The following is a 112936-nucleotide window of genomic DNA, read 5'->3' on the forward strand; positions in this document are numbered from 1 at the left end:
ATCGCATCCTGGTCGCCCAGCCAGTCGGCACCCTTCACAGTGTCGTACATGTGCCAGGACCAGTGGTCGGGCGTGTTGTTGCCAAGGCTCGCCGCGATGCCGCCCTGCGCCGCCACGGTGTGGGAGCGCGTCGGGAAGACCTTGGAGATGTTCGCCGTCTTCAGGCCCGCCTCCGCCGCGCCCATCGTCGCGCGCAGCCCGCTGCCGCCGGCGCCGACGACCACCACGTCATAGGTGTGATCTATGATCGGGTAAGCGCGTCCGTTGATTTCGAATGTGGCTTTATGCGCCATTATGCGGCTCCTCCGCCGATAGCGAGGCGGGCGATGCAGAACAGGCCGAAACCGGCCCCTGCGAAGGTCCAGAAATTGAGCACGAGCAGGCTCGCGAACTTGTTGCCGGGCGTGTGGACGTAATCCTCGACCAGCACCTGCAGGCCCAGCCGCGCGTGCCAGAACGTGCTGATGACGAGCAGCGCCATCATGAAGGCGGGCACCGGATCGGCGATCCATTCACTGACGGTGGCGTGATCCAGATTGGGCAGCATGATCAGCGAGCCGATCAGGAACAGCACGGTGATGAGGTTGCCGACCGCGGTAAAGCGCTGCACCAGCCAGTGATGCGGCCCTTCGTGTGCCGCGCCGAGGCCGCGCACGCGGCCGATGGAAGTTCCGTTACCCATGAATATTCCTAGCGCAGCAGGATGTAGGCCCAGATCGCCGCGGTGATCGCCATTGCGGCAAACATCGAGATCCAGGACCAGTTGCGGTTCGTTTCGAGTTCGTAACCCGCGCCGGTATCCAGCACGAAGTGGCGGATGCCCGATGCGGCGTGATTGAAGAAAGCCCAGGTCAGACCGATCAGAACGATGTAACCGAGGGGCGAGCCCATCCAGTCGGTGAAGTGGCCGTAATATTCCGGCCCGCTCGCCAGCGCGCCCAGCCACCAGATCAGGACGAACAGGCCGACGATCGCCATGCCGTCTCCGGAAACGCGGTGGAGGATGGAAACCGCCATATGCGGTCCCCATTTCCAGATGCCGAGATGCGGCGATAGCGGGCGGTTGGCCATGCGTAAGTCCCATCGAATGCGAATGTGCAGCCCACTTAGCGCATAACCGCCGCGAGACAAGCGGGCCTATGGCGGTATTTCGCGGATTTCCTTCGCGATATTGACGCTGCCTCGCCAGCGCCTAAACCCCGCCAGCATGACCAATATCCTCGTCACCGGCACCAGCCGCGGCATCGGCTTTGCCATTGCGGAACAACTGCGCAGCCGCGGTGCGACGGTGGTCGGCCATGCGACCCGCGCGGTGGATGCCGACACGATTGCCGCCGATTTCAGCGAACCGCCCGCCTCGCAATTCCTGTGGCAGGAAGCGATGGAGCGGCTGGGCGGCCGTATCGATGTGCTGATCAACAATGCCGGGCTGTTTGCGGAAAGCCCGCTCAACGCCAGCGATATCGAATGGCTGGACCGGTGGGAGGATACGCTGCGCATCAACCTTACCAGCGCCGCGCAGCTTTCACGCTTTGCCGTGCGTCACTGGCGGGCCACCGGCCGCAAGGGGCGCATCGTTCACATCTCCAGCCGCGCCGCCTATCGCGGGGACAGCCCGGCGCACTGGCACTACGCCGCGGCAAAGGGCGGGATGGTGGCGATGCACAAGACGATCGCGCGCGCCTATGCCCGGGACGGTATCCTCAGCTTCGCCATCACGCCCGGCTTCACCGATACGAGCATGGCGGGCGATTATGTGGAAAGCCGCGGCGGCGACGGCCTGCTGGCCGACATTCCGCTCGGCCGCGTGGCAGAGCCGGAAGAGATCGCCCAGGTCGCCACCTTCTGCGCCCTCGACGCCCCCGCCAGCATGACCGGTGCCGTGATCGACGCCAATGGAGCAAGCTTTGTTCGGTAGATCGCTTCCCGCACTCCTGGCCTTGCTCGCCACCGCCTGCGTTGCGCCGCAGCCGCCTGCACCGCCGGCCAGCGCGTCCGTGGTGCAGGCAGCGCGCGAGGTTGCCGCGCCAGCTGCGGAATGGACCGCGAATTGCACGGATTGGGACGAGTGGGACAAGCGCGCCGCGCCGTTCCGCGTACATGGCGACACCTATCATGTCGGCACGTGCGGCATCAGCGCGCTGCTGGTCGCCGGGGCGGAGGGGCACGTGCTGCTCGACACTGGCACTCGCGGAGGCGCGCGCGTGGTGCTGGAGAATATCCGCCTGCTCGGCTTCAGGCCGGAGAACCTCGCCGCCGTGCTCACGAGCCACGAACATTTCGACCATGTCGGCGGCGCGTGGTGGGTGCACCAGAACAGCGGCGCGCCGATCCTGACTTCGCCGCAAGCGGAGCAGGTGATCAAGACCGGGCAGGATCATCCGGACGATCCGCAGCGCGGCATGCACACGCCCATGCGACCGGTGCCGGCGCAATATGTGTCCGCCATCACGCCCGGCCAGCCCGTCACCATCGCCGGATTGACCTTCACGCCCATCGCCACGCCCGGCCACACGCCCGGTGCGCTGAGCTGGCAGTGGGAAAGCTGCGAAGGCACGGACTGCAAGACAATCGTCTATGCCGACAGCCTCTCCCCCGTCAGCGCGGACGGCTATCGCTTCTCCGACCGCCCCAATTATGTCGCGGCATACCGTGACGGGCTCTCCCGGCTGGCAGCGCTCGATTGCGACATCCTGCTCACGCCGCATCCCTCCGCCAGCCGCATGCGGGACAAGCTGGTGGCGGGCGATCTGACCGCCGCGCCCGGCTGCGCGGAATATGCAGCAGCAATCGAAGAGCGGCTCGACCGGCGTCTGGCCGAAGAGGCTGCGCAGTGAGCTGGAAACTCTCCGCCACCGCCACGAAAGCGCGCGTCGAGGCGGCGCTCGCACGGCGGGAGGAATGGCCGGGGTGGGACGACGCAATCGTTCTGACCGGCTTCGAACTGGATGCCGACGATCCCGACACCTGGCAGCTCGACGCATATCTGCCGGGGAAACCCACCGCCGCCCATCGCAAAACCATCCGCGCGTTATTCGAAGGCGAGGAGGCACCGCGCCTTGCTGCCGAGGAATTGCCCGATGCCGACTGGGTGAGCGAAAGCCAGCGCGGTGTCGAGCCGATCCGCGCCGGGCGCTTCCATGTCCACACGCCGGACCACGCGCCGAGCGAGGAGGCGGGGGCGCGCAATTTCTGCATTCCGGCCGCGCAGGCTTTCGGCACCGGCCATCACGAGACCACGGCGGGCTGCCTGGAAATGCTCGATGCCATGCGCCGCTGCGGCCTGCATCCGCGACACGTCGCCGATATCGGCACCGGCACCGGCCTGCTCGCTTTCGCCGCGCTCCATCTCTGGCCGCGTGCCGTCACGACCGCGACCGATATCGACCCGGTCTGCGCACCGGCGGTCGTCGAGAATGCGGAGCGCAACGACGTGCGTACCGGTCACGGCCCGGGCGAAGTCACCATGCTCGTGGCGGACGGCATGGAACATCCGGTGCTCGAAGCCGCCGCGCCGTTCGATCTGCTGATCGCCAATATCCTTGCCGGTCCGCTGATCGCGCTGGCGCCGGACTTCGCCGAAGCCGTTGCGCCGCGCGGCGACATCCTTCTATCCGGCCTGCTGATCACACAGGAGCGGGGCGTGCGCGCCGCCTATCTGCGCGCCGGATTTCGGCTGCAGCGCCGATTGCATCGGGGCGACTGGTCGATCCTCTGGCTGCGGCACCGCTTCGCCGGATGATGCGCCGCACGCTCCGCATCGCGCTCGGCACAGTCGCGGCGGTCGTCGCCCTCTTCGGGGCCTACATCCTGGCCGCATGGATCGGCAGCTCGGTGCCGGAAAATGCCGACTGGCAGCAGCCCGAGGACGGCGTCGAGATCATGGTTGAAACCAACGGCACGCACACCTCGATCATCGTTCCCGTGGCGAACGAGCAGAAGGACTGGCGGGAGACCTTTCCCAGCGCGCTGCGGCCCCGGCCGTCGGGCGAACTGCCCACCCATCTCGCCATCGGTTACGGAGAGCGCGAGGTTTTCCTCCACGTGCCCACCTGGGACGATCTGACGCCCGCCACCGCGCTGCGTATCGCCACGCTTGGCGGCGAATCGCTCGTTCGCGTCAGCCATTACATCCGCCCGGCGCCCAGTGAATATCACCGCCCTCTGCGCATAAGCCGAGAGCAATATGCAGCGCTCGTCTCCGCTATCGAGGGCGACATGCCGGTGCTGCCCGAAGGCGCGGTGCGCGAGGAATTGCGCGGCACCTATGCCGACGATGCCTATTACGAAGCGCTCAGCGACTACACGATGGGCAACACCTGCAACACGTGGGTGGGCGACAGGCTGGCAGATGCGGGCGTCGAAATGGGGGCGTGGACGCCGCTGGCGGGCGGCGTGATGAAGTGGATCCCCGCGCCGGACGAGCGGCGGGAGGATGATACCGTCTAGCCCGGAACCCGCCACCGCCTCCGGCCATTCTTTCGAGCGAACCTTCCCTCGCAATCGAAAGACATTTCCATGAGCAAGACCCTCCTGATCACCGGCGCATCTTCCGGCATCGGCCACGCCACCGCAAAAGCCGCCGCCAAGGCTGGCTGGAACGTCGCCCTACTCGCCCGCTCCGAAGACAAGCTGAAATCGCTGGCGGACGAGATCGGCGACAGGGCGCTCGCCCTCCCCTGCGACGTGACGGATCGCGACGCGCTGACGGACGCGGTGGCCAGGACAGTCGATCATTTCGGCGAGCTGACCGGCGTGTTCGCCAATGCCGGCACGGGCGTGAACAATCCCGGCGTCGAGAATGGCGATCCCGAAGAGTGGCACGACATGATCCACCTCAACATCCTCGCCGTGCTCTACACCGCGCATGCGACGCTGCCGCATCTCAAGAAAACCAAGGGCCACTTCATCGTCACCGGCTCCAAGGCCGGACGCGAGCATTTCAAGGGCTCGATCTATTCCGCGACCAAGTGGTTCGTGCATGGCTTCGCGGGCAATCTGGCCGAGGAAATGCGCGAATGGCAGGGCCGCTGCACGGTGATCTCGCCGGGCATGGTCGATACCGATTTCTTCGACGAGCCCAAGCCCACCAAGCTGCAGCCCGAAGATATCGGCGACGCGGTCGTCTTCGCGCTCGAACAGCCGGACACCAGCTGCGTGCGCGAGATACACCTCATGCCGAACGACTAACTGGCGGCAGCGACGATGGCGGCCCAGCCCGCCTCGTCCATCACCTCGATGCCGAGTTCTTCGGCCTTCTTCAGCTTGCTGCCCGCGCCCGGCCCGGCGACGAGCAGGTCTGTCTTCGCGCTGACCGAGCCTGAGGCCTTCGCGCCCAGTCGCTCGGCCTGCGCCTTGGCCTCGTCGCGGCTCATCGTCTCCAGCTTACCGGTGAAGACGACCGTCTTGCCCGCGACCGGGCTGTCGACGGTGGCGACTTCGTAGCGCGACGGGTCCAGTTCGCTCAGCAAGTCGTCCCACACGGCGCGATTGTGCTCCTCGTGGAAGAAGTCGCCCAGCGCCTCGACCACCGCGCCGCCGATCCCGTCGATGGCGGTGAGTTCGGCCTCCGCAGCCTCGTCGCCCGCGCAGGCTTTCTCGGCCGTCTCGCGTAGTGTTGGCAATTCGTGAAAATGCTTCATCAGGACGCGCGCCGTCACCGCGCCGACATGGCGGATGCCGAGGCCGAAGAGCAGCCGCGCGGCGTCGGGCGAGCGCTTGCTTTCCACAGATGCTAACAGATTATCCACAGACTTGTCCTTCCACCCGTCAAGCGAGAGAATCTCTTGGCGGCGTTCATGCAGGCGGAAGATGTCGGCGGGGCTTTCCAGCCAGCCGAGCGCGAAGAACTGGTCGATGGTCTTCTCGCCCAATCCCTCGATATCGAGCGCGCCGCGGCTGACAAAATGTTTCAGTCTTTCCGTGCGTTGGGCCGGACAGATGAGACCGCTCGTGCAGCGCACATCGACTTCGCCCTCCTCGCTCACCGCCTCGCTGCCGCATTCGGGGCAGTGATCGGGGAAATCGAAAGCCGGGCGCTCCGCATCGCGCGTCAGGTTCTCGACAACCTGCGGGATCACGTCCCCCGCGCGCTGCACCACCACGCGGTCCCCCGGGCGCACGCCGAGCCGTAGGATCTCGTCGCGATTGTGCAGCGTGACATTGGTGACGGTGACCCCGCCCACCAGCACCGGCGCGAGACGCCCCACAGGGGTCAGCTTGCCCGTGCGCCCGACCTGGATATCGATGCTCTCCAGCGTCGTCTCGGCTCGCTCGGCCGGAAACTTGTGCGCCAGCGCCCAGCGCGGCGCCTTGGCGACGAAGCCGAGGCGCTGCTGGTAATCGAGCCGGTCCACCTTGTACACGACGCCGTCGATTTCGTACGGCAGATCAGCGCGTTGCTCCGCGATCTTCGCATAATGCGCGAGCATGCCTTCCACGCTCTCGACCCGCGCGAAGAGCGGGCTGACCGGCACGCCCCAGCTCTCGATCGCGCGCACGACCTCTTCCTGCGTCTCGCCCGGCACGTCCGACGCGCCACCCCATCCATGCGCCCAGAATTTGAGCGGCCGCCGCGCCGTGACGCTCGCATCCTTCTGCCGCAGCGATCCCGCCGCCGCATTGCGCGGATTGGCGAAGAGCTTTCCGCCCGCCTCCTCCTGCGCCGCGTTGAGAGCAAGGAAATCGGCGCGCGCCATGTAGACCTCGCCGCGTATCTCGAACACGTCCGGCACGTCGCCGGAAAGCCGCTGCGGAATGTCCGCGATATGCGCGACATTGGGCGTGACGTTCTCGCCCACCTGCCCATCCCCGCGCGTCGCGGCGAGGACCAGTTCGCCCTTCTCATAACGAAGTGAGCAGGACAGCCCGTCGATCTTGTCCTCCGCCGTGAAGGCGAGCGGCGCGTCCTCTTCCAGCGAAAGAAACCGCCGCACCCGCGCCACGAATTCGCGCACCTCCTCGTCCGCGAAGGCGTTGTCGAGGCTGAGCATGCGGACTTCGTGCGTGACCTTGGACAGCGGCGATGTGGCAACCGCGTGCCCCACATCCTGCGACGGCGAGTCCGCCCGTACAAGATGCGGAAACGCCGCCTCCAGCTCGGCATTGCGCCGCACCAGAGCATCGTATTCCGCATCCGAAATCTCGGGATCGTCCTCGGCATGGTAAAGCCGATTGTGCTTGGAGATCGCCTTCGCGAGCCTCATCAGCTCGTTCGCGGCTTCGGCTTCGGTCATTTTCCTGCGACCGTATGTTGCGCGAATTCAGCCTCGATCGCGCCGATAAGCTTTGGGAGCTTCCTGATTAATTCGCCGTTAGAACCGTCAGTTGGGAGCAGAAGCTCTCTGAAATAGATGGCATTTTCATCTGTGTGCGCACTTTCATTACCTAATTGCGCTGCGGACTGCATTTCTAAAGCGTGCTCATAAAAATCCTGAAGCCTGCTTCGTGCCTGCTCCCCCAAAATGAGACGAGCTTCGACCGACTTTGCCCTGAGTTGATAAGTTCTTTGGCTTATCTGAGAAGCTCGATTCGCAACAATCGAAAAGAAATATTCATCTTCAAGATCCGCGAGACGCTGTCTGGAATACTGATGTTGGAAACCAAAAGCCTTAAGTGACTCGACTTCTTGCGGTATAGTCATATTCTTCACAAGAAACGCCAAATCGTCCTCGACCTCGTATACCAAGCGAAGGATTTCTGTCGCGGTGTCAATTTGCTGATTCTGAATCTTTTGCTTTCGCCATTGCTTGGCGCCGAACCAACCAACGAAAGCCACTGCAAAAGCGCCAGCGACCGTTCCGACACCGGACAGCATCGTGCCGGTATGCCCCCAATTGATCAGCACTCCAACTTCAGTCATACCCCCTCCAGCAATCGATCCGCCTGCGCCCTCGCCTCGGGCGTGACCTCCGCCCCGCTCAGCATCCGCGCGATCTCTTCCTGCCTGCCGCCCTCGTCCAGCAGCGCGACTGAAGTCTTCGTCACCGTCCCGCTCGAAGCCTTGGCGATCAGGTAGTGCGTCCCGCCCCGCGCCGCGACTTGTGGCGAGTGGGTCACGGCCAGCAGCTGTCCGCCCTCGGCCAGCCGCGCCAGTCGCTCGCCGATGGCGCTTGCCACCGCCCCGCCAACGCCGCGGTCGATTTCATCGAAGATCACCGTTGCCGCCCCGCCCTGCTCGGCCAGTGCGACTTTGAGCGCGAGGATGAAGCGGGAGAGCTCGCCGCCCGAGGCGATCTTGTTCAGCGGCGCGAAGTCGGCGCCCGGATTGGTGGCGATCAGGAATTCGACGCCGTCCATGCCGTGCGCGCCCCAACGCTCCTCCGGCAATTCGCGCACATCGGTGCGGAAACGCGCGGCGTCCAGCTTGAGCGGGGCGAGTTCGCCCGCGACCGCCTTGTCGAGCTTTGCGCCCGCTTTCACGCGTTGATCGTGCAGCTTGAGCGCCGCCTTGCGATAGGCCTCGCCTGCCGCTTCCTCCGCCTTCACCAGATCGGCGAGATCGGCATCGCCCTGCTCGATGGCATCCAGCTTCGCCCGCAGCGAGCGCATCACTTCGGGCAGATCGTCGACCTGCGCGGAATGCTTGCGGGCGAGCGCGCGCAGTTCGAACAGTCGCGTCTCTATCCGGTCTAGTTCGAGCGGGTCGTGCGTCAGCGCCTCGGCCGCGGCTTCCAGCTTTTCCTCCGCTTCCCCCGCCTCGATCACCGCGCGGTCGAGCGAGGCGAGCGCTTCGGCCAGCAATGTGTGCTCGGGCGCGATCCGGTCGAGCTTGCGCGCGGCGGAGCGCAGACGCGCGAGCGGGCTTTCACTCCCATCCCAGACCAGCCGCAGCTCTTCCAGATCGCCCTGCAGCTTCTCGCCTTTCTGCATGTCGGAGCGGGCCCCGGCGAGCTCCTGTTCCTCACCCACCACCGGTTCGATAGCGGTCAGTTCGGCGAGATGGGCGAGCAGCAGTTCCTGATCCGCCTTGGCCTGTTCGATGTCCGCGCGCGCGCCGTCCAGCGCCTCTCGCGTCGCCCGCCATGCCTCCCAGGCCGCCGTCACCTTGGCGACTTCCGCATCGGCAAACCGGTCGAGCAGCGCCCGGTGACCGCGTGGGTTCACAAGCCCGCGATCGTCGTGCTGGCCGTGCAGTTCCACCAGCGCGCCCGCCAGGGAGCGCAGCAGCGCCACGCCGACCGGCTGATCGTTCACCCACGCTTTCGACCCGCCATCTGCCTTCACCCGGCGGCGTGCGATCAGCGGCTCGCCCGGCTCCAGGTCAACCTCTGCGTCTTCGAGCGCATCGGCAATGGCGGGCGGCATGTCGGCGAATTCGAAAGTCGCGGTGACGCTCGCCTGATCTTCCCCGCTGCGCACCAGCGCCGTCTCCGCCCGCGCGCCCAGCACGAGGCCGAGCGCGTCGAGCAGGATCGACTTGCCCGCCCCCGTCTCGCCCGTCAGCACACCCAATCCCGGCCCGAAGGCAAGGTCGAGCGATTCGATCAGCACGATGTTCCGGATGGCGAGCGAAGTCAGCATGGCGTGGTTGCAGCAAGCTTTACGGCTCGACTCGTCGCTTCGCAACGATGCCCCGTCGCCAAACGGTGGAGGCGATACGAAATCTTAACCAATGTCTGGCCTGTTAGGGTCGCAATCACGGGAGGGCTGCCGAAATGTCGGTGCTCACAATCAGGGCACATCGCCGCTACGCGCTGCGCACGCCCGCACAACTCAAGCGCACCGGCCGCAAGGCCGCCAAATGCCTGCTGATCGAGCTTTCGCAGCAGGGCGCGCGCCTCAGCAATCTCGGGCAGAGCGAGTTTCTCGCCGGCGATATCGTCACGCTCGTCACCGATTGCGGCAAGGCGCTGGAAGGCACCATTCGCTGGGCGCATGACGGACGTGCGGGCGTCACGCTTAATCGCGCGATGCACATGCCGGAAATGTCCGCGCTGATCGATGCCAGTCGCAAGGACATGGTCGCCGCCTGAGCGGCCATTCAGCACTATCTGAAAATCAGCCGCCTGCAGCCACGCGCTGCGGTGCGTGTTCCTGCATCAGCTTGAATGCGCGTTCATACCAGTCACTGCCCGGATAATTCGCGCCGAGCACGGCGGCGTAGCGCTGCGCTTCTTCGGGCACGCCTATGGCGAGATTGGATTCGACGAGGCGGTAGAGCGCCTCGGGCGCATGGCTGGTCGTCTGGTAATCGTCCACCACGTTCTGGAAGCGCAGCGCGCTTGCAAGCCATTGCCCGGTATCCTGGTAGAAACGGCCGATTTCCATTTCCTTGCCCGCCAGGTGATCGTTGACAAGGTCGATCTTCAGCCGCGCGTCGGCGGCATAGGGGCTTTCGGGATAGCGCCGCACGATCTCGTTCAGCGCCTGCAGCGCCTGGCGGGTGATCGCCTGGTCGCGTTCAACATCGCTGATCCGCTCGTAATAGCTGAGTGCGATGAGGTAATAGGCATAGGGCGCGTCGGCATTGCCGGGGTGGATCGACAGGAAGCGCGAGGCCGACTGGATCGACGAATTGTATTCGCGCGCGGCGTAGTAGCTGAACGCGCTCATCAGCTGGGCGCGGCGGGCCCAGGGGGAATAGGGGTGCTGGCGCTCAACCTCGTCGAACAGGGCGGCGGCGAGCTGCAGATCGCCCTGATCGAGCCGATCCTTCGCCGCATTGTAGAGCGACTCCACGTCACGCGCGACATAGGCGAGGTCGTTCGGCTCGCTCGCGCTGCCTCCCGCGCAACCGGTGAGAGCGACGGCGCCGGCGGCGGCGAGGATGGCGGCCTTGATCGATGAGTGCGAATACATGATGCCAGCCTATAACTGCCGCCGCGCTGAACGCCAAGTGAAGGTGTGCGCGTGGCGGTGCATTTGTGCGACGAGCGGGGCTGGCGCGGCGCGAGCGGCTTTCCTATAGGGTGGCAGCGATGGCCAAGGCGCTTTTCGAACTCAATCCCGCGCTTGATCGCACTGCCCTCGCCGCCGAATTCGCGCGGGCGCGGCGGTTGCAGATCCGCGACGTGTTGACGCAGGGCACCGCGCGCGAGCTGCGCATGATCCTCGAAAAGCACACGCCGTGGGGCATGGCGATGCAGGCGGGCGCCGATGCCAAGGGCTGCGGATTCAGCGCGCGTGAGCTGCAGGAACGCGGCAAGGCGCAGGAAGCGATGGCGCTGGCCAAGGCCACGGATGCGGCGGCGGCGAGAGGGGACTACGCCTTCCGCTCGCTGCGCTATTCCATGGTCGAGGCGGTGCAGCAGGGCTGGGACGAGGGCGGCGTTTTCGAGGTGATCCTCGAACATCTGAATGCCGAACCGTTTCTCGATCTCATGCGGCAGATTACCGGCATGCCCGATCTGCAGCGCGCCGATGCGCATGCGAGCTGCTATGCCGCGCAGCATTTTCTGGGGCGCCACAATGACAGCCACGTCGCCGAAGGCTGGCGGATCGCCTATGTGCTCAACCTGACGGTGGAAGACTGGCACCCGGACTGGGGCGGCTATCTGCTGTTCTACGATGAGGATGGCGATATCGAGACGGGCCTGCGCCCGCGCTTCAACAGCCTCAACATCTTCGCCGTCCCGCAGGATCACGCGGTCAGCTACGTGCCGCCTTTCGCGCCCAAGGGTCGATACACCATCAATGGCTGGCTGCGGGACCGTTGAATAGCGCGGCATCGGCGAACAATGCCGGAAATGCGGCGATGAAGGCGGGTAACGTCGTCGAGGCCGAAACGCTGTTTGCCGAGGCCGCCAGGCTCGCGCCCGGTAATCCGGATTTCGCGATCAATCACGCCATCGCGCTCAGCTGGCTGGACCGCCATAGGGAGGCTATCGCGGTGCTGGAAGGGCATCGGACGGCAGGGGAGCGCGATCCGCGCTATTGCTCGGCGCGGGCCAATTCGGCGCGGCAGCTGCGCGATCTTGCCGAGGCCGCGCGTTGGTACGATCGCAGCCTCGCCCTCGCCCCGCAGTCCCCTCGTCCGCTGCACGGCCGCGCCCGCGTGGCGCTGGAGCGGGGCGAGGCGGATGCAGCGCGGCGCTTCGAAGCCGCCATCGCCGCCAATCGCGCGGATGGCGAGGCTTGGCTCGGCCTGGTGGAAGCTCTCAGCGCATCGGGCGAGACGCAGCGCGCCCGCGAACTCGCCGAACGGCTCGTGTCACAAATGCCTAACTGGGTCGCTGCGCTCCGCGTGCTCGCGCAAATACGGCTCGGCGCAGGGGACGCCGATTTTGCATCGCACGTCGCCGATGCCGCGCGGCAAAAACCGGACGATCCCGCTATCCCCCGCGCGCATGTTGAAGTGCTGGAAGGCCATGACCGTTTCGAAGACGCGCTGACCGTGGCGACGGATGCGAGCGAAACCTTTCCGCATGAGCCCTATTTCCGCCTGATGGCCGGCACCCTCGCCGGGTATCTCGAAGATGCCGAAGCGGCGGCCGCGCATTTCGAAGCTGTCGATCCCGACCTGCCCGATGGCTGGCTGATGGAAGCGCGCTTCCGCCTACAGACAGGCGAGTATGATCGCGCCGCCGCGCTGCTCGACAGGCTGATCGAGAAAAGGCCGAACGATATCGCCGCATGGTCCACGCGAGACCTGCTCTGGCGGCTCACAGATAACGAGCGCGCGCAATGGCTGCACGGGCAGGATGGCATGGTGCGCATGGTCGCCCTGCCCGATGCCTACGCTGTTCTGGCGCAGGTGCGCCCTACGCTCCACGCCTTGCACGATGCGTCCGCCTTCCCGCTCGGCCAGAGCCTGCGCGGCGGCACACAGACACGCGGCGGCCTGTTCGAGCGGATGGAACCGGAACTCGCGCGGCTGCACGAAGCGATCCTCGACGCGCTCGCCGACTACCGATCTGGCCTGCCCGAGAAGGATGACAGCCATCCGCTACTCAGCCGCCAAGACAGCGACTGGACGATCGCCGGGTCATGGTCGGTCCGGCTTTGCGGCGGTGGCGATTTTCATGCGGCTCATCTGCATCCGCAAGGCATCATCTCCTCGGCGCTCTATTGCGAATTGCCGGATGACATGGGGAATAGCGGCGCGGCGGAACGCACAGGATGGATCGAGCTCGGCAGACCGCCGCCGAAAATGCATCTCGACCTCGGACCGCTGCATGTGCTCGAACCGAAAGTCGGCCACCTCGCGCTGTTCCCCAGCACGCTCTATCACGGCACGCTTCCATTCACCGAAGGCCGCCGCATGACGGTTGCCTTCGACGTCGTACAGGACACACGATGACCGACGCGCAGACCAACGAAGCCTGGAACACGTTCTGGGAGCGTCAGACGCGCACCAGCGGGAAAGGCGGCGGATGCCTGCCGGAAGCATGGGCCGCGATCGACCGGGTGCGCGCCCGCTTCTGGCAGCAATTCGCCAAGCGCCTGCCGCGTGGCGCGAAGGTGCTCGATCTCGCGACCGGCGACGGGCTGGTCATGGCATACATGCTGGAAGCGCGCCGCGATCTCAAGCCCGTCGGCATCGATTACGCCACCGCTTTGCCGGACGCGCCAAAAGGTACGAAAATGCTCGGCGGGGTGCGGATGGAGGAATTGCCTTTCGACGGCGGCAAATTCGACGCTGTCGTCAGCCAATTCGGCTTCGAATATGGCGACATCCCCGCCGTCGCGAAGGAAATTGCGCGCGTGCTTAACGCGAACGGGCGCGTCGGCATCATGTCCCATCGCAAGGACGGCCCAATCGTGGCGCATAATCGCAACCGCAAGGCGCAGATTGCCTGGGCGATCGAGGAGCAGGATCTGCTGACCGTGGCCCGAAACAGCCTCTCGCTTCGCAATAGTGGCAATTCCACCATGCCGGAAGCGATCGCGCAGGCCCCGGAAAAGGGTGCCGCGGCACATGGGCCTTCATCCGCCGCATGGGAAATCGCCGAGGCGATCCGCCGCACATTGCATCTGGGCAGGCAGGACGACCCGGCAAATGTCATCGCCGTGCTTGATGATATCGAGCGCCAGGCGAGTAACGAACTCGGTCGCATCGCATCGCTCGAGCGTGCTGCGGAAGCTGCCAGCGACAGCGACGCGGTGATCGCCGCCATGGAACAAGCCGGTCTCGAGCTGATCGAGGAAGTGCAGCTTCGCGACGGGCGCTCGCCCAATTCCTTCGCGGTTTATCGCGGCTTCAAAATCGCCGCCTAGGCGCGACAGTCCTGCAATCTGGCGCTGCGGCGCTTCATCCTATCTGGCACGAAAAACGGGCGGGAGACCCAAAGGTCCCCCGCCCGTTTTTCGTCGAGCTTTCGCTCGGTCGGTTCGCTTAGAAGCGGACCAGGACCGATGCGAAGAAGTCACGGCCCAGCACGTCGTAGGTGCTCGGGTAGGTATTGGACTGCTCGGCATTGTTGAAATCGCCGAGAAGTAGCGTGTTGGTCTCGTTGACCACCTGACCCGCATCATTGAACTCCGGGGTCGTCGGCAGGGTGTCGAACAGGTTGTTCACACCGACCGTGAAGGTCACCGCTTCCATGAAGTCGTAAGACAGAGTGAGGTCGATCAGGTCGTAGGCGCCGATCCGGTCGACGATGTAGGTCGTGCCATCATCGTCATCATCGACGGCGCTCAGGTGACGCCAGCGGGTCGAGAAGGTCAGCGGACCATCGACATAGCTTGCACGCGACGTCCACTTGAACGCCGCCTGAGGCTCACCGCACGTCAGACCGAACTGGCCGGCGCACTCGATGACATCGTCAGGCTCGTCCTGAAGCGGCGCGAAAAGCGCAGATTCGGTCCAGGTGGCCAGCAGCGACAGGTTCAGATCCGATGCACCGTTTCCGAGCAGCGAGAAACCGAGATCCATGTCATAAGCAACCTGAAGGTCGATGCCCGACGTTTCCAGCGAAGCGATGTTTTCACCACCGAGTACCGGCGCATTGAAACGGTCGAAGGCGCCCGTCTCATCGCGCGTGTTCTCGAACTTCGAGCAGAAGTCGCTGTCGAGGCTGGTCAGGTCGTTGTAGCAGATGTTGAGCTGCGTCTGCAGGCTCGGCGTGACGATCGCATCTTCGATCTTGATATCGAAGTAGTCAGCCGTCAGCGTGAAGCCCGGAATTGCAGTCGGCTGCAGAACGATACCGAACGAGTAGCTGTCCGAGGTTTCTTCGAACAGATCCGGATTGCCGCCGAAGAAGGCCGCGGTCTGCGGATCCGGCTGCACGATCGGGTTCGGTCCGTTGCCACTCGGCGGAACGAGGCCGATATTGTCTTCCGGAACACCGTTATCGAGACACAGGTCTAGCAGGGCGCCGCTCGGCGTCGGGCCGCCACCGGGCGTGCCGTTACCAGCACACGGATCGAGCGCACCGGGGAAGCCGATGGCCTGACCCTGGAAAAGCTCGCCGACATTCGGCGCACGAACCGCGCGCTGATACTGGCCGCGGAACGTGATGTCCTCGATCGGCGAAAACTCGATGCCGCCAGCATAAGTCCAGACGCCGCCGACACGCTCGAGCGAGTAGTCGGAATAACGACCGGCACCGGTCAGCTCGACACGCATGCCACTTTCGGTTTCGAACGGAATGCTTACTTCGCCGAACACTTCCTTGACGTCATAGCCACCCTCGGTCGGCTGACCGGCGTTGAAGCCGGCAACGTCGCCCGAAGCGAGGAATTCGTCAGGGATGAAGCGCGAGAACACTTCGCGATACTCGCCGCCGACGGCAAAGCCGATCGGTTCGGCGGCACCGAGTGCGAAATCGCCCAGCGTGCCGGAGATGACGGCAGACGCCACCTGCAGCTCGGAGATGTCGCCGTTCTGCGCCTGGATGCGGAATACATCGACATCTTCGGGCGAAAGTGTGTCGCGACCGAAAATGTTGATCTGTGTGTCACCGGTGCCGTTGACCGCAGCGGTGAAGCGCGAAACGGAGGCGTTACCCTGCTGGATGTTGGCGTTCCGCGTACGCGCGAACATGTAGTACGCGTCGTAGTTGAGGAAATCGGTGATGTCACCACGAAGGCCACCAAGCACGCGGAAAGCGTTACGTTCGTCGAGATTGCGACGACCGCCAGCTTCCTGAAGACGACGACGGATCTGAACGGAGATCAGGCCATCGTCCTGCGCATCGCCGCTTTCGCTTTCATCGAGCTGACGGAACTGGTCGGCAGTGTCGTCATTGATGAAGCCGTCATCGGCCAGTTGCTCGATATCGAGCGTGGTATTGATGAGAATCGGCGTCGGAGCGAGTTCCGAATCCACCCGGTTGTTGACGTACGTCACTTCCGTGTAGAGTTCGGCCTGCGGCACGATCTCGTAGCTCGCATAACCGCCGATCAGGTAACGCTCCTGCGGCAGCTGCAGGTAGTTAACCGGCGCGAAGTTATAAAGGTCGCGCGGCGTTTCGTACGCGCGGATCTGGCCCTGCGGATCGAAGATGCCAAGATTGTTGTTCTCTTCGAACGCGGTATCGTCGGTGTCGCCATCACCACGGTAGGTGAGGCGAGTTTCCGGCGGAAGCGAGGAGCCCAGCTGCTCGAGCGGATTGCCGCCAAGAGCGAAGGCGGAGAACTCGCGGTCGCCCTGGAAGATCTCGTCGCGATTATAGTATTCGCCGAAGACGGTCACGTTGCCGCGGCCTTCGGAGAAATCGGCACCGATCGCACCGTGGATCTGATAGCGATCGCCATCGCCACGGTCGGTGATCGAATACTGACCGCCGACTTCGGCACCGTCGAGTTCACGAAGACGGAAGTTGACGACGCCGGCAAGCGCGTCCGAACCGTAAACAGCGGAGGCACCACCGGTCACGACGTCCACGCTCTCCAGCAGGAACTGCGGGATCGTGTTGAGGTCGACGATCTGGCCGGTATCGTAGAACATCCAGCGGCGGCCATTGACCAGCAACAGGTTACGGTTCGCACCGAGGCCACGCAGGTTCAGCGAGGCGGTGCCGTTACCCGGGTTGTTCGAGAAGGACGTAACGCCTGGGACGACCTGCGGCAGCGTGTTGACCACGTTTTCGACGTTGACCGTACCCGAAAGCGCGAATTCCTCGCTGTCGACGACGGTGACCGGCGCGGCGGTTTCGACGTTGCGGCGCTGGATGCGCGAACCGGTAACGACGATGCGCTCACCTTCTTCGGCGGCCTGCGGCTCGATGGTCGGGTCTTCCGGCGTGACCGGGTCCTGATCCTGGGCATATACCGGCGCCGCGATCAGCGATCCGAAGATCACCGAGCTCGCGAGCAGCGATGCCTTGGTCTTGCGATTAAACATTCATGTGCTCCTGGTAAGAAACTGTAATGAAAGGTGGCGGAAGGTCGCTTCCATCCCCGCATCGCGAGGTCGCACGACCTGACCCTCCTTCCTGATTTCACGCCAAAGCACTTCGCGGAGTCTCGCACAATCGCTGTGTGGACAGGTTTCACTTGTCACCAAGGTTGTGTGACATTTTTGAAACAATTGCATGGGAAGCAAGCAATTGTCGGCTTCATCGTGAAGGTTGAAGCCGTGCCGTTCATCAGACTTGACAGAAACAAGGGAGTCGTGCGCATGTTCTTCTCGCCTCCAGCAGTCGATCGAACGGGCGTGCCAGGATCGAACGTGAACCATCTTTCTGCGTCTCGGGATTACATCTGCACACGTGCTGCTTCTTCGCCGTGATATGTGCGAGCGCGATACAAGACTGCGCTGAAAAAGCTCCGGCGTAGAAAACGGAACATCACCCCCTTCTGTCCATTCGCCACGCCGCCAAAAAAGTTGCTTCACATGATATTGATGTTTTGGCACGCCTAGGTTGTGTCTCGATATCGGCGCCATCTGACGCAGATCACGTAAGGCTACTTTTCAAAGGAACAGGTTTTGAACGAAAACAGTTTGCGAATTCTGTTTGCCGCATGGAGTGGCAAACTTCGCTCAGATGGCGGCCTTGAAAGTGCTACGCAAATATTCGAGAATCTTCGCAACAGCTACAGGTGGCACTTCTCGACCACTTTAGAAACGCAATTCTCAGAGCGCTGGCGGGACGGAGGAGCAAGCGTAAGCATCGATCCGTTCAATCCGCGCGCTAATCCGCTACGAAAGGCGACACAGCGGCATTTTTGGGCACGCAATATGCAGAGCCTTTGTCAGAATTTTCGGCCGGATATCATCCATTGTAACGATGTATTCGCCCTAAGAGCCGCGGTACGCATAAACAGTAAATTTCGCCCCGCGATCGTTTTCACTGTCCGCAACACGAACATGTTTGATCCTCCCATAAATCCCATCTGGGAAGATCAGCTTATTGAGAAGATCGACTATGTGACTGTTTTATCATCTGAAATGAAGGCGACAGTCGAAAAAACCTTTGTAAGTCAATCGCTGCAAGTCGAGGAAATCAGCAGTATTGTCGACCTGAACCGCTTCTGTCCTGTCGACGAACAGCGGCGCCGCCAGATCCGCAAAACGCTCGGCATCGCTGAGAACAGTTTCGCGGTCGGTTTTGTCGGCTCTTTTCAGCCGCGCAAAAACCAGTTGGCCTTTCTGAAGGACTGTGCTCCCCGGCTGATGTCAGAAGTGCCGGAGATGCACATCCATTTCGTTGGCGATTTCAACCCAGACACACAACCTTACGACAAGCAGTGCGAGATGGAAGCAGATGCGGGGCTCTCGGAGAGAGTGACATTTCACGGCCCCCAGTCAAATGTAGAAGAGTATTATCGGGCATTCGACGTGGTTATCGTAGCGTCCGAAGCCGAGGGCATGGCACGCTGTATGATCGAAAGCCTTGCCTGCGGAACGCCGGTTGTTTCCTTTGACGTGTGTTCTGCTCGCGAGAATCTTGACGTAACAGGCGCAGGGCGAGTGGTCGAGCAAGGGGATTTCGCAACAATGGCCAACTCGATTGCCGCGCTGGCTCATGATCATGATACTTTGCGAGAGATGAGCCAAGCAGCACGTCGCCGTGCGGAAAGCAAATTCGATCAGGCCAAGGTCAAGCCTCAATGGGAGCGCCTTTTTGCGGAAGCCGCTAGCGCGGGCGAGACTTGAACCACAACAAATTGAGCCTGCTATTCTGACGAGAAATCATTCGGACCTTGCTTTTCAAGGTGTCTTTTATTCTGTTCTTCAGTGTGCCCCCACCGGGGTTGAATGGGTATGATAACAGCCGCGGCTCCAGAATACTGATGATTTCCTTCTGGACATCCCCCGTTGTACGGCTTTTGAATGGCACGGCCATAAGCGCACATAGAATCTCGTGGCAATTGAAAGGTGAGAGAATTGGCGCAATCATGTTGATCTGCTGTTGAAATGAAGATTGCCAATTACCCATCCGGTCTTCCCAGTACAAAAAGTCCAACAGACTGAATTTCTGCGCCACACCGCGCAATTCTTGAAGCCAAGGCGCGTAGGGTTCCATTGCGGCCGAATGACCGATGGCCCGGGTCACCAATCCCAATATTTCTGGTGTAGCTTTTTGCCAGTCGACATAGCCCCAGTGGGCACGACCGATTTCGGCCATATTACCGTTCAGGAAAACTGTTTTTCTTTCGGTCGCCAGTTCACGGAGCAGCGGGAATTCTCTCGGCAAGGTGGGAGAGCTGATTTGTTCACGCACGTTACTGAATATCTCATCCGCCTCTGACATTGCTCCGGAAAGCACCATCCGCTTTTCGTGATGAATGATCCCGAAGTCAGATGAAATTCGCTTGGCTATTTCAAGGTCAGCATGAAAATCCTGGCCGCGGGAGCCATGATCTGCTGGTGCATAGGTGTAGCATTCAAAAGGAATATCAGCTGCCAAGGCTATCGCCAAAAGACATCGGCTGTCCAGGCCAGCCGTTAGTGGAATTCGGACAGCATCATATTTGGTTGGCAGCGCTTTTGCGACATTGACAAGCCTGCCGGCTGCGTCACGGGCGGCGGCATGGACCGTACGCGGTTCCACCTCATCAAATTGGGGGTTCGGCCAAATGCGCCTGACGGTCCCGTCTGAACTCAGGGAGTGGTTCGCGACCAACTGCGAGATACCCTCGTAGGGCGTTGAATCGAGGCGCCAATAGGTGTTGTCAGTCAGTCGGCTTGGTTCAGACAGCATGTCCGGCCGGTAGTATCGTTCACTTTGGAAAAACTCGGCCGCAGAACGGGTCATCTCCACGTCCAGCTTGCCGGTAAGAAAAGACAGGCTGGATGATGCGCAGAATTGTTCTTGCGAATGATAGAATACCGGGAACAATATGGATGCATCACCGAAGAGATGAAGCATCCCGCTTTTGTCGATCGTCATGACGATCCAGCGACCAGCCAGCCTGCGTGTAGCAAGCCAAAGGGGATAGACAGGATCATCATCCGCAGCCTCTTCGACATCAGACGCCAGAATTGTGGCGATTTTATCGATATCTGCGTTGGCAATCTCGGTATCGTAGGGATCGCCGATAATGGCCGCCTGGCCTCCCGGTAGTATCGCCCACGCCGTGTCTGGTGACAGGGCGACTGAATAACGCCCGAGCATGTGACTGTGCCGTCCTTGCTCCTCGACATTTTCAGTGACAAAAAATTGCAGCGGCGGTAGCTCCTTTGCCGGCTCTCGGGGTAATGCGGCCACAATTTGTTCTGGTATCATGTCGCTACAAACCGTGTAGGAACAGAACGTTCATGTAAAGTTGCTCACAAGGTTCTCTCTCAGATTCAAAATAGCCAATTGTAGTCCCAAATTCCTGTCGTTGGCCGATTGCCAACACGGGTAGGCCACAGGCGATTTCTTCGTGCCCAACCATCACTCCTCCCCCATCCGCAGCGCAGCAATAAACGCCTCCTGCGGAATGCTCACATTGCCATACTCTCTCATCCTGGCCTTCCCCTTCTTCTGCTTGTCCAGCAACTTCTTCTTGCGCGAGATATCGCCGCCATAGCATTTGGCGGTCACGTCCTTGCGCAAGGCGGCGATCGTCTCGCGGGCGATGATCTTGCCACCGATCGCGGCCTGGACGGGGATCTTGAAGAGGTGGCGGGGGATGAGGTCTTTCAGGCGTTCGCACATGCCGCGGCCGCGTTCTTCGGCCACGCTGCGGTGGACTATCAGCGATAGCGCGTCGACGGCTTCCGCGTTCACCAGGATGTTCATCTTCACGAGGTCGCCTTCGCGAAGGCCGATCTGCTCGTAGTCGAAACTGGCATAGCCGCGGCTGATCGATTTCAGACGGTCATAGAAGTCGAAGACCACCTCGTTCAGCGGCAGTTCGTAGGTCACCTGCGCCCGGCCGCCGACATAGGTGAGGTTCGTCTGCACGCCGCGCCGGTCCTGGCACAGTTTCAGGATCGCGCCGAGATATTCGTCGGGCGTGTAGATCGTCGCCTTGATCCACGGTTCCTCGATCATCTCGATGCGGTTCACGTCCGGCCAGTCGGCAGGGTTGTGGATGTCGCGCGTTTCCGCGTCCTCGTTCTTCGTATGGGCAAGGTGGACGCGGTACACCACGCTGGGCGCGGTGGTGATGAGGTCGAGATCGTATTCGCGGCTCAAGCGCTCCTGGATGATTTCCAGGTGCAGCAGGCCGAGGAAACCGGCACGAAAGCCGAAGCCCAATGCGGCGCTGCTCTCCATCTCGTAGCTGAAGCTCGCATCGTTCAGGCGCAGCTTGCCGATGCTTTCGCGCAGCTTCTCGAAATCGGCGGCGTCCACCGGGAAGAGGCCGCAGAACACCACGGGCTGCACTTCCTTGTAGCCCTTCAGTGGCGTGTCCGCCCCGCCCTTCACCGTGGTGATGGTGTCACCCACGCGGGCTTGCTCCACTTCCTTGATCTGCGCGGTGATGAAGCCGATTTCGCCGGGGCCGATCTCCGGCAGGTCCATGCGCTTGGGGCCGAAACAGCCGACCCGGTCCACCAGGTGCTGCGTGCCGCCCTGCATGAAGCGCACGTCGAGGCCCTTTTTCAGGACGCCGTCGATCACGCGCACCAGGATGACGACGCCGAGATAGGGGTCGTACCAGCTGTCGACGAGCATGGCTTTCAGCGGCGCGTCGCGATCGCCCTTGGGGGGCGGGATCTTGGCAACGACGGCTTCGAGCACGTCCTCGATCCCGATGCCGGACTTCGCGCTGGTGAGCACCGCTTCGCTGGCGTCGAGGCCGATGACCTCCTCGATCTCCGCGCGGACCTGTTCGGGCTCTGCCGCGGGCAGATCGATCTTGTTGATGACGGGGACGATCTCGTGATCATGCTCGATCGACTGGTAGACATTGGCGAGCGTCTGCGCCTCCACGCCCTGCGCGGCGTCAACGATCAGCAGCGCGCCCTCGCAGGCGGCAAGGGAGCGGGAAACCTCGTAGGCGAAGTCGACATGGCCAGGCGTATCCATGAGGTTGAGCTCGTAGGTTTCGCCATCCTTCGCGGTGTAGTTCAGGCGCACGGTCTGCGCCTTGATGGTGATGCCGCGCTCCTTCTCGATGTCCATGTTATCAAGGACTTGCTCGGACATCTCGCGCTCTGTCAAGCCGCCGGTATGCTGGATCAGCCGATCGGCAAGCGTCGACTTGCCATGATCGATATGGGCGATGATCGAAAAATTTCGGATCTTGGAAAGGTCAGTCATTTGGAAAGCGCCATTAGCCCGGCGTTTCCCAAATGTCAGTATGTCTTGTGGGCCATGCAAGGCAGCCGTCAGGAAAGCGTCGCGCTGCCAAAGAAAACGCCGAAAGCGCGGCACCAGATGACGACTGAATTGGCGCCAGACAGGTCGACGTCAGCCGGAAGGCGATAGATCTGTTCGCCACTGCTTGATTTCAGCCGGCCAAGATCGACGTAATCGCGACCGCGCACAGCATGTGCGTTGCGCGGATTGCTGGCATCGCTCAGCCAGACGCGCAGGTCCGGCCCGCCGCGCACGCGGAAATCATCGTGAAGCTTGATACCGAAGCCGCCGCCGCGAAGGCGAATTACCTCAGCGGTGCCGCTGGCCGGATGGCTGCTGTCTGCGCCGCGGAAAGAGCCACGGTCCGTGAGTTCCGCCGCGGCGGCTATATCGGGAAATGCAACGGCGCCCATTCCGGCGGTCGCTGTGACTGCAAGAGCCAAGGGAGCGAAAATGCGGGTAACTGTGTTCATCGTGATCATCCTTTCGTCACCGCCAATGCGATGCTGTGACGACTTTCGATGGAGCGGGATAATACGTTACCCGCGATATGCCGATGGCGGTGATCGCATCAATCGATCATCACCCTGCGCGCAGGGATCCCGACGAAATGTCCACCTGCATGAAGCGCGGCGAAGAGGACGGAGCGTTTGCCGTCTGCGGAGGAGCATAATGGCCCGCTGGAAGGGCTCGCAGCGGCATGCCCGCTGCGGCGAGCATGTAGGGCGAGACGCGGTGGCGCGTGCACAGCCCGCCAGCTCCGTCGCTCACCAGCAGCACTTCGAAGGACAGTCCCTGAGTGGCGTCCTGCGAACGGCGAACCGTCCCGACCACCAATTGCCCTTCCCCTAAATCGAGGACGAGCTGCGTACCGACCGGCACGTCCAGCAGCCCTTCTATACGCGCCCCGCTTCGGGAAAGATCTCGCAACATCGCCGTGTAGTGATGATCTTCATGAATCACACCGACGCGGCGATAGAGCGTGCGCCGTTCAGAACGATGTTTCGCCGGACCTGCCGGCTCGTATTTGAGCTCGCCCGAACGAAGTTTTTCCATGACGGTGTCATGCGGCACGGCGCGAGAGAATATGAACCCCTGAACGTACTCGGCGTTCAGATCGGCAATTACGGACAACTCGTCCAGCGCCTCTACACCCTCCGCCGTCGTCGTCATCTTCATCGCCCTTGCGAGGCTGACGATAGCGGTGATGATCGCCGCGTTGGAATCGTCCTTATCGGTGCATCCGCGCACGAAGCTCTGGTCGATCTTGATCTTGTCGAAGGGCGCACGGCGGAGATAGGACAGCGACGAGTAGCCTGTGCCAAAATCGTCGAGCGCCAGTTTGACGCCGATCTTCCGCAATTTCTTGAACATCTCGTCCGTTGCCGAGGCATCTCCCATAAAGACGCTTTCGGTTATTTCCAATTCCAGCCGCTCGGCGGGAAGGTTGGCTGCGACAAGCGCATTCTCCACAACGGTCGGCAAAGCCTCACCGGCAAACTGCTGAGCAGAAACATTTACCGAAACGGTCAATTCCTCGGGCCACTCGGCCGCGTCGCGGCAGGCCCGCCGCAGCGCCCATTCGCCCAAGGCATCGATAAGATCGCTGTCCTCCGCAATCGGAATGAAGACGCCGGGGCTGATCGAGCCATGCTCGGCGTGGTTCCAGCGCATCAATGCTTCGAAGCCCTTCACCAGGTGCGTCTTCGCATCGACGGCAGGCTGGTAATGCATTTCCAACTCTTCGCGCGCCAGGGCATCGCGCAAGTCTTCCTCGATCTCGCGGCGGTCCTCGGCCGACTCTTTCAGGTCGTTGGAATAAAAACGGAATTGACCGCGCCCGCCGCCCTTGGCAGCGTAAAGCGCGAGGTCTGTCGCCTTTACCAATTCGTCCGGCTCGATCCCGTCATATGGGGCAATCGCGATGCCGATGGAGGTACCGATAATCGCGCGGCTGCCCTCTATCGAATAGGGCTGCGAAATCATCTGGATGATGCGGCTCGCCAATTCGCCCAGGCGACCACGGTCATCGAGATCGGGAATGATGATCTGGAATTCGTCACCGCCAAGTCGGCCGACTTCCGCATCGTCGGGCACGATACGCTCGAGCCGCTGGGAAACCTGTCGCAGCAATTCGTCGCCTGCCGGATGGCCGAGCGTGTCGTTCACCTGCTTGAACCTGTCGAGATCGAGCATCAACAGTGCGCAGGACCGCTTCTCCGCCTTGTAGGCCGTCAGAATAGCGGTCAGCCTCCGGCCCATGCGATGTCGGTTCGCGAGGCCGGTTAGGGAATCGTATTCAGCTGCCTTCGACGAATCGCGCTGATGCTGGTAAGACTTCGTGATGTCCTTCGCGATGCCGCGATAGCCGATGAAATCGCCGCTTTTGTCGAAATGCGGCTTGCCGTTGAGAGCGAGCCACATTTCGTCCGCCTCAGAATTTTCATCCTGCGGAATCAACCGGACCGGGAATTCGCTGAACATCGTGCGTGCGCTCAGTAAAAAGGTAAGCGGACGACCTCTCCTCTCACCTTCACCGCCCGCGTCGGTCTCGACAATCTGGGCCAACGGCCTGCCGACAGCGCTTTCCGCACCGCCAAGCAATGCGATTCCTTTTGGAGAAAGATAGGTAAGCACGCCCTTGGCATCGGTCGCCCAGAACCAGCCGCTTCCCGACTGTTCGAAAGCGTTGAACATCGCCAGCCGGTCGGCGTCGCTGAACACCTTGGCAGCGGCCTTCTCTGCATCGCGCACGTCTTCGTCGCCGGGTTGGCTGCCCATCGATCTGAAGATGCCACGAACACCCAAATTCACGCCTTTCCGGGGCCTTGGGCCGCACGATTGCGCAGCCATTTCCAAAACCGGTGTTAACGATAGCGGCGCACCGCTTACCAAAGCGCTAAATTTTGCGGCGAGAAGAGCATTTTCTAACCGTATCGGCCGCGTTCGATAGGGTCTTTAGATGGCGCCTGATTGAGCAGCGGACCGCGTGGCGCATTGCCGCAACCGCATTATTCGTTAATCTGCACAAATCATCGCCGGGAGGGGACAATCATGCGCCACATCGCCATCGTTGGATCGGGGCCGGCGGGATATTACTTCGCAGAGGCCGCGCAGAAGACATTCGGCGAGGATGTCCGTGTCGACGTGTTCGATATCATGCCGGTCCCGTACGGCCTCATCCGCACCGGCGTTGCGCCTGATCACCAGTCGATCAAGGGTGTGTCGCGTCGCTATGAGAAAACGGCGCTTACCGAAAATGTCCGCTTCGTCGGCAATATCGCCATCGGCCGGGACGTGAAAATCGAAGAATTGCAAGAGCTGTACGACGCGGTTGTGCTGGCGACGGGCGCGCCGAAGGATCGCAGCCTGGCCATGCCGGGAGAGGATCTGGACAATGTTTTCGGCAGCGCGGCGTTCGTCGGCTGGTATAACGGTCACCCGGAATTTGCCGATCTTCAGCCAGACCTTTCCGGCGATACGGCCGTGGTGGTCGGCATGGGAAATGTCGCGCTCGATGTAGCGCGCATTCTCGCAAAGACGCCGGACGAATTCGAAGGCAGCGATATCGTCGCTCACGCCTATGACGCGCTGCATGAAAGCCGGATCGAGCGGATCGTGATCCTGGGGCGCCGCGGGCCACACCAGATCATGATGACACCGAAGGAACTTGGCGAGCTTGGGCAGCTCGAACGCGCTGCGCCGCATGTCGATGCAGACGACCTGCCGGATGTGGGTGAGGATGCCATGCTGGAGCCGGGCTTGCGCAAATCCGTCACCCTGCTTCGCGACTTCGCAGCCACACCGGAACACATTCGCGCGGAAAAGCGCATCGCGATCGAATTCGCCTTCTTCTCTCAGCCCAAGGCATTGCTGGGTGAAGGCAAGGTCTCGCATATCGAGATCGAGAAGACCCAGCTTGTAAAAGGCCGCGCGCAGCCAACCGGTGAGACCGAGACATTGCCCGCAAGCCTGGTCGTAACCTGCATCGGCTATCGCACTGCCCCCATCCCCGGCGTACCGTTCGATGAGCGCGCCGGCCGCTTCGCCAATGACGAAGGGCGGATTATGCCGGGCCTCTATTGCGTAGGCTGGGCGCGGCGCGGCCCTTCGGGCACGATCGGCACAAACAAGCCCGACGGCGTCGGCATGATCGCGAAGATCGCCGAGGACATCGAGAACGGCGCGCTGGGCCGCGCCGGCAAAAAAGGCCGCGCAGGCTTCGATGCATTGGCCAAGGCCAACGGCCTCGACGTGGTCACCTTCCAGGACTGGAAGAAAATCGAGGAAGCCGAAGCGGCTGCGGCGCGCGAAGGCTCCCCGCGCGAGAAATTCGTCGATGTGGAAGCGATGATAAAGGCGCTCGGCTGAGCGCGGTTGTCGGCCGTCAGACTCGCATCGGCATGAGGACGTAGAGCGCCGGGCTGTTCTCGTCCTCGCGGATCAGGGTCGGCGCACCGGCATCGGCGAAATGCAATTCAACGGTGTCCTTGCCGAGCTGCTGCAGGATATCCTTCAGATAGCTTGCGTTGAAACCGATTTCGAGCGCGTCGGAACCGTATTGCGAGCTCACTTCCTCGACCGCATTGCCGTTGTCCGGACTGGTGACAGTGAGCGTCACCTTGTCGTTTTCCAGACCCATCTTCACCGCGCGGGTCTTCTCGGTGGCAATCGTCGCCACACGGTCCACACCTGCAAACAGGCTCTTCGGGTCGACCTTGAGCAGCTTGTCGTTTCCGGTCGGGATCACCCGGCTGTAATCGGGGAAGGTGCCGTCGATCAGCTTGCTGGTGAGGACGACGCCGCCCTCCCCGCCAAGCGTGAAACGGATCTTGGACGGGCTGAGATCGATCTGGACGTTGCCTTCCATCGCCTCTTCGAGAAGCTTGCGAAGCTCCACCACGGCCTTGCGAGGCACGATGACGTCAGGCATGCCTTGCGCGCCGTCGGGGCGTGACAGAGTGAAGCGGGCCAGGCGGTGACCGTCGGTAGCAGCCGCCTTCAACACGCCGCCATCCTCATCCGCGACATGCAGGAAAATGCCGTTGAGATAATAGCGCGTTTCTTCGGTGCTGATGGCGAAGCGCGTGCGGTCGATCAGCTCGGCCAGCGTCTTGGCGGGCAGCTCAAAGCTGGTAGGCAGATCGCCTTCCACGATAACCGGAAAATCGTCCCGCGGCAGGGTCGGCAGCGAGAAGCGGCTGCGCCCGGCCTTGATCGTCATACGGTTGTCGCCCGTTTCCAGGCTTACCTGGCTGCCATCAGGCAGCTTGCGAGCGATATCAAACAGCAGGTGCGCGGACACCGTGATCGAGCCCTCGCTATCGACCGAGTGCGCCTGGAGGTTGTCGACCACCTGCAGATCAAGATCGGTCGCCATGATGCGCACGTGACTGTTCCCTTCGGCCTCGATCAGGACGTTGGAAAGGATGGGGATCGTGTTGCGCCGTTCCACCACGGACTGGACGTGGGACAGGCTGCGAAGCAGTTCCGCGCGTTCGATGGTGACTTTCATGGCCGATCAATTCCCTTGTCGCTTCATCCGATCAAGGCCGGATGTCCGTATTCAGTCCAAATACCCTTAGCGGAGGCGTAAACACGGGCAAGCGACGTGAGCGCTTCGGCGGGATTCGTTGGGGAAAACTAGCTGAACATGGCCATGCCGCCATTCACGTGGATGGTCTGGCCGGTGACGTAGCCCGCTTCCTTGCTGGCGAGGAAGGCAACCGCCGCGCCGATATCGTCGCCCTCGCCCATCCGGCCCATCGGGATGCGGGCGTTGATCGCGTCCTTCTGCTTGTCGTCCAGCGCTTCCGTCATCGCGGAGCGGATGAAGCCGGGCGCTACGCAGTTGACCGTGATGCCACGGCTGGCGACTTCCTGGGCCAGGCTCTTGGACATGCCGACCAGGCCTGCCTTTGCGGCGGTATAGTTCATCTGCCCCGGATTGCCGGTGGTGCCGACGACGCTGGTGATGTTGATCATCCGCCCGAAGCGCGCCTTCATCATCGGGCGCACGCTTGCACGCATCAGGCGGAAAGACGCTTCGAGATTGATGCGGATGACATCGTCCCATTCCTCGTCCTTCATCCGCATGGCGAGGTTGTCTCGCGTGATGCCCGCATTGTTGACGAGGATGTCGATGCCGCCGAGCGTATCGACGGCGGCAGGGACAAGCTCTTCGACCTGAGTGGTGTCGGAGAGATTGCAGGTAATCTCGACATGGTCGCCGCCCACCTCCTCCATCAATTGCTCGCGAAAGGCGCGCAGCTTGCCCCCGTTGGAGCCGGACAGCGCCAGGCGCGCGCCCTGCCGTGCCAGCGCGTAAGCGATCGACGAACCGATTCCGCCGCTTGCCCCGGTGACGAGGGCATTCATTCCTTCGAGTGAAAACATGGCTTCGCGCTTTCCCTGACAGCTTTCGTTTGCCGCCTGTTGCGCGCGTGGGGCCGCCCGGTCAATCCTCGCGGCTCGCCCTCCGCACAGGCGGGTTGAAGCGCGCGCGGCGCACTTCGCGGATGCCGCCGTTCACCATCTCGCCTTCCACGATTTCGTAACCCATGAGCGCAAAGATGCGGTCACGAAGGAAGATCGGGCGCGCATTGCCGTACCAATCGACGCAGGACGCGATGCAATTGTCGTCAACGCCCGATTTCTCGCGCGAGACGAGCTGTCCGGCAGGCGCGAACTCTCTTTCGTCGCGGCGCAGGAAGAAAATCGCCGCGGCATTGCCGAGAAACTCTCCGCCGGTGCCGTGACGCACGCGACTGACAGGCAGGCCGAGCGTGCCCGAAAGCCCGCCGGGCGATCCCGGGTCCGGTCGATAGAAGAACGCCTGGCTGCGCTGCTCGCCCTCGCTTGCCCTCGGAAGCAGGTAAACGTCCTCCACCCGCGCGCTCTGGCCGAGTGACACAGAGGAGAAGCCCAGCGCATTGTCGCGCGCCGGACCGATGGCAACTGCGTCCGCCCCCATGATGTCGAAGCGTGTCACGCCGTGTTCGAGATCGAGGCGCTGCGCCGGTCGGCCATCGACAGGCGCGGCATACATGAAGCTCGCTTCGTCCTCATTGCCGTAGCTGGCAGCAGCGTAAAGCAGGTAATCGCCGACAAACCGGTTGTGGAAGCGCCAGCCATCGACGGAGGGCAGTTCACGCAAGGCGCGTCGGGGGAGGTGCTCCGATCCATCGGTAAACGCGCCGAGCGGGACCGTCAGCAGCCCGACATCGCCGCTTGAAAACTCGCTCCCCCACATGCCTGCGCCGCGATCGTCGCCACGCAGGACGACGCGCAGGACATTGTCCTGTCGATCCTCTGTGAAAGAGAACTGGTCGATCGGCGAGCCGTTGACCGGCACTGCTCCGGGCCGCGATCCGTCGAGCGGCATGCGATAGAGCTGCCCGTCATTGTCCTCATCGCTGTAATCCAGCGCTCCCGCCCACAGATACACGGCTTGCGGGCTGACATAGAACACACGGCTCCAGCTGCCGAGGACGGCCGTAGCGTCGCAATCGAGCTCTCGCACGGAGAGATCGCAGCGCGTGACCGCATGCGCAACCGGAAGCACATGCTTGCCTCTGCGGGCACGTTCGGTGACGTAGATATCGTTCGGATCCACCAGGTCGACGACTTCGCCATCGGGGCCGCCGCGCCTCAGCGCCGGCATGGTCGAGCGCCAGTTGCTCCAGTTGAGATAGACCGGCGCATAGAAGATCAGCTCGTCGCCGATCATGCGGCTGGCGTAATTGCTCGATGAGTAATAATCGCCGGAGCGCAGATAATGCGTGTCTCGATATGTGAGGCTGCCATCGCGCCCCAGCCGGAAGCGATTGATTTCGGTGCCGAAATCACCGTAGCTATAACCGACCACGATGACCTGGTCGCCACGCACCAGCATCTCGTCATACCAGGTATCGCCAGGACTCTCCGCATCGGGCGGGAAGGCGTTGGCGGCATCGATCGGCTCGAGCGAACTGTCGCCATGGCGGACGGTAAAGATGCGCCCGCGCCGCAGGATGACGAGATACTCGCCCGCATCCTTCACGATGGCGCCTTCGTCCACGCCAGCTTCCTGCGTATTGGTGATCTGCTCGGGTGCAGACGCATCAGCGGAGACTTCCATCGCCATCGCGGCGGGTGGCGGAGCAGGGGCAGGAGGAGCTGCGCTTTCGGCCATCGCGCCAGTCACCACGATCGTGCCGTCACCGCGTTCGCGCCCTTCGCGCTGCAAGCCCTGCATACGGCGGGCGAATACCTCGAAGCTCTCGCTGTCGTCGAAATTGTAGAGCCCCACCTCGCTGCGCGGCCTACTGATAGAGTTCTGCGCTTCCGCGACGGCGCAGGAAACGAGCGCCGACGAAATCAGACCTACGGCAAGCAGACGTGCGATCGACATTGACGGTCCCCCAAAACTTCGATGTTATACTATCACATTGATCGGTCCGGGTAGCTGAATGCGCGATGTACAGCTTGTGTCAGAGCTCTTTCGCCAGCGCCTCGATATCGTCCATGCCGACTACGCTGGTGACGGTCGCATCGGGCGCGATCTTTCTCACCATCGGGCCGAGGACCTTGCCGCCAAGCTCGACGAAATGCGTGATCCCCGCCTCGTGCATCGCCAGCACGCTCTCGCGCCAGCGCACGCGGCCGGTGATCTGCTCGACCAGAAGGCGTTGCTCTTCCGCCGGATCGGTGACGGCGGCGGCGGTGACATTGGCGTAGACGGGAAGGCGGAAGGCAGCAGGCGGTGTATCCGCCAGCGCACCCTGCATTCGCTGCGCGGCGGGTTTCATCAGCGAGCAGTGGAACGGTGCGGAAACCGGCAGCTTGATCGCGCGCTTGCAGCCGTGATCCTTCGCCATTGCCACCGCCCGGTCGATCGCCTCTGCGTGGCCGGAGAGCACGACCTGACCGGGATCGTTGTCATTGGCGACTTCGCAGACCTGCCCCTCCGCAGCGACCTCGGCGAGCGCCTGCGCCTTGTCGAGATGCGCACCGAGCAGCGCGCACATTGCACCCTCTCCGATAGGCACGGCATCCTGCATGGCGATGCCGCGGATGCGCAGCAATTTGGCCGTGTCGGTCAGCCTGAACGCGCCAACAGCCGCCAATGCCGAATACTCGCCCAGGGAATGGCCCGCGACCGCCTCGCCCTTCTCCGCAAGCGACACGCCGCCCGACTCCAGCACGCGCGCCACCGCAATGGCATTCGCCATGATTGCGGGCTGGGCATTGGCTGTCATGATCAGCTCACTTTCGGGGCCGGAAGCCATCAGCTTGAATAGCTTCTGCTTCAGCGCCTCGTCCACCTCCTCGAACACTTCGCGTGCCGCGCTGCTGGCATCGGCGAGCTCCGTGCCCATGCCCACCTTCTGGCTGCCCTGTCCGGGGAATATGAATGCGATCATTGGGTCGTCCTTGATTTTGTCGTGCCGAAAGGCACCAGCGCGTTGGCGGCATCGTGGCCGATATCGGCCCGGCCGAGATAGGAAATACCGGTTTTCTCGCACCAATAACGCGCGATGCCTTGCGCATCGGTGCCGAAAGGCCGGTCGTTTTCCGGCACGGCAGAGATCCGGCCCAGCCGTATACCCGCCGCACCCCGGATATGCTGCGTGACATGGAAGAACAACCTATCCACCGCGTAGAGATGCTCTGCCACCTCCTCCACCAGCACCACGTGGTCTTCGAGGTCCGGCATCAGGTCGGTGCCCACCAGCATGGCAAGCGTCATCAGATTAAACGCCACGTGGGGCCTGTCATCGAGACCTTCTTCCAGTGGCACGTCATGCCCGGCGAAATAGCGAAGCACCCGCCGGATCGCGTCCTCTCCCCCATCGCGCTTGATGTCTCCCACGAGCGGACCATGAACCTGCCGACCACACTTCCGGCGGTAAAGCGCGCCGAGCAGCGTGCCGGCATCGGAGTATCCGAGATACGCCTTGCCCAGCGCCGGATCGCCGAGCCGCTCCATTGCCTCGCCCGCGATACGGCACGCACCGTAGCCGCCCATGCCGAACCAGATCGCATCGATCTGTGGGTCATTCGCCATCTCGACAAAGGCGTCGCGCCGCGTGGCTTCGTCCCCGGCGAAATGGCCGGCCTGCTCGAAACACTGCGGATGAAAGACAAGATCGACATGCGGAAATTCCGCCGCCGCCAGCGCCTCGACGCGCTCAGCACGTTCGCGGCGCAGCGGCTTTCCCGGGCAGACGATGGCGATGCGTGTCATGGTGGTTGTCGATAGCATCCACTTCACAAAGCGCCACAGGCCGCATAATCGCATCCCCATGAATAAGCGCGCCCAGACTATCGCCCACCCCTATTTCTTCTGCGGCATCGGCGGATCGGGCATGTTGCCGCTCGCGCAGATCCTGAAAGGCATGGGCGCCGAAGTCGCGGGGTCGGACCGCAGTTTCGACCAGGGCCGCACGCCCGAGAAATTCGCCGCGCTGGAGCGGCAGGGGTTCGGGCTGTTCCCGCAGGACGGCAGCGGCATTACCTCTGGCGAGCAGGTGTTCGTCGCCAGCGCCGCCATCGAGGATACCGTGCCTGAAGTGGCAAAGGCCAAGGAACTGGGCTGCGAACGCCTGACCCGCGCCGAATTGCTCGCCCGCCTGTTTAACGCCGCACCGCAGAGCATCGCCGTGGGCGGCACCAGCGGCAAGTCGACCACCACCGCCATGCTCGGCTGGATAATGCAGGCGACCGGCCGCAAGCCCACCATTATGAACGGCGCGGTGATGAAAAACTTCGTCAGCGAAGAACGCCCTTTCGCCAGCGCCGTGGTCGGTAATGGTGGAACGTTCGTCAGCGAAGTGGATGAGAGCGACGGCTCGATCGCACTCTACCGTCCGACCGTCGCGCTGCTGCTGAATGTGAGCCTCGACCACAAGAGCATGGAGGAATTGCGAGAATTGTTCGGCAATTTCCTCGCCCGCGCGGATCGCGGCGTGGTGAATGCCGACGACACCGAAGCTTTCCGCCTTGTCGCGCAGGCGAAGGAGCCGCTGACCTTTGGCATAGACAATGGCTGCGCCGCGCTCGGCATCAAGGATGGCAGCGTAGCGGATGGGCCGACGAAACAGGCGGCGCTCGTCACCGATGCGCGCGACGGCAGCGAGCATCCCCTGCGCCTCGCCATGCCGGGGCGGCACAATCTCTCCAACGCGCTGGCCGCCATCGCCGCCGCCAATGCCGCTGGCGTGCCGGTGCCCGATGCGGTGGCCGCGCTGGCGAATTTCAAGGGTCTTTCGCGCCGCTTCGACGTGGTCGGCACCAGCGAAAGCGGCGTCACAGTGATCGACGATTTCGGCCACAATCCGGAAAAGGCCCGCGCTACGCTTCGCACGCTGAAACAGCATGAAGGCCGCGTGATGGCCTTCTTCCAGCCTCACGGCTACGGCCCACTTCGCCAGATGGGCGAAGAGTTGGCCGAGACTTTCGCTCAGGAACTTGGCCGCGAGGATATCGTGCTTCTCTGCGACCCGGTTTATTTCGGCGGCACGGTCGATCGCAGCGAAGGCAGCGAACGGATTATCGACCTCATCGCCAAGGCCGCCGGATCGGATGGCCCAAGAGCGCTCCACATCAACTCTCGCGAAGGCTGCGGCGATTTCATGATCGAGAATGCCAAGGCGGGAGATCGCATCGCTGTCATGGGCGCACGCGACGATACGCTGACCGAGTTCGCGGAAAACCTCTTGGCGCGGCTGTGACCACCTATACCAAAGCCTGGTTAGTGTGCTTGGTTTGGATCGGCTTCTTTGCCGTGCTCCTCATAGGTATTGGCATCGAGGTTCTGACCGGTGCGTCGATGCCGATGGCACTTGTCTTTGGTGCGGTGGGATATTTTGCGATGATCATCATCGCTCAAAGTTTTCCGAAATGCGCGGGTTGTGGCGAACCCGTCAATATGCCGCACGACGATGGTGAAGTGACACATCAGGGCATGGCCCTGATCCGACCTGCTAGACCGAAGCGCGAATGTGGCTATTGCGGTGCAGACCTAAAGGAACCTCGATAAGACTAAGCCTTTTGCAACGTTTGTAAGCCATTGTCCCTGTCACGAAGGAGGACGTGGCACGTGCAGAAGAATTATCGTGAAGGCGGGGTCGGCCTGTTCGATGCTGCGCCCGGCACGTATCTCGTCTCCGCCTATTTCGACGATAATCAGGTCGAGATCATCTACAGCAACGTCCTGGGCTGGCAGGTGGGCAAGGATCGCCGCCTGACGCCGCTCTGCCTCGACGTGCGGGCCACGCAGGAAGACCCGTGGTTCGTCATCCATCCCGATGGACGGATCGAAAGCTCGGACGGGCGAAGCTGGCCGAGCAAGGATGCATGGATCGCGCACAGGCGGCGTTCCCTGCGAGCTGCCGCCTAATCACTCCCGGATAACACAAGGATTAGTGGGCAGCTGCCTCGCCATGATCCTCGGTGTGGCCGAGGCCGAGCACATTGTGCAGCACGAACACTATCACCGCGCCCACGACCAGGCCCAGCACCGCCGATAGCGAAGCGAAGGTCAGCCAGCCCAGCACGCCGCTCAGCCCACCAGAGATCGTTTCCACCCAGTGCTGCGCGGAATGGATGGCCTGCTCGGGCAGCAGGAAGCCCAGCTCATGCGTGCCGTGGATGAGAATTCCGCCGCCGACCCAGAGCATCGCGACCGTGCCGATCAGGGAGAGCATCGTCAGCAATTTGGGCATCGCATTGACGAGCGCGGTGCCGAACCGACGGCCGCCTTCGGTCCGCCCCTCGCGCGCCAGATGCAGGCCGACATCGTCCATCTTCACGATCAGCGCCACCGCACCGTAAACCACCACCGTCACCGCAATCCCCACGATCGCGAGCACGCCCGCGCGCGTCAGCAGGCTTTCGGTGGCGACTTCGCTCAGCGTGATGGCCATGATCTCCGCGGAGAGGATGAGATCGGTGCGGATGGCGCCCGCCACCCGTTTCTTCTCGAACTCCACGGGATCCTCGATCGGGCTTTCGAGATTCTTGCCGTGTTTCTTGCCGCCCAGCTTTTCCAGCACCTTTTCCGCGCCTTCATAGCAAAGAAATGCGCCGCCCAGCATCAGGATGGGAATGATCAGCCAGGGCAGGAACTCGCTCAGCAACAGCGCGGCGGGCAGCAGGATCACCAGTTTGTTGAAGAAACTGCCCCGCGCGATGCTCCAGATGATCGGCAGTTCGCGTGCCGGTTCCAGACCGGTGACGTAGCTTGGTGTCACCGCCGCATCGTCGATCACCACGCCCGCCGTCTTGCTGCCCGCACGACCGGCGGCGGCGGCGATATCGTCCACGCTGGCCGATGCCGCGCGCGCGATGATGGAAACGTCGTCGAGAAGGGCGGCTAGGCCGGATGGCATGGTGGTCTCCCTGTTTGTAGGTCAACCGCCCCCTGCCCCGCCCGTTCCGCTATCGCAAGGCCTGCACTGTCCTACAGGCGGAATGGCGGGATAAGCCTGCTTCATCCCGCTTCGGGAGCGGATGACAATAACCAGCCAAACTTCTGCGTGCGACGGGTGAAATAGGAAAGGTTACAGGGGTGATGCGCGAATACCCTCTTAAAGCTCTGAATTATGGTAGCTTTCAAGCACGCTCGGCGGTTCACAAAAATGCGCATCCGTGTAACACCCCCACCCGCTTCTGTCTTGCATTGCGCCCCGATCCCGCTATGTGCGCCCCTTCCGCAGCGAACGGCTCTTATCGCCCCGCCGCGGAGATTCGAAGAAAGCCGGAGGGGCCGCCTGCGATCCGCGCGGGATGTGTCAGCGATCGGCATTGGAAAAGGAAGCGCGACATGGCTCTCTACGAGCATGTTTTTCTCGCGCGTCAGGATCTGAGCCAGTCTCAGGTCGACGCGCTCGCTGCCAGCGCCACGGAAATCGTGGAGAACAATGGCGGCAAGGTCGTGAAGACCGAAACCTGGGGCCTCAAGTCCCTCGCATACAAGATCGACCGCAATCGCAAGGCGCATTTCGTCATGCTCAACATCGACGGGCCCGGCTCGCTGGTGTCCGAGCTCGAGCGCCAGAACCGCATCAACGAAGACGTGATCCGCTGGCTCACCATCGCCGTGGAAGAGCATGAAGACGGCCCGTCCGCCATGATGCGCAAGAGCGATCGCGACAAGAAGCGCCGCTCCGACCGGGAGGACCGTAACTGATGGCACGCCCGTTCTACCGCCGCCGCAAGTCCTGTCCGTTCTCCGGCAAGGACGCCCCCGCGATCGACTACAAGGACACGCGCCTGCTGCAGGGCTTCATGTCCGAACGTGGCAAGATCGTGCCGAGCCGCATCACGGCCGTTTCCGCCAAGAAGCAGCGTGAGCTGGCCAAGGCCATCAAGCGCGCCCGTCACCTGGGCCTGCTGCCCTACATCGTGAAGTAAGAGGAGCGAGACACATGGATATCATCCTCCTCGAACGCGTCGGCGGCCTGGGTGCCATCGGCGACGTGGTCACCGTGAAGGACGGCTACGCCCGCAACTTCCTGCTGCCGCAGAAGAAGGCTCTTCGCGCCAATGAGGCGAACAAGAAGGTCTTCGAAGCGAACCGTGAGAAGCTGGAAGCCGAAAACGCCGAAAAGCGCACCGAAGCCGAAAAGTTCGGCGAAAAGGTCGATGGCACCGAGATCGTCCTGATCCGCGCCGCGTCCAATGCCGGCCAGCTTTACGGCTCCGTCAATGTCCGCGACGTCGCGATCGCCCTTGCCGACAAGGGCCATGACATTGACAAGAAGCAGGTCATCATGGGTGCGCCGATCAAGACGATCGGCATGTTCGACGTGACCGTGCAGCTTCACCCCGAAGTCGAAGTCACGGTGAAGGCCAATGTGGCCCGCTCCGACGACGAAGCCGAATTGCAGAGCCAGGGCATCGACATCCTTGCGCAAGCTGCCGAAGAAGAAGCTGCCGAACGCGCAGCCGCCGGCGGATTCCAGGAAGGGCTGGACCCGAACCGCGAGCTCGGCGACTTGCCCCCGGTCGATGAAGACGGCAACCCGATCGAAGCACCGGCAGACGGCGAAGAAGCCAGCGAAATGCAGGCCGAAGCGACTGCCGGAGAGGGCGACGAGAACGCCTGAGGCGTTTCGCGCTCAGCGAATTGAAGGAGGGCGCTGCCAGCAATGGCGGCGCCCTTTTTCGTAGCGATCAATCGATAACCGCCAGGCCGTCGTCTCCCGGTCCTGTCGGCAAACGACGCAAGACTTCTCCGCTGGCGAAGTCGACCTCGGCAATCGTGTCGGTCGCGGTTTCAGCGGCGTAGAGGCGCGTGCCGTCCTCGCTGAAAACCAGCGTCACCTGCGCGACCTCGCTGCTGCCGGACACGGGGATGGTTCGCTCGACGGTATCGGTGCTGGTGTCGATCACCGTCAGATCGCCGCTGCCGTAATTGGAGCTTACCACGTAGTCACCACCCGGGTGCATGGCGAGGCGGATGGGAACCTTGCCGGTTGGCACCTCTGCTCGCACCTCCAGTGTGTCCGGATCAAGACGATAGGCGACATTATCTCGATTGGAGGAAACCCATAGCTGAGAGCCATCGGGCGACAGCGCGCGGCCTCGATCTGGGGGCCTATCGCCTCACGCGCGGCAACGCTGCGGGCCTCCAGATCGTAGCGCACCACCTCGCCGGTCGGGATGATAGTGCCCCATGCCAAATTGCGTGATTGGTCTTCGGCGATCAGGTGCGGTCCGGGAACGCCTTCCCCGATCTCCTGCGAACGTCCGCGCGGTGGCCAGTGCATGTAAAGCGATCCACGCCCCTCCGCGCCCGCCAATATTAGTCCATCGTCCCTCCACAATGCGGAGTGAACCCGCGCGCCCTCACCCAGCTCTATCTCGCCGATCCGACGCAGATCCTGGGTGCCGAAAATCTCGAGCGTCCGGCCCGAATAGCACGCGACAAGGACCATCTCTTCGTCTGGCGACACGTCGAGTTCGTGCGGGTTCTCGCAAGTTTCTGCCCGATGCGTTTCATCGCCATTGGCGAGATCGATCCGCGAAAGGCTCGCCCCGCGCTTGTTGGCAACGAACATCGTGCCTTCGCTGCCATGCTGTTTCATCACGGGGCCAGCGATTTCGGCGGTTGGTGTGCAGGCGCCAACCGCAAATACGGCCAATCCGAGCGGGATCGATAAACGCATGTGGGCCTCCCGACAGCAGCGCTGCCAGTCTGGCGCAATGCTAATCCGAAAGAAAGCGCGCGATCGCTTCGCTGAGCGCGGGCTTCATGACACAACTCATGTGCGTACCGGGGATCGTTTCCACCCGCGCATCGGGCAGCGCATCGGCGAGCCGTTGTGGCGAGCCATTGTCGCGGTCCTCATCGCCGATCAGCACCAGCGTCGGCATGGCGATCTGCGCGAGCTCGGCGGTGTCGATATCGTCGACGCCCTTGGTCAGCAGCAGCCGCGCGGCGACCGGGTCGATCCCCTGCGTTTTCATGAAGCTCTTGGCGATGAAACGTGGATCGCCGTGTTTGATCTCATCGAAATGGTCGATCATGTCGACGAAGAAGGCGACGCGCTTTTCCCAATTGGTGAGGCCCTCCAGCCCCATCCCGGTCAGCACCAGTTTGCGCGGGGCGAGTCCCGCCAGCACCGCGCTCACCGCCGTGCGGGAGCCGAGCGAGAAGCCGACGAGGTCGTAATCAGTGAGCCCAAGCGCCTCGACTACGGCAAACGCATCCTTGACCAGCACACCGGAGGGAAAGGCATCCGGATCGGTCGGCGCATCGCTTTCGCCATGCACGCGCCAGTCGGGTATGATCGCCTCGAAACCCGCATCGGCGAGGACCTGCGCGTGGCCGAACTTGATCCAGTTGACCTCGGCGCTGGAAAACAGGCCGTGGAGCAGCAGGACGGGCCGGCCCTCACCCAGCCGGTGGACCGCCATGCGCGTGCCGTCGAAGCTTTCGATGAACTCGGTGGTCGGTCTGCTCACCGGAAGATGCAGTTCTCGCCCGCCCAGAGCGCCTCTACGGTCGCATCTTCACCCTCGCCCGAGAACAGACCGGAAATCAGCGCGCCTTCGGAGCCGATGGTGAACTCTTCGCCCAGAGTGCTGCCTTCGACCATCTCTACACCGGAATCGGCGATCATCGCCGCGCGATCGAGATCGGGCACGTAGGGCGCGGTGGCGTAATAGCCGACGAACTGGTCGTCGCTGAACGCTGCGGTGAGCCCGTCATATTGCGTGGTAGCGAGTGCGCAATCGTCGCCACCTGCGGTGGAGCCGGTCGCTTCGCCCAGCACATTACCCAGCGTCGCCTCGGTAGCGACTCGCTGCGAGCCGAAGGGCACGGCCAGCTGCTCGAACCCGCTCTGCGGCGGGACGACGATGCCGGTCGCCTGCAGATCGAGCGTAGCGTTCTCGGCAGGCTCAGCGGTGGCAGCTTCCTCGACGGGCGCTTCGGCCTCCTCGGCCTCGGGCGCGCACGCGGCGAGCAGGACAAGCGGTGTGGCGACGGCGGCAAAGATACGCATGGGCTTCATCCCTTCTGCAAATGGCGGCGACCCAGAAGTTCGGCGATCTGGACTGCATTCAGGGCCGCACCCTTACGCAAATTGTCCGAAACGCACCACAGCGTGAGGCCGTTATCGACCGTCGGATCTTCGCGCACGCGGCTGATATAGGTCGCACCGTCGCCGGCGCTTTCGACGGGCGTCACGTATCCGCCGTCCTCGCGCTTATCGACGAGCATGATACCTGGTGCCTCGCGAAGGATATCCTGTGCTTCGCTCGCGGAAATCTCGTTCTCGAACTCGATATTGATCGCCTCGGCATGGCCGACGAAGACCGGCACGCGCACGCAGGTGGCGTTGAGCTTAATCTTCGGGTCGAGGATTTTCTTGGTCTCGACCACCATCTTCCACTCTTCCTTGGTAGAGCCGTCATCCATGAACACGTCGATATGCGGGATCACGTTGAAAGCGATCTGCTTGGTGAATTTGGCCGGCTCCACCGGATCGCCGACGAAGATGGCGCGGCTCTGCTCGAACAGCTCGTCCATGCCCTGTTTTCCGGCGCCGGAGACGGACTGGTAAGTGCTCACCACCACGCGCTTGATCTTTGCAGCATCGTGGAGCGGCTTCAATGCCACCACCAGTTGCGCGGTGGAGCAGTTGGGGTTGGCGATGATGTTTTTCTTCGCGTAGCCGTCGATCGCATCCGGGTTCACTTCGGGCACGATCAGCGGGACGTCCGGGTCCATTCTGTAAAGCGAGGAATTGTCGATGACGACGCAGCCAGCCTTCGCGGCCTTGGGCGCGTAGGTCTTCGCGGCATCGCTACCGCAGGCAAACAGCGCGATGTCCCAGCCGGCAAAATCGAAATGCTCGAGATTCTTGCATTTCACCGTCTTGCCGCTGTCGCCAATATCGACTTCGGTGCCGGTGGAGCGGCCCGAGGCGACGGCCGCCACCTCGTCCATCGGAAATTCGCGCTCTGCCAGGATGGCGAGCATTTCGCGCCCGACATTCCCCGTCGCCCCGACAACAGCCACCCGGTAACCCATTCGCACACACTCCATCAACGCGTCGCGCGTTGCCTAGCGGCCCTGTTCGCAGGCGCAACAGAAAAGGGCGGCCCTCCCGCGTGGGAGCGCCGCCCTTCTGTTGTCTCTTGCAGAAGAGCCGCCTTACTTGGCGACGTTCTCCCGGCGCTCGGCGATGCGAGCGCTCTTGCCGGTGCGGCCGCGCAGATAATACAGCTTGGCGCGACGCACCACACCGCGGCGGACCACGGTAATGCTGTCGACGATCGGCGAGTAGAGCGGGAATACGCGTTCCACGCCTTCGCCGAAGCTGATCTTGCGCACGGTGAAGTTGCTGCCCATGCCGCGATTGGAGCGGGCGATGACAACGCCTTCGAAATTCTGGACACGTTCGCGGTTGCCCTCTTTCACTTTCACGCCGACGCGAACGGTATCGCCTGCGCGGAATTCGGGAATGTCTTTCCCGAGGGCTTCGATGGCTTCCGCCTCGATGGTCTGGATCAGGTTCATGGCCTGGTTATTCCTGTTCATCTCGCTGCACGCCAGAGGCAGGCTGGACCGGATCGCCACCGTGGCGGTCCCATAAATCCGGCCTGCGTAACCGAGTATCGTCTTCCGCGCGGGCTTTCCTCCACGCGGCGATTTTCGCATGATCCCCTGATCGCAGCACTTCGGGGATCGTGCGCCCTTCCCATTCCTGAGGTCGGGTATATTGCGGGTATTCGAGCAAACCGTCCTCGAACGATTCCTCGGTCCCGCTTGAAGCCGCGCCCATTACCCCCGGAAGCAGGCGAATGCAAGCGTCGAGTATGGCGAGCGCCGCAGGTTCTCCGCCCGAGAGGACCACGTCGGCAAGCGAGACCTGCTCGATCTCCGGCCGCGCTTCGAACAGGCGCTCGTCAAAGCCCTCGAACCGGCCGCACAGCAGGATGATGCCGGGTCCGCTGGCGATCTCGCGAATGCGCTCCTGCGTTATCGGCTTCCCGCGCGGCGTCATGGCGAGGATCGGCGTTTTCGGCTGGCGCGCAATGGCATGATCGACCGCAGCACCAAGCACATCGGCCTTGAGCACCATCCCTGCCCCGCCGCCTGCAGGCGTATCATCGACGGTACGGTGCTTGTCGGTGGCGAAATCGCGGATCTGGATCGTATCGCACGACCACTTCTGCTCCTCCAGCGCCCGCCCCGCGAGCGAAATGCGCAACGGCCCGGGAAACATCTCGGGGTAGAGCGTGAGGATGGTGGCGGCGAAGGTCATTGGAAGGTCTTCGGATCGATCGGTTCGCGACGTCTGCTCATCCACGCAATCGCTAACACACTCGCAAAGCACACAAAAATGCCGGGAAGTAATTGATACACGAACCGACGCAGCCCGATGATCTCAAGCATCTTCTCACTGAAGATGAAAATCGGAGCGATGAACTCGTGTGTAAGTCCTGAAGCAAACAGAGCAAAGACTGTGGCTAGAAACGCTGTAACGATAGGCCAGCGGTGTAGGTTTAATCGCCGCATGCCCCAAACAAAAAACAATGCAAACGGAACAAAGACTAGCCCGTCAAGCGCAGATGCCAAAACGTCAACCCACCATTGTGACTGATCGCTGGTCGAAAACTCGGTCGCCGGAGCCCCATTGGCTGCAGCCGCAAATAGCTCCAGACCAGTCACTGCCATCGCACACCATCCTTCGCCCGCGTATCGACATTCAGCTCGAACACATCGGGCCGCGAGTAATGGCCGTCGGTGTCGAGGCTTGCGAGGCCCTCGTCGCGCAGTGACAGGTCGAGCTCGGCGAACAGCGTTTCCTCGCTCTCGCCCGCCTGCGCGATGACGCTCGCGTCGGGTGCGGCGATCAGTGAGCCGCCGCGGTTGATCACGTCTGCCTCAATGCTTTCGATCAGCTCGCGGCCCTCGGCGCTGCCACCCGCGCGCTCCAGCCCGTCGAACACTTGGTCCTTCGTCTGCACCAGCCCCGCCGCCAGCACGAAGCAGCGGCCTTCCATCGCGTAGTGGCGGCTGGCGATTGCGTAGCTTTCGCGCACGGTCGGCCATGCGGCAACGTGGACGCTTTCGCCGAGATTGTGCGTCGCCGCGCGGGCAAGCGGCATCCAGTGCTCCCAGCAGATCAAGCTACCGACATTGCCCCATTCGGCCTGGTGCACGCCGAGCGTCGAGCCATCGCCGCGCATCCACACCAGCCGTTCGCCATGGGTGGGCACCAGCTTGCGGTGATCGAGCACCGGAAGGCCGGGGCGGAAGGTCATCTGGTTGTTGTAGAGGCTCGAACGCACCCGCTCATGCGCGCCAACCGAAATCACCGCGCCGCTCTCGTCGCACAGCTCCTGCAAGGGCAGCAGCCGCTCGTCACCCGGCACCACCGCCTGCTCCATGAGGATGCGATGCAGCGCCTTGCTGCCCGGATGGCCCCACAGCGCCGCTCCCGGAGCCTCGTCCAGCCACAGCGGATAGCCGCCGAGAAACGTCTCGCCGAACGCGACCACGCGCGCCCCGCCCTCCACGGCCTCGCGCGCCAGCCGCACGGCTTTCTCGATCCCGTCTGAAATGGCGAGCGGCACAGGCGCGGCCTGACAGATGGCGACGTTGATGCTTTTCATGTCAGCGCGCCTAGACCGCTTCGGTCATCCGCCGCAACCGCCGCAGCCGCCACCGCAGCCGCTGCCTCCGTCGCCGCCCCCGTCGCCGCCCCCGCCGCCATCGCCACCCCCCGTTTGCTGGCGCATCGCGTGCAATTCGGAATAGGGCGTGCCGACCAGCACGGCCGTGCCGAAGAGTCCTACGGCGAGCCCCGCTTCGCTTGCCCGCGGGGCGATGCGCAGACGCTCGGCGCTGCTCTTCGCAGAGTGCAGAGCTTTGTCACCGGCCTCGGTGCGCGGATTAAACCTCGCCCAGCGGATGATCGCGAGCACCACCGTCAGCACCAGCAGCATGGTGAGGAAGCCGGTCGGCTCACCCTCGGCCACGCCAGCTTGTCTGCGAAACAGTCCGATAAGAAGCAGGGCACCGAAGGGGGCGAGGGAGAGGCTGCGCAGCCTCGTTCGCTCGTCGGACGTCATCAGGAGGTGCCGCTCGACCAGCCAGCGCTCTGCGGCATCGGCGTGGGCGGCGAGCGCGCTCACGGCATCCTTCCAACCCATGCCCTCGGCGCTGCGTATCAAGGCGCGTTCGGCCTCAGTTTCACCCTCAGCATTGACGCCGCGCTCAAGCTTTCGATCGATAACCGCGAGATCGCCGCGGGCGAAGAGACTGGCGAGCACGGCATCGGTGAACCGCTTCGGCCCACCGCCAAGCATGGCGAGAACTTCTGCGTCTTCGGGCCGCGTGTCGCTGCCTTCGGGTCGCAACCTGTTTTCAATGAAGACGCTTGCGAGCACCGCCGCGACCAGCAGGGCGACGTAGAACACGAGGAAATCCGCGCCTGAATAGGACGAAAAGCCAATCTGCATCAAGAAATTCTCCCCACCAGGAACGCCGTCAGCAACGCCGAGGCGATGGCCCATCCGGCAACCGTCGCCCAATGTCGCGAAAGGACGATAACGTCATTCGAATTCACTCGAAAGGCGCGCGGATCCACGCCGAAGCGGCGCGATGCAGGCGGCCAGATATCGGCCGGCGGCGCTTCCTCGAACGCGGCTTCATAGGAGGCGAGGGTCTGCGCATATTGCTCGTAATAGCGGCTCCATTCGGCATCGCCGCCTGCGGTTGGGCCGTGATGCAGCGGCGCGCCCAAGACAGCTGGGCAGAAGCGCTCCCAGTAATCACGGCTATATGTGAGGTGCAGATGCCAGGCCTGGTCGACCGCGTCGGACGGTGTGACCTCGTGACCGACCGTCACGGCAAGAAAGCAGAAGCGCTTGTATTCGCGAATGACCCGGCGTGCGAAGTGCGGCGACCAGCGGTTTTCGCGCGCAAGTCGATTGGCGAATGTCAGCGAGGCGGTGTCCGGGCCAATCTGGTAGGCGGCCAGAGCAGCCCGCAAGTCGTTCTCCATCGTGTCCGCGCGCATGGCCATGCAAGCACGGCTACCAGCGAACGCGCTCAATCGAAAGTGGATGTATCCACCCGCCTGGTGTCACCGATCTTGCGGGACATCAGAAAGGCGCCGGGCAGGGAAACGATCAGCCCGGCGGCGAACATGAAACCGATGACGAACGCACCGACCCCGGCTCCGCCTGCACCGATAAGTCCTTCGCTCAGGAACGGGCCGAGCAGAAGTGTCCCGCTGGCGAGTCCTGCGACCACGCTGCCGAAGAGCGCGCGCTGGCTGACATTCGCATTGCCGCGCCAGTGATAGAGGATTGCGACCACCCCGGCCGCGAACCCATTCATGATGACGATGCCGATCAGCAAGAACGGCGCGATCGTGAGCAGCGTGGTCATTCCTCGACGAAATCCTCGCTCACGGTCAGCGTCTCCGCGTCCCATGCGGGCACTGCCTCGATACGCATGGGGACCAGGAAGGTCTTGCCACCCTTCTTGCCCCCTTCGGCCCGGCGAATTTCGATCACGTCGCCCGCGCCGAAATCGTTGATCGCGATCACTTTGCCCAAGGCCTCGCCTGTGTTGGAGACTGCGGCGAGACCTATCAGGTCGGCGTGATAATACTCGCCTTCGTCCAGTTCGGGCAGCGCCGAGCGGGGTACGGTGAGCGTGGTGCCGCGCAGCTTTTCCGCCGCACTGCGATCCTTCACTTCGGCGAAGCGGGCGATCGCACCGCCCTTCTTGTCGTCTCGCACCTGTTGCAGCGTGAGCGCGGCGTCATTGAAGGTTTTGTGCAGCTTGAAGCTTGCCAGCCCTTCCCCGAACAGCTTCAGACGGACATCGCCCGCCACTCCGTGCGCACCGGTGATGGCGGCAAGGGTGACGGGTTTGTCCGACATCGACGAAATCAGCCTTCCGACTTCTCTTCGTCGGCCTTGGCGTCGTCCGCCTTTTCTTCGGCAGGAGCCTCATCCTTGGCTTCTTCGGCGGTTTCCGCAGCTTCGGCGGCGGCGCCTTCATCAACCTTGGCTTCCTCGGCAGGAGCCTCTTCTGCAGGCGCTTCCTCGGCGGGAGCTTCCTTCGCAGCCTTGGCCTCTTCCTCGGCAGCCTTCTTGGCTTCCTCGGCCTCGGCGGCCTTGGTGGCCTTTTCTTCGGCGCGTTCCTTGGCGGCTTCGCCCGGCTCACCCTTCTTGGGGTTGTTGCGCGCTGGGCGCTCCATGATGCCGGCGGCGTCGAGGAAGCGCAGGACGCGGTCGCTCGGCTTGGCGCCAACGCCCAGCCAGTACTTGATGCGGTCTTCGACCAGCTTCACACGGGCCGGATCGTCCTTGGCGAGCAGCGGGTTGTAGGTGCCGAGCTGCTCCAGATACTTGCCGTCGCGCGCATAGCGGCTGTCGGCCGCAACGATGCGATAATAGGGGCGCTTCTTGGCGCCACCGCGGGAGAGGCGAATTGCAACTGACATTGTAGATTACCTTTCGAAATTGAACTTTTGTAATTGATGTAATTATTTCTTGTTCAGCAAATTCTGGAGGTCGGGCGGTAGGCCGCCGGCACCGCCACCGGGGAGGCCTGGCATACCGCCAGCGGGGCCACCGCCGCCCATTCCGGGCATGCCTCCGCCGCCGAACATGGCGGCCAGACCCTTCAGCCCGCCCATTTTCCTGATCTGCTTCATCGCGCGGCCCATTTCCTGGTGCATCTTCAGGATCTTGTTGACCTCCTGCACCGAGGTGCCGCTGCCCGCCGCAACGCGTTTCTTGCGCTTTGCGTTGAGAAGCTGCGGGTGGGACCGCTCCTTCTTCGTCATCGAGCCGATGATGGCGTCCATGTGGACAAGCACCTTGTCGTCCATATCCGCGCCGGCCATCGCCGCCTTGGCCTTCTTCATGCCCGGCATCATGCCCGCCAGCATTCCGAGCCCGCCCATATTCTGCATCTGCTGAAGCTGCTTGCGCAGGTCGTTCATGTCGAACTTGCCCGCCATCATCTTCTTGGCGAGCGCCTCGGCATCTTCGGCGTCGATCGTCTCGGCGGCCTTTTCGACCAGCGAGACGACATCGCCCATGCCGAGGATACGGTCGGCAACGCGGCCCGGATGGAAACGCTCGATCGCTTCGAGCTTCTCGCCGGTCCCTGCAAACTTGATCGGCTTGCCGGTAACGGCACGCATGGAGAGGGCCGCACCGCCACGCGCGTCGCCGTCCATGCGGGTGAGCACCACACCGGTCAGCGGCACCTCGCCCGAAAAGCTCTGCGCGACATTGACCGCGTCCTGGCCGGTCAGCGAGTCGACCACGAGCAGCACTTCGGCAGGGTCGGCAGCGCCCGCGACGGCCTTCATTTCCGCCATCAGCGCTTCGTCGACATGCAGACGGCCTGCGGTGTCGAGCAGCAGCACATCGTAATTCTGCAGCTTGGCCGCGCCCATCGCGCGCTTCGCGATCTCCACCGGCTGCTGGCCGGGCACGATCGGCAGCGTGGCGACATCGGCCTGCTCGCCCAGCACGGCCAGCTGTTCCTGCGCCGCCGGACGGTTCACGTCGAGCGAGGCCATCAGCGGCTTCTTGCCCTGCTTGTCCTTCAGGAGCTTGGCGATCTTGGCGGTGCTGGTGGTCTTGCCCGACCCCTGCAGGCCGACCATCATCACCACGGCAGGCGGTGTGACGTTGAGGTTCAACGGCGGGGCTTCCCCCGCACTTTCCTCCTCGCCACCAAGCATCGCGACAAGCTCGTCATTAACGATCTTGATGACCTGCTGGCCGGGCGTGACCGATTTCAGAACTTCCTGGCCGACGGCGCGCTCGGTGACGCGGGCGATGAAATCGCGGGCGACCGGCAGGGCGACATCGGCTTCGAGCAATGCGACGCGCACTTCGCGCATGGCATCGCGCACATCCTGCTCACCCAGCGCCCCACGACCGCGAAGGCGCGAGAAAACCGTATTCAAGCGATCGGACAGCGTATCGAACATGCGCGTCTCAACTCCTAATCTGACATCCCGCCGCCCGATATGGGTGGACAAACGCCAAATGCCAAAAACGCCGGCGGACGAAACCTCGTCGGCCAGCGTGAGCCCGAAGGCCCGCTTAATCGGTGCCGCAAACGTCGCGGCGATTTAGACAAAGTGCCATTTCGTCGGATTTCGGTTCTGGCCGGAAGCGAAAATGGTGGTTGGCGAGAACCGGCGCGCAGCGGCCATCGAGGCCGTGAGCACCGGAAGCGCAGCAAACCGCCATTTGCAGCCCGGTCAGGGCCGAAAGACGATGAAATGGTGGAGCCTAGCGGGATCGAACCGCTGACCTCAACACTGCCAGTGTTGCGCTCTCCCAGCTGAGCTAAGGCCCCGTAACCATCAGTATACGCACCCCGAGGAGCGCGGAGGCAGCCCTTTAGAAAGGTGCCGCCGTTTATTCAAGTAACAAATTCCGCGCTCTGTGGCGAGGATCGTTCGTTTCATGCAGCCGCCTCCGCGGCTGCGTCCTCCCGGCTTTTCCCTTCGCTGCGCTGCGGGGCCGGCCCGGGCGGGCGTTCGCCCTTGCCGCCTGACGGCGGAGCTCCGCGACACGTTAGCTGGCGAGTGCACGTTTCGGGCGTGACCAGCGCCCGACAGAGCGCGAACGCGCGACCGCAGGTGCCGCGTAGGCGAAGCCGGAGCGAATAGCACCGAGGAGGTGAGCGCGGATGCGCTCACCCAAACCTAGGAGTCATCTTCTTCCTTGCCCTTTTCGGCGGTGTCGACGCCAAGGTCGTCATCCCCGCCGAGGTCGACGTCGTTATCCGGGGAATCGTCGTCCTCGTCGATATCCTCCAGATCGTCATCGGCGAGATCGGAATCGGCTTCCTTCTTCTCGTCCTTCTTCTCTTCCTCAAACGGAATGGGCTGCTTGGACTTGAGCACCGGCTCTGGCGTCCATTCATTGCCGCATTCGATGCAGGTGACCGGGTCTTCCTTGCCCAGATCGTAGAAGCGTTCACCGCATTTGGGGCAGGTGCGTTTGGTGCCCCATTCAGCCTTGGCCATTGGTCGTGTCCTTGATTCGGAAATTCCGTGAGCGATCCCGGTGCGGAATCGCGAGCGGGCGCGCCTTGCCATAGGGCTATCGCACTGTCAAAGCACCGCGCCGACGACCCGCAAGATAGGCAACCGCTTGAGCCATTCCAACCCGCCCTCCCCGCGCCGCTTCACCAGCGCCGGCCCGCTGACCGGTCGCATCGCGGTTCCGGGCGACAAATCGGTCAGCCATCGATCGCTGATGCTGGGCGCGCTGGCGGTGGGCGAGACGCGCGTCACCGGCCTGCTGGAAGGCGAGGACGTGCTCGCCACCGCCACAGCAATGCGCGCAATGGGAGCGACCATCACGCGCGACGATGACGGCACCTGGAGCATCCATGGCGTCGGCGTCGGCTCGCTCCTGCAACCGGAGCAGGCGCTCGACATGGGCAATAGCGGGACGAGCACGCGGCTGCTGATGGGCCTCGTCGCCAGCCATCCGATCCGTGCCGTGTTCACCGGCGATGCCAGCCTCTCCAAACGCCCGATGGAACGGGTGATCGAACCGCTCAGCCAGATGGGCGCGAATTTCGAGGCATCTCCCGGCGGCACGCTGCCGCTGATGCTGCGCGGAATTTCGCCCGCCGTCCCGCTGACCTATCGCCTGCCCGTCGCCAGCGCGCAGGTTAAGAGCGCGATACTGCTGGCCGGCCTCAACACCGCGGGCATCACTACAGTGATCGAGCCGGTGCCCACGCGCGACCATTCCGAGCGCATGTTGCGCGGCTTCGGCGCGAAGCTGGAGGTGGGCGAGGAGAATGGCGAGCGCGTGATCGCGCTCCACGGCGAGGCGGATCTGCAACCGCAGGCGATCGCCGTTCCGGGAGACCCCTCCTCCGCCGCTTTCTTCGCCGTCGCCGCGCTGCTGGTGCCGGGCAGCGATCTCTTGATCGAGAATGTCGGCCTCAATCCCACCCGCGCCGCACTGTTCGACGTGCTGCGCGACATGGGCGGCCGGATCGATGAACTGGACCGGCGCGAAGTCGGCGGAGAGCCGGTCGCGGACTTGCGCGTGCGCCATTCGCCCTTGACGGGCGTGGAGGTCGACCCTGCCGTCGCACCTGCCATGATCGACGAATTCCCGATCCTGTTCGTTGCCGCCGCATTGGCGCAGGGCAAGACCACCACGCGCGATCTGGAAGAGCTGCGCGTGAAGGAAAGCGACCGTCTTGCCGCCATGGCTGCCGCGCTCACGCTGGCGGGCGCTCGGGTGGAGGAATATGGCGATGGTCTGGTAATAGAAGGCACGGGCGGCGACCCGCTTCCCGGCACGGCGGATGCCACCGCCATCGCCACCCATCTCGATCACCGCATCGCCATGAGCATGGCCGTCGCCGGCCTCGCCAGTCGGAACGGCGTGGAAGTGGACGATGTGTCGCCCATCGCGACAAGTTTTCCGACCTTCGAGAGGTTGCTGGCAGAAGCAGGCGCATGACCGAGCAAATCGACATCTACAGCCTCATCGGCTTCGTCGGCACGGCCTGCATCATCGGGGCGTATTTCTATCTCACAGCGGTCGAGAAACCCAACCCGCTCATCCTGCATGGCACCAACCTGACAGGCGCGGCACTCTTGACGATTTCGCTGCTGGTCCACACCAACTGGCCCAGCCTCGTGCTCGAGGGCTTCTGGGCGGCAATTGCGATCTGGGGGCTGGCGAAATGGTGGCGCGGGCGCAATCGCATTCGGGAAGGGGCGCGAAAAGCATGATCATCACCGTCGACGGGCCCACTGCTTCGGGCAAGGGCACCATTGCAAAGGCGCTCGCTGCACGTTTCGGCCTGCCGCATCTCGATACCGGGCTGCTCTACCGCGCGGTGGGCTGGCAGGTCATGCGCAATGATGGCGATCCCGACAATGCCGACGATGCGCTTGCCGCCTGCGACTTTCCCGACGAGCTGCTGACAGAGCCCGAATTGCGATCCGAAGCGACTGGCGGCCTCGCGAGCCAGGTCTCCATCCATCCCGCCGTGCGCGAAGCGCTATTCACCCGCCAGCGCGCCTTTGCCACGCAGGCCGGCGGCGCGGTGCTGGACGGGCGGGATATCGGCACGGTGATCGCACCCGATGCGGATGTGAAACTCTACGTCACCGCCAGTGTCGAAGCGCGGGCGGAGCGGCGCTTTGCCGAAATGCGCGATGCCGGGCGCGAAGTGACTCTGCACGATATGATCGCGGACTTGACCGCGCGCGATGAGCGGGACACGAACCGCAAGGACGCGCCGCTCACCGTGGCCCCTGACGCTATGCTGATCGACACCACATCTCTCGGCAAGGACGCAGCGATTGCGGCGGCCGTCGACGCGGTGAAAGCCGCGCTTAGCTAGCTTCCCGCGCTTTCACCTCACGGCGCAGACCCGGCGCCAATCCCAGCGCGAAAAGGCCCTCCGCCACCATGAAGAGCGGGCCGACGAGAAAGCTGCGCAGATCGTCGAGGAAAGCCGGCTTTCGGCCTTCATAGTGGTGGCCGACGAACTGAAACAGCCACCCGACCACGAAAAGCGCCACTCCGCCGCCGAGCCACGCCAGAGTGGACACCTCCGCGATCTGGCGGCCGACAGCATAAAAGATGGCAAGCAATACCGTCATCAACAGGCCCATCTTGAAATCGAGCTGCAGATACCAGAACGCCGCCAACGCGCTGACGATCAAGGCAGGTGTTGCCTCGATACCCAGCAGTGGCATCGCGAAAGCCGGTCGTGCCATCAGCACTTCGAGGGCAAGCACGATCATCGGAACACCGGCCGCGTGTGTGAGCACATTGCGGTGATCGCGGTGATACTCGCCATAATCGGCCAACGTCCTGGCGATGTCGCTCATGCACTCTCTCCTCTTCGCGCTGTCCTACATCAATGGCGGCGATGCAGGAAGATCGCCATGAAATCCAAGCTCGCAAACATCCCGCCTCTCGATCGATTTCGCGACGCTTCCACATTCCCGCCGTTTTTGTCTCCAGGACACTGTCACACTTGTCACACCCCCGGTCGGCCGCCGCCTTCGCCTCGCCCCAATTCGCTTGCCTTTGGCGCCGCTTTCGCATAGGCGCGCGCCGTTCTCGAAATCGATAGATGGACAGGACCCGGGCGGCGGCATTCGGCCTCGCACGGACAACGGCCTCTTGCCCCGTACGGTTCGCAATGGTGCGGACAGACGGACCAAGACCCCGGTAAAACCGGTGGCCGGTAGCAAATGTGAACAGGAACCTAGAACCTATGGCAACTTCTGCCAATCCGAGCCGCGACGATTTCGCGGCAATGCTCGACGAACAGCTCGGCGGCGCCGAGGGTGGCTTCGAAGGCCGCGTCGTCAAGGGCACCGTCACCGCCATCGAAAATGGCATGGCCATCGTCGATGTCGGCCTCAAGAGCGAAGGCCGCGTCGATCTCAAGGAATTCATGCGTGGTGAAGACGAGCACGGGCTCGAAGTCGGCAGCGAAGTCGAAGTCTTCGTCGACCGGGTCGAGAACGCAGACGGCGAAGCGATGCTCAGCCGCGACCGTGCCCGCCGCGAAGCCGCATGGGACAAGCTGGAAAGCGAATTCGGCGAAACCGCACGCGTCGAAGGCCGCATCTTCGGCCGCGTGAAGGGTGGCTTCACCGTCGATCTCGACGGTGCCGTGGCCTTCCTGCCCGGCAGCCAGGTCGACATCCGACCCGTGCGCGACGTCACCCCGCTGATGGACATGCCGCAGCCCTTCCAGATCCTGAAGATGGATCGTCGCCGCGGCAACATCGTCGTCTCGCGCCGTGCCATTCTCGAAGAAACGCGCGCCGAGCAGCGCAGCGAACTGATCGATAAGCTGAGCGAAGGCCAGGTCACCGATGGCGTGGTGAAGAACATCACCGATTACGGGGCCTTCGTGGACCTCGGCGGTATCGACGGCCTGCTCCATGTCACCGACATGAGCTATAAGCGCGTGAACCACCCCAGCGAGGTGATCGAGATCGGCCAGACCGTGACCGTGCAGATCGTCCGCATCAATGCCGAAACGCAGCGCATCTCGCTCGGCATGAAGCAGCTGGAAAGCGATCCATGGGAAGGCGTCGGCGCCAAGTATCCAGTCGGCGTGAAGGTCAACGGCACCGTCACCAACATCACCGAATACGGCGCTTTCGTGGAGCTGGAACCGGGCATCGAAGGCCTGGTCCACGTTTCCGAAATGAGCTGGACCAAGAAGAACGTCCACCCCGGCAAGATCGTCTCGACCAGCCAGGAAGTGGAAGTCATGGTGCTGGAAGTGGACGCCGAAAAGCGCCGCATCAGCCTTGGTCTGAAGCAGGCCCAGCGCAATCCGTGGGAAGAGTTCGCCGATGCGCATCCGGTCGGCTCGACCGTGACCGGCGAAGTCAAGAACGCTACCGAATTCGGTCTCTTCATCGGCCTGCCGGGCGACGTGGACGGCATGGTCCACATGTCTGACATCGCCTGGGGCATCTCGGGCGAGGACGCCCTCGCCCTGCACCGCAAGGGTGAGGAAGTCGAAGCCGTTGTTCTCGATGTCGACACCGACAAGGAGCGCATCAGCCTCGGCATGAAGCAGCTCGAAAAGGGTGCTCCGGCCGAAGGTGGAACGGGCGACAGCCTGCGTCGCGGCGAAGTCGTCACCGTCACTGTGCTCGAAGTCCGCGATGGCGGCCTCGAAGTGCAGGTGGGCGACGATGGTGCGACCGGCTTCATCAAGCGTTCGGACCTCGGCCGCGACCGTGACGAGCAGCGTCCCGATCGCTTCCAGACCGGCCAGAAGGTCGACGCGATGGTCACCGGTTTCGATCGTTCGAAGAAGCCCAACTTCTCCATCAAGGCGCACCAGATCGCCGAAGAGAAGGAAGCCGTTGCACAGTTCGGCAGCGCCGACAGTGGCGCTTCGCTCGGCGACATTCTTGGCGCCGCGCTGAAGAAGGATGAAAAGACCGACGAAGAGAAGAAGTAAGCTTTCTTCCTTTTGGAGGCATCAGGAAGGCCCGCTTGCCGGATCGGCAGGCGGGCCTTTCCTATATCTGCGCCAAGCGGTAAGTCTGCTCGCATGCCCACCGCCCATTGCCAATGCGGACAGTTGCGCGCCGAGATCGACGGCGAAGGTTCCGGCGTGATGTGCCACTGCAAGGCCTGCCAGCGCCGCACCGGATCGCCCTTCGGCCTGATGATCTACTACATGGCGGAGCAGGTCACGCTATCGGGCGAAGCAACCGAATACACCCGCAATGCCGATAGCGGCGATCCGCTCACCCATGGCTTCTGCCCCATTTGCGGCACGCCGCTCTACCTTCGCACCACGAAGCATCCCGGCGGCATCGGCGTCGCCATTGGCGCGCATGAAGGGCATTCGAGTGACTCGCCCGCGCGCTCCGTATTCGAAGAATGCATCCACCCTTGGATCACCGTTCCGCAGGAAACACAGCAATTCCCTCGCGGCAGGAAAGGCTGACATGGCGCTCGAAATCCACCAGTTCCCCTGTCTGTCCGACAATTACGGCTTTCTCGTCCACGACCCTTCCAGCGGCGAGACGACTTGCATCGATACACCCGATGGCGAGGAGTATCTGAAGCAGGCAGAGGCGAAGGGCTGGCGCATCACCGCCGTCTGGAACACCCATTGGCATCCGGACCATGCGGGTGGGAACGAGGCTATCGTGGAGGCAACAGGCGCCACGGTTATCGCTCCCGCGGAGGTCGAACGCATTTTCCCCATCGACCAGGTCTTGAGGCATGGCGATACAGTAAAACTCGGCGATCATGAAGCGGCGGTGATCGACGTATCCGGCCATACCAATGGCCACATCGCATTTCACTTGGCCGATGAAGGCATCGCCTTTGTCGGGGACTCGCTGTTCGCGCTGGGCTGCGGGCGAATGTTCGAAGGCCAGCCGGACCAATTCTGGGCGAGCCTCGAGCGGCTAAAGGCTCTACCCGCCGAAACGACGCTTTATTGCGCGCACGAATACACGCAGGCAAACGCCAAATTCGCGCTTCACGCCGATCCGGAGAACGATGCGCTCTCGTCCTATTCGGAGGAGATCGACGCGCGGCGTGAGGCGGGCGAACCGACCGTGCCATTCAAGCTGTCGCGCGAATTGCGTACCAATCCCTTCCTGCGCGCCGATGCGCCCGAGATGCAGGCGCGCTGGGGCGGAGACGCGCCGCACGAGACCTTCGCCGCGCTGAGAGCGGCGAAGGACGCGTTCTAGGCGTTGAGCCTCAGTCGTTCAGGACAAAGGTCACTTTCAGCGTGCATCGCCATTCGGTGATGGCGTTGTCGTTGACCGTGCATTTTATGTCGCTGACCCAGACGCCGGTGATGCCGTTCAAGGTTTTCGAAGCGCGCGCCACGCCGGATTTGACGGCATCCTCGATCCCGACGGCGGAGGAGGAAATGATTTCGGTGACTTTGGCGACGGACATGCGTGCTCTCCCATAGCGGTGGATGTTTGTCCAACCAGCCGATGAGCACCGCAAATGTTCCGAAATCGAGCCGAGCCTCAGTGGCTCAGAGCTTGCCGATCACCTCATCCGCCAGCGCGCGGTCGGCGGCGGCATCGTGGTTCTTGGCGATAAGCTTGGCAGCGGCGGCAGTCGACGCGTCGGCAGCCTTGGCACGCAGCTCTGCCAGAGCCTGGCGCTCGGCAGCGGCGATCTTGTCCTGCGCCATACGCTCCCGACGCGCGATCATCGCGGCGGTATCATCCTTCGCCTTGGCGACGATGCCATCGGCTTCGCGCCGGGCATTGTCGAGCATGGCTTCGGCGTCCTTCTCCGCTCCGGAGACTTTGGCGGCATATTCCTCGCGAAGTTTCTCTGCCTCGGCGCGCAGCTGCTTTGCCTCTTCGAGATTGTCGCGGATCGCCTTGATCTTGTTGTCGAGGCCGCCGGCGATGATCTTGTGCACCTTCGCACCGAAGAACGCGATCAGAAGTAGGACAGCCATCGCGATGGCGACCCACTGGTAAGGCTCGAGGCCCAGCAGAGAGGGCTCGAGATGCTTGCCGGCCTCGCCGTCATCGATCGTGACGGCGACACCCTGCTCCGCCACATCGGTAGCGATGACTTCGGGCAGGTCGGCGGTCTGGGTCTGCGGATTAGCCACGGCTCATCGCCTCCTGAACTGCCGAGCGCGCGGCAGTCTGCGTTACCGAAATGTTGGCCAGGCGCTGGGCGATGTCCTGCGCGGCTTCGGCAGCGACGGCTTCGATCTCGGCAGCAGCTTCGGCGCGGCTCGCTTCGATGCGGGCCTCCGCCTCGGTCAGCTGCGTGTCGATACCGGCCTGCACCTTGGCAAGGCGCTTTTCTGTCGAGGCCTGGGCCTTCGCCTTGGCTTCGTTCACGAGCGCCTGCGCCCGCTCCCGATTGGCGTTTTCGCGCTGACGCCAGTCTTCTTCCGCCTTGTCGGCGGCGTCTCTGGCGGCCTGCGCGGCGGCCAGATCGTCGGCGATCTGCTTGTCGCGCATACCTACGGTATCCATGACGCGCGGCACCATGCCCCGCCCGACGACGAAGAACACGAAGCCGAAAGTCACCAGCAGCCAGAACAGCTGGCTGGACCAGATTTCGGCCATTTGGGCTATCTGAGGCATGGACGGATTCCGCCTGTCGGTGCGAGGTCAGTCTTGAAACCGGCCGAACGCGTATCGCCCGACCGGAAGGATCGTCAGACGAAGAGGATGATCATCGCCACGACGAAGGCCAGCAGGCCGAGAAGCTCGGCAGCGGCGAAGCCGATGAACAGACGGCCCTGCTGGCCGTCCGCAGCACCCGGATTGCGCAGCGCGCTTTCGAGGAACGAGCCGAAAACGTTACCGACGCCCAGCGCGGCCATGCCGGCGCCGATTGCCGCGAGACCGGCACCAACCATCTTGGCAGCTTCGAGATCCATGAGAATTTCCTTTCGAGGTAAACTTGTAAGCGATTGAAGAGAGTGAACTTAGTGCAGGTTCTCGGCGTCGTTGATGTAGAGCGACGAGAGCAGCGCAAAGACGTAGGCCTGGATACCGGCAACGAGGATTTCCAGCGCGGAAATACCGATCATCAGGATGAAGCTGGGCACGCCGACGAGGACGCCGAAACCCGCGCCCGCATTCCAGCCATCGATGACGAAGCCGGACAGTACCTTGAGCAGCACGTGCCCCGCCATCATGGCGACGAACAGGCGCAGTGCCAGGCTGAAGGGGCGCACGAGGAAGGAGATCAGCTCGATCGGGAAGAGGATCGGGATCATCGGCAGCGGCGTGCCATGCGGCACAAACAGGCTGAAGAAGTGAAAACCGTGCTTCCAGAAGCCCACGATCAGAACGATGGAGAAGCTGATGATCGCCAGCACGCCCGTTACGGTGAAGTGGCTGGTGAAGGTGAAAGGGTGCACGCCGACAAGGCCGACAGGCAGCAGGCCGAGCAGGTTGGCAAAGAGGATGAACATGAACAGGCTGAAGATATAGGGCACGTATTTGCGCCCCTCCTTGCCGATATTCGCGTCCAGCATATCCTCGATGAAGCCGGTAAAGCTCTCCACCGTCATCTGCCAGCGACCGGGCACCAGTTCGCGCTTCATGCCGCCGAGCATGAACACGAAGAGGACCACTGCGGTGATCGTCATCCACAGTGCCGAATTGGTATAAGCGATGTTGTAGCCGGCAATGTTCCAGTCGGCGCCGACGAGCGGCTCCACCGTGAACTGGTACATCGGATCGACTTTTGCCGTCTCGGCTGCCACGTCCGGGAAACCCCTGTCCTAATCGCTTTGCCGACTGCCTATTCGGGCGGCCGGCTCGAATTCCTAATGATGTTCCTGAAGGCGACCACTATTCCGAGGAACAGGCCGACCAACAGGGCCCAGGGATTGGTGCCGGTGAACCAACCGATGGTCCAGCCGACAACCGCTCCGCCGAGAAGCCCACCTACCAGGTCCGCCAGTGCACGACTGCCAGCCTTGTAGCTGGCATCGGCACCTTTGACCTTCGGCGCGTTGCGCTTCTCTTCCCGCTCGCGCGCGGCCCTGAGCCGCTCCTCGAGCGCGTCGATACGCGCATCCTCGCCGATGGGTTCCCGTCCGGGCTTTTCGTCGCTCATGCCTGCTCCTGATTGGGAAGTGGGCACGGGCACCGAAACCTGCCCGCCGAGGGCGCCGCCCCCTTAGAAGGGGGGTCATGGCGAGTCAACACGTGCGCGGCCCCTTTTGGTGCAGGGTGTGACAGGTGTGACAGTGTTCAGAAGCAAAAGTCTGCGGGCGCATCTGCACAGGCATGAGAAGCGTTTGACGGCAAAGGTTGGACACGTCGGTCATGTCGGCGAACCGAGCAGTTCATGTAGGTTGTAGGACAGCCCAAGCTTAGGGACAGCGCGGATCGCGCAGCGGGGCTTCGGTGCCGCGACGGGTCCACTCGCCGCTGGGTGCCTGATACATCTCACCCGGCACGGTGCGGACAATGGCGAGGCAACCAGCGGTGAAGGCGTATTCGAGCAGCGTGGCGCCTTCTGCCTGCGCACGTTCTGCATAGACAGCGCGCCGGCGAATATTGATGTCGTCCACCAGACGTCGCAATTCCGGCGTCGCTTCACCGACGACGCCGAGATAGCCGTCCATCTTCTCGCCCACCTGGCCATTGTCGCGCGCGGACTGATATGCCGGATCGCGCTGCTGCGCGGCGGCAGGCGTGCCGAGAAGCAAGGCGGCGGCAAACGCGCAGCCAAGCGCTATCGATTTTCGTCCGATCGTCATGTCACTCGCTCCAATCGCCGCATCAGAAGATGTCGGCATTCTCCTCGATCACCTCTTCGGCATCTTCCGCCAGACGATAGATCACTTCCTGCGTGATATTGATGTTGAGCTCTATCACGATCGGCTCGTCCGGTGCCTCGAGATTGATGCAGCCTGAAAGCGCCGCGCTTCCCACCATCGCCATCACCGCGCTCGCCGCTTTTTTCCCGCCCGTCATATGGGGCCTATGCGCGCGGCGTGCGCACTTCGTCAATTTGCGGGCGATCATGGCGTTTCCTCGCTTTCCTGAGGCTGAATATCGGGTTCGCTGGCGTTCAGCGATTCGCGAAGCTCGCGCTCTGCTTGCTCGGCGGCGGCTTCGTCCATCGCGTCCACCGTGTCCTGATCCACCGCATCGCGCAGCACCGTGCCGTCTGCGCCGATCAGGCCGAGCGAGCGTGGATCGCGCAGCGCCATCGGGTCGTAAAGCGCGCGCAGGGTGGAGATCAGTTTATAGAATGGCGCGCGGATATTGATGCGCAGGTCGATCGGCAGCTGAGCTACGGCGCGGGTCACGATATTGCGCTCCGCCGTTTCGCCCTGCCCTACGCCGCTGAAACGCACGCGGGTCACCAACTCGCCGGTCAGCGGACCGTCCATCGCCAGCGTCATTTCCTCGTAGCTGAGATCGCGTAGCGCCTCGAAGGCGAGATTGCCGAACGTGCCGAGATTTTCGTAGGTAAGCTCTCCGATATAGGCGACGTTGCCGCCGGGCGGGCGCGATTGGAGCGTGCCGCCAATCAGCCGGCCATTGCCATCCGCGTCGAAGACGATGGGGATCGTCCCGTCGAATATGCCGTCGGCGGTCAGATTGGACAGGCCCATCCGCTCGATGAAAAGCGGCGCCTCCAGCCCGGCGACGTCGATGATATAGGTGCGGCTTTCCTGCACGCCGATATTCAGCGTGACTGGCCGCACGGAAAGCGTGCCGCCAAGGAAAGGCCAGCGGCCGCCGGTCACCTCGATCCGCTCGCCATCGATGAGCTGGAAACCCATTTCGCCTTCGTAGATCTCGATACCGGGATTTACTGCTTCCAACGCGATGCGCTGGTCGGGCGCGGTGGTCAGACCGAGAAGATCGGTAAATACCACCGTTCCGCTTGCCCCGCGGACCGGGCCGAACGCAGCAGCCAGGTCGAGATCGTCCGTGGAGAAAGCGCCGGTGCTGGTGACGCCGCTCTCAGCCCACGCAATCCGCCCTTCGCCCGTCACGGTTCCCTCGACATTGGCGACGACGCCCAGCGCAAGGCGCGTCAGGTCGAGCGGCTGCAACGCACTCCCGAAGGTGACGCCCGGCACATCAAGCAGCGCTTCGCCGCGCCCTGTCGAAAGATCGTGCACGATGTCGGCATCGGCAATTGCGACATCGGTCTGTGGATAGCGGAGCAATGCGTCGGCGGTAATGCGATTGTCGGCCAGTGTCAGCGTCGCATCGCGCGTCACTAGTGGCTCGAAACGGAACGGCGCTTGCCGATCTTCGAGAGTGAAACTTCCCTGCGACAGCGACAGCCGCTGCCCGGCATAGCGCCAGGCTGAATCCAGACCGACGATATCGAGCGGGACGGAGGCGAGAAACACATCCGCGCCCGTTATCGTGCCCGTCACGGCGTCGGTGCCGAAATTGGCAGTGACGTCCGTGATAGTGAAACGCTGAGCATTGTCTGCCGGACCGAGCGCGATATCGAGATCCCTTGCGGAGACGGCACCCGGATAGGCGAAGCCGACCGCACCGGTGCTCAATCGGATCGGCGTTTCGGCGAGCGTTCCGGCCAGGTCGAGCTCGGTGGTGCCTGCCGCAATGCGCAATCCGTTTTCCCCGTAACCCAAGATCGAACCGGTCGATGGCGGGCACAGGGTCAAGGACTGGCGACCGAGCGTCAGATTGGCGTAGCGCAGCCACTCGAAGCGCAAATTCCGGCAGCCGTTCCACAGTGCGAGACTGCCATCAGGTGCGATGGTGCCGTCCACGGGCAGGACCAGGCCTTGCGCAAACCCACCCGGCAACGGCCCGCTGGCGAGCACCTGTCCATCCAAGGTGATGCGTCCATCACGGCTTCGAAAGATGGACAGCCTAGGCACGGTGAGGCGGGAATTGCCGCTTGCATATTCGCGCATGGTCAGCCGCAATTCGCTCGCGCCGCCCACTGCCTGCTCAACGCGTCCGGTGATCCGAGGTAACCCTTCCCCGCCGGTCGCGAGATCGCCGGAGAAGCGCGGCATGCCCGCGGCATTCGTCAATCGGATCCGAGATAGCGCGAGCACGCTTTGCCCGCTTCCGCCGCGAAGGCGCGCTTCCGGGACGATCACACTGGCGATGTCGCCGATCAATCGCGCATCGAAACGGCCTGCAAGCGTGCTGCCACGCATTTCCCGCGCGAGGTTGAGGCCGAGACGGTTTGCAAGCGGCGCGACCAGGGTGCCCCTCCCAGCGTCGGCGAGTTGGGCGATGGCGCTATCCAGGTCGCCCCCCATCCGCAGTTCCTCGCCCGACACCTCACCGGCGAGCTGGATATTGCCGAAGCCCTCCACCGCGCGCAGCCGACCGTCGATCGTGAATGTCTGCGCCGCCGCGTAGTCGCTCTGCAATGCGCTCGCCGTAACGTCGTAGAGCGCATTCAGCGTGCCATCGCGCCAGCTGAAGCGCCCCTCGCCAGCCAGCTCGTCCATAGCCAGAGTACCGGCGGAGGATGGGCCAAGCGCCAGCGCATATTGGCCTTCGACATCTTGCAAATTGCGTTCGGCCCGGGCGGACACGTCCACTGTACCGTCTGCCAAGGCGAGACCCGCGTCTTCGCAGCGGAGCCCTTCGAAACGCAGCGGACCATCGAATGCGGGGCGCTCGGCATCGATGGACAATTCGCCGTAGAGAGTGGGTCGCTCCACCGCGCAGCCACGCAGGGAAAGCTCATCCGCGACCGCTGCCACCTCCGCCGCGAAGCCGCCGCGCAAATGGCCTCCGCCTGCCAATTTCAGGCCGATGCGCCCAAATTCGGTCTCGAGCAGGCCACGGCCATCGTCGATGAACAGCTCGACATCGGGAAATTCGAACGGCTCGCCGGTTTCTTCGCCGAAAATAAGCGGATCGAGCTGACCGAAACTGAGCTCGCCATCGCGCAATACGCCGTAGATGCGCGGCTCGGTCAGTGTCACTTCCGTAATATCGGGCAGGCCGAATTGCGGGCGGATGCGCAGTTCGAGCCGGTCGGCGGTGAAATCGGGGCGTGCCGGATTGCCGAGCACGATATCGGTCAGCACCTGTTCGCGCAGGCCGATCCGCTCGATATCGTAACTCGCCTCCACGCCTGCATCGGCGAAGGTGTCGTCGATCAGCGTTTCGGCGATTTCCTTGCGCTGCAGCCACGCGGTAATGAGCGCCAGGACGAGCAGGATGGACACGATGCGCAGCGTCCATCGCAGCCATCGTCGGCCGCCGCGCCCGCCCGTCTCGCCATCCGATCCCATCGCATGCGCTATTGCGCGCTGGCCCGCGCAAAGGCAATGCGCTGGCATGGCGGACGGGTCTGAAAATCCGGCGAAAGCGGCAGCATCGGGCGCGGCGGGACATCGCGCGCGGCTGCGGGAGCGATTGCTGACCGGCGGGGCGGAGGCGCTGGCCGATTACGAAGTGCTCGAATACCTGTTGTTCGGCGCGCTGGCGCGGGGCGACACCAAGCCGCAGGCCAAGGCCCTGCTGGCGCGCTTCGGTTCGCTGGCGGCAGTGCTCAATGCCGATCCGGGCGCTCTGAAGCAGGTGAAGGGCGTATCCGATGCCAGCGCCGGCCAGATCAAGATTGCCGCGCTGATCGCCCGGCGCATGGCCCGCAGCGAAGTGGCCGACAAGCCCGTGCTCGGCAGCTGGCAGGCGCTGCTGGACTACCTCGCCATCGATATGGCGCATCTGACGGTGGAGCGCGTGCGGGTGCTCTATCTCAATGCGAAGAACCGCCTGCTGCTCGATCACCACGTGGGGGACGGCACGGTGGACGAGGCCGCGATCCATCCGCGGGAAGTGATCCGACGCGGCCTCGATTGCGGTGCCTCGGCACTGATCCTCGTGCACAATCACCCCAGCGGCAATCCCGAGCCGAGCCGCGCCGATATCCGCATCACCCAAGCCATCGCAGAGGCCGGTCGCCATGTCGGCATCACCGTCCACGATCACGTCATCGTCGGGCGAGAGGGGCATGTCAGTCTACGCGCCAAGGGTGTGATCTAGCGCCCCGCACCGCTTGCGAATCCGGCCCGGCTGACCTAGCCGCGCGCTCATCCCCTTCACCCCGATTCCCGGAGCCCGACGATGGTCCCCCGCTACGCCCGCCCTGCCATGACCGCGATCTGGGAACAGGAGAGCAAATACGAGATCTGGTTCCTGATCGAAGCGCATGCGACGCAGAAGCTCGCCGATCTGGGTGTCGTGCCCGAAAGCGCGGCCAAGGCGCTGTGGGACTGGTGGAAGACCGATCCGGGCATCGACGTCGCCGCGATCGATGCGAAGGAAGCGGTGCTCAAGCATGACGTCATCGCCTTTCTCGACTGGGTGGCTGAACAGGTCGGCCCCGAAGCGCGCTTCATGCATCAGGGGATGACGAGTTCCGACGTGCTCGATACGACGCTTGCCGTCCAGCTGACCCGCGCCACGGACTTGCTACTGGAAGATATGAACGCGCTGCTCGCTGCGATCGAGCGCCGCGCGCAGGAGCACAAATACACCCCCACCATCGGCCGCAGCCACGGCATTCACGCAGAGCCGACGACTTTCGGCCTGAAGCTCGCCCAGGCCTATGCCGAATTCGACCGCTGCCGGGACCGGCTGAAGGCCGCGCGCGCGGAAATCGCCACCTTCGCGATCAGCGGCGCTGTCGGCACCTTCGCCAATATCGATCCCTCGGTTGAGGAATATGTCGCCGAGCAAATGGGGCTTACGGTCGAGCCGGTGAGCACGCAGGTCATCCCGCGTGACCGGCACGCCATGTATTTCTCCGTTCTCGCCGTCATCGCCAGCTCGATCGAGCGGCTGGCGGTCGAAATCCGCCACCTCCAGCGCACCGAGGTGCTGGAGGCGGAAGAGTATTTCTCGCCCGGCCAGAAGGGCTCGTCGGCCATGCCGCACAAGCGCAACCCGATCCTGACGGAGAACCTCACCGGACAGGCCCGCATCATCCGCGCCTATGCCTTGCCAGCTCTCGAAAATGTGGCCCTGTGGCACGAGCGGGATATCAGTCACTCCAGCGTGGAGCGGTTCATCGGGCCGGACGCCACCATCACGCTCGATTTCGCGCTTGCCCGTCTCACCGGCGTGGTCGACAAGCTGCTAGTTTACCCTGAGCGCATGCAGAAGAATCTCGACCGGATGGGCGGCCTCGTCCACTCCCAGCGCGTGCTGCTGGCGCTGACGCAGGCCGGGATCACTCGCGACGATGCCTACCGCCTCGTCCAGCGCAATGCGATGAAGGTTTGGGAAAGCGACGGCCGGCTGTCACTGCTCGAACTGCTCAAGCAGGACGAAGAAGTGACCGCCGCGATGAGCGAGCCGGAGCTGGAGGACAAATTCAATCTCGATTACCACTTCAAGCACGTCGATACGGTGTTCGACCGGGTATTCGGGTAAGGGATTGCGCCCTTCCCTTGCCGGGCCACCTCGCCTAGCATCCATACGAAATAGGGACCAATCGAGGAATATCCGATGCAAATCGTGCGAACCGTGATCTGGGTGCTGCTGCTGGTCGGCCTGCTGCTGTTTTCCATCGCCAATTGGGACCCCACGGTCACCGTGCGCATCTGGGACGGAATCGTGGTCGACACCAAGATCCCGGCCATCGTGATCGTCAGCTTCCTGATCGGTTTCGTGCCGATGTGGCTGTATCACCGTGGCAGCAAGTGGAAGTCGCAGCGCAAGATCGCGAGCCTGGAAAACGCCGCGCGCACCGCTGCCGCAACGCCTGTCGTGGCGCCGACGGCCGGGGCGAGCGCGGATACGCAGGTCTCCGAGGATGCAACCGTGTCGACCGCCACGCCCTCGACTAAAGACACAACCGTGGACCGCGACCCGACCGAGAACGAGCTATCGCCGGACGCAAATCCCGGCACGCTGCGCAGCGACCGCGACTGAGCGCGCGCGCATGTCCAATCCCGTCTATCTCGCGCTGGACCTTCCCCAGCTCGATGCCGCGAAGGCGCTGTGCGAGCAGGTGAAAGGACATATCGGCGGAGTGAAGCTGGGCCTCGAATTCTTCTGCGCCCACGGCCATCACGGCGTGCACGAAATCGCGCATTGCGGCCTGCCGATATTCCTCGACCTTAAACTGCACGACATTCCCAACACCGTGGCGGGCGCGATGCAGTCGATCCACGTCCTCGAACCCGCCATTGTCACCATTCACGCCAGCGGCGGGCGGGCGATGATGGAGGATGCCAAGGCCGCTGCGGGAGAGGACTGCAAGGTCGTTGCCGTCACCATGCTCACTAGCTTGGACGAGCGCGACCTAGAGCGGACCGGCGTGGGCGGCACGCCGCACGATCACGTCATGCGACTGGCGGACCTGGCCCAGGATGCGGGCCTTGATGGCATCGTCTGCTCCGGGCAGGAAATCGCCTCTGTGCATGATCGCTGGAAGGACGGCTTCTTCGTCGTCCCCGGCCTGCGCCCTGGCGGCAAGGCGACCGCCGACCAGAAACGCGTCGTCACCCCGCGCCGGGCACGCGACGACGGCGCATCGGTGCTGGTCATCGGCCGCCCGATCAGCCGCGCCGACGATCCGCTGGCGGCTGCTAAACAAATAGAGGAGACCCTATGAACAAGCTTGCGCCAATCGCTATTGCCGCCACGCTCCTTTCGGCTTGCGCCACCACCGGGGATTTTTCACCCGAGCGCGTCGTGCTGATGGATCCGGAGCGCGGTGCAGCGGCTCTTGCGACCTGCTCCAGGGCCTCGCCGATGGCCACCGGTGGATTCTTCACGCCCTCGCCCGCCGAGATAACGGGCCTTGAGAGCGATCTTGCAACCCTGCTTTCCACATCGCGCGAAGACGTGGGCCCGGCAGCATCCTTCGCGATCGATCCATCGTCATATCGCCGGGAGTATATCGGTTACGAACAAAACGGGGCGCGCATGATCTATGGCAATTTCCTGCCGGTGGGCATGAGTTCGGACCGAGCGCCCACCACCGTCTGCGATGGTGGGCCTGCATTTTTCGGGGTCGAGTACGCAGTCGCAGATGGCAGGGTGAGCGCCGTCCGCTTCGATGGTTCAATCGCCGGGCGCGTGCAGGAAGATATTCTGCGCTAGGCAGTCATTTTTCTGGCAATCGCACATGCCAGTATTTAGGTCGCCCAAATGCCGGAGACGCTGATCAAGATTTGCGGGCTTTCAACGCCCGAAACCGTCGATGCCGCCGTGGATGCCGGGGCGAGCCATATCGGGCTGGTGCATTACGAACCTTCGCCGCGCCATGTTTCCGTGAAGCAAGCAGCGGAACTGCGCGCCCGCGTGCCGGAAGGCGTGAAGGTCGTGCTGCTGACCGTCAATCTCGATCCGAAGGAGACGGCCTACGCCCTGCAGGATGTGCAGCCGGACGTTTTGCAGCTTCATGGCACCGAGACGCCCGAGTGGATCGGCCTTCTGCGACAGAAAACAGAGCTGGAGATCTGGAAAGCGGTCGGCGTGAAGAGCCGAACGTCGCTGGAAAAGGCGGCCAAGTTCACCGATGCCGCGCACCGGTTGATCTTCGATGCGCCCGCCGGCGCGCTGCCGGGCGGCAACGGGCTTGCGCTGGACTGGCGGCTGCTCCTCAACCACAAGCACCAGATGCCTTGGGGGCTGGCCGGGGGCCTCACGCCGGAGAATGTCGCCGACGCCATCCGTTATACCGGCGCGCCGCTGGTCGATGCGTCCTCCGGCCTGGAAAGCGAGCCGGGGGTGAAGGATACGGCCAAAATACGCAGCTTCTGCGAAGCGGCGAAGAGCGCTAGGGCATCGGCATGACCGAGAACGCGCCCAACTCCTTCCGCAACCAGCCCGACGATCGCGGCCATTTCGGCAAGTTCGGCGGTCGGTACGTGGCCGAAACGCTGATGCCGCTCATCCTCGATCTGGAGCGCGAATATCGCGCGGCACAGGCAGATCCGGCGTTCAAGGACGAGTTCGACGACCTGCTGGAGCACTATGTCGGCCGCCCCAGCCCGCTCTATTTCGCGCCGCGCCTGACGGAAGAACTTGGCGGCGCGCAGATCTGGTTCAAGCGCGATGAGCTGAACCATACTGGCGCGCACAAGATCAACAATTGCATCGGGCAGATTCTGCTCGCGATCCGCATGGGCAAGACGCGCATCATCGCGGAGACGGGTGCGGGTCAGCACGGCGTCGCCACCGCTACCGTTTGCGCGCGCTTCGGCCTCCCCTGCGTCGTCTATATGGGCGCGGAGGATGTGCGGCGGCAGTCGCCCAATGTGTTCCGCATGAAGCTGCTCGGCGCGGAAATCCGCCCGGTGACCGCGGGGCGCGGCACACTGAAGGACGCCATGAACGAGGCGCTTCGCGACTGGGTCGCCAATGTGCATGACACGTTCTACATCATCGGTACGGCGGCCGGGCCGCATCCCTATCCCGAGCTTGTCCGCGATTTCCAAAGTGTGATCGGCAAGGAAGCGCGCGCGCAGATGCTCGACCGCACGGGCAAGCTGCCCGATCTCGCGGTCGCCTGCATCGGCGGCGGATCGAACGCCATCGGCCTTTTCCACCCCTTCCTCGACGATCCCGAAGTGAAATTGCTCGGCGTCGAAGCGGCGGGCAAGGGTCTCGATGGAGACGAACATGCGGCCAGCCTTGCAGGCGGGTTCCCCGGCGTGCTCCACGGCAACAAGACCTACCTGCTGCAGGACGAGGACGGCCAGATCACCGAAGGCCACTCGATCAGCGCGGGGCTCGATTATCCAGGCATCGGGCCGGAACACGCATGGCTGAAGGAAACCGGCCGCGTCGAATACACGTCCTCCACCGATGCGGAGGCGCTGGAGGCGTTCCAACTGCTCTGCCGCACCGAAGGCATCATTCCCGCGCTGGAGCCAAGCCACGCCATCGCCGCCGTCGCCAACCGCGCACCCGAGATGGACAAGGATCAAACGATCCTGATGAATCTGTGCGGCCGCGGCGACAAGGACATCTTCACCGTCGCCGAAGCTCTGGGAGTGGAGATTTGAGCAGTCCGACGCTTTTCGACGATCTGAAGGAGGTCAGGGACAACTGGCATGATCCAGAGTTTCGGCGAGGTTTTTGGATTGGATTGCGGCCGCTACTAATTTCGCTTCCGATCTACATTCTCGGCGGTATCGCGCTCGGCTTCCTGATCTCGAAACTTCTCGCATGACCCGCCTCTCCACCACCTTCGCCGCCCCCCACCCCGCCCTCGTCGCTTTCATCACCGCAGGCGATGGCGACACTGCGGCTAATCTCGATGCGCTCGTCGCGGGCGGCGCGGATGTGATCGAGCTGGGGATGCCCTTCACCGATCCCATGGCCGATGGCCCCGCGATACAGGCGGCGAACATCCGTTCGCTCGGCGAGGGCACGACCACTGCCGACGTGCTCGCCATCGCCACTGCGTTTCGCGAGCGTCATCCGGATGTGCCGCTGGTGCTGATGGGCTATGCCAATCCGATGATCCGGCGCGGGCCGGAATGGCTCGCCGATGCGCTCGCCGAGGCGGGTGTGGACGGTGTGATCTGCGTGGACCTCGCGCCGGAGGAGGACGAAGATCTCGGCCCTGCCCTGCGCGCCAAGGGCATTGCGCCGATCAGGCTCTCCACCCCCACCACGGACGCGGCGCGTCTGCCGCAGGTGCTCGATGGCTCGGCCGGGTTCCTGTATTACGTCAGCGTCGCCGGCATCACCGGCAAGCAGAGCGCCGCGCTGGCCGACATCGAGGCGAATGTCGCGCGCATCAAATCGCACACAGACCTGCCCGTCGCGGTTGGCTTCGGCGTTCGCGAGCCCGAGCAGGCCGCCGCCATCGCCCGCGTGGCAGACGGCGTGGTGGTGGGCAGCGCGCTGGTCGAACTGGTCGAGAAACACGCATCGCAAGCGCCCGAACACCTGCGCGAATTGACCGAGAGGCTTGCCAAGGCCGTGCATTCCGCGCGAAAGGCGACCGCATGAACTGGCTCACCCGTGTCCGCGAGCGCCTGCCCTTCGTGGCGAAGCGCGAAACGCCCGACAATCTGTGGATCAAATGTCCGCGCTGTCAGGAAATGGTTTTCGTCAAGGAATACGAGGCGAATTGCAGCGTCTGCCCGAAATGCGACCACCACGGCCGCATTGGTGCGGATGCTCGGCTGGAGCAACTGCTGGATGACGGCTTCGAGATCCTCCCCGCGCCCAAAGTAGCCGAGGATCCGCTCAATTTCCGCGACACCAAGCGTTATCGCGACAGGCTGAAAGCCGCACGCGCCGCCAACCCGTCCAGCGATGCCTTCACCGGCGCATTCGGCGCGATCGATGGGAAGCCTGCCGTCGTCGGTGTGCAGGATTTCACCTTCATGGGCGGCAGCATGGGCATGGCCGTGGGCGAAAGCTTCATCATCGCGGCGCAGAAGGCGCTGGACGAGAAATGCGGCTTTATCTGCGTTACCGCGGCTGGCGGCGCGCGCATGCAGGAAGGCATTCTCAGCCTGATGCAGATGCCGCGCGCCACGGTGATGACGCGGCGGCTGAAGGAAGCGGGCCTGCCCTATATCGTCGTGCTGGCGGACCCGACCACGGGCGGCGTCACGGCGAGCTATGCCATGCTAGGCGATGTGCATGTCGCCGAGCCCGGCGCGCTGATCGGCTTTGCCGGGCAACGGGTGATACAGGAGACGATCCGCGAGCAGCTGCCCGAAGGGTTCCAGCGCGCGGAATATCTGCACAAGCACGGCATGGTCGACATGGTCGTCCATCGCCACCAGCTGCGCGAAAGGCTCGGCGAATTGCTTGATTACCTGACACCCGCGAAGGCGGCGTGACGGCGGGCGCGCCGTGAAAGACTTCGCCATTTCCGAAAACCCTGCGGTGCAGGCGCAGCTGGACCGGCTCGCCGCTCTGCCCTTGCCGCGCGGCGGTCTGGGGCTCGATACGATCCGCACGCTGCTGCAACGGCTCGGCGATCCGCAACGGCGCCTGCCGCCCGTGTTCCATGTCGCCGGGACGAACGGCAAGGGAAGCACCTGCGCCTTCCTGCGCGCCATGCTGGAGGCGGAGGGGCATCGCGTCAATGTCGGCACCAAGCCACATCTCGTCCGCTACAATGAGCGCATCCGGCTGGCGGGCGAATTGATCTCCGACGCGCTGCTGGCCGAACCGCTGGAAGAGGCGCTGGACAATGCCGGAGACCTGCCCGCCAGCTTCTTCGAAATCACCACCGCCGCGATGTTCCTTGCTTTCGCCCGCACGCCTGCCGATGCATGCGTGATCGAGGTCGGATTGGGCGGCCGGTTCGATGCGACCAATGTGATCGAGCGCCCCGCTGCGTGCGGGATCGCTGCGCTGGGTCTGGATCACGAAGCGTTCCTCCTCGCCGACGATCCCGATGCGCCCTCGCCCGAAAACGCTCTCGTCCGCATCGCCTTCGAGAAGGCGGGGATAGCCCGCCCCGGAGCGCCGCTGGTGACGCAGAACTACGACCCGGAGGTGGAGGATGAGCTGATCCGCCGCGCCGGCCTGGCGAAATCGCCGCTCAAGATGCGCGGGGCGCAATGGACGGCGCGAGCAGGGCTGGACTCCATTGCTTATGAGGACCGCCACGGGCCGTTGGACCTGCCGTTGCCTGCGATGGCGGGGGCTTACCAGGCGGACAATGCCGCGCTCGCCGTCGCCATGTTGCGGCATCAGGACGCCGTGCCGGTGGGCGCGGCGTCGCTGGCGGAGGGCATTCGCAGCGCCTACTGGCCCGCACGCCTTCACCACCTGTCGGCAGGCCCGCTGACCGAATTGCTGCCCGATCACGACTGGCTGCTCGATGGCGGACACAATCTGCTCGCGGCAGAAGCGGTGGCGCGATATTTCGGGCGAACGATGAAGGATCGGCCACGCTTCGCAATCATCGGCATGCTGCAGGACAAGGACTGGCGCGGCTATATCGACACGCTTGCCCCGCACCTGGATGCGCTGGTGGCAGTGCCGGTCGACGGCCACGCGCACGCGCCGCCTGGCCAGCTGGCGCAGCGCGCGGCGGAGGCTGGTGTCGGGGCGACAGGGACCGCGGCCGATCTGGAAGGCGCAGCTCGCTGGATCGGCGAGCGTATGACGCGGCCGGGCGAGGTCTTCATCGGCGGCTCGCTCTACCTCGCGGGCAAGGTGCTCAGCGCCAATCTCGAATTTCCGGACTAGCGCCTACTCCGCCGGCTCTGCCAGCTCCGTGGTCGCATCATGCGTATCCGGCGCGACGACGCCCGCATAGCCGGTGCGCGCTTCGCGTATCCATTCCAGCACGCACAGGACCACAGCGATCACGCCGATCAGCGCGGTGAAGATGAAGACGAAGTAATAGCCGCGATCCTCGATCATCTCGCCCAGCGCACCGCGGCCCAGCGTGCCGACGAGCAGAGTGAGCGAAGCAAGCAGCGCATATTGCACGGCGGCGTATTTCTTGTTCACGATGCTCGACAGCCACGCGATATAAGCCGCGCCCGCAATGCCGATGGCAAGGTTTTCCCACCAGATGGTGAAGGTCAGCCGCGCCAGCCCCTCGGATCCGAATGGCGCGATGGCATTGATCAGCGCGGTAAAGCCCATGAGGTCGCTGGCCGCCTGCATATTGGCACCACCCAACGCAAGATCTGCGTAAAGCAGGTTCGTTGCCGCTGCCAGAGCCGCGCCGAGTGTCAGCGTGAACATGCGGCCGATGACGGTAATCAGCCAGCCGCCAAGTGCCAGGCCAAGGATGATTGCGCCAACGCCGAAGAACTTCGACGCGAACGCGACTTCGTCGCCAGTGTAGTTCAACTCGCCGAGATAGAACGGATAGGCGAACGTGCCCCAGATCGCGTCGGTGATCCGGTAAGTCAGCACCAGCGCCAGGATCAGCACCAGCGCCCAGCCCATGCGTCCGACGAACTCGACCAGCGGCAACACGAGTGCGCGATAGAGATGGTCGGTGAAGGTCACATCCTGCGGATTGAACGCCGCTGCCGTGTGGCTGATCACGCGGTTGCCATCCTTCTTCAGCTTGGACAGCCAGGCGGCGATGAAGGCGGGCACGACGATGGTCGCAAAGATGATCAAAGGGCCGTAGGTTGCGGTGAATTCGGTCGGGTTGGGTCGCAGATCGGGCGCATAGGTCATCGAGCGATACATGAAGAGCACCACGGTGCCGATCGCCCAGGCCCACAGCAGACCGACCGCCAACAGCGCCCAGTTGCGCGTCTTCGGCTCGATCTCGCCGGCGAGATAAAGCTCGGCCACGTCCTCATTGTTCGCAGCCACCGTCGCGGCGGAGCGTTTCTCCACGTCAGCATCGGGCGCGAACAGACCGGCAAAGCCGATGGCGAGCATGATCACCCCCATCATCACATAGGTTTGCGGCCAGCCGATCCTCTCCGCGATAATCAGGCCAAGCGCCCCGCCCACCAGTGCGGCAAGGCGGAAACCCATCTGGGTGATGGTGGAAAGGATATCGATCGTCGCTTCCTCGTCCGCCACGTCGATGCGCCAGGCGTTGATGGCAATGTCTTGCGTAGCACTCGCAAACGCGCCGATAGCGGCCAGCAGGCTGAACAGCCCCAGCGCGCTCTTGGGATCGAGCAGGCTCATCGTGACGAGGATTATGCCGAGCAGCAGCTGCATCGGCGCAATCCACTGCTTGCGCTTGCCGAGCCGACGCAGGCCCGGAATGTTGACCTTGTCGAGCAGCGGGGACCAGAGAAACTGGAAGGCATAGGCAAGGCCGATCAGCGAGAAGACGCCCATCGTCTCCACGCTCACCTCGGCCTCTGTAAGCCAGGCATACAGCGTGCCGAGGAAGAGTGCGAAAGGCAGTCCGCTGGCAAAGCCGAACAGCGCCATATAGCCGCTCTTGGGATTCTTCAGGGAGACGGCGAGCGTGCGCCAGCCGGGCTTTGTCTTGGTGGTTTCGACGGCGGCTTCGGCCATGCTCAATCGCGCTCCCTCATGTTCTTGTCGTTCGGTCTAGCGGTAATCCATTGCAATGGAAGGCTGGATGAACGGGGATGCAACGCCTAAGGCGCGCGATATGTCCGACGAACCAAGGCCCGAAGGCGATCGTATCGCCAAATTGCTCGCCCGTGCGGGCGTTGCCAGCCGCCGCGAGGTGGAGCGGATGATCGAAGCGCGCCGGGTGAAGATCGGGGACGAGGTGGTGACGACGCCCGCCACCTTCCTCACCTCGCTGCGCGGCGTGACGGTGGACGGCAAGCCGGTCGGCAAGCCGGAGCGCACGCGGCTGTTCGCCTTTCACAAGCCCACCGGTCTGCTGACGGCGGAGCGCGACTTTTCGGGGCGCCCGACGATCTACGCCGCGCTGCGCAATGCGTTGCCGAAGAACACGCCGCGGCTGATGCCGGTCGGGCGGCTGGACATGAATACGGAGGGCCTGCTGCTGCTTACCAATGATGGCGGCTTCAAGCGGATATTGGAACTGCCCAGCAGCGACATCCCCCGCACCTACCGCGCGCGCACATTCGGCGACATCACGCAGGAACAGCTCGAAACGCTGAGCGATGGCGTGGAGGTCGAAGGGATGCGTTACGATCGCATCGACGCCAATCTGGAGCGCAGCAGCGGCAAGAACCAGTGGATCGAGCTGACGCTGACCGAAGGCAAGAACCGCGAGGTGCGCCGCGTGCTCGAACACTTCGGTCTCCAGGTGAACCGCCTCATCCGCATCGGCTACGGCCCCTTCGCCCTCGACAGGCTGCCGCGCGGCGCGGCGGTGGAATTGCTGCGCGAAGATGTCGAGCGGTTCAGGAGCAGTTTGAAAGGACGCAAATCATGAGCCCCCTCCTCTTCAGAGGAGGGGCAGTGAGACTTGGCAGCTTGCTGCCTAGTCGCAGCGGGGTGGTGTTTGCCGCGAAACGCGACCCTGCGGTCGCGATACCACCCCCAACCCCCTCCTTTGAAAAGGAGGGGACTTTCCGATGCGCATAATCTCCGGCGAGTGGAAACGACGGCAGCTCAAGGCACCCGCCGGTGAAGCGACCCGCCCCACGGCGGACCGCACGCGGGAAACGCTCTTCTCCATGCTCGCCAGCCGTCTCGGCAGTTTCGAAGGACTCACCGTGGCCGACCTGTTCGCAGGCTCGGGTGCGCTGGGGCTGGAGGCGCTCAGCCGGGGCGCGGAGACGTGCATATTCGTGGAACAGGATGCCGCCGCCATCCGCGCCCTGCGCGCCAACATCGCCGCTCTGCAGGCCCAGCGCCGCAGCGAAGTGAATGCCGGATCCGTCATGGCGCTCAGCCCGGCGAAAGTGCCGCGCGATCTTGTCCTGCTTGATCCGCCATATAGCACCGGCGCGGGCGCGGTGGCGATAGACCGGCTAGTGCGGCTCGGCTGGATCGGCGAAGCGACCTGGGTGGCGCTCGAAATCGGCGCGAAGGAGGATGCGAAGGTTCGCGCGCTGGATGTGGAAAGCGAGCGGCGCGTGGGCGCGGCGAAGCTTGTCCTGCTGCGCTGGCCGAGCGTCTGACGGCCTCCGCATAAGCCCTTCGCCGCCCTTGCGCAGGACACTTGCGTTCCCTAGCTGTTCGCATGTGACAGACGCCGCGCTCCCCGCCACGACAGACGTTCCCGAATGGCTCGCGCGGCTCAACGAACCGCAGCGCGAAGCGGTGATGACCACCGAAGGCCCCGTTCTGATGCTGGCTGGCGCGGGAACGGGAAAAACCGCCGCGCTCACCCACCGCCTCGCCCATATCGTGCGCGAGCGGCTCGCCTGGCCGAGCGAGATCCTGTGCGTTACCTTCACCAACAAGGCCGCGCGCGAAATGCGCGAGCGTGTGGGCAAACTGACGGGCGGTGCGCTGGAGGGGATGCCGTGGCTCGGCACTTTCCACTCGATCGGCGCGAAGATGCTGCGCCGCCATGCCGAGCTGGTGGACCTGAAAAGCAATTACACGATCATCGACACGGACGATCAGCTCAGGCTGCTCAAGACGCTGATCCGCGAAAACGATGTGGACGAAAAGCGCTGGCCGCCGCGCATGCTTGCCGGGCTCATCGACGGGTGGAAAAATCGCGGGCTCAATCCCGGCGATCTCGATGCGGTGGACAATGAAAGCTTCGCAAATGGCCGCGGGCAGGAGATGTATCGCCTCTACCAGGAACGGCTCGTCAGCCTGAATGCCTGCGATTTCGGCGACCTCCTGCTGCATGTTCTCACCATTTTCCGCAAGCATTCCGATGTGCTGGAGCAGTATCGCAAGCGTTTCAAATATGTGCTGGTGGACGAGTATCAGGACACCAACGCCGTCCAGTATCTGTGGCTGCGGCTGATCGCGCAGAGCCGCAAGAATATCTGCGTCGTTGGGGATGACGACCAGTCGATCTATTCCTGGCGCGGGGCTGAAGTCGCCAATATCCTTCGTTTCGACAAGGACTTCCCGGGCGCGAAGGTGGTGAAGCTGGAGCAGAATTATCGCTCCACTCCGCAGATCCTCGCCGCCGCATCGGGCCTGATCGCAGCCAACAGCCAGCGGCTCGGCAAGACGCTGTGGACGGAGCTTCCCGAAGGTCCGAAGGTCCGCGTGATCGGCGTATGGGATGCGCCCGAGGAAGCGCGCCGCGTGGGCGAGGAGATCGAGCGGCTTGAGCGCGAAGGGCTCAGCCTCGATCAGGTCGCCATCCTCGTGCGCGCGCAATACCAGACGCGCGAATTCGAAGACCGCTTCATCCAGATCGGCATGAATTACCGGATCGTAGGCGGGTATCGTTTCTACGAGCGCGCAGAAATCCGCGATGCGCTGGCCTATTTGCGCGTCATCGCGCAGCCTGCGGACGATCTGGCGTTCGAGCGGATCTACAACCAGCCAAAGCGTGGCCTCGGCGCGAAGACGCTTGAGAAAATGCACAGCCACGCGCGCCGCACGCAGCAACCGCTGGCCGCCGCCGCACTGGAACTCGCCGATAGCGACGAATTGCCCGCTCGCGCTCGCAACACGATTGCCGAGCTGATGCGCGGCTTCCTCCGGTGGCAGGAGATGAGCGAAGCGGTGACGCCGTCCGAACTGCTGCGCACCGTGCTCGAGGAATCGGGCTATGACGCGATGCTGAAGGCCGATCGCTCGGCAGAGGCGGCAGGGCGCGCCGACAACCTTGTCGAACTGCAGCGGGCGATGGAGGAATATGAGACGCTGGGCGATTTTCTCGAACACGTCGCGCTGGTGATGGATGCCGACGCGCGTGACGATGGCGAGAAAGTCACCATCATGACGATGCACGCCGCCAAGGGGCTGGAATTCGATCACGTCTTCCTGCCCGGCTGGGAAGAAGGCGTGTTTCCCAGCCAGCGCTCGCTCGACGAAGGCGGCCTCGCCAGCCTGGAGGAGGAGCGCCGCCTTGCCTATGTCGCGATCACCCGCGCGCGGCGGCGCTGCACGATCCTGCATGCCGCGAACCGGCGCATTTTCGGCCAGTGGAACAGTTCGATCCCCAGCCGCTTCGTCGAGGAATTGCCGGACGAACATATCGAAAGCGAGACGACGATGACTGGTGGCCGCTCGCTATGGCAGGCGAACTGGTCGGAAAGCGAAGACCCCTTCGCCCATGTCAGCCAGTCCCGCCCCGACCGCTCCAGCGCGCGCGGCCCAGGCTGGCAACGCGCCCTCGCCACCGGCTACGACACGAAGCAGCAACGGGTGAAGGAAACCACCCGCAGCGCCGCCAGCTTCGCTGCGAAACCCCGCACCGACATCGCCATCGGAGATCGCGTGTTCCACGAGAAATTCGGCTATGGCGAAGTGATGGGCCAGGAAGGCAACAAGCTTGAAATCGAATTCGACAAGGCAGGCACGAAGCGCGTGATCGACAGTTTTGTGAGCGGGGCGGACTGATTTCGGACTTTTCCGGATCGTCTCGGAACGCTGCGATTTCCGAAGACTTGCAACTTCAGGTCCGAAGGAGGCCCCATGCGATACGCCACTTCCATTTTCTTCCTGCCCGCACTCGCGCTCGCAGCCTGTTCCGACACCGAGGATACGTCTCCGGCTAACGAAAAGGCGATCGAAGCAGAAGGTGAGATGCAGGCTGGCGGAAGCGATCTGACCGACGGCGAGGAGGGCCGACGCATGTTGGAGGCGAATTCTCCCTCAGAGCCGACCGAATCGGGCGCGGGTCCGAATGAGCAACCTTCGGCCGAGACCATCCCTCTCACCCCCGGAGTATATGTCCGAGCAGGAACGTCGTGCGAAAATCCGGCCAATGCCGCCTTCCGCGTCTGGGACGGAGATGGGCTTTCCGGCAGCGCCACACGCGATTGCCGGGGCACCATCGTCTCGCACGACGGGAATCGCTACACGATCGCGAATAGCTGCGAGAACACCTATGACGGCTCGCGCACTACGGAACGGCTGACGATGACCGTGACCGACCAGGTGCATTTCTCTATCGCCGGAAGTGAATTCGAGTCCTGCTCGATGGCGCAAGTGCCCGACGCGCTGCAGGAAATGGTCACGGGCTGAAGTTTTCGTTCGAAGAGCCAAGAACGGCTACGGCAGTAACGGGATTGCAAGCGAGGGGTGAATTGACAATGACAGAAACTACCAAATTCGACCTCGTACTTTACGGCGCGACGAGCTTCGTCGGATCGATCACCGCCGAATATCTGCTGTCGCAATACGGGATCGACGACGGCCTGAAATGGGCCATCGCCGCACGTTCACAGGACAAGCTGGATGCGCTCAAGAAGGAACTCGGCCCCGGCGCGGCGCACTTGCCGACGATTATCGCCAATTCAACGGACGAAGCCTCGCTCGACGCAATGTGCGCGCGCACCCGCCTCGTCATCTCCACCGTTGGCCCCTACGCGCTCTATGGCGAGAAGCTCGTGCGCGCCTGCGCGTCCAGCGGCACGCATTATTGCGACCTGACCGGCGAGGTGCAGTGGATCGCGGCCATGCTGGAGAAATACCAGGACACCGCGCGCGAAAGCGGCGCGCTGATCGTGAATTGCTGCGGTTTCGACTCCATCCCCAGCGATATCGGCACGCATTTTCTCCAGCGCGTCGCGCAGGAACGGACCGGCGGGCCGTGCGCGACGGTGGAGCTAGGCGTGGCCGCTGCAAAGGGCGGCTTCAGCGGCGGGACGATCGCCAGCCTCGTCAATGTGCTGGACGAGGCGAAGGAGGATCCCTCCCTGCGCAAGAAGCTGTCCAACCCCTACCTGCTTTGCCCCGATGACTATGAAAACAATGCCCGCCAGCGCACGGCTGCCTATTACTACAGCAACGCGCTGAAATCGTGGTGCGCGCCCTTTGTGATGGCGGGCATCAACACGCGTGTGGTCCAGCGCAGCAACGCGCTTCAGGACAGCCGCTATGGCGAGCAATTCCGCTACTCCGAATACACGCTGACGGGCGACGGATTTGCGGGGCGCGCGAAGGCGATCGCCATGACGGCGGGCATGGGCGGCTTCATGAGCGCGCTGTCCCTCAAGCCGACGCGCAAACTGGTCGAACGCTTCCTGCCGGAGCCCGGCGAAGGTCCGTCGAAAAAGCAGCAGGAAAACGGCTTCTTCAACATCAAGCTCGCCGGCACGGCGGCGACTGGCGAAATCGTGCGCGTCCGCGTGACCGGCGATCGAGACCCGGGCTACGGCTCCACGGCAAAAATGCTATCCGAAGCGGCTCTGTGCATCCTCGAAACCGCCGATTCAGGCGGCAAGCCCGGCGGATTCTGGACCCCGGCGTCGCTGATGGGCGATGCTTTGCGCGATCGGCTGGAGGCGAATGCCGGGCTGGCGTTCACTTCGCTCTAAGCCAGCGCAATAGGCCGAAGTCTCAGCCCCACTCCGCCGGATCGAGCGCGAACAATTTCGCCAGCTGCTCATAGAGCGCTGTTTCTTCGTGGCGCATCGCCTCGGGCTTCTCGAAGAAGGTAACGACGGCTTCGGCGAAAAACTCTTGGTGATTTGTCGCTCCGTAGGGATCGATCAGGCTGGCGCGACCCGCCTGCACCCTCTCTACATGGCCCTCATACGCTTCCAGCATCGCCTTTTCCCAACGCTCGTATCTCTGCCCTTTCCGCAAGATCGGAACGCCGTTCGTGTGGCCGGTCAGATTGTCCAACTGGTGCGCAAATTCGTGAATGACGACATTGGAGCCGTCGTCCGGATCGAGGCCGCCTTTCAGCGCGTGATCCCATGACAGCACCACCGGGCCACGCGACCAGCTTTCACCCGCTATCGTCGAGGCACCTTCATGGACTATACCGTCATCATGGGTATGGCGGCCGGTGAATATGGTCGACGGATAGATGAGCACGGTGCGCAAAGTATCGAACCAGACGGGGCTGTTGACTACCAGCAGGCACGCTTGCGCCGCGATGGAGAGCTTCATCTCGTCATTCAGTTCGAGTTCGCCATATGCGTGAAAGGTGACCTGATCGAGGAACAGGTTGATCTTACCCTCCAGCGCAGGTCGCAAAGTTTGCGGCAGTCGACGAGTGATCGGAACGAGATTGGCCATGATTTCCCGCTGACCCGCCGACAGCGCCGTCGCCAGAAGTTCTTTTCGTTTCCGCCTGTGCGCAGCCCGGCGAAGCAAAAGAGCCGCCACGACCAGCACGATTGCGGCAAGGATCAGCCAAAGGCTCATCAAGCACAGATAGGATTGGTGCTGCCAAAGACAAATCAGTCCGTGCGGCGGACGGCCTGCCAGGTCGAACCATCGGTGGGCCCAATCCGCCCGCCTTGCACTGCGCCCTCGAACACCCGCTCTTCCCCGCCAACCGGAAACTCCAGCCGCACCTGCTCACCCCGCACCTCGCCCGTCACCAACGCAGGCTCGCCGTCAATCGTGGCCTCGCCCGTCAAATCCTGAAATGCCTGCTCCAGCTCCAGCACGATCTCGCGCCCGTCCACCTGCAGCATCCAGCGGCCGCGCACATCGGCGGGGACGATCCATAGGTAGACGGGATAGCCGCTCACCCGGCGCACTTCGTCGGGGCGCCAGTCGCCCATGTCGAAGCGGTTGCTGACGATGCGCGTGCCGGGGCGTAGTTCTTCGAGCAGGCGGGGGCGCAGGCGCATGTTCACTTCGGGCAGCAGAAACATCGTCACCACGTCGGCATCGGCGAGCGGCGTGTCGAACAGGTCTTCCTCGCGAAACTCGACGCGCTCCGCCAGGCCCTCGGCCGCGGCGTTGGCGCGCGCTTCCTCCACCAGCGTGGGATCGAGATCGACGCCCACACCGCGCGCGCCATAGTCCCGCGCCGCGGCGATCAGGATGCGCCCGTCGCCCGTGCCGAGATCGATCACGCGCTCCTCCGCCGTGACATCGGCCATGTCGAGCATTGCCTCCACCGTATTCCGGCGGCTTTCGACATAGGGCACGTCCAGCGCAGGGGTGATGCCGAGCGCCTGGCGCACGGCGCTGCCATCGAGCGTGTAGGCGACGAGGCCGAGAAGGCCGAAGGTCATCACCGTCGCCAGCGACATGCTGAGCGCCTTGCGGATCATCGCCATCGCTGAACCCTTCCCTCGCCCGTGCGTTGCTCCAGCAAAGGAGACAAACATGACCACACTCTACACCATGCCCGGAACCTGCTCGCTCGCCTGCAATATCGCGGTGGCATGGATCGATGCTCCGGTGGACATCCATAACCTCGCCTATGGCGATCACAAGAACGACGAATATCTGGCGATCAATCCGAAGGGCAAGGTGCCCGCGCTGCAATTCGACGATGGCAGCGTGCTGACCGAACTTTCCGCGATCATGGCGTATCTGGGCGCGGAGCATGGCGGCGAAGGCTATGCGCGCGACAAACAGCTTGGCTACCGCGAGGCGGAGGCATTGTCCTACATGACGAGCGAAGTGCACGCCGCATACGGCCCGCATTTCGCCAAGCAGACTTTCGCCGATAGCGAGAGCGCGCAGGAGGAAGTGCAGCAGGCGGCCTACAAGAAACTGGGCAATCACTACGGCCGGCTGGAGAGCAATTTGAAGGAAAGCGGCGGTGAATGGTATCTGGGCGAGCAAAAGAGCTTTGCCGATGCGTTTCTCTACGTCCTTACCCGCTGGATAGAGCAGACCCCGCTCTCGCTGGGCGATTATCCGGCGCTGAAAGACCATCGCAGCCGCATGGAAGCGGACGATGGCGTCAAGACGGCATTGGCGCGGCAGGATATGGAAGCGGCGGGCTGAGCGGATAAAACTCTTTCCTACAATGCGGATGGTGTGATCGAACCGCGACGGTTCTTTCACATCGTCCTTCCTCCAAAAGCAAAAGCCCCGCAGCGATGCGGGGCTTTCGTGTTTCGGGTGCGAATACGGAAATGCATATCCGCTGGCACCGTGCATGTGTTTCATCAACTAACGCATGCGCTCAGTCGAAGCCGACATTCAGAAAACCGGGCTGCGGGCCGTTCCATTCGCCAGCGGGCACCGGATCGTCCTCCGGCTCGCGTCGGCGAGAGCGGCCCCGGCTGTCGGCCTTGCGATCGTCGCTGCCGCGATCCGCGTTCCGGCTGGAGCGCGCTGGCTTGCGCTCTTCGGCGGGTGCCTCCGCAGATTTGCGTCGTCCGCCACGCTTCGGCTTTTCGTCCGGTTCGCTGTCGCTATCGTCTTGCTCAGGCACTGACTTCTTTTGAGGCGCCGACGCTTTCTTCTGTGCTGCCTTGGGTAGATCGACCCGCACGTCATCCTTGCCGAAAATGTTGATCGCGCTGCCTGTCAGCTTCTCGACATTCTCGATCGCCTCGCCATCTTCGGGCGCGACGAAAGTGAAGGCGCGGCCCTTGTTGCCGGCGCGGCCCGTGCGGCCGATGCGGTGGACGTAATCGTCCGGATGCCACGGTGTGTCGAAATTGAAGACGTGGCTGACGCCCTTGATGTCGAGCCCGCGCGCGGCAACGTCGCTGGCGACGAGTATGTTGATCTCGCCATCCTTGAAGCGCTGCAATTCCTTGTTGCGGCTGGCCTGATCGATGTCGCCATGAATTTCCCCGCTGGAGAAGCCGTGGCGTTGCAAGCTCTTGTTGAGCTCACGCACCGTGGTCTTGCGATTGGCGAAGATGATCGCGGTTTCGACCAAGTCGTTGTTGAGCAACCAGCGCAGGGTAGAGCGCTTTTCACGGCTCTTCACCGGGATCTTGAACGCGGTGATGTTCTCGTTGGTCGAGGCGCGACGGCTGACTTCGATCCGCTTCGGATTGTCGAGAAACTTCTTTGCCAGCTTCTCGATCGGCGGCGGCATGGTGGCGCTGAACAGCAGCGTCTGCCGCTGTTCGGGCAGCTTTTCGCAAATGAACTCGATATCGGGAATGAAGCCCATATCGAGCATCCGATCCGCCTCGTCGATCACCAGCAGATCGCAACCATTGAGCAGGATCTTGCCACGCTCGAACAGGTCCATCAACCGGCCCGGCGTCGCGATGAGAACATCGACGCCTTCGTTCAACGCCTTCACCTGGTCGCCCATCTGCACGCCGCCGATGAGCAGCGCCATCTTGAGATCGTGGTTCTTGCCGTATTTCTCGAAATTCTCTGCAACCTGTGCCGCCAGTTCGCGCGTCGGCTCCAGGATAAGCGAACGCGGCATCAGCGCGCGGCGGCGACCGCTGGCCAGCACGTCGATCATCGGCAGCACGAAGCTCGCCGTTTTGCCCGTGCCGGTCTGCGCGATGCCGATGAGGTCTTTCATCATCAGCGTTGCGGGAATGGCCTCCGCCTGGATCGGCGTGGGCTCGGTATAACCGGCCGCGTCGACGGCCTTGAGCAATTCGGGAGAGAGGCCGAGATCGGCGAAAGTGGTCAAAATACAGGTTTCCGGATGTTTGAAGCAGGCGCGCAAAGCCGCGCAAGCCATGGAGCGCCGCCTACGCAATGGCGGCAAAAAGTCAAGATTTTCGGGTTGCGCGCCGGTGGACGATCAGTCCGCTGCGGCAACGAGGCGAGAGAAGTTCTCCACCTGGCAGCTCGCCCCGGCCCGTGAACGCAGGTTCTCGCGATTGGCGCAGAGCCGCCCGTCATCGCTACGCTCAATGTAGAAACCGGCATAGAAGGCGCGGGCAAGGCACTGATCTTCCAGCGATGCCGCCAGAATCTGCCGGTCGCTGGTGAAGAACAGCAGGCGATTGTCGCCCGATGGCTGCACGCCGACGATCGAGGACGCATCTACACAGTCGCCGTGATCTTCCTCGGCAAAACGCGTCGGCATGGGTCGGCGCGGCAATTGCGCCAGCATGTCCGTCCGCGCGCGGCTGGCGGCAGGGCCGATGCGAATGACCACCCGCCGTTCGATGCGCACCTGATGCTGCGGCACCGACTGGCGGACCCGGCCGATCGTGTCGAAAGGCTGCGAGGATCGCGGATCGAAGCCGAGCACGGGCACATCGGTTCGCCCGGGCGTATCGGGCGACGCATCCTGCGCTCCCAGCTGCGTCGCGGCAATCGGCAGGGCTAAAGCGATGGACGCGGCAATGGCGAGAAAGCGTTTCATGCGAATGCTGCCGACTTAGACCAGCGGATTGAATGGCGGCTTAACTCGCGGAGTTTCCTTTGCAAGCCTCCTTCCCCGCTGGCATCAGGACGGCATGAGCGAGAAGGCCGAATTTCTGACGGACGCGAAGGCGCTGCTCGGTGAGCGCGGGCTGACCACCGATGGAGAGCTGGTGGAGCCGTGGCTGACCGACTGGCGCGGGCGCTATACCGGTCGCGCAATGGCCCTCGCCTCTCCAGCGTCGACACCGGAAGTGGCCGCACTGGTCAAGCTGTGCGCGCGGCATGGCGTGCCGATCGTCCCGCAGGGCGGCAATAGCGGCATGTCCGGCGGAGCCACGCCCGATGCCAGCGGCACCGCCATCGTCCTGTCCCTGCGCCGCATGAACGCCGTGCGCCGTTTCGATGCGGATGCAATGCAGATCACGTGCGATGCCGGGGTGGTTCTGCAGACCCTGCACGAGACGGTGGAGCCGAAGGGCCTGCGCTTCCCCCTCACCCTCGGTGGCAAGGGATCGGCGACGGTCGGCGGACTGATATCGACTAATGCGGGTGGCACCCAGGTGCTGCGGCATGGCGCGATGCGCGCCCAAGTGCTCGGGCTCGAGGCCGTGATGGCGGACGGATCGGTCTTCGATTCCCTCAAGGCCCTGAAGAAGGACAATCGCGGCTTCGACCTGAAGCAGCTCCTGATCGGCTCGGAAGGCACGATCGGCATCGTCACCGCCGCGACGCTGCGGCTCGTGCCTGCAATCGCGGACCGTGCGGTATTGTGGTGCGGGCTCGGCGATATTCGGACGGCGCGAAAGCTGCTCGTCCACGCGCAGCGCGAAGCGGGCGACGCGCTGGAGGGGTTCGAAGTGATGCCGCGCCACTCGCTCCGGGCGGTCCTGGCGCATGAACCATCCGCCCGCTCGCCGCTGCAAAGCGAGCATGAATGGCATGCGTTGGTCGAACTCATAGGCGATCGCTCCGGCGCGGACGGCCTGTCCGATACGGCAAGCGCGCTCCTCGAAGCCGCCTTCGCTGCGGAACTGATAGAGGATGCCACAATCGCCGCCAGCGATACGCAGGCAGAGCAATTCTGGGCGATCCGTGATGGCATTTCCGCCGCCGAGCGCGCGCTCGGCCCGGCCATGCAGCACGACATTTCCGTTCCGGTGCCCGACATGGCCGACTTCGTTGCCGAAACAGTGCCCCGGGTCGAGGAGCGCTTTACCGGGACCAAAGCGATTGCTTTTGGCCACCTTGGAGACGGCAACGTCCATTTCCACGTTCTTGCGCCCGAAGGCGCACCGCGCGGGGAATGGGAGGAGAGCGAGGGCAAGACGATCAGCGCCTTCGTGCATGACGAGGTGACGCGCTGGGGTGGCTCGATCAGCGCCGAGCACGGCATCGGCCAAATGAAGCGCGACGAGCTCGCCCGCCTCGCCGATCCGGTCCACATCGCGATCCTGCGCCAGGTCAAACAGGCGCTCGACCCGCAGGGCCTGCTCAATCCCGGAAAGCTGATTGCACAGCACGACGCATCGGATGGCACGCCGCTTGCGCAAGGGGCCACCACACTCTAAGGCCCGCCACCTGAAATCACGGCGCTGGAAAGCGAGATTCGCCTCGTCCGCCGCGCCTCCATGTCATCCAGTCCGGAGAGAACATCATGGCCAGCGAGCCGAAAGCCAGTCTGCCTATCCTTTATAACCAGCTCGTTCCGCTCAACAGCAACGATCACGCGGACTGGAAGGGCCGCACGACCGACAAGGCGCCCTGGGTTGCCACTCAGCACGCCATTCCGCTGACGGTCGAGGAATTCCCGGTGGCGCAGCGCGATTACCCGATCGTGTTTTCTGCTGGCGACCGCTCCGTGCCGCTCGCTCTGATGGGTCTGAACGAAGGCGTGAACACCTTCTTCGAGGAAGACGGCACGCCGATCGGCAATCCGTATGTTCCCGCCTATGTGCGCCGCTATCCGTTCCTGCTCGCCAAGCTGCAGCAGGATTCGGACAACCTGTCGCTCTGTTTCGATCCGTCGAGCGATCTGGTGGGTAAGTTCGATGAAGGCCAGGCGCTGTTCAACGATGACAAGCAGCCCAGCGATCACACCAACGCGCTGCTGCAGTTCTGCGAAAAATTCGAAGAAGCCGGCAACAAGACGCAGATGTTCATGGAAGAGCTTAAGAGCGCCGACCTGCTGATGGACGGCGAGATCTCCATCCAGCGCCGCGACAATCCCGATCAGCCCTTCACCTATCGCGGCTTCCGCATGGTGAACCAGGACAAGCTGCGCGAACTGCGCGGCGACCAGCTGCGCAAGTGGAACGAGAACGGCCTGCTGCCGCTTATCTTCGCCCACCTGTTCTCGCTCGACCTGATGCGCGTCATCTTCGCTAAGCAGAGCGAAATGGGCAAAGGCCCGATGGCGAATGCCGCCAACGGTTCCGCCGAGCTGCCGACCGGCTGACCGGCTGACGCCGAGCAAATTCAAGACGCAAAAGGGCAGGTCCGCACCGGCGGACCTGCCCTTTTGTCTATATGCCGATTCCTTGAAGCGCAGACGCGCGATCCTATATTTAAGTCATCCGGTCGGCGCTCCCCTCATGGCCTGGCCGGACGAGTGCACTTCGGTGCACTTCCTCCCTGAACCTTGGCCGCCTCGTGCAATCCGCACGGGGCGGTTTTTTCATGGATTTCGAGCCTTTTACTCAGCGGCCTGTAGAAAGTCTCCAGCCTGTCCGGCAAGCTCGTCCGCCAGCCGGCGGACCATCCCGGTCACGATTCCGGCGATCCGATCCAGCCCGTCGCCCGGTTCGCGCAATTTTGGGTCGAGATAGGCGGCGCGGCATATTTCCAGCTGCATCGCGCTGATCCGCCGGAATGGCGCGCCGTGACGGTCCAGCACATAGCCACCGGCATAGGGCCGATTGTGCGCCGATACGGCCCCACTCGCCTCCAGATGATCGAAACTCGCTGCAATCAGCCGGGCCGTGCACGCGGCGCCGAACCGATCGCCGATCACGAAATCGGCTGCGGCATCGGGGCCGCTCTTTACGCCCAGCGGCGGCATCGAGTGCATATCGATCAGCAGCGCCGCTCCCCAGCGATCGCGCATACCCTCCAGCGTCTTTGCGAGCGCCACGTGATAGGGCTGGTGCACCATCTCTATCCGCTGATCGAGGTCGGCCCGGCTCATCTGCTCTGACCACAATTCACCAAGTCCGGGCAGCCGCCGTGGCACCAGGCCGAGCCCGCTTCGCGCCCTGCGGCCTGCAGCCATGCGCGAGCGCGTGCCCGGCTTGCCGCCATGCACCATCTGCCAGTCCACATCGTCTGGCGAGCGATTGAGATCGATCATCGCTCGCGGCGCACGTGCCAGCAGCAGCGCCGCGCCGGTTTCCTTCGCCACCCGTTCCGCAATCAGATCGACATAGCGATCTTCCAGCCGCAACGCCGCCTCGCGCGGATGGCGCAGTCGCGCGGTCAGGTCGGCGGTGTAGTGGCGCCCGGCATGCGGCACCGCGACCAGGATGGGCAGCGGCATCGGCCGCCTTTTGCGCAGCGTGAAGGCGGGAACGCCATCACTGTCGGGGATAAGCCCACCTCCACGATCCAGCGAGGCATTTACCGAATCGCCGCAGCCTGTTTCAAAACGGTCCATTACGTGTTCTTGCTGACCGCGATTGTCCCCTGTGTCAAAGCTGGTCACCTGCAAGAGCTATCGAGACTCAAATGTGGAGCGAACGTTAGTGGGAAAGCCAGAACAAAGCACTCCCACGAGGACCGAAACCATGATCCGCATCCTTCTTGCCGAAGACGATTCCGCAATGCGCGCCTATTTGCAGCGTGCGCTCGAAAAGGCGGGATACGATGTGGTCGCCGTCGGATCGGGCGGCGAAGCGCTGACCATGTTGCAGACCGAGATTTACGATCTGCTGCTGTCGGACATCGTGATGCCCGAGATGGACGGGATCGAGCTGGCACAGAAATGCGCCGATCTCAGCCCCTCCACGAAGGTGATGTTCATCACCGGCTTCGCCGCCGTGTCGCTGCGCGCTAACCGCGAAGCGCCGCATGCCAAGATGCTTTCTAAGCCCTTCCACCTGAAGGACCTCGTGCTTGAAGTGGAGCGCATGTTCGAGGACGCCGCCGTCGCCTCCCTTTAAGCGCGCGAACCCACTTGCACTGACATGAAGGCGGCGCTAGATGGCCCGCCTGCCGCAAGGGATCGTCGATCCAGCGGCACCCGAATGGTGCGGGCGTATAGCTCAGTGGTAGAGCACTATGTTGACATCGTAGGGGTCCCAAGTTCGAACCTTGGTACGCCCACCATTCGAAGCCTCTGGAGAAATTGTCGCGCTCAGGCGCTTTTGCGTGCCAGGGCGTCGATGCGCTCCTGCGCTTCGCCTTCCATCTGCTTGAGCTCCCCGATGGTCTGCTCGATGGCCGCCCGCTGATCCTCCAGCTCGTGCAGCCTCTGTCCGATGCGCATCTGCAAGTGCTGCATCTGGCCGATCTGGCGCGTCTCGTCATCGTCGTAGAGCGATAAGAACTCGCCGATCTCGCGGATCGAAAAGCCCAGCCGCTTGCCGCGCAGGATCAGTTGCATCCGGCCCATTTCGCGCTTGGAATACGCACGCATCGTGCCGACACGCTGCGGCGCGATAAGGCCTTTGTCCTCGTAAAAGCGCAGCGTGCGCTGGGTCACGCCAAGCGCTTCTGCGGCTTCCGCTATGCTCTTGAGCGGCTCGTTGCCCTGAGCCTCGTTCATTCTCGCGACGCTATCAGGCATCTGTGTCCCCTGCCGCAGCCGCTTCGCGCCTGGCCTTCTCTTCCGCGACCAGCGCTTTTTTCTCCAGCTTACCTACAAGCGTCTTCGGGAGCTCGTCCCGGAATTCGTAAGCGTCTGGCATCTCGATGGGGCTGAGGCGCATCTTGAGGAAAGCATCGAGTGTCCCGGCATCGAGCTCCTCACCCTCGTGCAGAGCGATGAAGAGCTTGGGCGCTTCGCCCCGATATGCGTCGGGAATGCCGATGGCGACGGCTTCCTTGACTGCGGGGTGCTCGTAAGCCGCATCCTCGATCATACGCGGATAGACGTTGTATCCGCTGCACAGAATAAGGTCCTTGATGCGATCGACGATGAACAGATAGCCATCCTCGTCCAGATAGCCGATGTCGCCAGTCCGCAGCGCGTCTCCGAAGAAGGTGTCCTTCGTGGCGCCAGGGCGGTTCCAATAGCCTTTCATCACTTGCGGACCGCGCGCGCAGATCTCTCCGCGATGATCCGGGCCGATGCCTTCCACCAGCTCGCCATCTTCGTCACGCAATTCGATTACCGTATGCGGGAATGCGGGACCGGCTGAGTTCTCCTTGACCGGTGTGCGACCGAGCAACGGGTTGCTGGTGATGATGGGGGAGGCTTCGGTCAGGCCATAGCCCTCGGATACCGGCGATCCGGTGCGCTTTTCGAACTGCATGCGCACTTCGAGCGGCAATGGCGCGCCGCCCGAACAGCTGGTGCGCACGGCAGACATGTCGGGCACCTTGTCGTCCGGCAGGCTCCCGAGCGCATTATAGATCGTCGGCACGCCGAACATCTGCGTGGGCGGCTTGCGCTTGATGGTCTTGAGCACCTCGTCCATCTCGAAACGCGGCAGCAGCACGAGTTCGGCAGCCGTATCGACACCGAAATTCATCACGCATGTCAGCGCGAAGACGTGAAAAAGCGGCAGCACGCCCAGGGTGCGCTCCTGCTGATCGCGCATTTCGCCCACGTGCAACAGCATCTGCGCGCTGTTGGCGGCGAGATTCGCGTGGGTGAGCATGGCACCCTTGGGCCGCCCGGTCGTTCCACCCGTATATTGGAGCACCGCGACATCGTGCGGATCGCGCTCCACCGGCGTGGGAGAAGGCTTGTGCCCGGCGAGGTCGCGGTAATCGAGATAGGAGACACCGCTGCGTTTCTTCGCCAGCGCGCTGCGCTTCACGGTTCGCAGACCGACCGATTTCAGGAAGGGCAGCACGTCCGCCATCGGACAGAGAACGATCTTCTCGAGCGCGACATTTCCATCATCGTCGGCTTTGCCCCACGCCTCGGCCACCTTGCCGTGGATGAGTTCGAGGTCCGGCACCGCAATCATCTTGGCCCCGGAATTGGTGACGAGAAATTCGACCTCGCTTTCGGAATAAAGCGGGTTCAGGTTCACCACGATGCCGCCCGCGCGCAGCACGGCGAAATACATGATGACCGAGTAGGGGGTGTTGGGCAGGCACAGCGCGAACCGGTCGCCCGGCGCAAAGCCGCTGGCCTGCAAGCCGGTCGCGACCCGGTCGACCAGATCGCCAATTTCGCCATAGGTCCATTCGCGGCCGAGAAAATCGACGCAGACGCGGCCCGGATATTCGGCCACCGACCGATCGAGCAATTCCGTCAGCAGCCGCGGGCGGATGTTGCCCTCGGCATCGAGAATGCGAGTGGTGTCGAGCGGGTGCGAGGCGACCTCGGCGCTGGCCATGTATTTCCTTTCTCTCCCGATCCACTTCTCGAAAACCGATCATGTCACCGGCAAAAGTGCATCTTGATTTCGCAGTGCTTGACGTATACGTCAGGTCACAGACTTTATCGTAATCATTCGGCGCAAAAGGTCAATCGCGTCGGAGAAGACCGAGACAACAGGAACTGAAAGGCCTCACCACCATGACTGACGTCGTTATCGCGGGTTACGTCCGCTCCCCCTTCCATCCGGCCTACAAGGGCATGCTCGCGAAGGTTCGTCCGGACGATCTGGCTGCGAACACGATCCGCGGACTGGTGGAGCGCACGGGCGTGAAGGCCGAGGATATCGAGGATATCGTCATGGGTTGCGCCTTTCCCGAAGGCGAGCAGGGTTTCAATATCGCCCGCCTCGTCGGCCTTTTGGCGGATCTTCCGCTGAGCGTCGGCGGCATCACCATGAACCGCTTTTGCGGTTCTTCGATGAGCGCGGTTCACTATGCCGCTGGCCAGATCGCGATGGGCGCTGGCGAAGTCTTCATTGCCGCGGGCGTCGAATCGATGAGCCGCGTGCCGATGACGGGCTTCAACCCGATGCCCAACCCCAGGCTCGCGGAAAAGAGCGCCGCCTATGTCGGCATGGGTGACACGGCGGAGAATGTCGCCAAGAAATACGACCTGTCGCGCGAGGCGCAGGAACAATTCGCCCTCGCCAGCCAAAAGAAGGCGGGTGAAGCCATCCAGAAGGGCAGCTTCAAGGACGAGATCGTGCCCTACACGCTCGATGACGGCACCGTGGTGGACGTCGACGGCACGCCGCGCCCGGATACCACGGCAGAAGGTCTCGCTGGCCTCAAGCTGTCTTTCGACGAACATGGTTCCGTGACTGCGGGTACTGCCTCTCCCCTGACCGACGGCTCTGCCGCACTGCTTGTCTGCAGCGCCGATTATGCCGCGAAGAACGGACTGACGGTGATCGCTAAGGTGAAGAGCATGGCGATTTCCGGCTGCGCGCCCGAAATCATGGGCATCGGCCCGGTCGAAGCCAGCAAGAAGGCGCTCGAACGCGCCGGCCTCACCATCGACGATATTGATGTGGTCGAGCTCAACGAAGCGTTCTCCAGCCAGTCGCTCGCCTGCATCGGCGATCTTGGCATTCCGGAAGAAAAGATCAATCTCGATGGCGGCGCGATCGCCGTCGGTCACCCGCTGGGCGCGACCGGCGCGCGCATCGTCGGCAAGGCAGCCAGCCTGATGAAGCGCGAAGGCAAGAAGTACGCTCTCGCCACCCAGTGCATCGGTGGCGGACAGGGCATCGCGACGATCCTGGAGGCCGCATAATGGCCGACACGAAAATCGAGAAAGTCTGCGTCATCGGCGCAGGCACAATGGGTGCCGGTATCGCCGCGCAAGTCGCCAATGCAGGCGTGCCGGTGCTGCTCCTCGACATCCTTCCGAAGGATGGCGACAATCGCAACGCCGTCGCCGAAGGCGCGGTTAAGAAGATGCTCAAGACCGATCCGGCCCCGTTCATGAGCAAAAGCGCGGCCAGGCTGGTCGAAACCGGCAATATCGAGGATCACCTCGACAAGGTTGCCGAATGCGACTGGGTGGTCGAAGCGATCATCGAACGGCTCGACATCAAGCAGAGCCTTTACGAAAAGCTGGAAAAGGTCCGCAAGCCCGGCACCGCGGTATCGTCGAACACCTCGACCATCCCGCTCGCCCAGTTGACCGACGGGCGCAGCGACGAATTCAAGCAAGACTTCCTGATCACCCACTTCTTCAATCCGCCGCGCTACATGCGGCTGATCGAGATCGTTGCCGGGCCGCAGAGCGATGCCGGCACGGTGGCGATGGTCAGGGACTTCGTCGATCGCAAGATGGGCAAGACCGTGGTCGATGCAGAGGACAGCCCCGGCTTTATCGCGAACCGCATCGGCACATTCTGGATTCAGCAGGCGGTCAACGCCGCCTTCGATCAGGGTTTGAGCGTGGAAGAAGCCGACGAAATTGCCGGTCGCCCGATGGGTGTGCCCAAGACGGGCGTGTTCGGCCTCGTTGACCTCGTCGGCATCGATCTGATGCCGCATCTGATGGAAAGTCTGACCAGCACACTGCCGAAGGACGATCCCTATCAGAAGATCGCCCGGACGGAGCCGATCGTCGAGGCGATGATAAAGGAAGGCTATACCGGCCGCAAGGGCCTTGGCGGCTTCTACCGCATGAACAAGGACGGCGGTAAGCGCGTCAAGGAAGCCAAGGATCTGAAGAGCGGTGAATATCGCGCCGCCGCGCGCCCCGGCATCGTCCGCGGTCCGGCACAAAAGGATCTGAAGGCGCTTATCTCCGCCAAGGGCAAGGTCGGCGATTATGCCTGGGCCATTCTCGGCCCCACGCTGTCCTATGCCGCCAGCATTGTGCCGGAAGCGACGAAGACAGTGGTCGGCGTCGATGACGCGATGAAGCTCGGTTACAACTGGAAGGCTGGCCCGTTCGAAATGATCGACAAGATCGGCGCTGCCCATCTGGTCGAGCGGCTCAAGGCAGACGGTCTCCCCGTTTCCTCCATCCTCGAACAGGTTGGCGACAAGAGCTTCTACCGCGTCGAAAATGGCAAGCGCCAGTTCTTCGGCACCGATGGCGAGTATCACGACGTCGAGCGCCCCGAAGGCGTGTTGCTGCTGGAGGACATCAAGCTCTCCGCCGAGCCGCTTCTGAAAAACGGTTCCGCCGCGCTGTGGGACGTTGGTGACGGCGTTGTCGCGCTTGAATTCACCGGCAAGATGAATGCGCTGGACGAAGCTGTCATGAAGCTGATCCAGCAGGCGATCCCGCTGGTGAAGAAGGACTACAAGGCGCTGGTCGTCTACAATGAAGGCAGCAATTTCTCCGCCGGTGCCAATCTCGGCCTCGCCATCTTCGCGATGAATATCGCAGCGTGGAGCGAAGTCGAAAAGCAGGTGAAGACGGGCCAGGATGCCTACAAGGCACTGAAATACGCGCCCTTCCCGGTCGTTTCCGCTCCGTTCGGCCTCGCGCTGGGCGGCGGTTGCGAAATCCTGCTGCACTCGGACGCTATCCAGGCCCATGCCGAAACCTACACGGGCCTTGTCGAAACCGGCGTCGGCATCATTCCGGGCTGGGGCGGCTGCGGCGAAATGCTGAGCCGCTGGATGGCCAATCCGCGCCATCCGAAGGGCCCGATGCCCGCCGTGTCCAAGGCGTTCGAGCTGATCTCCACCGCCACCGTCGCCAAGTCGGCGCATGAGGCGAAGGAGCATGGCTTCCTGCGCAAGGACGACCAGGTCACCATGAACCGTGATCGCCTGCTCTACGATGCCAAGCAGCGCGCCCTCGCACTGGTCGATGGCTACGAAGCACCCGAGAAACCTGAATATCGCTTGCCCGGCCCGGCGGGCAAGGCGGCGCTCAAGCTGGCGGTCGACAGCTTCCGCAAGCAGGGCAAGGCCACGCCGCATGACGAGACGGTCGCAAGCGAGCTTGCGCATGTTCTCACCGGCGGCGATACCGATGTCACCGAGCTGGTGACGGAGGACCACATGCTGAAGCTTGAACGCGAAAGCTTCATGCGCCTCGCCCGCAATCCCAAGTCGCAGGCCAGGGTCGAGCACATGCTCGAAACCGGCAAGCCGCTCCGCAATTAACCCCCGAAAGGACCTGTCCAATGCAAGTCTACGACGCTCCCATCCGCGATATGCGCTTCAATCTCGAAGAGCTGCACAATGACGACGGCTTCGGCGATCTCGAAGGGTTCGAGGATTTCGACGAGGATATGCGCGCCGCCATCCTCGAAGAAGCGAACAAGCTTTGCCGCGAAGTGCTGTTGCCGCTGAACTGGCCCGGCGATCAGCAGGGCTGCCGTATCGAAAACGGCGTGGTCCGCACGCCCGACGGTTTCCAGGACGCTTACAAGCAGTTCTGCGAAGGCGGCTGGGCCGGCCTTGTGGTCGACCAGAAATGGGGCGGCCAGGGTGCGCCGCACTCGCTCGCCAAGATGGTCGAGGAAATGAGCTGCTCCACCAATCTCAGCTTCGGGCTTTATCCGGGCCTGACGGGCGGTGCGATGGTCAGCCTCGATGCCTATGGCAGCGAGGACCAGAAGAACTTCTACATGCCCAAGCTGGCCAATGGCGAGTGGTCCGGAACCATGTGCCTGACGGAGCCGCATTGCGGCACCGATCTCGGCATGCTCCGCACCAAGGCGGAGCCGCAGGAAGACGGCAGCTATCTCATCACCGGCAACAAGATCTTCATCAGCGCCGGCGATCACGACCTGACGGAGAATATCATCCACCTGGTGCTCGCGCGCCTGCCCGATGCGCCCAAGGGCGTGAAGGGCATTTCGATGTTCCTCGTGCCGAAATACCTGCCGAACGACGATTACTCGCTGGGCGATTACAACAACGTCAAGGCGACGGCGATCGAGCACAAGATGGGCCTCAAGGCGTCGGCGACCTGCCAGATGAGCTTCGACGGTTCCAAGGGTTGGCTCGTCGGCGATCTCAATCGCGGTCTCGAAGCGATGTTCGCGATGATGAATACGGAGCGTGTCGCGGTCGGCATTCAGGGCCTGGGCGTCGGCGAAATTGCCTACCAGTCCAGCGTGTATTACGCGAAGGACCGGCTGCAGGGTCGCTCGCTTTCGGGCGTCAAGAATCCGGACGGCCCCGCCGATCCGATCATCGTCCACCCCGATGTGCGCCGCATGTTGATGACCATGCGCGCCTACAACGAAGGGTGTCGCGCGGTCTCCGCATGGGTCAGCCGCGCGCTCGATGCAGAGCACGCCGCGACCGAACCGGAAGCGCGTGCACGGGCGAAGGATTTCGTCGCGCTGATGACGCCGGTGGTGAAGGCGCTCTTCACCGATCTTGGCCATGAAGCATCGCATCTCGCGATCCAAATTCATGGTGGCCACGGCTACATCCAGGAGACCGGGATCGAGCAGTTCGCCCGCGATGCGCGCATTGCGCAGATCTATGAAGGCGCCAACGGCATTCAGGCGCTCGACCTGGTCGGCCGCAAGCTGCCCGATCGCATGGGTCGAAATCTGCGTGCTTTCTTCCACCCCGTCTCGCAATTCTGCGAGGATCACGCGCAGGACGAGGATATCGGCAAGATGGTCACCGGACTGCAGCAAAGCTTCGGCGCGCTGCAGCTGTCGACCGGCCATATCGCGCAGAAGGGCATGAAGGATCCGGAGGAAGCCGGCGCTGCCGCGTATGACTATCTCCACCTGCTCGGCTTCGTCGCCATGGGTTACTGCTTTGCGAAGGCGGCCAAGCTTGCCAAGCAGAAGCTGGCCGAGGGCACAGATGACGAACAGTTCTACAAGGCCAAGCTGACCACGGCGCAGTTCTTCTTCGATCGGCTGCTTCCGCCCGCGACCGCCAAGTTCATGGCGATCAAGAGCGGCAAGGCCAGCATGATGGATATGCCGGCAGAAGCGTTTTGACGGTCGATGAGTTCCGGGGGCGCCTGCGCGTCCCCGCCATCGCCGCGCCGATGTTCCTCGTTTCCGGGCCGGACCTGGTCGTGGAGACGTGTAAGGCGGGCCTTTGCGGCACCTTCCCGGCTCTCAACCAGCGCACCAGCGAGGGGTTCGAGGACTGGCTGAAAGAAATCCAGGATCGTCTTGGCGACGATGACGCGCCCTATGGCGTCAACCTGATCGTCCACAAGTCGAACCCGCGCGTACAGGCCGATCTGGAATTGTGCGTGAAGCACAAGGTGCCGCTGATCATCACTTCGCTGGGCGCGGTGAGCGATCTGGTGGATGCGGTGCATTCCTATGGCGGGCTAGTCTTCCATGACGTGATCCAGCGCCGCCACGCCGAAAAAGCCGTGGAAGCGGGCGTCGATGGCGTCATCGCCGTCGCCGCGGGAGCAGGCGGGCATGCCGGAACCTACAGCCCCTTCGCGCTGGTGAGCGAGATCCGCGATTTCTTCGACGGCGCGGTCATCCTGTCTGGCTCGATGAGCCACGGCAGCCACGTGCTTGCCGCGGAAGCGATGGGCGCGGATTTCGGCTATCTCGGCAGCCATTTCATCGCCACGACGGAAAGCATGGCCTCCGACGGTCAGAAGGACATGATGATCAAGTCCGCCGCCAAGGATATTACATACACCGACAAGGTGACCGGCGTCGGCGCGAATTTCATGACCGAAAGTCTGAACGCGGCTTCCATGGAACACGCGCCGGGCGAAATGTCGCTGAACGAAGAGGCCAAGGCCTGGAAGACCATCTGGTCCGCCGGTCATGGTGTCGGTGCCATCCGCGACGTCCGACCGACCAAGGCCATCTGCGAGCAGCTGATCGCCGAATACGATGCGGCAAAGGCGAAAATCTGCGGGTGATCGGCACGAATGCGTGTAGCACCCGTTGCCATGGCAATGGGTAGCAATTCAGAACGGACCGTGCCGCGCATCGAGGCCATCGCCACCGCGGTGCCCGAATCAGATGTGCATGCGCGCTACACCAGCTGGGCCGAAGCGCAGCTGGGCAAGACGCGCGAGGCGGCGCTGTTCGCGCGGATGGAGCAGCGCGGCGGTATCGCCCATCGCTATTCCGTGTTGAACGAACGCGATGCCGCCATGGATTTCGGCAGTTTCTACGCAAATGGCAGCTCGCCTGGGACTGGCGAGCGCATGCGCCGCTATGGCGAAGCTGCTCCCGATCTCGCCTTGAAGGCCGCCGAAAAATTGCCTTCCACCGATGGCGTCACACACCTCGTCATCGCCAGTTGCACCGGCTTCATGGCACCCGGCCTCGATCAGGTGGTGGCCCGCAAGCTCGGCCTCGCTCCCGATGTCGAGCGTGTGAGCATCGGCTTCATGGGTTGCTATGCCGGTGTGACCTTGCTGCGTACGGCCGCGCATATCGTGCGATCCGACCCCACGGCACGCGTGCTCGCCATCGCGGTGGAGCTTTGCACGTTGCACCTGCAGGAGACCGACGATCTCGAAAGCCTGCTTGCCATGGGCCAGTTTGCCGACGGGGCAGCCGCCGCACTGGTGAGCGCGAACGGTGAAGGACTGGTGCTGGGCGAAGGCCTATCTGCGGCGCTGGAGGAAAGCGCCGATCTCATCACCTGGCATGTCGGCGATACCGGTTTTGCCATGCACCTTTCCGGCGCGGTGCCCGGACGGCTGGCGGAAGCGCTTGAGGACAGCGAGCTGATCGCAACCATTTCCGGCGAGGAAAAGCCGCAGGCATGGGCCGTGCACCCTGGCGGCAAGTCGATACTCGACGCCGTGGAGCGCGGGCTGCAACTGCCAGCCGACGCCCTCACCGCCTCGCGCGGCGTGCTCAGCGATTTCGGCAATATGTCGTCGGCTACAGTGATCTTCGTGATGGAACGGCTGATGCGCGAGAAGCCCGTAAGCGGCGTTGCGCTCGCCTTCGGTCCCGGCCTCGCGATGGAAGGCGTCCGCTTCGGCTGGACGAATGGCGATGCTTGAGGAGCGGCGCCAGACCGAAGAACTGATGGACGATCCGGCATTGCCGGAGGCGACCTATAGCGCGGTACTGGCCGATCTTTCCAAAGTCAATCGCGTCACGATGGCGTATCGCCCTACCCTCGCCTTTCTCGATCGCGCACTAGCCGATCGACAGAAATTCACGCTGCTCGATGTCGGATTCGGGCAGGGCGACATGCTGCGCGAAATCGCTCGCTGGGCAAAGCGCAAGGGAAAGCAGGCCGATCTGGTCGGCATCGACCTCAATCCGCGCAGCGCCGCATCGGCACGGGACGCCACGCCGCGCGACATGCCGATAGACTATCGCACTGGCGACTATGCGGATGTGGCGCGCAACTGGGACGTCGTCGTCTCCAGTCTCGTCGCGCATCACATGAGCCGCGAGGAAGTGCTCCTGTTCCTTCGCTTCATGGAAGCAGAAGCGCGCGCCGGGTGGTTCGTCAACGATCTGCATCGCCACGCGGTCAGTTATCTCGGCTATCCGGTCCTGGCCGGTCTTGCGCGGTGGCATCCCATCGTGCGCGCCGACGGTCACACGTCGATTGCGCGATCCTATCGCCCCGCCGAGTGGGATAGCCTGCTTGCAGAGGCCGAAATCACCCAGGCTTCCGTCGAACGCCACTTCCCGTTCCGGTTATGCGTTTCCCGCATCCGCTGATCCTCGGCGCAGGCCCGGCCGGATGCGCCGCCGCAATCACGCTCGGCGCCTATGGGCAGGATTGCACGCTGCTGGACCGCAGCGAGCCGGTCGGCGATCCGCTATGCGGCGGCTTCCTGAGCTGGAGAACGGCGGAGCAGCTCGACATGCTCGGCGTGGATATCCGCAAGCTCGGCGCGCATCCCGTCGAAAAACTCTGGCTGTTCGATGGCGGCCGATCGAGCGAGGTGGCTCTTCCCCATCAGGCTTTCGGCCTCAGTCGCCACGCGCTAGACACCGAGATGCGACGGATGGCCGTGGCGACGGGAGCGCAATTCGTCGTCGATACCGTGCGCGGGCTCGAAAACGGCACAGTGACCGGCGCGCAGGCTGAGTACGAGGCGCCGACACTTTTCCTCGCCACCGGCAAGCATGATGTGCGTGGTGAAAGCCGCCCGCGGCACTCGCCCGACACCACCATCGGTATTCGATTGCGTCTGCCCGCCTCGCCCGCTCGCAATCGCCTGCTGGATGGCGCCATCGAATTGCACCTCTTTCCGGGCGGGTATGTCGGCATCGTCGTGCAGGAAGGCGGATCCGCCAATATCTGCCTCGCCGTGCGCAAATCCGCTCTCACCGAGGTCGGTGGATCGCCCAAGGCCTTGTTCGAGCGCCTTGCCGATGGCAATTCCGCCCTGGCGGAGAGGCTCGGCGATGGCTGGCAGGGCGCGCAGCTCGATACGATCGGCGCGGTGCCCTATGGCTGGATATGTCGCGACACCAGCCCCGGCGTCTATCGCCTGGGCGATCAGGCGGCGGTGATCCCGTCGCTGGCGGGCGAAGGCAATTCCATCGCCATTGCCAGCGGAATGGCGGCGGCCAGCGCCTATATCGCGGGACGCAGCGCGCCGGAATACCAGCGCGATTTCGCCGCCCGCGCGCGGCGACCGGTGCGCCTCGCATCGGCTCTGTGGCATGCAGCGGAAACGCGGATAGGTGCGCGCGCTGCCATCGCGCTCTCCCACCTGTCGCCCGGCATCATCGCGTCTTTCGCGCAAGGTGCAAGGATTCCGCCCGCCCGCTCCCTTGCACAGGTGTAAGGCTCTGCTAGGACGCGCCCAACTCCATTCAAACCAGACGAAAGATACAGGGCAGCCCCATGGCAAAAATTCAGGTCAAGAATCCGGTCGTCGAACTCGACGGCGACGAAATGACGAAGATCATCTGGCAGTGGATCCGCGAGCGGCTGATTCTGCCCTATCTCGATGTCGACCTGAAATATTACGATCTCTCGATCGAAAAGCGTGACGAGACGGACGACCAGATCACCGTCGACGCCGCAAATGCCATCAAGGAACACGGCGTCGGCGTGAAGTGCGCCACGATCACTCCCGATGAAGCGCGGGTCGAGGAATTCGACCTCAAGAGCATGTGGCGCTCGCCCAACGGCACGATCCGCAACATCCTCGGCGGTGTCGTCTTCCGTGAGCCGATCGTGATCGACAACGTCCCGCGCCTGGTGCCCGGCTGGACCGACCCCATCGTCGTCGGCCGCCATGCGTTCGGCGACCAGTACCGCGCCACCGACACGCTTATTCCGGGCGCCGGCAAGCTGCGCCTCGTCTTCGAAGGCGCGGATGGCGAGAAGATCGATCTCGACGTGTTCGAATTCGAAAAGCCCGGCGTCGCCATGGCGATGTACAATCTTGACGAGAGCATTCGCGACTTTGCCCGTGCCAGCTTCAATTACGGCCTCGACCGCGGCTGGCCCGTCTACCTTTCCACCAAGAATACCATCCTCAAGAAGTATGACGGCCGCTTCAAGGACCTGTTCCAGGAGATTTTCGACAGCGAATTCAAGGACAAGTTCGAACAAGCCAACATCACCTACGAACACCGCCTGATCGACGACATGGTCGCGGCAGCGCTGAAGTGGAGCGGCAAGTTCGTCTGGGCCTGCAAGAATTACGATGGCGACGTGCAGTCGGATATCGTCGCGCAGGGCTTCGGCTCGCTCGGCCTGATGACCAGCGTGCTGATGACGCCCGACGGCAAGACGGTGGAAGCCGAAGCCGCCCACGGCACCGTCACCCGCCACTTTCGCCAGCACGAGCAGGGCAAGGCGACGAGCACCAATCCGATCGCCAGCATCTTCGCGTGGACGCGCGGCCTTATGTATCGCGGGCGTTTCGACAACACGCCCGACGTGGTCGCTTTCGCCGAAACGCTCGAGCGGGTCTGCATCGAGTGCGTCGAGAACGGCAAAATGACGAAGGATCTCGCGCTTCTCATCGGCCCGCAGCAGAGCTGGATGACGACCGAGCAGTTCTTCGAAGCCATCGTCGAGGGTCTCGAAGCCGAAATGAGCAAGCAAGGCCTGGGCTGACAAAGCCTGCCCCGCCTGCCATGAGCAGCAAGGCCCGCCTCGATATCCGTCAGGCTGAGATCGGCGATGTTCGACGCATCGCCGCGCTCGCGAAGCGTATCTACGAGGATTTCGTACCCTACACGCAGAGCGAGATCCGCGGGCAGATCAACAATTACCCCGAGGGCTGTTTCGTGGCCGTGCTGGACGACAAGCTCGTCGGCTACTGCGCCACCATGCGCATCGGCGGGGACAAGGCGCTGCGCCCGCATAGCTGGGACGAGATCACCGGCAATGGTTATGGCTCCCGCCACGATCCGAAGGGCGACTGGCTCTACGGTTACGAGATGTGCGTCGACCCCAAGGTCCGCGGCACGCGGATCGGGCGGCGTTTATACGAAGAACGTCGCTTCCTGGCCGAGCAGCTGGAGCTGAAAGGCATCGTTTTCGGCGGCCGCATGCCGAACCTCAAGAAGAGCTGGCGCCGGGTGGAGGGACCGAAGGATTATCTCGACCAGGTAATCGCCGGGAAGATCCACGATCCCGTCCTGCGCTTCCAGCTCGCCAACGGGTTCGAGCCGATCGGTATTCTCGAAAAATACCTCCCGGAAGACAAGAAAAGTCGCGGCAATGCCGTGCAGATGGTCTGGCGCAATCCGTGGGTGGACCAGGAAGCAAGCCCGCAGGCCCGCGTGCCGCGCGGGGTCGAGAATGTTCGCGTCGCCACCTGCCAGATGCAGGCCCGCGCCGTGTCCGACTTCGACGAATTCATGGGCCAGGTCCGCTATTTCGTCGATGTCGCCAGCGATTACGAAGCCGACTTCATCCTCTTTCCCGAGCTCTTCACGCTGATGCTGCTGAGCGCGGAGGAAGAGGAACTGTCCCCGCTCGAAAGCATAGAATGCCTGTCCGAATACACGCCGCGCATCCGCGAGGCGCTTTCGGAAATGGCGCTGAAATACAACATCAACATCATAGGTGGTTCGCACCCGACGCGCATGGAGGATGGCGACATCCATAACGTCGCGATGGTGTGCCTGCGCGACGGATCGATCCACGAGCAGGAGAAGATCCACCCCACGCCCAACGAGGCCTATTGGTGGAACATTCGCGGCGGCGATGCGGTGGACGTGATCCAGACCGATTGCGGCCCGATCGGTGTGCTCATCTGCTACGACAGCGAATTCCCCGAACTCGCCCGCCGCCTGGCCGATGAGGGCGCGCGGATCATCTTCGTGCCATTCTGCACCGACAGCCGCCAGGGCTATATGCGCGTGCGCTATTGCTCGGCGGCGCGCGCGATCGAGAACCAGGTCTATGTCGTGATGAGCGGCAATGTCGGCAATCTGCCCAATGTCGCGAACATGGACATTCAGTATGCGCAAAGCTGCATCCTGACGCCGTGCGACTTCCCCTTCGCACGGGACGGCATTGCGGCCGAAGCCACCGAGAATGTCGAAACGCTGACGATCAGCGACGTGAACCTGGCGGATCTCGCCTGGGCGCGCGCAGAGGGCACCGTGCGCAACCTCGCGGATCGTCGCTTCGATCTCTATCGCATCGAGTGGGAACAGCGCGGCGCCGATGGCGGCGAAGCGACCGAACCGAGTGGCCCGCCCCCGCTGCATCAGCACGGGCCGGGCGGCGGCTAGCGGCTAGCGGCTAGGCCGCGTCGCTTGCCTCGGCGTCGTTGGCGCTGGCTTCGGCGAGGCGTTGTTCGCGCTTTTCACGCTCGACTTTCTCGCGTTGCTCGGCGACGGAGCGTGCCTTTTCGGCGAGCCCGCGCCAGGTCTTTTCCGCCCGCAATTCGCGATCGCGAACATTGTCGAGCTTGGCATTTTTCGCCGCGAGTGCCGCCGCATCGGCGCGTTCGCAGCAGGCTTCGTATGTATCGGCCATGATCTCTCCAGGCGGTGGGACAAAAACGGGCGCGGAAACCGAAGTCTCCGCGCCCGCAATTCGTGTCAGTCGGCAGCCGAGAGATTGACGGCGCTTTCCTTGCCGTTGCGTCCCTGCTCGACTTCGTAATTGAGGCGCTGCTCCTTATCGAGCGTCTGCATGCCCGCCGCCTGCACGGCGGAGATGTGCACGAAGCTGTCGGCAGAGCCGTCATCGGGCTGGATGAAGCCATAGCCCTTGTCGGCGTTGAAGAATTTTACTGTGCCTGTCTTAGACATAAGGTGTTCCTTTCGAGAACGTATTGTCACCACCGGCGGAATTGCCAGCGGGTTGTCGCGTCAAATCGTCCGAAGAAAGGAAGTCGTCGTCTGGTTTACGCCGGGGCCTGAAAGGCAATCGGCGGTCGGCAAATCTCGAAGTCCGTCGCAAATTTCGACGTCAGCGGGGGTTATATAGGGGGTAGTTAGTGGAATAGCGAGGGGAGAGTTTCGAGGACGATCGCTATCACCTTTTCGCTCCAACGTGGAAAGTTTGCCAAGCAGGTCACGCGGGAACGCTCGACGCAGCGACCCTCGCGGCTGAATTGGAAAAGGGTCCGCGCGATTTAGATAACCTAAATTTCAGATCGCGTAATGGCGAAATTAAGGTGCAAGTCTAGCTGCAATCTCGTCGTTCGAAACTTCTCTGAAATGGCAAGTCGCTACATCAACCTCAACGCCGATAGCTTCGATATTAATACCGCCAAAGCCATTTTCCGCCCGATATGTCATAATCAAAGCGAATTTGCCTTCAGCGTCGACAGGTGATCGCACCGTTTCGATATGCTCGAAGGATCTGGGATTACGTAGTCGAGTGCGAACAGCTCGTTCGAGGTCGTTATGAGATCCGTCCCATCCGCTGAGGCAGTGCTCACCGGACTCAATCGCGACTTTTTCTGCCGCCGCCACTTGCGCTTCATCTAATTGCTCGTCCAGCTTTTGAGCAGCATCTTTCGCGTCTCGCTGTGCAGCGGCAGCTTTGCCCTCTGGTGTCGCCGCGTAGGCATTGGCATTTACGACCAGCGCGACCATTCCGAAAATCAAGGAAGCCGACCAACGCCACCCTGCGTGCGTCATCAAACCTCGACTCTTCAGGGCGCCCCACAAAGGTGGGAAAGTCAAAGCTCCGCTGCCGACAGATAGAACGAGTCCTAAAGACGAACCAACACTGATACCCATGAATGCCATTAGCGCAGCAGCGCAGACGACCAGCCAACCCATATCATACCTCAGCCGTTTACTTACCAATGCAGTAGACTGAGCAGGTTAAGAAGCTGATATCAGGCTGCGAAAATTGGTTTCTTCTGCTGGGTCACCAAGCTCACCCCCCAGATCGCCAACCACGCGGCGACGAAGCCCGGGATAATCTCGTAGACGCCCGGCCCGCCAAGGAAAGCGCCGTTCCAGCCGAGCGCGATCCACGCCATCACCACCGCCGCGCCCGTCACCAGCCCGGCCACGGCGCCAGCGCCAGTCATGCGCTTCCATGTCAGTGACAGGATAATGAGCGGGCCGAACGCCGCGCCGAAGCCGGCCCAGGCATTGGCGACCAGCGCCAGAACGCCGCTTTCCGGGTCGCTGGCGATGACGATGGCGGCCACCGCCACCAGCGCGACGCTCACGCGGCCCACGGTCACCAGTTCGCGCTCGCTCGCCTGCTTCTTCAGGAACAGGTGGTAGAAATCCTCGGTCAGCGAGCTGGAGCTTACGAGCAACTGGCTCGAGATGGTCGACATGATCGCCGCCAGCAGCGCCGCCAGCAGGAAGCCGGTGACGAAGGGGTGGAACAGCGTGTTGGCGAGCAGGATGAAGATCGTCTCGGGATTGTCGAGCGCCAGACCGTTCGCCTCGACATAGGCCCGCCCCGCAAGGCCGACGCCCAGTGCGCCGACCAGCGCCACGAACATCCAGCTCAGCCCGATGGTGCGCGCCATTGGGATGCCGCCCTCGCGCACCGCCATGAAGCGAACGATGATATGCGGCTGGCCGAAATAGCCGAGGCCCCACGAGACGAGGCTGAGGAAGCCGATTACGGTGAGGCCATTGGTCCAGTTCAGGAAATCCGGATCGACATTGGCGAGTGCGCCGTCGAATGTCCCTGAGGGCTGGCCGAACAACACCACCAGCGGCATCAGCACCAGCGCGACCACCATGATGCAGCCCTGCACGAAGTCGGTCAGGCTGACGGCAAGGAAACCGCCGACCATGGTGTAGGCGAGCACCACCAGCGCGGTGAGCAGCACGCCCGCCATATACGGCGTCATGCCCATCATCTCGCCATCGAAGAAACTGCTTTCGAACAGCAGGCCGCCGCCGACCAGCCCTGCCGCCGAATAGACGGCGAAGAAGATCACGATGATGATGGCGGAGACGACCCGCAGTGCGGTCGCCCTGTCGGGAAAGCGATTGGCGAGGAATTGCGGGATGGTGAGCGCGTTGCCGTATTCGACAGTCTGTTTGCGCAGGCGCGGCGCGACGATGAACCAGTTGGCGACCGCACCGACGAACAGACCGATACCGATCCACGCCTCTATCAGGCCCGAAGCGTAAAGCGCGCCCGGCAGGCCGAGCAACAGCCAGCCCGACATGTCGCTGGCCCCGGCGCTGAGCGCGGCGACCGCCGGGTGGAGATTGCGCCCGCCCAGCAAATATCCCTCGCTGTCCTCCGTCGATTTCCTCCACGCGAAAAGGCCGATGGCGAGCATCAGGATGAAATAGGCGGCGAGCGCGATGATCGTGGCTGTCTGCATGGCGCGCATGCATACCAAGCGTGACCGCGATGGCTAGGGCGGCGCGTGTGGCTTTTCCCAAGGTGTGACACTTTCCTACAGGCGCGCGAGCGTGCTCGGAAGGCCGAATGGACATCGCCGTTTCACACTTGAAGATTCCTACGCCAGGACACTGTAACACCTGTCACACCCCCTCCCCCGAATCCGCGCAATCATGCGTTGCCGGGCGCCGCTCGCCTCTGGCATAGAGCGCCTATGCATCACGCTGAGATCTCCCCCCTGATGATGGACGCGCTGGTGATCCTTGGCGCTGCCGGGATCGTCATCCCGCTCTTCGCGCGCTTCCGCGTCACCCCGATCATCGGCTTCATCCTCGTCGGTCTGCTGGTGGGCCCCTACGGTCTCGGCCGGATGACCTTCGAGTATGAGTGGCTGAGCTACATCACCATCACCGACCCTGAGCGGCTGGAGCCCTTTGCCGAGTTCGGCATCGTGCTGCTGCTGTTCGCCATCGGGCTGGAGCTCAGCTTCAACAGGCTTTGGCAATTGCGCAAACTGGTGTTCGGCCTCGGCGCGCTGGAGCTGCTGGTGATCGGCGCGCTGCTTGCCGCCTTCCTCTCCATGCTGGGCCAGTTCTGGACCGGAGCGCTGGGTCTCGGCCTCGCCCTCGCCTTCTCCTCGACCGCGCTGGTGCTGCCGATCTCCGGCACCAACACGCCGGTGGGCCGCGCGGCGCTTTCCATGCTGCTGTTCGAGGACATCATGATCGTCCCGGTCATCTTCCTCCTCGGTGCGCTGGCCCCGAACACCGGTGGCGACGGCTGGAGCGGCCTGCTTGACACGCTGTGGAAAGGCGGGCTGGTGGTAGCGATCATGATGGTGGCCGGGCGCTTCCTGCTGCCCCGCCTCTTCGCCCAGGCCGCGCGCACCAAGAGCCCGGAGCTGTTCCTCGCCGCCAGCCTGCTCGTCGTCATCGGGGCGAGCCTCGCAACTGCCATCGTCGGCCTATCGCCAATCGTGGGTGCGCTCATTGCGGGCCTGCTGATTGCGGAAACCGAGTATCACACCGAAGTCGAGGGTATCATGGAGCCCTTCAAGGGCCTTGCCCTCGGCGTGTTCCTGATCACCATCGGCATGGGCATCGATATCGAAACCATCTGGGACAATCTCTGGATGATCGCCTCAGCCGTAATCGGCGTGCTGACATTGAAGGCTGTCGTCACGGGCGTCCTGCTGCGCCTGATGGGGGCGCGGCCCGCAACCGCGACAGAGACCGGCATCCTGATGGCCAGTCCGTCCGAAACGTCGCTCATCGTCCTGGCCGCAGCGGCGAGCGCCATGTTGATCCAGCCCGGCACGGCGCAGTTCTGGCAGATCGTCACTGCTATCGGCCTCACCGTCACGCCGCTGCTGGCGATGCTCGGCAAGCGAGTCGCCCGTTCCGTCGATCCTGCGCCGACGCTGGACGAGCTGGGCGGCGATGAGAATGCGCCGCGCGTGGTGATCGTCGGCCTGGGCCGGGTCGGCAGGCTGGTCGCGCAGATGCTGCAGAAGCATGACAGGGCCTATGTCGCGATCGATTCCGATCCCGACCTGATCGAGCAAGCCCGGCGGGAAGGCTATTATGCGGTGTTCGGCAATGCCTTGCGAGAAGACGCGCTCGACAAGCTGGGATTGGACCGCGCGCCCGCCGTCATCCTGACGATGGACGAGCATGTGCTCGCCCAGCGTATGGTCCGCAAACTGCGCGCCGCCCATCCCGAATTGCCGATCATCGCCCGCGCGCGCGACAGCTTCCATGCGGCGGAGCTCTATCGCAGCGGTGCGAGCACGGCGGTGCCGGAGACGCTGGAAAGTTCGCTACAGCTATCGGAAGCGGCGCTGGTCGATATCGGCGTGCCGATGGGCCCGGTGATCGCCTCGATCCACGAGAAACGGGACGAGTTCCGTGATCAGATCCGCGAAGAGGGCGCGCTCGAACACAAGCCGAAATTGCGCACGAGCACAGCGGAAAGCTGACGCTTCTCGGAAACTTGCAGTGTCGCAAGCGTTGGCAGGGTGAAGGAGATTTACCCGATGAGCGACAAGATCGATCCCACCAAGCCGCTTCCCAATAGCGAGAAGTTCAAGCCGAAGAGCGTTGCCAGCGACGATGCGCATGGCCGCCTCGAACGGAACATGAAGGATGTGCCGCGCGGCAGCGATGGCGACCGCCGCCGGGCTGCGTCCAACCGCGTCGGCTAAGCCGCCGTCACTCGACTTACGAACGGCGCTCGTCAGGCATTCACGCTGGCGAGCGCTTTTCGTATAGCTGCAATGGCGTCGTCAGCCTTGTCGCCGTCCGGACCGCCGCCTTGCGCCATGTCGGGCCGACCGCCGCCGCCCTTGCCGCCGACCGCCTCGACACCCTTGCGCACCAGATCGACGGCGCTGAAGCGATCCTTCAGATCGTCCGTCACGCCAACGGCGACTGCCGCCTTGCCTTCATTGACCGCTACAATGGCAGCGACACCGGAGCCGAGGCGTGCCTTCGCACCATCCAGCAGACCGCGAAGCTCTTTCGGGTTCATGCCTTCGAGCACTTGGCCCGAGAACGCCACCCCGCCGACATCCTCAATCGCCTGCTCTCCGGATGCAGATGTCCCGCCTCCAAGGGCCAGTTGCTTCTTCGCGTCGGCGAGCTCGCGCTCGAGCCGTTTGCGCTCGTCCACCAATGCGGCGACGCGCGCTTCGACTTCGTCCGGAGAGGTCTTCAGCGTTGCGGCGACCGACTTGAGCGCCTCTTCCCGACGCACCACCCATTCGCGCGCGGCTTCGCCGGTAAGTGCCTCGATCCGCCGCACGCCAGACGAAACGGCGCTCTCGCCGATGATGCGGAAAAGACCGATGTCGCCCGTGGCGCGAACATGCGTACCGCCGCAAAGCTCTACCGAATAAGTTCGGCCTTCCCTGCCGGATGTCGCAGACCCGATGGACAATACGCGCACCTCGTCGCCGTATTTCTCCCCGAACAGCGCCATCGCGCCCGCTTCGATCGCGTCGTCCGGGCTCATTAACCGCGTCACGACCTCGTCATTCGAGCGTATCTCTGCGTTTACCTCGGCTTCGATAGAAGCGATTTCCGAAGGTGTGAGCGGCTTGGGGTGCGAGAAGTCGAAACGCAGGCGATCCTCCGCCACGAGCGACCCCTTCTGGGTGACATGGTCGCCGAGATGATTGCGCAACGCCGCGTGGACCAGATGCGTTGCCGAGTGGTTGGCCCGAATGGCATCGCGGCGCGCGGCGTCGATGGCCAGATGGACGGTGTCGCCGACGGCAATCCGCCCCGAAGCAATCGTCCCATGATGGGCGTGCAAGCGGCCTAGCGGCTTCGATGCGTCCGACACGGTCATTTCCAGGCGATTGTCACCGGTGATCACACCGATATCGCCCATCTGTCCGCCGCTTTCACCATAGAAGGGCGTCTGATTGGTCAGCACGATGACATCCTGCCCGGCATCGGCCGACTGCACTTCCTTGCCATCGATGACCAGCGCGACGACGCGGCCCTCGCCCTCGGTCGCCGCATATCCGGTAAATTCGCTCGCGCCTTCGCGCTCGGCGATGTCGAACCACAATTCCTGATCCGCCGCGCCGCCGGAGCCTTTCCAGGCTGCCCGCGCCGCAGCCTTTTGCTGCTCCATCGCGGCATCGAACCCCTCGCGATCGACCCCGACATTGCGATCGCGCAGAGCATCTTCCGTCAGATCGTAAGGGAAACCGTAAGTATCGTAGAGCTTGAACGCGGTCTCGCCTGAGAGTTCGTCACCCTCGCCGAGATCGGCGCTCGCATCGTCGAGCAGGCGCAAGCCCTTTTCCAAGGTCTGCCGAAAGCGCGATTCCTCCCGCTCCAGCACTTCTGTGATGAGCGGCTGCGCGCGAGAGAGATCCGGATAGGCCTGTCCCATTTCGCCAACGAGCGTCGGCACGAGACGGTGCATCAACGGCTCCGACGCGCCCAGCAGATGCGCATGACGCATGGCCCGCCGCATGATCCGGCGCAGGACATATCCGCGCCCCTCATTCGACGGCAGAACGCCATCTGCGATGAGGAAACTTGTCGACCGCAGGTGATCGGCAATCACGCGATGGCTTGCGATGGTGCCGTCAGCGATCGGCGCCCCGGCAAACTCCTCGCTGGCTTCGATCAGTGTCTTGAACATGTCCGTTTCGAACACGTTGTGGACCCCCTGCAATACGGTGGCCATGCGTTCGAGACCCATGCCGGTATCTATGCTCGGCCGCGGCAGGTCGCCGGTGATCTCGTCCGCTTCCTGCATGTGCTGCATGAAGACGAGGTTCCAGATCTCGACGAACCGGTCCCCATCCTCATCCGGCGATCCCGGCGGGCCACCAGGCACATCGGGTCCATGATCCCAGAAGATTTCCGAGCAAGGCCCGCATGGCCCATCCGACCCCATCGCCCAGAAATTGTCCTTCGTCGCGATGCGGATGATCCGATCTTCGGGAAGGCCTGCAATCTTGCGCCACAGGTCGGAGGCTTCGTCATCCGTGTGATAGACGGTGACGATCAGGCGATCCTTGGCGAGGCCCATTTCCTTGGTAACCAGACCCCAAGCGAGCTCGATGGCGCGCTCCTTGAAGTAGTCGCCGAAGCTGAAATTGCCCAGCATTTCGAAGAAAGTCAGGTGCCGGGCCGTATAGCCGACATTGTCGAGATCGTTGTGCTTGCCGCCGGCGCGTACGCATTTCTGGCTGCTCGTGGCGCGCTGCGCGGGCGGTGTCTCGACGCCGGTAAACACGTTCTTGAACGGCACCATGCCCGCATTAACGAACATGAGGCTCGGATCGTTATACGGAACGAGGGGCGCGGACGGCACCACCTCGTGGTCGGCGGCGTCGAAATAGCCGAGAAATGCACGGCGGATGTCGTTGGTCGAATGCATCATCGCGAGTTAGGCGCTGCGGCGCGTGGCGACAAGCGCATTGCGCCGTTCGCAGTGATGGAGATCGGCGATCAGATTTTGCGGGCGGAGACGATCCATGCGGCGGCCGGAAGTGCCACAATACCGTCATAGCAATACCGTTCTGCCAGGTTGAGGGCACGATCGCGGAAGCGCGCATGGGCAGCGGCGTCCATCTGGGCGGCGGCCTTTGCAGCGGGACCGATGCGGGTGAAATAGCAGACCGCATCCTCGACCGCGTTCTCACCGGTGCCGACGATCATCGGGAAATCGAACGGCTCGAGGCGGACATCGCCCCATCCACTTTGCGCCAGCATCCCGGACACGTAGCCTCGCTCCGCAAAGGCAAAGGGACCGGGCGCTCGCGGATCGCTGTCTTCGGGTGGCTCGGGCAGGAGGCGGCCCACCTCGGTAAAGAGGGGATTCTCATCCCTCGCACGGAAACAGGAGAACAGCAGTGCCGCGTGCGGGTGCGCCTCACTCGCAAGGTGGGTGAAGGCGTGTGTCGGGTCATCGAAGAACATGACACCGTGGCGCGAGATGAGGAGATCGGGCGGCAGGGACGCCTCGTGGTTCGCGGCATCGGCCCGTTCGAAGACGAGGTTGGCCAGGTTCGCGCTACGATCCCGCGCGGTGGCGATGAGATCGGGGGAGATGTCGACACCGGTCACCTGCGCGGCGGGATGCGAGCGCGCTATGGCAAGAGCAAGCTCTCCTGCTCCGCAGCCGATATCGAGCACGTTCGCGAACGCGAGAGGCCGCACTTCCGACAGCAGTCGTTCCGTCAGCTGGGTGAAGCTGCGATCGGTGCGTCGGTATTCGGCCGCCCAGCTTTCGCCGGCTCGGCCCTGCCATTCACTCGTATCGGTCACGTTACTCCCCTGCTCGTTTCGAGGGCGGGTAGCAGCACAGCGTTACCGAACCGGTAAAACGCGAAGAAGCCGGCGGTGAGGGCCATTTCTGGCCATCGTCGCCGGCTCCGGTTTCGCAAGGTGTGACAGGTGTTACACTGTCCTGGAGCACAAAGTCCTGCCCCTACCCACCTTCTTGAGGATCACTCGTCGGGCTCCGCGTCCGGGCCTTTCATCATGTCCTCGGCGACCTCGTCGGTTTTGCCGCGGATCGCGGCTTCCAACTTGGCGCACATTTCGGGATTTTCTTTCAGGAAGGTCTTGGCGTTCTCACGGCCCTGGCCGATCCGCACGCTGTCATAGCTGAACCAGGAACCGGACTTCTCCACCAGCCCGGCCTTCACGCCGAGATCGAGGATTTCGCCGATCTTGGAGATGCCTTCGCCATACATGATGTCGAATTCGACCTGCTTGAAAGGCGGGGCCACCTTGTTCTTCACGACCTTCACGCGGGTGGAGTTGCCGACAACTTCGTCGCGATCCTTGATCTGGCCGGTGCGGCGGATGTCCAAGCGGACCGACGCGTAGAATTTCAACGCGTTGCCGCCCGTCGTGGTTTCGGGATTGCCGTACATCACGCCGATCTTCATGCGCAGCTGGTTGATGAAGATCACCATGCATTTGGAGCGGTTGATCGACCCGGTCAGCTTGCGCAGGGACTGCGACATGAGACGCGCCTGCAGGCCGACATGGCTGTCGCCCATCTCGCCTTCGATTTCCGCGCGAGGGACCAGCGCGGCGACCGAATCGACCACCAGCACGTCCACCGCGTTGGAGCGGACCAGCGTATCGGTGATTTCGAGCGCCTGCTCACCCGTGTCGGGCTGCGAAATGATCAGCTCGTCGATGTCGACGCCGAGCTTTGTCGCATAGACCGGGTCCAGCGCATGTTCGGCATCGATGAAGGCAACGGTGCCGCCGGCCTTCTGCGCTTCGGCGAGGACGTGCAGCGCCAGCGTCGTCTTGCCCGAGCTTTCCGGGCCGTACACCTCGATCACGCGGCCTTTCGGAAGGCCGCCAATGCCGAGCGCGATATCAAGGCCGAGCGAGCCGGTGGAAATCGCTTCCACATTCATGGCTTCGCGGCTGCCCAGCTTCATGGCCGACCCCTTGCCGAAGGCACGATCGATCTGGGAGAGTGCGGCATCGAGTGCCTTTTGACGGTCCACGTTGGATTCCTTTTCCACCAATTTCAGATTTGCACTCGCCATGACATGGCCTCCGTCAGCTTACTAGGGTCGCGTTCAACTCTTCAACTGACACGGCATGTACCCACTTTGTTCCGTAAGAACAAGTGCGGAACAAAATTTTTGTTGGAAACGGTTCGATGCAAGGCCCGCGGCGGGTCGTCGCGGCCTATTCGATCTCCTGCGCTTCCCAGCGCAGGCTGCGAGAGGAATTGCCGCGTACGGTGAATTCCAGCACGCGCTCGCCATCCTTCAGGGTCTGCCGCACACCGCGCAGGTTCCATGCGCCCGGCGATCCCAACAGCAGCCGCACCCGCACCGATTCGGGATTGGCGTTCGTGACGACGGCTTCGATCTTCTCCCAGCCTCCGTCGATATCCTCATGATCGTCGCGCAACGCACAGGAGAGAAAGACCTGCGAGCTGTCCCCGAGATCGAAATCCACATCCCGGCCCACGGGATAATCGCGCAGGAAATCCTCCGCCACCAGCAGGTCACCGAAGGAACTCGGTTCGAACACGGCGATCGATCCGGCCGGCAACGCCATGCCGAGCCCACGCTCCTCTTCGTTCTCGGTTTCCAGCGTGACATTCATGGGGACGAAGCGGTCGTCCGCATCCAAGGGCTCACACGGCGCCTCGTAGAAAAATTTGCCCTCAACATCGTCCTCGCGCAGGAAAGCGATCTGTTTCAGGCCCTGCGCGTTGACG

Annotated in this window: 113 protein-coding genes and 2 tRNA genes (2 of these 115 cut by a window edge); 55 read left to right on the top strand and 60 right to left on the bottom strand. The window is 63.1% G+C overall.

Features of this window, described 5'->3' with window-relative positions; genetic code table 11:
• The 3 genes in view from sdhA to sdhC are tightly spaced (at most 8 nt apart) and all read right to left on the bottom strand, a layout consistent with a single transcriptional unit that may run on beyond the window.
• On the bottom strand, positions 1-293 hold the 5' end (the start) of the coding sequence (gene sdhA, locus D6201_RS04800) for a succinate dehydrogenase flavoprotein subunit (protein WP_120047781.1). It extends 1537 nt beyond the left edge of the window; only the first 293 of its 1830 coding nucleotides appear in the window; the start codon lies at positions 291-293; its stop codon lies beyond the left edge, outside the window.
• Complete coding sequence (gene sdhD, locus D6201_RS04805) at positions 293-682, bottom strand: succinate dehydrogenase, hydrophobic membrane anchor protein (RefSeq protein WP_120047782.1); 390 nt, start codon at positions 680-682, stop codon at positions 293-295. The genes sdhA and sdhD overlap by 1 nt, the downstream gene beginning before the upstream one ends.
• An 8-nt stretch (positions 683-690) precedes the next feature.
• On the bottom strand, positions 691-1071 hold the full coding sequence (gene sdhC / locus D6201_RS04810) for a succinate dehydrogenase, cytochrome b556 subunit (RefSeq protein WP_120047783.1): 381 nt from the start codon (positions 1069-1071) through the stop codon (positions 691-693).
• A 136-nt stretch (positions 1072-1207) separates the two neighbouring features.
• On the opposite strand from sdhC, the gene D6201_RS04815 reads away from it, so the two are divergent.
• The 5 genes from D6201_RS04815 (at position 1208) to D6201_RS04835 (ending at position 5190) form a co-directional block, all read left to right on the top strand.
• A complete protein-coding gene (locus D6201_RS04815) occupies positions 1208-1918 on the top strand; it encodes an SDR family NAD(P)-dependent oxidoreductase (protein WP_120047784.1) in 711 nt (236 codons plus the stop codon).
• A complete protein-coding gene (locus D6201_RS04820) occupies positions 1908-2837 on the top strand; it encodes an MBL fold metallo-hydrolase (protein ID WP_120049206.1) in 930 nt (309 codons plus the stop codon). The genes D6201_RS04815 and D6201_RS04820 overlap by 11 nt, the downstream gene beginning before the upstream one ends.
• Positions 2834-3742 (top strand): 50S ribosomal protein L11 methyltransferase, encoded by a 909-nt coding sequence (locus tag D6201_RS04825; RefSeq protein ID WP_120047785.1) that lies wholly within the window; start codon positions 2834-2836, stop codon positions 3740-3742. The genes D6201_RS04820 and D6201_RS04825 overlap by 4 nt, the downstream gene beginning before the upstream one ends.
• Entirely contained in the window at positions 3739-4449 is a 711-nt protein-coding gene (locus D6201_RS04830; protein WP_242447427.1) for a DUF2459 domain-containing protein, read from the top strand. The genes D6201_RS04825 and D6201_RS04830 overlap by 4 nt, the downstream gene beginning before the upstream one ends.
• A gap of 69 nt (positions 4450-4518) precedes the next feature.
• Entirely contained in the window at positions 4519-5190 is a 672-nt protein-coding gene (locus D6201_RS04835; RefSeq protein WP_120047786.1) for an SDR family oxidoreductase, read from the top strand.
• Here the strand turns inward: D6201_RS04835 and ligA are convergent.
• From ligA to recN, 3 genes are read right to left on the bottom strand one after another with little or no spacing between them, the layout of a single operon-like run.
• Complete coding sequence (ligA, locus tag D6201_RS04840) at positions 5187-7235, bottom strand: NAD-dependent DNA ligase LigA (protein ID WP_120047787.1); 2049 nt, start codon at positions 7233-7235, stop codon at positions 5187-5189. The genes D6201_RS04835 and ligA overlap by 4 nt on opposite strands.
• The gene (locus D6201_RS04845) at positions 7232-7861 is read right to left on the bottom strand and encodes a hypothetical protein (RefSeq protein ID WP_120047788.1); all 630 of its coding nucleotides are present in this window, start codon (positions 7859-7861) and stop codon (positions 7232-7234) included. The genes ligA and D6201_RS04845 overlap by 4 nt, the downstream gene beginning before the upstream one ends.
• Positions 7858-9522, bottom strand: a complete 1665-nt coding sequence (gene recN, locus D6201_RS04850; protein WP_120047789.1) for a DNA repair protein RecN — start codon at positions 9520-9522, stop codon at positions 7858-7860. Before recN ends, D6201_RS04845 begins: the two co-directional genes overlap by 4 nt.
• 134 nt (positions 9523-9656) lie before the next feature.
• On the opposite strand from recN, the gene D6201_RS04855 reads away from it, so the two are divergent.
• Positions 9657-9974: a PilZ domain-containing protein gene (locus D6201_RS04855; protein WP_120047790.1), complete on the top strand. Its 318-nt coding sequence runs from the start codon at positions 9657-9659 to the stop codon at positions 9972-9974.
• Between the two features lie 25 nt (positions 9975-9999).
• Here D6201_RS04855 and D6201_RS04860 read toward each other — a convergent pair whose 3' ends face one another.
• The gene (locus D6201_RS04860; protein ID WP_120047791.1) at positions 10000-10800 is read right to left on the bottom strand and encodes an outer membrane protein assembly factor BamD; all 801 of its coding nucleotides are present in this window, start codon (positions 10798-10800) and stop codon (positions 10000-10002) included.
• A 119-nt stretch (positions 10801-10919) separates the two neighbouring features.
• Here D6201_RS04860 and D6201_RS04865 point away from each other — a divergent pair, with 119 nt between their 5' ends.
• From D6201_RS04865 to D6201_RS04875, 3 genes are read left to right on the top strand one after another with little or no spacing between them, the layout of a single operon-like run.
• Positions 10920-11657, top strand: a complete 738-nt coding sequence (locus D6201_RS04865; RefSeq protein WP_120047792.1) for a 2OG-Fe(II) oxygenase — start codon at positions 10920-10922, stop codon at positions 11655-11657.
• 38 nt (positions 11658-11695) lie between these two features.
• Entirely contained in the window at positions 11696-13240 is a 1545-nt protein-coding gene (locus D6201_RS04870) for a tetratricopeptide repeat protein (RefSeq protein WP_133303944.1), read from the top strand.
• Positions 13237-14157: a class I SAM-dependent methyltransferase gene (locus D6201_RS04875; protein WP_120047794.1), complete on the top strand. Its 921-nt coding sequence runs from the start codon at positions 13237-13239 to the stop codon at positions 14155-14157. The genes D6201_RS04870 and D6201_RS04875 overlap by 4 nt, the downstream gene beginning before the upstream one ends.
• Before the next feature lie 118 nt (positions 14158-14275).
• Here the strand turns inward: D6201_RS04875 and D6201_RS04880 are convergent, their stop codons facing one another.
• Positions 14276-17230 carry a TonB-dependent receptor domain-containing protein gene (locus D6201_RS04880; RefSeq protein ID WP_120047795.1) on the bottom strand — a complete coding sequence of 985 codons (2955 nt, stop codon included), beginning with the start codon at positions 17228-17230 and terminating at the stop codon, positions 14276-14278.
• Positions 17231-17815: 585 nt separating this feature from the next.
• Between D6201_RS04880 and D6201_RS04885 the strand changes: the two genes are divergently transcribed.
• Complete coding sequence (locus D6201_RS04885) at positions 17816-18985, top strand: glycosyltransferase family 4 protein (protein WP_133303945.1); 1170 nt, start codon at positions 17816-17818, stop codon at positions 18983-18985.
• Here the strand turns inward: D6201_RS04885 and D6201_RS04890 are convergent.
• The 4 genes from D6201_RS04890 to D6201_RS04905 form a co-directional block, all read right to left on the bottom strand.
• Positions 18966-20558, bottom strand: coding sequence for an asparagine synthetase B family protein (locus tag D6201_RS04890; protein WP_120047797.1), 1593 nt, complete (start codon positions 20556-20558; stop codon positions 18966-18968). The two genes, D6201_RS04885 and D6201_RS04890, sit on opposite strands and share 20 nt — an antisense overlap.
• A 153-nt stretch (positions 20559-20711) precedes the next feature.
• Positions 20712-22529: a translation elongation factor 4 gene (lepA, locus tag D6201_RS04895; protein WP_120047798.1), complete on the bottom strand. Its 1818-nt coding sequence runs from the start codon at positions 22527-22529 to the stop codon at positions 20712-20714.
• Between the two features lie 68 nt (positions 22530-22597).
• Complete coding sequence (locus tag D6201_RS04900) at positions 22598-23041, bottom strand: DM13 domain-containing protein (protein ID WP_165853498.1); 444 nt, start codon at positions 23039-23041, stop codon at positions 22598-22600.
• A gap of 109 nt (positions 23042-23150) precedes the next feature.
• On the bottom strand, positions 23151-25349 hold the full coding sequence (locus D6201_RS04905; RefSeq protein WP_120047800.1) for an EAL domain-containing protein: 2199 nt from the start codon (positions 25347-25349) through the stop codon (positions 23151-23153).
• 273 nt (positions 25350-25622) lie between these two features.
• On the opposite strand from D6201_RS04905, the gene D6201_RS04910 reads away from it, so the two are divergent.
• A complete protein-coding gene (locus tag D6201_RS04910; protein ID WP_120047801.1) occupies positions 25623-26939 on the top strand; it encodes an FAD-dependent oxidoreductase in 1317 nt (438 codons plus the stop codon).
• Positions 26940-26955: 16 nt separating this feature from the next.
• Here D6201_RS04910 and dnaN read toward each other — a convergent pair whose 3' ends face one another.
• From dnaN to D6201_RS04935, 5 genes are all read right to left on the bottom strand, one after another.
• Entirely contained in the window at positions 26956-28083 is a 1128-nt protein-coding gene (dnaN, locus tag D6201_RS04915) for a DNA polymerase III subunit beta (protein ID WP_120047802.1), read from the bottom strand.
• A gap of 128 nt (positions 28084-28211) precedes the next feature.
• A complete protein-coding gene (fabG, locus tag D6201_RS04920) occupies positions 28212-28964 on the bottom strand; it encodes a 3-oxoacyl-[acyl-carrier-protein] reductase (protein WP_120047803.1) in 753 nt (250 codons plus the stop codon).
• A gap of 61 nt (positions 28965-29025) precedes the next feature.
• Positions 29026-30960: a beta-propeller domain-containing protein gene (locus D6201_RS04925; protein WP_120047804.1), complete on the bottom strand. Its 1935-nt coding sequence runs from the start codon at positions 30958-30960 to the stop codon at positions 29026-29028.
• Positions 30961-31039: 79 nt separating this feature from the next.
• Complete coding sequence (gene fabD / locus D6201_RS04930) at positions 31040-31972, bottom strand: ACP S-malonyltransferase (RefSeq protein WP_120047805.1); 933 nt, start codon at positions 31970-31972, stop codon at positions 31040-31042.
• Positions 31969-32796, bottom strand: a complete 828-nt coding sequence (locus tag D6201_RS04935) for an LD-carboxypeptidase (RefSeq protein WP_120047806.1) — start codon at positions 32794-32796, stop codon at positions 31969-31971. The genes fabD and D6201_RS04935 overlap by 4 nt, the downstream gene beginning before the upstream one ends.
• 58 nt (positions 32797-32854) lie before the next feature.
• On the opposite strand from D6201_RS04935, the gene D6201_RS04940 reads away from it, so the two are divergent.
• The 3 genes from D6201_RS04940 to D6201_RS04950 are packed head-to-tail and all read left to right on the top strand — an operon-like array spanning position 32855 to position 34950.
• A complete protein-coding gene (locus tag D6201_RS04940; RefSeq protein ID WP_120049208.1) occupies positions 32855-34282 on the top strand; it encodes a glutamate ligase domain-containing protein in 1428 nt (475 codons plus the stop codon).
• Positions 34279-34590 (top strand): hypothetical protein, encoded by a 312-nt coding sequence (locus tag D6201_RS04945; protein ID WP_120047807.1) that lies wholly within the window; start codon positions 34279-34281, stop codon positions 34588-34590. Before D6201_RS04940 ends, D6201_RS04945 begins: the two co-directional genes overlap by 4 nt.
• A gap of 60 nt (positions 34591-34650) precedes the next feature.
• Positions 34651-34950 (top strand): hypothetical protein, encoded by a 300-nt coding sequence (locus D6201_RS04950; protein ID WP_120047808.1) that lies wholly within the window; start codon positions 34651-34653, stop codon positions 34948-34950.
• A 22-nt stretch (positions 34951-34972) separates the two neighbouring features.
• Here D6201_RS04950 and D6201_RS04955 read toward each other — a convergent pair whose 3' ends face one another.
• Positions 34973-35941 (bottom strand): DUF808 domain-containing protein, encoded by a 969-nt coding sequence (locus D6201_RS04955; RefSeq protein ID WP_120047809.1) that lies wholly within the window; start codon positions 35939-35941, stop codon positions 34973-34975.
• Between the two features lie 434 nt (positions 35942-36375).
• Between D6201_RS04955 and rpsF the strand changes: the two genes are divergently transcribed.
• Genes rpsF through rplI form a run of 3 tightly spaced genes read left to right on the top strand, consistent with a single transcriptional unit; the run spans position 36376 to position 37660 of the window.
• The gene (gene rpsF, locus D6201_RS04960) at positions 36376-36741 is read left to right on the top strand and encodes a 30S ribosomal protein S6 (RefSeq protein WP_120049209.1); all 366 of its coding nucleotides are present in this window, start codon (positions 36376-36378) and stop codon (positions 36739-36741) included.
• On the top strand, positions 36741-36965 hold the full coding sequence (gene rpsR, locus D6201_RS04965) for a 30S ribosomal protein S18 (protein ID WP_120047810.1): 225 nt from the start codon (positions 36741-36743) through the stop codon (positions 36963-36965). Before rpsF ends, rpsR begins: the two co-directional genes overlap by 1 nt.
• 14 nt (positions 36966-36979) lie before the next feature.
• The gene (gene rplI, locus D6201_RS04970) at positions 36980-37660 is read left to right on the top strand and encodes a 50S ribosomal protein L9 (RefSeq protein ID WP_120047811.1); all 681 of its coding nucleotides are present in this window, start codon (positions 36980-36982) and stop codon (positions 37658-37660) included.
• A 67-nt stretch (positions 37661-37727) separates the two neighbouring features.
• Here the strand turns inward: rplI and D6201_RS04975 are convergent, their stop codons facing one another.
• Positions 37728-38129: a YncE family protein gene (locus D6201_RS04975; protein WP_120047812.1), complete on the bottom strand. Its 402-nt coding sequence runs from the start codon at positions 38127-38129 to the stop codon at positions 37728-37730.
• 257 nt (positions 38130-38386) lie between these two features.
• Here D6201_RS04975 and D6201_RS04980 point away from each other — a divergent pair, with 257 nt between their 5' ends.
• On the top strand, positions 38387-38716 hold the full coding sequence (locus D6201_RS04980; protein ID WP_120047813.1) for a hypothetical protein: 330 nt from the start codon (positions 38387-38389) through the stop codon (positions 38714-38716).
• 46 nt (positions 38717-38762) lie between these two features.
• Here D6201_RS04980 and D6201_RS04985 read toward each other — a convergent pair whose 3' ends face one another.
• The 15 genes from D6201_RS04985 to D6201_RS05055 form a co-directional block, all read right to left on the bottom strand.
• Complete coding sequence (locus D6201_RS04985; protein ID WP_242447428.1) at positions 38763-39521, bottom strand: alpha/beta fold hydrolase; 759 nt, start codon at positions 39519-39521, stop codon at positions 38763-38765.
• The gene (locus D6201_RS04990) at positions 39518-40063 is read right to left on the bottom strand and encodes a hypothetical protein (protein ID WP_133303946.1); all 546 of its coding nucleotides are present in this window, start codon (positions 40061-40063) and stop codon (positions 39518-39520) included. The genes D6201_RS04985 and D6201_RS04990 overlap by 4 nt, the downstream gene beginning before the upstream one ends.
• 5 nt (positions 40064-40068) lie before the next feature.
• Complete coding sequence (locus tag D6201_RS04995) at positions 40069-41094, bottom strand: aspartate-semialdehyde dehydrogenase (RefSeq protein WP_120047815.1); 1026 nt, start codon at positions 41092-41094, stop codon at positions 40069-40071.
• Between the two features lie 123 nt (positions 41095-41217).
• The gene (rplS, locus tag D6201_RS05000) at positions 41218-41583 is read right to left on the bottom strand and encodes a 50S ribosomal protein L19 (RefSeq protein WP_120047816.1); all 366 of its coding nucleotides are present in this window, start codon (positions 41581-41583) and stop codon (positions 41218-41220) included.
• 7 nt (positions 41584-41590) lie between these two features.
• Positions 41591-42331, bottom strand: coding sequence for a tRNA (guanosine(37)-N1)-methyltransferase TrmD (gene trmD, locus D6201_RS05005; protein WP_120047817.1), 741 nt, complete (start codon positions 42329-42331; stop codon positions 41591-41593).
• On the bottom strand, positions 42328-42744 hold the full coding sequence (locus D6201_RS05010) for a hypothetical protein (protein WP_120047818.1): 417 nt from the start codon (positions 42742-42744) through the stop codon (positions 42328-42330). Before D6201_RS05010 ends, trmD begins: the two co-directional genes overlap by 4 nt.
• Positions 42735-43685, bottom strand: coding sequence for a carbon-nitrogen hydrolase family protein (locus D6201_RS05015; protein WP_120047819.1), 951 nt, complete (start codon positions 43683-43685; stop codon positions 42735-42737). Before D6201_RS05015 ends, D6201_RS05010 begins: the two co-directional genes overlap by 10 nt.
• 24 nt (positions 43686-43709) lie before the next feature.
• Positions 43710-44534, bottom strand: coding sequence for a TIGR04222 domain-containing membrane protein (locus D6201_RS13010; RefSeq protein WP_193725690.1), 825 nt, complete (start codon positions 44532-44534; stop codon positions 43710-43712).
• Positions 44534-45100, bottom strand: a complete 567-nt coding sequence (locus D6201_RS05025) for a glycine-rich domain-containing protein (RefSeq protein ID WP_242447429.1) — start codon at positions 45098-45100, stop codon at positions 44534-44536. The genes D6201_RS13010 and D6201_RS05025 overlap by 1 nt, the downstream gene beginning before the upstream one ends.
• Before the next feature lie 26 nt (positions 45101-45126).
• Complete coding sequence (locus D6201_RS05030) at positions 45127-45468, bottom strand: hypothetical protein (RefSeq protein ID WP_120047821.1); 342 nt, start codon at positions 45466-45468, stop codon at positions 45127-45129.
• Positions 45465-45968, bottom strand: a complete 504-nt coding sequence (gene rimM, locus D6201_RS05035) for a ribosome maturation factor RimM (RefSeq protein ID WP_120047822.1) — start codon at positions 45966-45968, stop codon at positions 45465-45467. The genes D6201_RS05030 and rimM overlap by 4 nt, the downstream gene beginning before the upstream one ends.
• Before the next feature lie 8 nt (positions 45969-45976).
• The gene (gene rpsP, locus D6201_RS05040) at positions 45977-46534 is read right to left on the bottom strand and encodes a 30S ribosomal protein S16 (protein ID WP_120047823.1); all 558 of its coding nucleotides are present in this window, start codon (positions 46532-46534) and stop codon (positions 45977-45979) included.
• A gap of 42 nt (positions 46535-46576) precedes the next feature.
• A complete protein-coding gene (gene ffh / locus D6201_RS05045) occupies positions 46577-48043 on the bottom strand; it encodes a signal recognition particle protein (protein ID WP_120047824.1) in 1467 nt (488 codons plus the stop codon).
• Positions 48044-48341: 298 nt separating this feature from the next.
• Positions 48342-48417 (bottom strand) — tRNA-Ala (locus D6201_RS05050).
• Positions 48418-48769: 352 nt separating this feature from the next.
• Positions 48770-49093 carry a TIGR02300 family protein gene (locus D6201_RS05055; protein ID WP_120047825.1) on the bottom strand — a complete coding sequence of 108 codons (324 nt, stop codon included), beginning with the start codon at positions 49091-49093 and terminating at the stop codon, positions 48770-48772.
• 127 nt (positions 49094-49220) lie between these two features.
• Here D6201_RS05055 and aroA point away from each other — a divergent pair, with 127 nt between their 5' ends.
• Genes aroA through cmk form a run of 3 tightly spaced genes read left to right on the top strand, consistent with a single transcriptional unit; the run spans position 49221 to position 51450 of the window.
• Positions 49221-50558, top strand: coding sequence for a 3-phosphoshikimate 1-carboxyvinyltransferase (gene aroA, locus D6201_RS05060; RefSeq protein ID WP_120047826.1), 1338 nt, complete (start codon positions 49221-49223; stop codon positions 50556-50558).
• Positions 50555-50833 (top strand): CBU_0592 family membrane protein, encoded by a 279-nt coding sequence (locus D6201_RS05065; protein ID WP_120047827.1) that lies wholly within the window; start codon positions 50555-50557, stop codon positions 50831-50833. Before aroA ends, D6201_RS05065 begins: the two co-directional genes overlap by 4 nt.
• A complete protein-coding gene (cmk, locus tag D6201_RS05070; protein WP_120047828.1) occupies positions 50830-51450 on the top strand; it encodes a (d)CMP kinase in 621 nt (206 codons plus the stop codon). The genes D6201_RS05065 and cmk overlap by 4 nt, the downstream gene beginning before the upstream one ends.
• Here the strand turns inward: cmk and D6201_RS05075 are convergent.
• Complete coding sequence (locus tag D6201_RS05075; RefSeq protein ID WP_120047829.1) at positions 51443-51943, bottom strand: Mpo1 family 2-hydroxy fatty acid dioxygenase; 501 nt, start codon at positions 51941-51943, stop codon at positions 51443-51445. The genes cmk and D6201_RS05075 overlap by 8 nt on opposite strands.
• A gap of 392 nt (positions 51944-52335) precedes the next feature.
• On the opposite strand from D6201_RS05075, the gene rpsA reads away from it, so the two are divergent.
• The 3 genes from rpsA (at position 52336) to gloB (ending at position 55309) form a co-directional block, all read left to right on the top strand.
• Entirely contained in the window at positions 52336-54054 is a 1719-nt protein-coding gene (rpsA, locus tag D6201_RS05080) for a 30S ribosomal protein S1 (RefSeq protein ID WP_120047830.1), read from the top strand.
• 93 nt (positions 54055-54147) lie between these two features.
• A complete protein-coding gene (locus D6201_RS05085) occupies positions 54148-54549 on the top strand; it encodes a GFA family protein (protein ID WP_120047831.1) in 402 nt (133 codons plus the stop codon).
• 1 nt (position 54550) lies between these two features.
• Complete coding sequence (gene gloB, locus D6201_RS05090) at positions 54551-55309, top strand: hydroxyacylglutathione hydrolase (protein WP_120047832.1); 759 nt, start codon at positions 54551-54553, stop codon at positions 55307-55309.
• A gap of 10 nt (positions 55310-55319) precedes the next feature.
• On the opposite strand, the gene D6201_RS05095 is transcribed toward gloB, so the two are convergent.
• The 9 genes from D6201_RS05095 to D6201_RS05135 form a co-directional block, all read right to left on the bottom strand.
• Positions 55320-55523, bottom strand: a complete 204-nt coding sequence (locus tag D6201_RS05095) for a dodecin family protein (RefSeq protein WP_120047833.1) — start codon at positions 55521-55523, stop codon at positions 55320-55322.
• 85 nt (positions 55524-55608) lie between these two features.
• Positions 55609-56205, bottom strand: a complete 597-nt coding sequence (locus tag D6201_RS05100) for a F0F1 ATP synthase subunit B family protein (RefSeq protein WP_120047834.1) — start codon at positions 56203-56205, stop codon at positions 55609-55611.
• A complete protein-coding gene (locus tag D6201_RS05105; protein WP_120047835.1) occupies positions 56198-56692 on the bottom strand; it encodes a F0F1 ATP synthase subunit B family protein in 495 nt (164 codons plus the stop codon). Before D6201_RS05105 ends, D6201_RS05100 begins: the two co-directional genes overlap by 8 nt.
• A gap of 74 nt (positions 56693-56766) precedes the next feature.
• Positions 56767-56991: a F0F1 ATP synthase subunit C gene (locus tag D6201_RS05110; RefSeq protein ID WP_048885460.1), complete on the bottom strand. Its 225-nt coding sequence runs from the start codon at positions 56989-56991 to the stop codon at positions 56767-56769.
• Between the two features lie 48 nt (positions 56992-57039).
• The gene (locus D6201_RS05115) at positions 57040-57825 is read right to left on the bottom strand and encodes a F0F1 ATP synthase subunit A (RefSeq protein WP_277949478.1); all 786 of its coding nucleotides are present in this window, start codon (positions 57823-57825) and stop codon (positions 57040-57042) included.
• Between the two features lie 38 nt (positions 57826-57863).
• Entirely contained in the window at positions 57864-58181 is a 318-nt protein-coding gene (locus D6201_RS05120; RefSeq protein WP_120047836.1) for an AtpZ/AtpI family protein, read from the bottom strand.
• 259 nt (positions 58182-58440) lie between these two features.
• Positions 58441-58830, bottom strand: a complete 390-nt coding sequence (locus D6201_RS05125) for a YdbL family probable chaperone protein (protein ID WP_120047837.1) — start codon at positions 58828-58830, stop codon at positions 58441-58443.
• A gap of 22 nt (positions 58831-58852) precedes the next feature.
• Entirely contained in the window at positions 58853-59047 is a 195-nt protein-coding gene (locus tag D6201_RS05130) for a YnbE family lipoprotein (protein WP_120047838.1), read from the bottom strand.
• A 47-nt stretch (positions 59048-59094) separates the two neighbouring features.
• The gene (locus tag D6201_RS05135) at positions 59095-62331 is read right to left on the bottom strand and encodes an intermembrane phospholipid transport protein YdbH family protein (RefSeq protein ID WP_165853499.1); all 3237 of its coding nucleotides are present in this window, start codon (positions 62329-62331) and stop codon (positions 59095-59097) included.
• Positions 62332-62377: 46 nt separating this feature from the next.
• Here D6201_RS05135 and radC point away from each other — a divergent pair, with 46 nt between their 5' ends.
• The 10 genes from radC (at position 62378) to D6201_RS05185 (ending at position 71227) form a co-directional block, all read left to right on the top strand.
• Complete coding sequence (radC, locus tag D6201_RS05140; RefSeq protein WP_120047840.1) at positions 62378-63085, top strand: RadC family protein; 708 nt, start codon at positions 62378-62380, stop codon at positions 63083-63085.
• An 81-nt stretch (positions 63086-63166) separates the two neighbouring features.
• Positions 63167-64477 (top strand): adenylosuccinate lyase, encoded by a 1311-nt coding sequence (gene purB / locus D6201_RS05145; protein ID WP_120047841.1) that lies wholly within the window; start codon positions 63167-63169, stop codon positions 64475-64477.
• A gap of 75 nt (positions 64478-64552) precedes the next feature.
• On the top strand, positions 64553-64978 hold the full coding sequence (locus tag D6201_RS05150) for a LapA family protein (protein ID WP_120047842.1): 426 nt from the start codon (positions 64553-64555) through the stop codon (positions 64976-64978).
• Positions 64979-64988: 10 nt separating this feature from the next.
• A complete protein-coding gene (gene pyrF / locus D6201_RS05155; RefSeq protein ID WP_120047843.1) occupies positions 64989-65663 on the top strand; it encodes an orotidine-5'-phosphate decarboxylase in 675 nt (224 codons plus the stop codon).
• Positions 65660-66154 (top strand): hypothetical protein, encoded by a 495-nt coding sequence (locus D6201_RS05160; protein ID WP_120047844.1) that lies wholly within the window; start codon positions 65660-65662, stop codon positions 66152-66154. Before pyrF ends, D6201_RS05160 begins: the two co-directional genes overlap by 4 nt.
• A gap of 48 nt (positions 66155-66202) precedes the next feature.
• The gene (locus tag D6201_RS05165) at positions 66203-66850 is read left to right on the top strand and encodes a phosphoribosylanthranilate isomerase (RefSeq protein ID WP_120047845.1); all 648 of its coding nucleotides are present in this window, start codon (positions 66203-66205) and stop codon (positions 66848-66850) included.
• Positions 66847-68064 carry a tryptophan synthase subunit beta gene (trpB, locus tag D6201_RS05170; RefSeq protein WP_120047846.1) on the top strand — a complete coding sequence of 406 codons (1218 nt, stop codon included), beginning with the start codon at positions 66847-66849 and terminating at the stop codon, positions 68062-68064. Before D6201_RS05165 ends, trpB begins: the two co-directional genes overlap by 4 nt.
• 163 nt (positions 68065-68227) lie before the next feature.
• The gene (gene trpA, locus D6201_RS05175) at positions 68228-69019 is read left to right on the top strand and encodes a tryptophan synthase subunit alpha (RefSeq protein WP_120047847.1); all 792 of its coding nucleotides are present in this window, start codon (positions 68228-68230) and stop codon (positions 69017-69019) included.
• Positions 69016-69864, top strand: coding sequence for an acetyl-CoA carboxylase, carboxyltransferase subunit beta (gene accD / locus D6201_RS05180; RefSeq protein WP_120047848.1), 849 nt, complete (start codon positions 69016-69018; stop codon positions 69862-69864). The genes trpA and accD overlap by 4 nt, the downstream gene beginning before the upstream one ends.
• A 13-nt stretch (positions 69865-69877) precedes the next feature.
• Positions 69878-71227 carry a bifunctional folylpolyglutamate synthase/dihydrofolate synthase gene (locus tag D6201_RS05185; RefSeq protein ID WP_120047849.1) on the top strand — a complete coding sequence of 450 codons (1350 nt, stop codon included), beginning with the start codon at positions 69878-69880 and terminating at the stop codon, positions 71225-71227.
• A gap of 3 nt (positions 71228-71230) precedes the next feature.
• On the opposite strand, the gene D6201_RS05190 is transcribed toward D6201_RS05185, so the two are convergent.
• Positions 71231-72988: an AmpG family muropeptide MFS transporter gene (locus D6201_RS05190; RefSeq protein WP_120047850.1), complete on the bottom strand. Its 1758-nt coding sequence runs from the start codon at positions 72986-72988 to the stop codon at positions 71231-71233.
• A 100-nt stretch (positions 72989-73088) separates the two neighbouring features.
• Between D6201_RS05190 and D6201_RS05195 the strand changes: the two genes are divergently transcribed.
• The 5 genes from D6201_RS05195 (at position 73089) to D6201_RS05215 (ending at position 78825) form a co-directional block, all read left to right on the top strand.
• The gene (locus tag D6201_RS05195) at positions 73089-73850 is read left to right on the top strand and encodes a pseudouridine synthase (protein WP_120049213.1); all 762 of its coding nucleotides are present in this window, start codon (positions 73089-73091) and stop codon (positions 73848-73850) included.
• Positions 73851-73992: 142 nt separating this feature from the next.
• The gene (gene rsmD / locus D6201_RS05200) at positions 73993-74541 is read left to right on the top strand and encodes a 16S rRNA (guanine(966)-N(2))-methyltransferase RsmD (protein ID WP_120047851.1); all 549 of its coding nucleotides are present in this window, start codon (positions 73993-73995) and stop codon (positions 74539-74541) included.
• Positions 74542-74605: 64 nt separating this feature from the next.
• The gene (locus tag D6201_RS05205) at positions 74606-76903 is read left to right on the top strand and encodes an ATP-dependent helicase (RefSeq protein WP_242447430.1); all 2298 of its coding nucleotides are present in this window, start codon (positions 74606-74608) and stop codon (positions 76901-76903) included.
• 75 nt (positions 76904-76978) lie between these two features.
• Entirely contained in the window at positions 76979-77530 is a 552-nt protein-coding gene (locus D6201_RS05210) for a hypothetical protein (protein WP_120047853.1), read from the top strand.
• A 68-nt stretch (positions 77531-77598) separates the two neighbouring features.
• The gene (locus D6201_RS05215) at positions 77599-78825 is read left to right on the top strand and encodes a saccharopine dehydrogenase family protein (protein WP_120047854.1); all 1227 of its coding nucleotides are present in this window, start codon (positions 77599-77601) and stop codon (positions 78823-78825) included.
• Between the two features lie 22 nt (positions 78826-78847).
• On the opposite strand, the gene D6201_RS05220 is transcribed toward D6201_RS05215, so the two are convergent.
• Entirely contained in the window at positions 78848-79663 is an 816-nt protein-coding gene (locus D6201_RS05220; protein ID WP_120047855.1) for a M90 family metallopeptidase, read from the bottom strand.
• 35 nt (positions 79664-79698) lie between these two features.
• Positions 79699-80532 (bottom strand): SAM-dependent methyltransferase, encoded by an 834-nt coding sequence (locus D6201_RS05225; protein ID WP_199798176.1) that lies wholly within the window; start codon positions 80530-80532, stop codon positions 79699-79701.
• A gap of 49 nt (positions 80533-80581) precedes the next feature.
• Between D6201_RS05225 and D6201_RS05230 the strand changes: the two genes are divergently transcribed.
• Positions 80582-81211 carry a glutathione S-transferase family protein gene (locus D6201_RS05230; RefSeq protein ID WP_120047856.1) on the top strand — a complete coding sequence of 210 codons (630 nt, stop codon included), beginning with the start codon at positions 80582-80584 and terminating at the stop codon, positions 81209-81211.
• A 181-nt stretch (positions 81212-81392) separates the two neighbouring features.
• On the opposite strand, the gene D6201_RS05235 is transcribed toward D6201_RS05230, so the two are convergent.
• Together D6201_RS05235 and D6201_RS05240 are read right to left on the bottom strand one after the other, a co-directional pair.
• On the bottom strand, positions 81393-82823 hold the full coding sequence (locus tag D6201_RS05235) for a DEAD/DEAH box helicase (RefSeq protein WP_242447432.1): 1431 nt from the start codon (positions 82821-82823) through the stop codon (positions 81393-81395).
• Between the two features lie 114 nt (positions 82824-82937).
• Entirely contained in the window at positions 82938-83507 is a 570-nt protein-coding gene (locus D6201_RS05240) for a hypothetical protein (RefSeq protein WP_120047858.1), read from the bottom strand.
• A gap of 94 nt (positions 83508-83601) precedes the next feature.
• On the opposite strand from D6201_RS05240, the gene D6201_RS05245 reads away from it, so the two are divergent.
• On the top strand, positions 83602-85077 hold the full coding sequence (locus tag D6201_RS05245) for an FAD-binding oxidoreductase (RefSeq protein WP_120047859.1): 1476 nt from the start codon (positions 83602-83604) through the stop codon (positions 85075-85077).
• 86 nt (positions 85078-85163) lie between these two features.
• A complete protein-coding gene (locus D6201_RS05250) occupies positions 85164-85964 on the top strand; it encodes a SapC family protein (protein WP_120047860.1) in 801 nt (266 codons plus the stop codon).
• Positions 85965-86201: 237 nt separating this feature from the next.
• Here D6201_RS05250 and D6201_RS05255 read toward each other — a convergent pair whose 3' ends face one another.
• The gene (locus D6201_RS05255) at positions 86202-87158 is read right to left on the bottom strand and encodes an N-formylglutamate amidohydrolase (protein WP_120047861.1); all 957 of its coding nucleotides are present in this window, start codon (positions 87156-87158) and stop codon (positions 86202-86204) included.
• A gap of 130 nt (positions 87159-87288) precedes the next feature.
• On the opposite strand from D6201_RS05255, the gene cpdR reads away from it, so the two are divergent.
• Positions 87289-87663, top strand: coding sequence for a cell cycle two-component system response regulator CpdR (gene cpdR / locus D6201_RS05260; protein ID WP_120047862.1), 375 nt, complete (start codon positions 87289-87291; stop codon positions 87661-87663).
• 91 nt (positions 87664-87754) lie between these two features.
• Positions 87755-87829 (top strand) — tRNA-Val (locus D6201_RS05265).
• Between the two features lie 28 nt (positions 87830-87857).
• Here D6201_RS05265 and D6201_RS05270 read toward each other — a convergent pair.
• Positions 87858-88289: a MerR family transcriptional regulator gene (locus tag D6201_RS05270; protein WP_242447433.1), complete on the bottom strand. Its 432-nt coding sequence runs from the start codon at positions 88287-88289 to the stop codon at positions 87858-87860.
• Positions 88282-90015, bottom strand: a complete 1734-nt coding sequence (locus D6201_RS05275; protein WP_120047864.1) for a long-chain-fatty-acid--CoA ligase — start codon at positions 90013-90015, stop codon at positions 88282-88284. Before D6201_RS05275 ends, D6201_RS05270 begins: the two co-directional genes overlap by 8 nt.
• Positions 90016-90197: 182 nt before the next feature.
• Between D6201_RS05275 and D6201_RS05280 the strand changes: the two genes are divergently transcribed.
• From D6201_RS05280 to D6201_RS05320, 9 genes are read left to right on the top strand one after another with little or no spacing between them, the layout of a single operon-like run.
• Positions 90198-91334: a thiolase family protein gene (locus D6201_RS05280; protein WP_120047865.1), complete on the top strand. Its 1137-nt coding sequence runs from the start codon at positions 90198-90200 to the stop codon at positions 91332-91334.
• Complete coding sequence (locus D6201_RS05285; RefSeq protein WP_120047866.1) at positions 91334-93661, top strand: 3-hydroxyacyl-CoA dehydrogenase/enoyl-CoA hydratase family protein; 2328 nt, start codon at positions 91334-91336, stop codon at positions 93659-93661. Before D6201_RS05280 ends, D6201_RS05285 begins: the two co-directional genes overlap by 1 nt.
• 20 nt (positions 93662-93681) lie before the next feature.
• Entirely contained in the window at positions 93682-95472 is a 1791-nt protein-coding gene (locus tag D6201_RS05290) for an acyl-CoA dehydrogenase C-terminal domain-containing protein (RefSeq protein WP_120047867.1), read from the top strand.
• Between the two features lie 50 nt (positions 95473-95522).
• Positions 95523-96374: an NAD(P)H-dependent flavin oxidoreductase gene (locus D6201_RS05295; protein WP_120049214.1), complete on the top strand. Its 852-nt coding sequence runs from the start codon at positions 95523-95525 to the stop codon at positions 96372-96374.
• Between the two features lie 36 nt (positions 96375-96410).
• Complete coding sequence (locus D6201_RS05300; protein WP_120049215.1) at positions 96411-97478, top strand: type III polyketide synthase; 1068 nt, start codon at positions 96411-96413, stop codon at positions 97476-97478.
• Positions 97465-98154 (top strand): methyltransferase domain-containing protein, encoded by a 690-nt coding sequence (locus tag D6201_RS05305; RefSeq protein WP_120047868.1) that lies wholly within the window; start codon positions 97465-97467, stop codon positions 98152-98154. Before D6201_RS05300 ends, D6201_RS05305 begins: the two co-directional genes overlap by 14 nt.
• A complete protein-coding gene (locus tag D6201_RS05310; RefSeq protein WP_120047869.1) occupies positions 98133-99233 on the top strand; it encodes an NAD(P)/FAD-dependent oxidoreductase in 1101 nt (366 codons plus the stop codon). Before D6201_RS05305 ends, D6201_RS05310 begins: the two co-directional genes overlap by 22 nt.
• 59 nt (positions 99234-99292) lie before the next feature.
• Positions 99293-100519 carry an NADP-dependent isocitrate dehydrogenase gene (locus tag D6201_RS05315; RefSeq protein ID WP_120047870.1) on the top strand — a complete coding sequence of 409 codons (1227 nt, stop codon included), beginning with the start codon at positions 99293-99295 and terminating at the stop codon, positions 100517-100519.
• A gap of 20 nt (positions 100520-100539) precedes the next feature.
• A complete protein-coding gene (locus tag D6201_RS05320; protein WP_120047871.1) occupies positions 100540-102150 on the top strand; it encodes a bifunctional GNAT family N-acetyltransferase/carbon-nitrogen hydrolase family protein in 1611 nt (536 codons plus the stop codon).
• A 10-nt stretch (positions 102151-102160) separates the two neighbouring features.
• Here D6201_RS05320 and D6201_RS05325 read toward each other — a convergent pair whose 3' ends face one another.
• From D6201_RS05325 to putP, 4 genes are all read right to left on the bottom strand, one after another.
• Positions 102161-102397, bottom strand: coding sequence for a hypothetical protein (locus D6201_RS05325; protein ID WP_120047872.1), 237 nt, complete (start codon positions 102395-102397; stop codon positions 102161-102163).
• Between the two features lie 65 nt (positions 102398-102462).
• Positions 102463-102675 carry a cold-shock protein gene (locus D6201_RS05330; RefSeq protein WP_120047873.1) on the bottom strand — a complete coding sequence of 71 codons (213 nt, stop codon included), beginning with the start codon at positions 102673-102675 and terminating at the stop codon, positions 102463-102465.
• A gap of 363 nt (positions 102676-103038) precedes the next feature.
• Complete coding sequence (locus tag D6201_RS05335) at positions 103039-103614, bottom strand: hypothetical protein (RefSeq protein ID WP_242447434.1); 576 nt, start codon at positions 103612-103614, stop codon at positions 103039-103041.
• Positions 103615-103715: 101 nt separating this feature from the next.
• The gene (gene putP / locus D6201_RS05340; protein ID WP_120049216.1) at positions 103716-105185 is read right to left on the bottom strand and encodes a sodium/proline symporter PutP; all 1470 of its coding nucleotides are present in this window, start codon (positions 105183-105185) and stop codon (positions 103716-103718) included.
• Between the two features lie 234 nt (positions 105186-105419).
• Between putP and D6201_RS05345 the strand changes: the two genes are divergently transcribed.
• Positions 105420-107183: a cation:proton antiporter domain-containing protein gene (locus D6201_RS05345; protein ID WP_120047875.1), complete on the top strand. Its 1764-nt coding sequence runs from the start codon at positions 105420-105422 to the stop codon at positions 107181-107183.
• A gap of 57 nt (positions 107184-107240) precedes the next feature.
• Positions 107241-107408: a hypothetical protein gene (locus D6201_RS12925; protein ID WP_165853500.1), complete on the top strand. Its 168-nt coding sequence runs from the start codon at positions 107241-107243 to the stop codon at positions 107406-107408.
• 32 nt (positions 107409-107440) lie between these two features.
• On the opposite strand, the gene alaS is transcribed toward D6201_RS12925, so the two are convergent.
• The 4 genes from alaS to D6201_RS05370 all read right to left on the bottom strand — a co-directional run.
• Complete coding sequence (gene alaS, locus D6201_RS05355) at positions 107441-110110, bottom strand: alanine--tRNA ligase (protein WP_120049217.1); 2670 nt, start codon at positions 110108-110110, stop codon at positions 107441-107443.
• Positions 110111-110181: 71 nt separating this feature from the next.
• Positions 110182-111000: a class I SAM-dependent methyltransferase gene (locus tag D6201_RS05360; RefSeq protein ID WP_120047877.1), complete on the bottom strand. Its 819-nt coding sequence runs from the start codon at positions 110998-111000 to the stop codon at positions 110182-110184.
• A gap of 182 nt (positions 111001-111182) precedes the next feature.
• Positions 111183-112250: a recombinase RecA gene (recA, locus tag D6201_RS05365; protein ID WP_120047878.1), complete on the bottom strand. Its 1068-nt coding sequence runs from the start codon at positions 112248-112250 to the stop codon at positions 111183-111185.
• 145 nt (positions 112251-112395) lie between these two features.
• Positions 112396-112936 carry the 3' portion of a DUF4139 domain-containing protein gene (locus tag D6201_RS05370; RefSeq protein WP_133303947.1) on the bottom strand. It continues 1070 nt past the right edge of the window, so the window shows 541 of its 1611 coding nt (coding positions 1071-1611); its start codon lies off the right edge, out of view — the gene reads right to left on this strand; its stop codon occupies positions 112396-112398.

The organism is Aurantiacibacter aquimixticola, from assembly GCF_003605475.1.
GTDB lineage: Bacteria > Pseudomonadota > Alphaproteobacteria > Sphingomonadales > Sphingomonadaceae > Alteraurantiacibacter > Alteraurantiacibacter aquimixticola_B.

Excerpts from the sequence above, each read along its gene's own strand:
- sdhD (WP_120047782.1), bottom strand. The coding sequence starts at position 682 with ATGGGTAACGGAACTTCCATCGGCCGCGTGCGCGGCCTCGGCGCGGCA.
- sdhC (WP_120047783.1), bottom strand. The coding sequence starts at position 1,071 with ATGGCCAACCGCCCGCTATCGCCGCATCTCGGCATCTGGAAATGGGGA.
- D6201_RS04815 (WP_120047784.1), top strand. The coding sequence starts at position 1,208 with ATGACCAATATCCTCGTCACCGGCACCAGCCGCGGCATCGGCTTTGCC.
- D6201_RS04830 (WP_242447427.1), top strand. The coding sequence starts at position 3,739 with ATGATGCGCCGCACGCTCCGCATCGCGCTCGGCACAGTCGCGGCGGTC.
- D6201_RS04835 (WP_120047786.1), top strand. The coding sequence starts at position 4,519 with ATGAGCAAGACCCTCCTGATCACCGGCGCATCTTCCGGCATCGGCCAC.
- ligA (WP_120047787.1), bottom strand. The coding sequence starts at position 7,235 with ATGACCGAAGCCGAAGCCGCGAACGAGCTGATGAGGCTCGCGAAGGCG.
- D6201_RS04845 (WP_120047788.1), bottom strand. The coding sequence starts at position 7,861 with ATGACTGAAGTTGGAGTGCTGATCAATTGGGGGCATACCGGCACGATG.
- recN (WP_120047789.1), bottom strand. The coding sequence starts at position 9,522 with ATGCTGACTTCGCTCGCCATCCGGAACATCGTGCTGATCGAATCGCTC.
- D6201_RS04855 (WP_120047790.1), top strand. The coding sequence starts at position 9,657 with ATGTCGGTGCTCACAATCAGGGCACATCGCCGCTACGCGCTGCGCACG.
- D6201_RS04860 (WP_120047791.1), bottom strand. The coding sequence starts at position 10,800 with ATGTATTCGCACTCATCGATCAAGGCCGCCATCCTCGCCGCCGCCGGC.
- D6201_RS04865 (WP_120047792.1), top strand. The coding sequence starts at position 10,920 with ATGGCCAAGGCGCTTTTCGAACTCAATCCCGCGCTTGATCGCACTGCC.
- D6201_RS04870 (WP_133303944.1), top strand. The coding sequence starts at position 11,696 with ATGAAGGCGGGTAACGTCGTCGAGGCCGAAACGCTGTTTGCCGAGGCC.
- D6201_RS04875 (WP_120047794.1), top strand. The coding sequence starts at position 13,237 with ATGACCGACGCGCAGACCAACGAAGCCTGGAACACGTTCTGGGAGCGT.
- D6201_RS04880 (WP_120047795.1), bottom strand. The coding sequence starts at position 17,230 with ATGTTTAATCGCAAGACCAAGGCATCGCTGCTCGCGAGCTCGGTGATC.
- D6201_RS04890 (WP_120047797.1), bottom strand. The coding sequence starts at position 20,558 with ATGATACCAGAACAAATTGTGGCCGCATTACCCCGAGAGCCGGCAAAG.
- lepA (WP_120047798.1), bottom strand. The coding sequence starts at position 22,529 with ATGACTGACCTTTCCAAGATCCGAAATTTTTCGATCATCGCCCATATC.
- D6201_RS04900 (WP_165853498.1), bottom strand. The coding sequence starts at position 23,041 with ATGAACACAGTTACCCGCATTTTCGCTCCCTTGGCTCTTGCAGTCACA.
- D6201_RS04905 (WP_120047800.1), bottom strand. The coding sequence starts at position 25,349 with ATGGGCAGCCAACCCGGCGACGAAGACGTGCGCGATGCAGAGAAGGCC.
- D6201_RS04910 (WP_120047801.1), top strand. The coding sequence starts at position 25,623 with ATGCGCCACATCGCCATCGTTGGATCGGGGCCGGCGGGATATTACTTC.
- dnaN (WP_120047802.1), bottom strand. The coding sequence starts at position 28,083 with ATGAAAGTCACCATCGAACGCGCGGAACTGCTTCGCAGCCTGTCCCAC.
- fabG (WP_120047803.1), bottom strand. The coding sequence starts at position 28,964 with ATGTTTTCACTCGAAGGAATGAATGCCCTCGTCACCGGGGCAAGCGGC.
- D6201_RS04925 (WP_120047804.1), bottom strand. The coding sequence starts at position 30,960 with ATGTCGATCGCACGTCTGCTTGCCGTAGGTCTGATTTCGTCGGCGCTC.
- fabD (WP_120047805.1), bottom strand. The coding sequence starts at position 31,972 with ATGATCGCATTCATATTCCCCGGACAGGGCAGCCAGAAGGTGGGCATG.
- D6201_RS04935 (WP_120047806.1), bottom strand. The coding sequence starts at position 32,796 with ATGACACGCATCGCCATCGTCTGCCCGGGAAAGCCGCTGCGCCGCGAA.
- D6201_RS04940 (WP_120049208.1), top strand. The coding sequence starts at position 32,855 with ATGAATAAGCGCGCCCAGACTATCGCCCACCCCTATTTCTTCTGCGGC.
- D6201_RS04955 (WP_120047809.1), bottom strand. The coding sequence starts at position 35,941 with ATGCCATCCGGCCTAGCCGCCCTTCTCGACGACGTTTCCATCATCGCG.
- rpsF (WP_120049209.1), top strand. The coding sequence starts at position 36,376 with ATGGCTCTCTACGAGCATGTTTTTCTCGCGCGTCAGGATCTGAGCCAG.
- rpsR (WP_120047810.1), top strand. The coding sequence starts at position 36,741 with ATGGCACGCCCGTTCTACCGCCGCCGCAAGTCCTGTCCGTTCTCCGGC.
- rplI (WP_120047811.1), top strand. The coding sequence starts at position 36,980 with ATGGATATCATCCTCCTCGAACGCGTCGGCGGCCTGGGTGCCATCGGC.
- D6201_RS04990 (WP_133303946.1), bottom strand. The coding sequence starts at position 40,063 with ATGCGTATCTTTGCCGCCGTCGCCACACCGCTTGTCCTGCTCGCCGCG.
- D6201_RS04995 (WP_120047815.1), bottom strand. The coding sequence starts at position 41,094 with ATGGGTTACCGGGTGGCTGTTGTCGGGGCGACGGGGAATGTCGGGCGC.
- rplS (WP_120047816.1), bottom strand. The coding sequence starts at position 41,583 with ATGAACCTGATCCAGACCATCGAGGCGGAAGCCATCGAAGCCCTCGGG.
- trmD (WP_120047817.1), bottom strand. The coding sequence starts at position 42,331 with ATGACCTTCGCCGCCACCATCCTCACGCTCTACCCCGAGATGTTTCCC.
- D6201_RS05010 (WP_120047818.1), bottom strand. The coding sequence starts at position 42,744 with ATGGCAGTGACTGGTCTGGAGCTATTTGCGGCTGCAGCCAATGGGGCT.
- D6201_RS05015 (WP_120047819.1), bottom strand. The coding sequence starts at position 43,685 with ATGAAAAGCATCAACGTCGCCATCTGTCAGGCCGCGCCTGTGCCGCTC.
- D6201_RS13010 (WP_193725690.1), bottom strand. The coding sequence starts at position 44,534 with ATGCAGATTGGCTTTTCGTCCTATTCAGGCGCGGATTTCCTCGTGTTC.
- D6201_RS05025 (WP_242447429.1), bottom strand. The coding sequence starts at position 45,100 with ATGGCCATGCGCGCGGACACGATGGAGAACGACTTGCGGGCTGCTCTG.
- D6201_RS05030 (WP_120047821.1), bottom strand. The coding sequence starts at position 45,468 with ATGACCACGCTGCTCACGATCGCGCCGTTCTTGCTGATCGGCATCGTC.
- rimM (WP_120047822.1), bottom strand. The coding sequence starts at position 45,968 with ATGTCGGACAAACCCGTCACCCTTGCCGCCATCACCGGTGCGCACGGA.
- rpsP (WP_120047823.1), bottom strand. The coding sequence starts at position 46,534 with ATGTCAGTTGCAATTCGCCTCTCCCGCGGTGGCGCCAAGAAGCGCCCC.
- ffh (WP_120047824.1), bottom strand. The coding sequence starts at position 48,043 with ATGTTCGATACGCTGTCCGATCGCTTGAATACGGTTTTCTCGCGCCTT.
- D6201_RS05055 (WP_120047825.1), bottom strand. The coding sequence starts at position 49,093 with ATGGCCAAGGCTGAATGGGGCACCAAACGCACCTGCCCCAAATGCGGT.
- D6201_RS05065 (WP_120047827.1), top strand. The coding sequence starts at position 50,555 with ATGACCGAGCAAATCGACATCTACAGCCTCATCGGCTTCGTCGGCACG.
- cmk (WP_120047828.1), top strand. The coding sequence starts at position 50,830 with ATGATCATCACCGTCGACGGGCCCACTGCTTCGGGCAAGGGCACCATT.
- D6201_RS05075 (WP_120047829.1), bottom strand. The coding sequence starts at position 51,943 with ATGAGCGACATCGCCAGGACGTTGGCCGATTATGGCGAGTATCACCGC.
- rpsA (WP_120047830.1), top strand. The coding sequence starts at position 52,336 with ATGGCAACTTCTGCCAATCCGAGCCGCGACGATTTCGCGGCAATGCTC.
- D6201_RS05085 (WP_120047831.1), top strand. The coding sequence starts at position 54,148 with ATGCCCACCGCCCATTGCCAATGCGGACAGTTGCGCGCCGAGATCGAC.
- gloB (WP_120047832.1), top strand. The coding sequence starts at position 54,551 with ATGGCGCTCGAAATCCACCAGTTCCCCTGTCTGTCCGACAATTACGGC.
- D6201_RS05095 (WP_120047833.1), bottom strand. The coding sequence starts at position 55,523 with ATGTCCGTCGCCAAAGTCACCGAAATCATTTCCTCCTCCGCCGTCGGG.
- D6201_RS05105 (WP_120047835.1), bottom strand. The coding sequence starts at position 56,692 with ATGCCTCAGATAGCCCAAATGGCCGAAATCTGGTCCAGCCAGCTGTTC.
- D6201_RS05110 (WP_048885460.1), bottom strand. The coding sequence starts at position 56,991 with ATGGATCTCGAAGCTGCCAAGATGGTTGGTGCCGGTCTCGCGGCAATC.
- D6201_RS05120 (WP_120047836.1), bottom strand. The coding sequence starts at position 58,181 with ATGAGCGACGAAAAGCCCGGACGGGAACCCATCGGCGAGGATGCGCGT.
- D6201_RS05125 (WP_120047837.1), bottom strand. The coding sequence starts at position 58,830 with ATGACGATCGGACGAAAATCGATAGCGCTTGGCTGCGCGTTTGCCGCC.
- D6201_RS05130 (WP_120047838.1), bottom strand. The coding sequence starts at position 59,047 with ATGACGGGCGGGAAAAAAGCGGCGAGCGCGGTGATGGCGATGGTGGGA.
- D6201_RS05135 (WP_165853499.1), bottom strand. The coding sequence starts at position 62,331 with ATGGGATCGGATGGCGAGACGGGCGGGCGCGGCGGCCGACGATGGCTG.
- radC (WP_120047840.1), top strand. The coding sequence starts at position 62,378 with ATGGCGGACGGGTCTGAAAATCCGGCGAAAGCGGCAGCATCGGGCGCG.
- purB (WP_120047841.1), top strand. The coding sequence starts at position 63,167 with ATGGTCCCCCGCTACGCCCGCCCTGCCATGACCGCGATCTGGGAACAG.
- D6201_RS05150 (WP_120047842.1), top strand. The coding sequence starts at position 64,553 with ATGCAAATCGTGCGAACCGTGATCTGGGTGCTGCTGCTGGTCGGCCTG.
- pyrF (WP_120047843.1), top strand. The coding sequence starts at position 64,989 with ATGTCCAATCCCGTCTATCTCGCGCTGGACCTTCCCCAGCTCGATGCC.
- D6201_RS05160 (WP_120047844.1), top strand. The coding sequence starts at position 65,660 with ATGAACAAGCTTGCGCCAATCGCTATTGCCGCCACGCTCCTTTCGGCT.
- D6201_RS05165 (WP_120047845.1), top strand. The coding sequence starts at position 66,203 with ATGCCGGAGACGCTGATCAAGATTTGCGGGCTTTCAACGCCCGAAACC.
- trpB (WP_120047846.1), top strand. The coding sequence starts at position 66,847 with ATGACCGAGAACGCGCCCAACTCCTTCCGCAACCAGCCCGACGATCGC.
- trpA (WP_120047847.1), top strand. The coding sequence starts at position 68,228 with ATGACCCGCCTCTCCACCACCTTCGCCGCCCCCCACCCCGCCCTCGTC.
- accD (WP_120047848.1), top strand. The coding sequence starts at position 69,016 with ATGAACTGGCTCACCCGTGTCCGCGAGCGCCTGCCCTTCGTGGCGAAG.
- D6201_RS05190 (WP_120047850.1), bottom strand. The coding sequence starts at position 72,988 with ATGGCCGAAGCCGCCGTCGAAACCACCAAGACAAAGCCCGGCTGGCGC.
- D6201_RS05195 (WP_120049213.1), top strand. The coding sequence starts at position 73,089 with ATGTCCGACGAACCAAGGCCCGAAGGCGATCGTATCGCCAAATTGCTC.
- rsmD (WP_120047851.1), top strand. The coding sequence starts at position 73,993 with ATGCGCATAATCTCCGGCGAGTGGAAACGACGGCAGCTCAAGGCACCC.
- D6201_RS05210 (WP_120047853.1), top strand. The coding sequence starts at position 76,979 with ATGCGATACGCCACTTCCATTTTCTTCCTGCCCGCACTCGCGCTCGCA.
- D6201_RS05215 (WP_120047854.1), top strand. The coding sequence starts at position 77,599 with ATGACAGAAACTACCAAATTCGACCTCGTACTTTACGGCGCGACGAGC.
- D6201_RS05220 (WP_120047855.1), bottom strand. The coding sequence starts at position 79,663 with ATGAGCCTTTGGCTGATCCTTGCCGCAATCGTGCTGGTCGTGGCGGCT.
- D6201_RS05225 (WP_199798176.1), bottom strand. The coding sequence starts at position 80,532 with ATGGCGATGATCCGCAAGGCGCTCAGCATGTCGCTGGCGACGGTGATG.
- D6201_RS05230 (WP_120047856.1), top strand. The coding sequence starts at position 80,582 with ATGACCACACTCTACACCATGCCCGGAACCTGCTCGCTCGCCTGCAAT.
- D6201_RS05240 (WP_120047858.1), bottom strand. The coding sequence starts at position 83,507 with ATGAAACGCTTTCTCGCCATTGCCGCGTCCATCGCTTTAGCCCTGCCG.
- D6201_RS05245 (WP_120047859.1), top strand. The coding sequence starts at position 83,602 with ATGAGCGAGAAGGCCGAATTTCTGACGGACGCGAAGGCGCTGCTCGGT.
- D6201_RS05250 (WP_120047860.1), top strand. The coding sequence starts at position 85,164 with ATGGCCAGCGAGCCGAAAGCCAGTCTGCCTATCCTTTATAACCAGCTC.
- D6201_RS05255 (WP_120047861.1), bottom strand. The coding sequence starts at position 87,158 with ATGGACCGTTTTGAAACAGGCTGCGGCGATTCGGTAAATGCCTCGCTG.
- cpdR (WP_120047862.1), top strand. The coding sequence starts at position 87,289 with ATGATCCGCATCCTTCTTGCCGAAGACGATTCCGCAATGCGCGCCTAT.
- D6201_RS05270 (WP_242447433.1), bottom strand. The coding sequence starts at position 88,289 with ATGCCTGATAGCGTCGCGAGAATGAACGAGGCTCAGGGCAACGAGCCG.
- D6201_RS05275 (WP_120047864.1), bottom strand. The coding sequence starts at position 90,015 with ATGGCCAGCGCCGAGGTCGCCTCGCACCCGCTCGACACCACTCGCATT.
- D6201_RS05280 (WP_120047865.1), top strand. The coding sequence starts at position 90,198 with ATGACTGACGTCGTTATCGCGGGTTACGTCCGCTCCCCCTTCCATCCG.
- D6201_RS05285 (WP_120047866.1), top strand. The coding sequence starts at position 91,334 with ATGGCCGACACGAAAATCGAGAAAGTCTGCGTCATCGGCGCAGGCACA.
- D6201_RS05290 (WP_120047867.1), top strand. The coding sequence starts at position 93,682 with ATGCAAGTCTACGACGCTCCCATCCGCGATATGCGCTTCAATCTCGAA.
- D6201_RS05295 (WP_120049214.1), top strand. The coding sequence starts at position 95,523 with ATGTTCCTCGTTTCCGGGCCGGACCTGGTCGTGGAGACGTGTAAGGCG.
- D6201_RS05300 (WP_120049215.1), top strand. The coding sequence starts at position 96,411 with ATGGGTAGCAATTCAGAACGGACCGTGCCGCGCATCGAGGCCATCGCC.
- D6201_RS05305 (WP_120047868.1), top strand. The coding sequence starts at position 97,465 with ATGGCGATGCTTGAGGAGCGGCGCCAGACCGAAGAACTGATGGACGAT.
- D6201_RS05310 (WP_120047869.1), top strand. The coding sequence starts at position 98,133 with ATGCGTTTCCCGCATCCGCTGATCCTCGGCGCAGGCCCGGCCGGATGC.
- D6201_RS05315 (WP_120047870.1), top strand. The coding sequence starts at position 99,293 with ATGGCAAAAATTCAGGTCAAGAATCCGGTCGTCGAACTCGACGGCGAC.
- D6201_RS05320 (WP_120047871.1), top strand. The coding sequence starts at position 100,540 with ATGAGCAGCAAGGCCCGCCTCGATATCCGTCAGGCTGAGATCGGCGAT.
- D6201_RS05325 (WP_120047872.1), bottom strand. The coding sequence starts at position 102,397 with ATGGCCGATACATACGAAGCCTGCTGCGAACGCGCCGATGCGGCGGCA.
- D6201_RS05330 (WP_120047873.1), bottom strand. The coding sequence starts at position 102,675 with ATGTCTAAGACAGGCACAGTAAAATTCTTCAACGCCGACAAGGGCTAT.
- D6201_RS05335 (WP_242447434.1), bottom strand. The coding sequence starts at position 103,614 with ATGGGTATCAGTGTTGGTTCGTCTTTAGGACTCGTTCTATCTGTCGGC.
- putP (WP_120049216.1), bottom strand. The coding sequence starts at position 105,185 with ATGCAGACAGCCACGATCATCGCGCTCGCCGCCTATTTCATCCTGATG.
- D6201_RS05345 (WP_120047875.1), top strand. The coding sequence starts at position 105,420 with ATGCATCACGCTGAGATCTCCCCCCTGATGATGGACGCGCTGGTGATC.
- D6201_RS12925 (WP_165853500.1), top strand. The coding sequence starts at position 107,241 with ATGAGCGACAAGATCGATCCCACCAAGCCGCTTCCCAATAGCGAGAAG.
- alaS (WP_120049217.1), bottom strand. The coding sequence starts at position 110,110 with ATGCATTCGACCAACGACATCCGCCGTGCATTTCTCGGCTATTTCGAC.
- recA (WP_120047878.1), bottom strand. The coding sequence starts at position 112,250 with ATGGCGAGTGCAAATCTGAAATTGGTGGAAAAGGAATCCAACGTGGAC.